This window comes from Bradyrhizobium commune (genome assembly GCF_015624505.1).
GTDB classification, from domain to species: domain Bacteria; phylum Pseudomonadota; class Alphaproteobacteria; order Rhizobiales; family Xanthobacteraceae; genus Bradyrhizobium; species Bradyrhizobium commune.
In genome coordinates, this window is the sequence record NZ_CP061379.1 from 1 (window position 1) to 115,343 (window position 115,343).

General features: G+C 64.9%; 101 protein-coding genes and 1 tRNA gene (1 of these 102 running past the window's edge). 69 read left to right on the plus strand and 33 right to left on the minus strand.

All coding sequences use genetic code 11. The annotated features are described in order from the left end of the window. The 12 genes from dnaA (at nt 1) to IC761_RS00060 (ending at nt 15,452) form a co-directional block, all read left to right on the plus strand. Nucleotides 1-1,413 carry a chromosomal replication initiator protein DnaA gene (gene dnaA, locus IC761_RS00005; protein WP_195801284.1) on the plus strand — a complete coding sequence of 471 codons (1,413 nt, stop codon included), beginning with the start codon at nt 1-3 and terminating at the stop codon, nt 1,411-1,413. A gap of 246 nt (nt 1,414-1,659) precedes the next feature. Beyond that, the gene (gene dnaN, locus IC761_RS00010) at nt 1,660-2,778 is read left to right on the plus strand and encodes a DNA polymerase III subunit beta (protein WP_195801285.1); all 1,119 of its coding nucleotides are present in this window, start codon (nt 1,660-1,662) and stop codon (nt 2,776-2,778) included. 127 nt (nt 2,779-2,905) lie between these two features. Beyond that, nucleotides 2,906-3,271, plus strand: a complete 366-nt coding sequence (locus IC761_RS00015; protein ID WP_195801286.1) for an endonuclease domain-containing protein — start codon at nt 2,906-2,908, stop codon at nt 3,269-3,271. 88 nt (nt 3,272-3,359) lie between these two features. Continuing rightward, complete coding sequence (gene recF, locus IC761_RS00020) at nt 3,360-4,496, plus strand: DNA replication/repair protein RecF (RefSeq protein WP_195801287.1); 1,137 nt, start codon at nt 3,360-3,362, stop codon at nt 4,494-4,496. 116 nt (nt 4,497-4,612) lie between these two features. Then, nucleotides 4,613-5,356 (plus strand): hypothetical protein, encoded by a 744-nt coding sequence (locus tag IC761_RS00025; RefSeq protein ID WP_195801288.1) that lies wholly within the window; start codon nt 4,613-4,615, stop codon nt 5,354-5,356. Nucleotides 5,357-5,471: 115 nt separating this feature from the next. Next, the gene (locus IC761_RS00030) at nt 5,472-7,643 is read left to right on the plus strand and encodes a hypothetical protein (protein ID WP_195801289.1); all 2,172 of its coding nucleotides are present in this window, start codon (nt 5,472-5,474) and stop codon (nt 7,641-7,643) included. A gap of 28 nt (nt 7,644-7,671) precedes the next feature. Then, the gene (locus IC761_RS00035) at nt 7,672-8,415 is read left to right on the plus strand and encodes a hypothetical protein (protein ID WP_195801290.1); all 744 of its coding nucleotides are present in this window, start codon (nt 7,672-7,674) and stop codon (nt 8,413-8,415) included. A 281-nt stretch (nt 8,416-8,696) separates the two neighbouring features. Continuing rightward, complete coding sequence (gene gyrB / locus IC761_RS00040; protein WP_195801291.1) at nt 8,697-11,132, plus strand: DNA topoisomerase (ATP-hydrolyzing) subunit B; 2,436 nt, start codon at nt 8,697-8,699, stop codon at nt 11,130-11,132. Nucleotides 11,133-11,401: 269 nt separating this feature from the next. Next, nucleotides 11,402-12,697, plus strand: coding sequence for a UDP-N-acetylglucosamine 1-carboxyvinyltransferase (murA, locus tag IC761_RS00045; protein ID WP_195801292.1), 1,296 nt, complete (start codon nt 11,402-11,404; stop codon nt 12,695-12,697). A 228-nt stretch (nt 12,698-12,925) separates the two neighbouring features. Then, nucleotides 12,926-14,320 carry an MATE family efflux transporter gene (locus tag IC761_RS00050; protein ID WP_195801293.1) on the plus strand — a complete coding sequence of 465 codons (1,395 nt, stop codon included), beginning with the start codon at nt 12,926-12,928 and terminating at the stop codon, nt 14,318-14,320. After that, a complete protein-coding gene (locus IC761_RS00055) occupies nt 14,317-14,805 on the plus strand; it encodes a DUF2867 domain-containing protein (protein WP_195801294.1) in 489 nt (162 codons plus the stop codon). The genes IC761_RS00050 and IC761_RS00055 overlap by 4 nt, the downstream gene beginning before the upstream one ends. Continuing rightward, complete coding sequence (locus tag IC761_RS00060; RefSeq protein ID WP_195801295.1) at nt 14,802-15,452, plus strand: 2-hydroxychromene-2-carboxylate isomerase; 651 nt, start codon at nt 14,802-14,804, stop codon at nt 15,450-15,452. The genes IC761_RS00055 and IC761_RS00060 overlap by 4 nt, the downstream gene beginning before the upstream one ends. Here the strand turns inward: IC761_RS00060 and IC761_RS00065 are convergent, their stop codons facing one another. After that, a complete protein-coding gene (locus IC761_RS00065; protein WP_195801296.1) occupies nt 15,453-16,568 on the minus strand; it encodes an FUSC family protein in 1,116 nt (371 codons plus the stop codon). A 118-nt stretch (nt 16,569-16,686) separates the two neighbouring features. On the opposite strand from IC761_RS00065, the gene IC761_RS00070 reads away from it, so the two are divergent. Further along, nucleotides 16,687-18,057 carry an MmgE/PrpD family protein gene (locus IC761_RS00070; protein ID WP_195801297.1) on the plus strand — a complete coding sequence of 457 codons (1,371 nt, stop codon included), beginning with the start codon at nt 16,687-16,689 and terminating at the stop codon, nt 18,055-18,057. A 43-nt stretch (nt 18,058-18,100) separates the two neighbouring features. Here the strand turns inward: IC761_RS00070 and IC761_RS00075 are convergent, their stop codons facing one another. The 3 genes from IC761_RS00075 to IC761_RS00085 all read right to left on the minus strand — a co-directional run bounded on the left by IC761_RS00075 (nt 18,101) and on the right by IC761_RS00085 (nt 21,344). Continuing rightward, nucleotides 18,101-19,528 (minus strand): serine hydrolase domain-containing protein, encoded by a 1,428-nt coding sequence (locus IC761_RS00075; RefSeq protein ID WP_195801298.1) that lies wholly within the window; start codon nt 19,526-19,528, stop codon nt 18,101-18,103. Between the two features lie 144 nt (nt 19,529-19,672). Further along, entirely contained in the window at nt 19,673-20,737 is a 1,065-nt protein-coding gene (locus IC761_RS00080) for an AraC family transcriptional regulator (protein WP_195801299.1), read from the minus strand. Between the two features lie 37 nt (nt 20,738-20,774). After that, on the minus strand, nt 20,775-21,344 hold the full coding sequence (locus IC761_RS00085; protein ID WP_195801300.1) for a GNAT family N-acetyltransferase: 570 nt from the start codon (nt 21,342-21,344) through the stop codon (nt 20,775-20,777). Between the two features lie 64 nt (nt 21,345-21,408). Between IC761_RS00085 and IC761_RS00090 the strand changes: the two genes are divergently transcribed. From IC761_RS00090 to IC761_RS00100, 3 genes are all read left to right on the plus strand, one after another. Beyond that, on the plus strand, nt 21,409-22,326 hold the full coding sequence (locus IC761_RS00090) for a pirin family protein (RefSeq protein WP_195801301.1): 918 nt from the start codon (nt 21,409-21,411) through the stop codon (nt 22,324-22,326). 63 nt (nt 22,327-22,389) lie between these two features. After that, nucleotides 22,390-23,304 (plus strand): phosphoribosylaminoimidazolesuccinocarboxamide synthase, encoded by a 915-nt coding sequence (locus tag IC761_RS00095; protein WP_195801302.1) that lies wholly within the window; start codon nt 22,390-22,392, stop codon nt 23,302-23,304. Nucleotides 23,305-23,616: 312 nt separating this feature from the next. After that, nucleotides 23,617-25,833, plus strand: coding sequence for a SulP family inorganic anion transporter (locus IC761_RS00100; RefSeq protein WP_195801303.1), 2,217 nt, complete (start codon nt 23,617-23,619; stop codon nt 25,831-25,833). Nucleotides 25,834-25,992: 159 nt separating this feature from the next. On the opposite strand, the gene IC761_RS00105 is transcribed toward IC761_RS00100, so the two are convergent. After that, nucleotides 25,993-26,880, minus strand: coding sequence for an NAD(P)H-binding protein (locus IC761_RS00105; protein WP_195801304.1), 888 nt, complete (start codon nt 26,878-26,880; stop codon nt 25,993-25,995). A 639-nt stretch (nt 26,881-27,519) separates the two neighbouring features. On the opposite strand from IC761_RS00105, the gene IC761_RS35770 reads away from it, so the two are divergent. Continuing rightward, nucleotides 27,520-27,876 (plus strand): helix-turn-helix domain-containing protein, encoded by a 357-nt coding sequence (locus IC761_RS35770; RefSeq protein ID WP_246791603.1) that lies wholly within the window; start codon nt 27,520-27,522, stop codon nt 27,874-27,876. A 12-nt stretch (nt 27,877-27,888) separates the two neighbouring features. On the opposite strand, the gene IC761_RS00115 is transcribed toward IC761_RS35770, so the two are convergent. Together IC761_RS00115 and IC761_RS00120 are read right to left on the minus strand one after the other, a co-directional pair. Continuing rightward, the gene (locus IC761_RS00115; protein WP_195801306.1) at nt 27,889-29,382 is read right to left on the minus strand and encodes an NAD-dependent succinate-semialdehyde dehydrogenase; all 1,494 of its coding nucleotides are present in this window, start codon (nt 29,380-29,382) and stop codon (nt 27,889-27,891) included. 112 nt (nt 29,383-29,494) lie between these two features. Then, complete coding sequence (locus IC761_RS00120; RefSeq protein ID WP_195801307.1) at nt 29,495-29,815, minus strand: hypothetical protein; 321 nt, start codon at nt 29,813-29,815, stop codon at nt 29,495-29,497. A 339-nt stretch (nt 29,816-30,154) separates the two neighbouring features. Here IC761_RS00120 and IC761_RS00125 point away from each other — a divergent pair, with 339 nt between their 5' ends. Further along, a complete protein-coding gene (locus IC761_RS00125) occupies nt 30,155-31,348 on the plus strand; it encodes a serine hydrolase domain-containing protein (RefSeq protein WP_195801308.1) in 1,194 nt (397 codons plus the stop codon). Nucleotides 31,349-31,491: 143 nt separating this feature from the next. Here IC761_RS00125 and IC761_RS00130 read toward each other — a convergent pair whose 3' ends face one another. Beyond that, on the minus strand, nt 31,492-32,493 hold the full coding sequence (locus tag IC761_RS00130) for an adenosine kinase (RefSeq protein WP_195801309.1): 1,002 nt from the start codon (nt 32,491-32,493) through the stop codon (nt 31,492-31,494). 125 nt (nt 32,494-32,618) lie between these two features. On the opposite strand from IC761_RS00130, the gene murJ reads away from it, so the two are divergent. The 7 genes from murJ to IC761_RS00165 all read left to right on the plus strand — a co-directional run bounded on the left by murJ (nt 32,619) and on the right by IC761_RS00165 (nt 38,459). After that, nucleotides 32,619-34,151, plus strand: coding sequence for a murein biosynthesis integral membrane protein MurJ (gene murJ / locus IC761_RS00135; protein ID WP_195801310.1), 1,533 nt, complete (start codon nt 32,619-32,621; stop codon nt 34,149-34,151). A gap of 93 nt (nt 34,152-34,244) precedes the next feature. Beyond that, nucleotides 34,245-35,297 (plus strand): tryptophan--tRNA ligase, encoded by a 1,053-nt coding sequence (gene trpS / locus IC761_RS00140; RefSeq protein ID WP_195801311.1) that lies wholly within the window; start codon nt 34,245-34,247, stop codon nt 35,295-35,297. 149 nt (nt 35,298-35,446) lie between these two features. Continuing rightward, nucleotides 35,447-36,016 carry a NifU family protein gene (locus IC761_RS00145; RefSeq protein ID WP_195801312.1) on the plus strand — a complete coding sequence of 190 codons (570 nt, stop codon included), beginning with the start codon at nt 35,447-35,449 and terminating at the stop codon, nt 36,014-36,016. A gap of 88 nt (nt 36,017-36,104) precedes the next feature. Beyond that, entirely contained in the window at nt 36,105-36,797 is a 693-nt protein-coding gene (gene tsaB / locus IC761_RS00150) for a tRNA (adenosine(37)-N6)-threonylcarbamoyltransferase complex dimerization subunit type 1 TsaB (protein ID WP_195801313.1), read from the plus strand. Next, nucleotides 36,794-37,279: a ribosomal protein S18-alanine N-acetyltransferase gene (rimI, locus tag IC761_RS00155; RefSeq protein WP_195801314.1), complete on the plus strand. Its 486-nt coding sequence runs from the start codon at nt 36,794-36,796 to the stop codon at nt 37,277-37,279. The genes tsaB and rimI overlap by 4 nt, the downstream gene beginning before the upstream one ends. Nucleotides 37,280-37,317: 38 nt before the next feature. Continuing rightward, on the plus strand, nt 37,318-37,773 hold the full coding sequence (locus tag IC761_RS00160) for a Fur family transcriptional regulator (RefSeq protein WP_195801315.1): 456 nt from the start codon (nt 37,318-37,320) through the stop codon (nt 37,771-37,773). 5 nt (nt 37,774-37,778) lie between these two features. Beyond that, a complete protein-coding gene (locus IC761_RS00165) occupies nt 37,779-38,459 on the plus strand; it encodes an HAD family hydrolase (RefSeq protein ID WP_195801316.1) in 681 nt (226 codons plus the stop codon). Between the two features lie 107 nt (nt 38,460-38,566). Here IC761_RS00165 and IC761_RS00170 read toward each other — a convergent pair whose 3' ends face one another. Next, entirely contained in the window at nt 38,567-39,391 is an 825-nt protein-coding gene (locus IC761_RS00170) for a pPIWI-associating nuclease domain-containing protein (RefSeq protein ID WP_195801317.1), read from the minus strand. Continuing rightward, the gene (locus IC761_RS00175) at nt 39,388-39,963 is read right to left on the minus strand and encodes a hypothetical protein (RefSeq protein ID WP_195801318.1); all 576 of its coding nucleotides are present in this window, start codon (nt 39,961-39,963) and stop codon (nt 39,388-39,390) included. Before IC761_RS00175 ends, IC761_RS00170 begins: the two co-directional genes overlap by 4 nt. A gap of 242 nt (nt 39,964-40,205) precedes the next feature. Here IC761_RS00175 and miaB point away from each other — a divergent pair, with 242 nt between their 5' ends. The 8 genes from miaB to trmB all read left to right on the plus strand — a co-directional run bounded on the left by miaB (nt 40,206) and on the right by trmB (nt 48,559). Further along, nucleotides 40,206-41,603, plus strand: coding sequence for a tRNA (N6-isopentenyl adenosine(37)-C2)-methylthiotransferase MiaB (miaB, locus tag IC761_RS00180; RefSeq protein ID WP_195801319.1), 1,398 nt, complete (start codon nt 40,206-40,208; stop codon nt 41,601-41,603). A gap of 64 nt (nt 41,604-41,667) precedes the next feature. Continuing rightward, nucleotides 41,668-42,666, plus strand: coding sequence for a PhoH family protein (locus IC761_RS00185; RefSeq protein ID WP_195801320.1), 999 nt, complete (start codon nt 41,668-41,670; stop codon nt 42,664-42,666). A 59-nt stretch (nt 42,667-42,725) separates the two neighbouring features. Continuing rightward, nucleotides 42,726-43,235 carry an rRNA maturation RNase YbeY gene (gene ybeY, locus IC761_RS00190; protein WP_195801321.1) on the plus strand — a complete coding sequence of 170 codons (510 nt, stop codon included), beginning with the start codon at nt 42,726-42,728 and terminating at the stop codon, nt 43,233-43,235. A 1-nt stretch (nt 43,236) separates the two neighbouring features. Beyond that, nucleotides 43,237-44,355 carry a hemolysin family protein gene (locus IC761_RS00195; RefSeq protein WP_246791419.1) on the plus strand — a complete coding sequence of 373 codons (1,119 nt, stop codon included), beginning with the start codon at nt 43,237-43,239 and terminating at the stop codon, nt 44,353-44,355. Further along, nucleotides 44,352-45,965, plus strand: a complete 1,614-nt coding sequence (gene lnt, locus IC761_RS00200; protein ID WP_195801323.1) for an apolipoprotein N-acyltransferase — start codon at nt 44,352-44,354, stop codon at nt 45,963-45,965. Before IC761_RS00195 ends, lnt begins: the two co-directional genes overlap by 4 nt. Before the next feature lie 231 nt (nt 45,966-46,196). Beyond that, nucleotides 46,197-46,610 (plus strand): helix-turn-helix domain-containing protein, encoded by a 414-nt coding sequence (locus IC761_RS00205; RefSeq protein WP_195801324.1) that lies wholly within the window; start codon nt 46,197-46,199, stop codon nt 46,608-46,610. Between the two features lie 84 nt (nt 46,611-46,694). Further along, complete coding sequence (locus IC761_RS00210; RefSeq protein ID WP_195801325.1) at nt 46,695-47,852, plus strand: M20 family metallopeptidase; 1,158 nt, start codon at nt 46,695-46,697, stop codon at nt 47,850-47,852. After that, a complete protein-coding gene (trmB, locus tag IC761_RS00215) occupies nt 47,849-48,559 on the plus strand; it encodes a tRNA (guanosine(46)-N7)-methyltransferase TrmB (protein ID WP_195801326.1) in 711 nt (236 codons plus the stop codon). Before IC761_RS00210 ends, trmB begins: the two co-directional genes overlap by 4 nt. Here trmB and IC761_RS00220 read toward each other — a convergent pair. Continuing rightward, nucleotides 48,556-49,638, minus strand: a complete 1,083-nt coding sequence (locus tag IC761_RS00220) for a DUF2336 domain-containing protein (RefSeq protein WP_195801327.1) — start codon at nt 49,636-49,638, stop codon at nt 48,556-48,558. The genes trmB and IC761_RS00220 overlap by 4 nt on opposite strands. Before the next feature lie 374 nt (nt 49,639-50,012). Here IC761_RS00220 and rimP point away from each other — a divergent pair, with 374 nt between their 5' ends. The 8 genes from rimP (at nt 50,013) to pnp (ending at nt 60,451) form a co-directional block, all read left to right on the plus strand. Further along, nucleotides 50,013-50,768, plus strand: coding sequence for a ribosome maturation factor RimP (gene rimP / locus IC761_RS00225; RefSeq protein WP_195801328.1), 756 nt, complete (start codon nt 50,013-50,015; stop codon nt 50,766-50,768). A 2-nt stretch (nt 50,769-50,770) separates the two neighbouring features. Next, complete coding sequence (gene nusA / locus IC761_RS00230; RefSeq protein WP_195801329.1) at nt 50,771-52,381, plus strand: transcription termination factor NusA; 1,611 nt, start codon at nt 50,771-50,773, stop codon at nt 52,379-52,381. A gap of 23 nt (nt 52,382-52,404) precedes the next feature. Beyond that, nucleotides 52,405-53,088 (plus strand): RNA-binding protein, encoded by a 684-nt coding sequence (locus tag IC761_RS00235; RefSeq protein ID WP_195801330.1) that lies wholly within the window; start codon nt 52,405-52,407, stop codon nt 53,086-53,088. A gap of 71 nt (nt 53,089-53,159) precedes the next feature. Continuing rightward, complete coding sequence (infB, locus tag IC761_RS00240) at nt 53,160-55,838, plus strand: translation initiation factor IF-2 (protein WP_195801331.1); 2,679 nt, start codon at nt 53,160-53,162, stop codon at nt 55,836-55,838. Between the two features lie 155 nt (nt 55,839-55,993). After that, the gene (gene rbfA / locus IC761_RS00245) at nt 55,994-56,437 is read left to right on the plus strand and encodes a 30S ribosome-binding factor RbfA (RefSeq protein ID WP_195801332.1); all 444 of its coding nucleotides are present in this window, start codon (nt 55,994-55,996) and stop codon (nt 56,435-56,437) included. Then, complete coding sequence (truB, locus tag IC761_RS00250; protein WP_195801333.1) at nt 56,434-57,552, plus strand: tRNA pseudouridine(55) synthase TruB; 1,119 nt, start codon at nt 56,434-56,436, stop codon at nt 57,550-57,552. Before rbfA ends, truB begins: the two co-directional genes overlap by 4 nt. A 2-nt stretch (nt 57,553-57,554) precedes the next feature. Further along, the gene (gene rpsO / locus IC761_RS00255) at nt 57,555-57,824 is read left to right on the plus strand and encodes a 30S ribosomal protein S15 (protein WP_028133641.1); all 270 of its coding nucleotides are present in this window, start codon (nt 57,555-57,557) and stop codon (nt 57,822-57,824) included. 464 nt (nt 57,825-58,288) lie between these two features. Continuing rightward, nucleotides 58,289-60,451, plus strand: a complete 2,163-nt coding sequence (gene pnp / locus IC761_RS00260) for a polyribonucleotide nucleotidyltransferase (protein WP_195801334.1) — start codon at nt 58,289-58,291, stop codon at nt 60,449-60,451. 114 nt (nt 60,452-60,565) lie between these two features. On the opposite strand, the gene katG is transcribed toward pnp, so the two are convergent. Then, the gene (katG, locus tag IC761_RS00265) at nt 60,566-62,725 is read right to left on the minus strand and encodes a catalase/peroxidase HPI (protein ID WP_195801335.1); all 2,160 of its coding nucleotides are present in this window, start codon (nt 62,723-62,725) and stop codon (nt 60,566-60,568) included. Between the two features lie 113 nt (nt 62,726-62,838). Here katG and IC761_RS00270 point away from each other — a divergent pair, with 113 nt between their 5' ends. The 4 genes from IC761_RS00270 (at nt 62,839) to IC761_RS00285 (ending at nt 65,987) form a co-directional block, all read left to right on the plus strand. After that, on the plus strand, nt 62,839-63,765 hold the full coding sequence (locus IC761_RS00270) for a hydrogen peroxide-inducible genes activator (protein WP_195801336.1): 927 nt from the start codon (nt 62,839-62,841) through the stop codon (nt 63,763-63,765). 7 nt (nt 63,766-63,772) lie between these two features. Further along, nucleotides 63,773-64,222 (plus strand): GNAT family N-acetyltransferase, encoded by a 450-nt coding sequence (locus tag IC761_RS00275; RefSeq protein WP_195801337.1) that lies wholly within the window; start codon nt 63,773-63,775, stop codon nt 64,220-64,222. A gap of 105 nt (nt 64,223-64,327) precedes the next feature. Beyond that, complete coding sequence (locus tag IC761_RS00280) at nt 64,328-65,164, plus strand: hypothetical protein (protein ID WP_195801338.1); 837 nt, start codon at nt 64,328-64,330, stop codon at nt 65,162-65,164. Nucleotides 65,165-65,177: 13 nt separating this feature from the next. Then, nucleotides 65,178-65,987, plus strand: coding sequence for a hypothetical protein (locus IC761_RS00285; RefSeq protein WP_195801339.1), 810 nt, complete (start codon nt 65,178-65,180; stop codon nt 65,985-65,987). 2 nt (nt 65,988-65,989) lie between these two features. Here IC761_RS00285 and fabI read toward each other — a convergent pair whose 3' ends face one another. From fabI to fabA, 3 genes are all read right to left on the minus strand, one after another. After that, nucleotides 65,990-66,790, minus strand: a complete 801-nt coding sequence (gene fabI, locus IC761_RS00290; protein ID WP_195801340.1) for an enoyl-ACP reductase FabI — start codon at nt 66,788-66,790, stop codon at nt 65,990-65,992. Nucleotides 66,791-66,937: 147 nt separating this feature from the next. Next, entirely contained in the window at nt 66,938-68,161 is a 1,224-nt protein-coding gene (fabB, locus tag IC761_RS00295; RefSeq protein ID WP_195801341.1) for a beta-ketoacyl-ACP synthase I, read from the minus strand. 40 nt (nt 68,162-68,201) lie between these two features. Further along, nucleotides 68,202-68,723: a bifunctional 3-hydroxydecanoyl-ACP dehydratase/trans-2-decenoyl-ACP isomerase gene (fabA, locus tag IC761_RS00300; RefSeq protein ID WP_195801342.1), complete on the minus strand. Its 522-nt coding sequence runs from the start codon at nt 68,721-68,723 to the stop codon at nt 68,202-68,204. A gap of 349 nt (nt 68,724-69,072) precedes the next feature. On the opposite strand from fabA, the gene irrA reads away from it, so the two are divergent. Then, nucleotides 69,073-69,564 (plus strand): iron response transcriptional regulator IrrA, encoded by a 492-nt coding sequence (irrA, locus tag IC761_RS00305; protein WP_195801343.1) that lies wholly within the window; start codon nt 69,073-69,075, stop codon nt 69,562-69,564. 148 nt (nt 69,565-69,712) lie between these two features. Here irrA and IC761_RS00310 read toward each other — a convergent pair whose 3' ends face one another. After that, a complete protein-coding gene (locus IC761_RS00310) occupies nt 69,713-70,243 on the minus strand; it encodes an SH3 domain-containing protein (protein ID WP_195801344.1) in 531 nt (176 codons plus the stop codon). A gap of 324 nt (nt 70,244-70,567) precedes the next feature. On the opposite strand from IC761_RS00310, the gene IC761_RS00315 reads away from it, so the two are divergent. Then, nucleotides 70,568-71,569, plus strand: a complete 1,002-nt coding sequence (locus IC761_RS00315) for a 2-hydroxyacid dehydrogenase (protein ID WP_195801345.1) — start codon at nt 70,568-70,570, stop codon at nt 71,567-71,569. Nucleotides 71,570-71,572: 3 nt separating this feature from the next. On the opposite strand, the gene IC761_RS00320 is transcribed toward IC761_RS00315, so the two are convergent. Continuing rightward, nucleotides 71,573-72,478, minus strand: a complete 906-nt coding sequence (locus tag IC761_RS00320; RefSeq protein WP_195801346.1) for a LysR family transcriptional regulator — start codon at nt 72,476-72,478, stop codon at nt 71,573-71,575. Nucleotides 72,479-72,593: 115 nt separating this feature from the next. On the opposite strand from IC761_RS00320, the gene IC761_RS00325 reads away from it, so the two are divergent. Continuing rightward, nucleotides 72,594-73,601, plus strand: coding sequence for an aldo/keto reductase (locus IC761_RS00325; RefSeq protein ID WP_195801347.1), 1,008 nt, complete (start codon nt 72,594-72,596; stop codon nt 73,599-73,601). A 9-nt stretch (nt 73,602-73,610) separates the two neighbouring features. On the opposite strand, the gene IC761_RS00330 is transcribed toward IC761_RS00325, so the two are convergent. Then, the gene (locus tag IC761_RS00330; RefSeq protein WP_195801348.1) at nt 73,611-74,414 is read right to left on the minus strand and encodes a HesA/MoeB/ThiF family protein; all 804 of its coding nucleotides are present in this window, start codon (nt 74,412-74,414) and stop codon (nt 73,611-73,613) included. 91 nt (nt 74,415-74,505) lie between these two features. On the opposite strand from IC761_RS00330, the gene IC761_RS00335 reads away from it, so the two are divergent. Then, a complete protein-coding gene (locus tag IC761_RS00335) occupies nt 74,506-75,867 on the plus strand; it encodes a serine protease (protein ID WP_195801349.1) in 1,362 nt (453 codons plus the stop codon). A gap of 3 nt (nt 75,868-75,870) precedes the next feature. Here IC761_RS00335 and ggt read toward each other — a convergent pair whose 3' ends face one another. Beyond that, nucleotides 75,871-77,550, minus strand: coding sequence for a gamma-glutamyltransferase (ggt, locus tag IC761_RS00340; protein ID WP_195801350.1), 1,680 nt, complete (start codon nt 77,548-77,550; stop codon nt 75,871-75,873). A gap of 238 nt (nt 77,551-77,788) precedes the next feature. Between ggt and IC761_RS00345 the strand changes: the two genes are divergently transcribed. Then, nucleotides 77,789-78,529 (plus strand): nucleotide-binding protein, encoded by a 741-nt coding sequence (locus IC761_RS00345; RefSeq protein WP_195801351.1) that lies wholly within the window; start codon nt 77,789-77,791, stop codon nt 78,527-78,529. A 244-nt stretch (nt 78,530-78,773) separates the two neighbouring features. On the opposite strand, the gene mutM is transcribed toward IC761_RS00345, so the two are convergent. Further along, nucleotides 78,774-79,655, minus strand: coding sequence for a bifunctional DNA-formamidopyrimidine glycosylase/DNA-(apurinic or apyrimidinic site) lyase (gene mutM / locus IC761_RS00350; RefSeq protein WP_195801352.1), 882 nt, complete (start codon nt 79,653-79,655; stop codon nt 78,774-78,776). 81 nt (nt 79,656-79,736) lie between these two features. On the opposite strand from mutM, the gene ubiE reads away from it, so the two are divergent. The 11 genes from ubiE to trxA all read left to right on the plus strand — a co-directional run bounded on the left by ubiE (nt 79,737) and on the right by trxA (nt 97,005). Continuing rightward, nucleotides 79,737-80,498 (plus strand): bifunctional demethylmenaquinone methyltransferase/2-methoxy-6-polyprenyl-1,4-benzoquinol methylase UbiE, encoded by a 762-nt coding sequence (gene ubiE / locus IC761_RS00355; protein WP_195801353.1) that lies wholly within the window; start codon nt 79,737-79,739, stop codon nt 80,496-80,498. Further along, on the plus strand, nt 80,495-82,069 hold the full coding sequence (ubiB, locus tag IC761_RS00360) for a 2-polyprenylphenol 6-hydroxylase (RefSeq protein ID WP_195801354.1): 1,575 nt from the start codon (nt 80,495-80,497) through the stop codon (nt 82,067-82,069). The genes ubiE and ubiB overlap by 4 nt, the downstream gene beginning before the upstream one ends. 56 nt (nt 82,070-82,125) lie before the next feature. Then, nucleotides 82,126-83,577: a bifunctional phosphopantothenoylcysteine decarboxylase/phosphopantothenate--cysteine ligase CoaBC gene (gene coaBC / locus IC761_RS00365; RefSeq protein ID WP_195801355.1), complete on the plus strand. Its 1,452-nt coding sequence runs from the start codon at nt 82,126-82,128 to the stop codon at nt 83,575-83,577. Next, nucleotides 83,574-84,032: a dUTP diphosphatase gene (gene dut, locus IC761_RS00370; RefSeq protein WP_195801356.1), complete on the plus strand. Its 459-nt coding sequence runs from the start codon at nt 83,574-83,576 to the stop codon at nt 84,030-84,032. Before coaBC ends, dut begins: the two co-directional genes overlap by 4 nt. A gap of 355 nt (nt 84,033-84,387) precedes the next feature. Then, nucleotides 84,388-86,892 (plus strand): PAS domain-containing sensor histidine kinase, encoded by a 2,505-nt coding sequence (locus IC761_RS00375; protein WP_195801357.1) that lies wholly within the window; start codon nt 84,388-84,390, stop codon nt 86,890-86,892. Then, nucleotides 86,889-88,421: a tRNA (adenosine(37)-N6)-threonylcarbamoyltransferase complex ATPase subunit type 1 TsaE gene (tsaE, locus tag IC761_RS00380; RefSeq protein WP_195801358.1), complete on the plus strand. Its 1,533-nt coding sequence runs from the start codon at nt 86,889-86,891 to the stop codon at nt 88,419-88,421. The genes IC761_RS00375 and tsaE overlap by 4 nt, the downstream gene beginning before the upstream one ends. Before the next feature lie 78 nt (nt 88,422-88,499). Next, the gene (locus tag IC761_RS00385) at nt 88,500-88,817 is read left to right on the plus strand and encodes a PilZ domain-containing protein (protein ID WP_195801359.1); all 318 of its coding nucleotides are present in this window, start codon (nt 88,500-88,502) and stop codon (nt 88,815-88,817) included. A gap of 165 nt (nt 88,818-88,982) precedes the next feature. Continuing rightward, entirely contained in the window at nt 88,983-89,705 is a 723-nt protein-coding gene (locus IC761_RS00390) for a nucleotidyltransferase family protein (RefSeq protein ID WP_195801360.1), read from the plus strand. Between the two features lie 262 nt (nt 89,706-89,967). Next, nucleotides 89,968-93,114, plus strand: a complete 3,147-nt coding sequence (gene addB / locus IC761_RS00395; protein ID WP_195801361.1) for a double-strand break repair protein AddB — start codon at nt 89,968-89,970, stop codon at nt 93,112-93,114. Next, complete coding sequence (gene addA / locus IC761_RS00400; protein WP_195801362.1) at nt 93,108-96,617, plus strand: double-strand break repair helicase AddA; 3,510 nt, start codon at nt 93,108-93,110, stop codon at nt 96,615-96,617. Before addB ends, addA begins: the two co-directional genes overlap by 7 nt. A gap of 67 nt (nt 96,618-96,684) precedes the next feature. After that, nucleotides 96,685-97,005, plus strand: coding sequence for a thioredoxin (gene trxA / locus IC761_RS00405; protein WP_195801363.1), 321 nt, complete (start codon nt 96,685-96,687; stop codon nt 97,003-97,005). A gap of 72 nt (nt 97,006-97,077) precedes the next feature. On the opposite strand, the gene IC761_RS00410 is transcribed toward trxA, so the two are convergent. From IC761_RS00410 to trpA, 4 genes are all read right to left on the minus strand, one after another. Further along, entirely contained in the window at nt 97,078-97,818 is a 741-nt protein-coding gene (locus IC761_RS00410) for a metallophosphoesterase family protein (RefSeq protein WP_195801364.1), read from the minus strand. 9 nt (nt 97,819-97,827) lie between these two features. Continuing rightward, nucleotides 97,828-99,171, minus strand: a complete 1,344-nt coding sequence (locus IC761_RS00415; protein ID WP_195801365.1) for a bifunctional folylpolyglutamate synthase/dihydrofolate synthase — start codon at nt 99,169-99,171, stop codon at nt 97,828-97,830. After that, on the minus strand, nt 99,168-100,109 hold the full coding sequence (gene accD / locus IC761_RS00420) for an acetyl-CoA carboxylase, carboxyltransferase subunit beta (RefSeq protein WP_195801366.1): 942 nt from the start codon (nt 100,107-100,109) through the stop codon (nt 99,168-99,170). The genes IC761_RS00415 and accD overlap by 4 nt, the downstream gene beginning before the upstream one ends. A gap of 110 nt (nt 100,110-100,219) precedes the next feature. Next, nucleotides 100,220-101,056, minus strand: a complete 837-nt coding sequence (trpA, locus tag IC761_RS00425) for a tryptophan synthase subunit alpha (protein ID WP_195801367.1) — start codon at nt 101,054-101,056, stop codon at nt 100,220-100,222. Between the two features lie 72 nt (nt 101,057-101,128). Here trpA and IC761_RS36040 point away from each other — a divergent pair, with 72 nt between their 5' ends. Then, on the plus strand, nt 101,129-101,347 hold the full coding sequence (locus IC761_RS36040; protein WP_283814482.1) for an endonuclease domain-containing protein: 219 nt from the start codon (nt 101,129-101,131) through the stop codon (nt 101,345-101,347). A 13-nt stretch (nt 101,348-101,360) separates the two neighbouring features. Continuing rightward, the gene (locus tag IC761_RS36045; protein WP_283814483.1) at nt 101,361-101,468 is read left to right on the plus strand and encodes a DUF559 domain-containing protein; all 108 of its coding nucleotides are present in this window, start codon (nt 101,361-101,363) and stop codon (nt 101,466-101,468) included. A 79-nt stretch (nt 101,469-101,547) separates the two neighbouring features. Here the strand turns inward: IC761_RS36045 and trpB are convergent, their stop codons facing one another. The 8 genes from trpB to aroA all read right to left on the minus strand — a co-directional run bounded on the left by trpB (nt 101,548) and on the right by aroA (nt 109,732). Next, nucleotides 101,548-102,765 carry a tryptophan synthase subunit beta gene (gene trpB / locus IC761_RS00435; protein WP_195801368.1) on the minus strand — a complete coding sequence of 406 codons (1,218 nt, stop codon included), beginning with the start codon at nt 102,763-102,765 and terminating at the stop codon, nt 101,548-101,550. Then, the gene (locus IC761_RS00440; RefSeq protein WP_195801369.1) at nt 102,762-103,433 is read right to left on the minus strand and encodes a phosphoribosylanthranilate isomerase; all 672 of its coding nucleotides are present in this window, start codon (nt 103,431-103,433) and stop codon (nt 102,762-102,764) included. Before IC761_RS00440 ends, trpB begins: the two co-directional genes overlap by 4 nt. Nucleotides 103,434-103,499: 66 nt before the next feature. After that, nucleotides 103,500-103,892 (minus strand): lipopolysaccharide assembly protein LapA domain-containing protein, encoded by a 393-nt coding sequence (locus tag IC761_RS00445; RefSeq protein ID WP_195801370.1) that lies wholly within the window; start codon nt 103,890-103,892, stop codon nt 103,500-103,502. Between the two features lie 72 nt (nt 103,893-103,964). Next, complete coding sequence (locus IC761_RS00450; protein WP_007598410.1) at nt 103,965-104,270, minus strand: integration host factor subunit beta; 306 nt, start codon at nt 104,268-104,270, stop codon at nt 103,965-103,967. Nucleotides 104,271-104,453: 183 nt separating this feature from the next. Next, on the minus strand, nt 104,454-105,434 hold the full coding sequence (sppA, locus tag IC761_RS00455) for a signal peptide peptidase SppA (RefSeq protein WP_195801371.1): 981 nt from the start codon (nt 105,432-105,434) through the stop codon (nt 104,454-104,456). A 351-nt stretch (nt 105,435-105,785) separates the two neighbouring features. Next, a complete protein-coding gene (gene rpsA, locus IC761_RS00460; RefSeq protein WP_195801372.1) occupies nt 105,786-107,492 on the minus strand; it encodes a 30S ribosomal protein S1 in 1,707 nt (568 codons plus the stop codon). Between the two features lie 267 nt (nt 107,493-107,759). Beyond that, nucleotides 107,760-108,398 carry a (d)CMP kinase gene (cmk, locus tag IC761_RS00465; protein WP_195801373.1) on the minus strand — a complete coding sequence of 213 codons (639 nt, stop codon included), beginning with the start codon at nt 108,396-108,398 and terminating at the stop codon, nt 107,760-107,762. Further along, a complete protein-coding gene (gene aroA, locus IC761_RS00470; protein ID WP_195801374.1) occupies nt 108,395-109,732 on the minus strand; it encodes a 3-phosphoshikimate 1-carboxyvinyltransferase in 1,338 nt (445 codons plus the stop codon). The genes cmk and aroA overlap by 4 nt, the downstream gene beginning before the upstream one ends. A 161-nt stretch (nt 109,733-109,893) precedes the next feature. On the opposite strand from aroA, the gene IC761_RS00475 reads away from it, so the two are divergent. Together IC761_RS00475 and IC761_RS00480 are read left to right on the plus strand one after the other, a co-directional pair. Beyond that, entirely contained in the window at nt 109,894-110,301 is a 408-nt protein-coding gene (locus tag IC761_RS00475) for a TIGR02300 family protein (protein WP_195801375.1), read from the plus strand. 66 nt (nt 110,302-110,367) lie between these two features. After that, a tRNA-Ala gene (locus tag IC761_RS00480) sits at nt 110,368-110,443 on the plus strand. A gap of 63 nt (nt 110,444-110,506) precedes the next feature. On the opposite strand, the gene IC761_RS00485 is transcribed toward IC761_RS00480, so the two are convergent. After that, nucleotides 110,507-110,965 carry a MarR family winged helix-turn-helix transcriptional regulator gene (locus tag IC761_RS00485; RefSeq protein ID WP_195801376.1) on the minus strand — a complete coding sequence of 153 codons (459 nt, stop codon included), beginning with the start codon at nt 110,963-110,965 and terminating at the stop codon, nt 110,507-110,509. A 158-nt stretch (nt 110,966-111,123) separates the two neighbouring features. On the opposite strand from IC761_RS00485, the gene IC761_RS00490 reads away from it, so the two are divergent. The 4 genes from IC761_RS00490 to ugpA all read left to right on the plus strand — a co-directional run. Beyond that, nucleotides 111,124-111,549, plus strand: a complete 426-nt coding sequence (locus IC761_RS00490) for an organic hydroperoxide resistance protein (protein ID WP_195801377.1) — start codon at nt 111,124-111,126, stop codon at nt 111,547-111,549. Between the two features lie 175 nt (nt 111,550-111,724). Beyond that, complete coding sequence (locus IC761_RS00495) at nt 111,725-112,942, plus strand: CaiB/BaiF CoA transferase family protein (RefSeq protein WP_195801378.1); 1,218 nt, start codon at nt 111,725-111,727, stop codon at nt 112,940-112,942. A 355-nt stretch (nt 112,943-113,297) separates the two neighbouring features. Then, a complete protein-coding gene (gene ugpB / locus IC761_RS00500; RefSeq protein WP_195801379.1) occupies nt 113,298-114,614 on the plus strand; it encodes a sn-glycerol-3-phosphate ABC transporter substrate-binding protein UgpB in 1,317 nt (438 codons plus the stop codon). Nucleotides 114,615-114,666: 52 nt separating this feature from the next. Further along, a protein-coding gene (gene ugpA / locus IC761_RS00505; protein WP_195801380.1) for a sn-glycerol-3-phosphate ABC transporter permease UgpA crosses the window boundary here: on the plus strand, nt 114,667-115,343 show its 5' portion. The gene runs 205 nt beyond the window's last position; the window shows 677 of its 882 coding nt (coding positions 1-677); its start codon is at nt 114,667-114,669; the stop codon falls past the right edge of the window.

Sequence of the window (115,343 nt, forward strand, 5' to 3'; positions counted from 1 at the left end):
ATGACGACATTGGAACAGGATCGCTGGTCACGCGTGAAGAGTCGGCTGCGCTCGAACGTCGGCGAAGACGTCTATACGAGCTGGTTTGCCCGCATGGATCTCGAAGGCGTGCAGGAGGAGAGCGTGCGGCTCTCGGTGCCGACCCGCTTCCTGAAGAGCTGGATCCAGGCCCATTACGCCGAGCGCGTGCTGTCCTGCTGGCAGGCCGAGATGCCGGAAGTGCATCGCATCGATCTCACGGTCCGCTCCGCGGTGCGCCCGGTGGTGCAGCCGAAGGAAGCGCCCGCGCCGGTCGAGGCGCGCCGTGCGCCTGCGCCGGAGCTGCGTTCGACGGCGACCGCGCCGGTCTCCGCCAATCATGATGCGCTCGGCGGCTCGCCGCTCGATCCGCGCCTGACCTTTGCGAGCTTCGTGGTCGGCCGCTCCAACACGCTGGCGCATGCGGCCGCGCGCCAGGTTGCCGAAGGTCGCCGCGGCGATCCCGTCATGTTCAACCCACTCTACATCCATGCCGGTGTTGGCCTCGGCAAAACCCATCTGTTGCAGGCGGTGACCTGGGCCGGCAATTCCGGCAACGAGCGCAAGGTGCTGTATCTCACCGCGGAGAAGTTCATGTACGGCTTCGTCGCCGCGCTGAAGACGCAGACGGCGCTCGCCTTCAAGGAAGCGCTGCGCGGCATCGACGTGCTTGTCATCGACGACCTGCAATTCCTGCAAGGCAAGTCGACGCAGGCCGAGTTCTGCCACACGCTGAACGCGCTGATCGATGCCGGCCGCCAGGTCGTGATCGCGGCCGATCGTCCGCCGTCCGACCTCGAGAGCCTGGACGATCGCGTGCGCTCGCGCCTGGCCGGCGGCCTCGTGGTCGAGATGGGCTCGCTCGGCGAGGAGCTGCGGCTCGGCATTCTCAAGTCGCGCGTCGGAGCCGCCCGCAGCCATCACGCCACCTTCGACGTGCCGGAAGAAGTTTTGACTTATCTCGCCCGCGCCATCACCCATAACGGCAGGGATCTCGAAGGCGCGATCAACCGGCTCCTGGCGCACTCCAAGCTCAACAACCGGCCGGTGACGCTGGAGATGGCCGAGCACGAGGTCCGCGACCTGATCCGGCCGCAGGAGCCGAAGCGAATCAAGATCGAGGACATCCAGCGCGTGGTGGCGCGGCAGTATAATGTCAGCCGCTCCGACCTGCTGTCCTCGCGCCGCACCGCCAATGTGGTGCGCCCGCGCCAGGTGGCGATGTACCTCGCCAAGACGCTGACCCTGCGCTCGCTGCCCGAGATCGGCCGCCGCTTCGGAGGCCGCGACCACACCACGGTGCTGCACGCCGTGCGCAAGATCGAGGCACTGGTCTCCAAGGACAATGCGCTGTCCGAGGAAGTCGAGTCGCTGAAGCGTCAGCTTCAGGAATAAACGCCTAGGCTTTTTCCTACGCTCCCGCCGCCCCGGCCACGCCTGGGCGGCGGTCTTCGTTTCTGCGGGTAAATCGTGGGGAACTGGCCCGCAATCCCTTGAAACGGATGACTTTCCGCGCCACCTTGCGCGACCCTGAGGGCTTTGGTCATATCGGCTGGATGATCCGGCCTTTCGGGTCTTCGGTGCCGCGGCGCGCTTCTGGCCGTCCGGCTTTTTCATCTTGGGGATCGGGCGAGTAGTGCAATGAAGGTTACGGTCGAACGCGCGCAGCTACTGAAGTCGCTTGGCCATGTCCACCGCGTGGTCGAACGCCGCAACACGATTCCGATCCTCGGCAACGTGCTGGTCCGCGCCGAGAACGCCAAATTGTCGCTGAAGGCGACCGACCTCGATCTCGAGGTGACGGAGACGCTGCCGGCGGAAACCGCCACCGCCGGCTCGACCACGGTGCCGGCGCACATGTTCTACGACATCGTGCGCAAATTGCCTGACGGCTCGCAGATCGTGCTGGAAGCCGACGGCGACCGCGCCGTGCTCGCGATCCGCGCCGGCCGCTCGCGCTTCACGCTGCAGACCCTGCCCGAGAATGATTTTCCGGATCTCGCCGCCGGCGACATGTCGCATTCGTTCAATCTCGCCGCCAAGGACGTCAAGCGGCTGATCGACCGCACCCAGTTCGCGATCTCGACCGAAGAGACACGCTATTATCTCAACGGCATCTATCTGCATGCCGCAGGCTCCGCGAAGGCCGCGACCTTGCGCGGCGTCGCCACCGACGGCCACCGCCTCGCCCAGCTCGATCTGGTGCAGCCCAAGGGCGCCGAGGGCATGCCCGGCGTGATCGTGCCGCGCAAGACCGTCGGCGAGGTGCAGCGCCTGATCGAGGACAACGAGGCCGAAGTCACGATCGAGCTGTCGCAGGCCAAGATCCGCTTCACCATCGGCAACGTGGTGCTGACCTCGAAGCTGATCGACGGCACCTTCCCCGACTACGGCCGCGTGATCCCGCAGGGCAACGACAAGGAGCTCGTGGTCGACAAGAAGGATTTCGAGAACGCGGTCGACCGCGTCTCGACGATCTCGAGCGAGCGCGGCCGGGCGGTGAAACTGTCGCTGTCGCCGGGCAAGCTGGTGCTGTCGGTGACCAATCCGGATTCCGGCAGCGCCACCGAGGAGATCGAGGTCGAATACGCCTCCGACGCCCTCGATATCGGCTTCAACTCCCGCTACCTGCTCGACATCGCCGCCCAGATCGAAGGCGACGTCGCAACCCTGAAGCTCGCCGACCCCGGCTCGCCGACGCTGGTGCAGGACAAGGACGACAAGAGCGCGCTGTATGTGCTGATGCCGATGCGGGTGTGAGGGAGGTGCTCCCTCCGCGGCACACCCTGCTTCTGATGCCTAACGCGATGCCCGTTGCTGCGCCCTCTCCCCTTGTGGGAGAGGGCTACGCCGCTGGCGGACACACACTCTGTTGGGTGAGGGGTTAGTGCCGCAAGAGCCGTCCCATCGGCAAGTCCCCAAACATCTCCGCCAATTCGCGAAGAACATGCGGCACAAGCCGACCGATGCAGAAGCTGCGATGTGGCGGCTGCTCAGGGAACGGCGCCTATCGGACTTCAAGTTTCGCAGGCAGACCCCTTTCAAGAACTACATTCTCGATTTTGTCTGTTTCGAGAAGCGCCTTGTGATCGAGATCGACGGAAGTCAGCACGCCGAATCGCAAAGCGATACGGCCCGGGATGCAATCCTTGCAGCCGAGGGATTTCTGATAGCCCGTTACTGGAACAACGACGTGCTACAGCAGTCCACTTCCGTCCTGGAGGATATCCTTGCAAAGCTTGCCGGGCGGTAAGATACCCCTCACCCGTCGCCTCACTTCGTGAGGCGCCACCCTCTCCCACAGGGGGAGAGGGGAAGAATCCGTCCATAACGAATAAACGATGACCCCCTCCCGCATTCATCGCCTGACGCTGACGCATTTTCGCAATTATCGGGCGGCGGGGCTCGAGGCGGCGGCTGACATGGTGGCGCTGGTCGGGCCGAACGGGGCGGGCAAGACCAATTGCATCGAGGCGATCTCGTTTCTCTCGCCCGGCCGCGGCTTGCGGCGCGCGACGCTGGAAGACGTCGCCGACAACCAGGGCGACGGCTCCTGGGCGGTCTCGGCGCAGGTCGAGGGCGCGCTGGGGCTTGCCACGCTCGGCACCGGCATCGATGCGCCGCGCGCTGATAACGCCATCACCCGCCGCTGCCGCATCGACCGCGAGCCTGTGAGTTCGGCGACGGCGTTCGGCGACCACATCCGCATGGTGTGGCTGACGCCGGCGATGGACGGGCTGTTCATGGGCGGTGCGTCGGAGCGGCGGCGCTTCTTCGACCGCCTGGTGCTGGCGATCGACAGCGAGCATTCCAGCCGCATCTCGGCACTGGAACGTTCCTTGCGCTCGCGCAACCGCCTGCTCGAGACGCGCAATTACGACGACCATTGGTGCGACGCGATCGAGCGCGAGACCGCCGAGCTCGCGGTCGCAGTCGCAGCAACCCGCGGCCAGACCGCGGCACGGCTCACAGGCATGCTGAATGCGCGCGCGCAACAATCCGCGTTTCCATCGGCGCAGATCGCACTCGACGGATGGATGGAGAATGCGCTGCTGACCGAGACCGCGACGTCGGTCGAGGACCGCTACCGCCAGATCCTGCGCGACAACCGCCCGCGCGACGCCATCGCCGGCCGCACCACCGACGGGCCGCATCTGACCGACCTCCGGGTGATCTATGCGCCGAAGAGCGTGCCGGCGCGCGATGCCTCGACCGGCGAGCAGAAGGCGCTGCTGATCGGCCTCGTGCTGGCACACGCGACGCTGGTCGCCGAGATGACCGGCATCGTGCCGCTGCTGCTGCTCGACGAGGTCGTCGCCCATCTCGATCCGAGCCGCCGCGCCGCGCTGTTCGACGAGCTGCGCAAGCTCGGCGCACAGGTGTGGCTGACCGGCGCGGACCCGGCCGCGTTTGCCGAGATTGGCGCGGACGGCGAGATGTTTGACGTCGAGAGCGGACGCGTGTCGGCGCGCCGCTGATCGCCATTGAACCTGCCTCGTTCAGGTCACGACTAGCTCCCTGAGGCCGTGCCGGCGGTGTCGCAGCCGTTCCATCGCGGCGATCTCACAGCGCGCGATGTCCTTGAGGAGTGACCATGCGGACGGCAAGGCTCGGAGCGAGAGTTCCAGCACGATGGCGAGCGTTTGGGTGCGGCCTCGCCTTCCTCGCAAGCTGCCTGCTTGCGGCCACCGCCAGCGCCTGGATGCCGCATCTCGCGCCGCTGTTCTCGTCGGCGCTGACGCCGGATCCGGAGTCCACCCTGCCCGCGCCGACCCGGTACAGCTTCAGAGGGACCCACACCACCATCATCCGCGGCGTTGAAGCGCCGCTCCGCATCACGCTCGAAGCCACCATCCCCGCGGAGCTCAGCGACGTTCTCGCCTTCTACCGCACGGAGCTCGCAAAGCGCGGCTGGCAGGAAAGGCCGGATGGCGCGCTGGTCGCCGCCGATCACGTCCAGGTCGCCTTCGTCTCCCCGCTAGGGCCGGGAATGCTCGAGCTCGGCCGCAGGGACAGCAGCACCGTCGTCAATCTCGTGCAGCGCAACCAGGATGTCGCGATCAAGGGGAACGTCCTGCCCGAGCCCGACCAGGCGAAGCTGGTGTTCTCCAATATCAGCGAGACGGAAGCCGCGCTCACGATCAACGCGCGGACCATCAAGCGCCCGACCGGCGCCAACGCGGTATCGCTGGATCTGCAGCCCGGCAAATATTCCTACCAATTGAGCATCCCGGGTCATCCAGCCACCACGAACGTCCTCAACCTCGCGGCCGGGGATACCTGGGAGCTCACGGTCGGGCGCGACGGAGAGGCATGGTCGCCACTGCTGCTGTATTGAGCTTTTTTGAACCTCACGAGTTCCCGCCGCGACTAGTCGCCTGAGGCCGCGTCGACGGTGCCGCAGCCAGCAATCGCGCGAGGACCGACCCACGCGAAATCCAGGAGTTTTTCAGATGTCGATGATCAAGCACGGGACGCGAGCCCCGGCACGCTGGCGGCTGCTTGCCTGCGGCCTGTTGTTGGTGGCTAGTCCTGCGCGAGCGGCGCCATTCGACGCTGGCTATGTCGACGTTCACACACTGCCGATGCTGCAAGGCGCGATCGAGGACCATTCGCGCCCGGATCCCAACCGGGTGCAGTATGGCGTGCCGACCGTGGTCGCAGTGACGACCGCGGCCGTGAAGAAGATGCTCAGCACTGAGGGCTGGGTGCCCTATGTCCGTCCGCTCGACGAGACCAACACCGGTCTCGTCTTCAAGAAGGGTCGGCAGGGACTGTCCGTCTCCTTCACGCAGGGCCTCGGCCGGCCCGACCAATCCGCGGTCACCTACAGCCCGAACCGGATCTATTCGAACGTCCCGTTCCCGGACGGCGCGATCGATCTGGTGTTCGACGAGACCCGGCCCTATCTCGGCTGCATCGCACCCGGCGCTTTCGACGCAACGGTGAATTTCTACGCGAAAGAAATGGCCGCCATCGGCTGGCGCAAGCTCACGCCGGAAACAACTGCAAGCTGGCCAAATGCGGACCTGAGCGAGACCGTACCGAACGGCATACGTACCTTCTTCGACCACCCCGACGGCGACTCGACGCAGTTCTACAAGCAGAAGCCGGTGATGCTGACGCTGACCCGCCGCGACGACGGCCGGACCAATGTCGAGATCAGGATCGCGCCGTTCGCGCTGCCCACTGATCTCGAGGCCGGCGATGCGGCCGGCCTGCCGGAACCGAAACCGTTCAAATCGTCCTCGGGCAGGGGCAACGCCCAAACCGCCACGCGCGAGCTGATCGTCGCGGCCCTTGCCGATCTGCCCGCTGTGCTCGCCTTCTACCATCGCGAATTTGCCGCGCGCGGCTGGACCGAACAGGGAAGCGCGCCTCTTGCCCCCGGCGACGAGGTCGCACTGAAATTCTCCTCACCTGAGGAAAATGGCGTACTGCACCTTGGCCGCAAATACGATTTCACCATGGTCCGTCTGACCGCACAGGTGAAAGAGAGCGTGCTCGCCGCGCGCGCCAAGGCGAAGAAGGACGCCGATGACCAATTCATGAAGGACGCGGGGGCGATGACGAAACAGGTCCTCGCCGACGACGCGGCCCGTCGCAAGGCGCAGGCCGCCACGCTCTCCGATGTGCCGTTGCAGGCGCTCTCAGGCAGCAATACGCCGCTGCCGGTGCCCGAGAACGCGCAGGAGGTGGAGTCTGGCGACGGCCGACTCGAATTCAACTCCAGCTCAAGCGTCAAAGCGCTTGCGGCCTTTTACCGTGCGGCGCTGAAGCCAGCGGGCTGGAAGGAGGAGCCCTCTGTGATCGACCAGCCGAACATGGCGGTGATGGAGTTCGCCAAGGCGGGCAAGTCGATCTCGATGACGTTGATGCAGATGGGTCCAAAGGTAAATGTCAGCGCCAACGGATCCGGCCTGAGGGTGGCTGCCGCCAAGCCTGCCCCCACCAGCCAACCGGCGAGCAACGATTCCGTCGGCGCCCAGGCCGAAGCGTCCGCCCCGCTGGAAGCGGACCCGGACTCAGCGTTGCCGGTGCCGAAGCAGCGCACGTCGACTTCACTTGGCACGGCAAAACTGCCCGGCATCGAGGCGCCGTTCCGCCGCGAGCTCGACGCCAGCGTGCCGGCCGAGCTCAGCGACGTGCTGGCGTTCTATCGCAGCGAGCTTACAAAGCTCGGCTGGCAGGAGAAGCCTGAAGGCGCGGTAACGACCGCCGACCGCGTGCAACTCGCCTTCGCGTCCCCACAGGGGCCGGCCGTGTTGAAGCTTGGCCGCGCCAGGGATGAGACATCAATCAACCTCGTCCAGAAGAACCCGGAAGCTGCGACCAAGGCGGACATCATGCCGAAGCCCGGCCAGGCCAGGCTGATGCTCGGCAATATGGGCAGCCAGGAAGCTGTGCTCACCATCAACAAGCAGACCATCAAGGTTGCGGCCGGCGCCGGTGGCCCGCGGTCGCCGAAAGGGCCGATGCTCGATTTGCCGCCTGGCAAATACCAATATTCGCTGAAAATGGCTGGCCGACCGGCCCGCAACGACACCATCGACATCGCTGCCGGCGATGCCTGGGGCCTGATGGTGGGTCCGACCGGCGAGGCGCTGCCGCTGCAGATGTACTGATCCAGCGGGCCCTGATGCGAGAACGAACATGACGACGGTAAGGCGTGTGATGAGAGGTCCGGCACGGTGGTTGCTACCGCTGTGCGGGCTGGCTCTTCTCGCGGGCGGCCTGATCGCAGCAAGCGCTGGCGGATGGCTGCCGCATCCATCACCGCAAAGTTCGGCCGCACTCACACCGGCGGATCCCGACGCCGACCTGCCGGTGCCGAAGCAACACAGCTTCTTCAGATCCAGCACCACCCATGCGACCGGCATCGAAGTCCCGCTGCGGGTCGGACTCGAAGGCCGTGTGCAGGCCCAGCTCGGCGATGTGCTCGCATTCTACCGCACGGAGCTCGCAAAGCGCGGCTGGGAGGAAAAGTCGGATGGCGCTGTGGTTGCCGCCGATCATGTGCAGCTCGCCTTCGCCTCCCCCAAGGGGCCGGCCACACTGAAGCTTGGCCGCGCGGAGGACGAGACCACGGTCAGCCTGGTGCAACGGAATACGGAGGCCGCGGCCAAGGCCAACTTCCTGCCGATGCCCGGACAGGCACGGCTGATCTTCGGCTATCTCGTGCCGGACGTGGCCTCGCTCACGATCAACGATCAGACCATCAAGATCGCGGGCGGCGTAAATCACCCGCAAACGCTCGATCTGCCGCCCGGCACGTATTCCTACGAACTGATCGTGTCGGGCTATCCGGTCCGCACCTGTAGCATCACCGTGGCCTCAGGCGAGACTTGGTCCCTCAGCTTGGGTAACGACGACAAGGAGCCGGATCAGATCTACTGAACCCAGTGGCCTGTTCCGCGGCGCCACGGCGCCTCGGAACGCGCTTCTCCGCCCGCAAAATCCACGCCTTCAAGGACTAAAAACCGGGCCTCGAATCGGGCTTTTCTCTAGCCGCAGAATCGGCCTTTGCGAACCTTGAAAACCCGTAAAAAAATCCTATCTGATCAAAGGGTTGCTGGAAGATACTTTGCGCTAGGCGCAATCCCTCTTTCATGGCACAAATAGCTCTGCAATCAGCGCCTTTTGCGCGGCTGATTCGGGCGACATCTCGAAGGCCTCTCATGACAGAACCTGCTCGGCAGACGCCTGCCGAAAACGAGCCCTCAAATCCGAGCGATTACGGGGCGGAATCGATCCGTGTGCTCAAGGGGCTCGATGCCGTCCGCAAGCGTCCGGGCATGTATATCGGCGACACTGACGACGGCTCGGGCCTGCACCACATGGTCTACGAGGTCGTCGACAACGCGATCGACGAGGCGCTGGCGGGCCACGCCTCGCGCGTCGACGTCGTGCTCAACGCCGACAATTCCGTCACCGTGCGCGACGACGGCCGCGGCATTCCCGTCGACATTCACAAGGGCGAGGGCATTTCGGCGGCCGAGGTCATCATGACCCAGCTCCACGCCGGCGGAAAATTCGACCAGAACTCCTACAAGGTCTCCGGCGGTCTGCACGGCGTCGGTGTCTCCGTGGTGAACGCGCTGTCGAGCAAGCTCGGCCTGCGGATCTGGCGCGACAACAAGGAGCACTACATCGAGTTCGCCCATGGCGACGCGGTGGCGCCGCTGGTCGTCGTCGGCGACGCGCCGGGCAAGCGCGGCACCGAGGTGACGTTCCTCGCCTCGCCCGAGACCTTTAAGAACATCGAATATGATTTCGCAACGCTCGAGCATCGCCTGCGCGAGCTCGCCTTCCTCAATTCCGGCGTCAACATCGCTCTCTCCGACATGCGTCACGCGGTAGAGAAGCGCGAGGAGATGCACTATTCCGGCGGCGTCGAGGAATTCGTCAAATATCTCGACCGCAACAAGAAGGCCCTGGTGCCCACCCCGATCATGGTGCGCGCGGAGGCCAACGGCATCGGCGTCGAGGCCGCGCTGTGGTGGAACGACAGCTACCACGAGAACGTGCTGTGCTTCACCAACAACATCCCGCAACGCGACGGCGGCACCCATCTCGCCGGCTTCCGCGGCGCGCTGACGCGCCAGGTCAACGGCTATGCCGAGGCCAACGCGAAGAAGGAAAAGATCGCGCTGACCGGCGACGATTGCCGCGAAGGTCTCACCGCCGTGCTGTCGGTGAAGGTGCCGGACCCGAAGTTTTCGTCGCAGACCAAGGACAAGCTGGTGTCCTCGGAAGTCCGGCCCGTGGTCGAGAACGTGCTCAACGAGGCGCTGCAGGCCTGGTTCGAGGAACACCCGTCCGAGGCCAAGATGATCGTCGGCAAGGTGATCCAGGCGGCTGCCGCCCGCGAAGCCGCGCGAAAGGCGCGCGAGCTGACGCGCAAGAGCCCGCTCTCGGTCTCTTCGCTGCCCGGCAAGCTCGCCGACTGCCAGGAAAAGGATCCGGCGAAGTCAGAGCTGTTCATCGTCGAGGGTGACTCGGCAGGCGGCAGCGCCAAGCAGGGCCGCAACCGCGAATTCCAGGCCGTCTTGCCGCTCCGCGGCAAGATCTTGAACGTGGAACGCGTCCGCTCCGACAAGATGCTGGGAAGCGAGCAGATCGGCACGCTGATCACCGCGCTCGGCACCGGCATCAGCGAAGAGTTCTCGATCGAGAAGCTGCGCTATCACAAGATCATCGTGATGACGGACGCCGACGTCGACGGCGCCCACATCCGCACGCTCTTGCTCACCTTCTTCTACCGGCAGATGCGCGACATCATCGATGGCGGCTATCTCTATATCGCCCAGCCGCCGCTCTATAAGGTTTCGCGGGGCAAGTCCGAGCAATACCTGAAGGACGAGCGCGCGCTGGAAGATTACCTGATCGATGCAGGGCTCGACGATTGCGTGTATATTCCGGGCACCGGCGGCGACCGCTCGGGCCGCGATTTGCGCGCGCTGGTCGACGACGCGCGAATCGTCCGCAGCATCCTGCGCAATCTGCACAGCCGCTATAACCGCAAGGTGGTCGAGCAGGCCGCCATCACCGGCGTGCTGAACAAGGACATCTACGGCGATCCCGAGAAGGCGGCGGCCGCGGCGCAATACATCGCGGGCCGGCTGGACAACCAGGCCGAGGAGGTCGAGCGCGGCTGGGTCGGGCAATTCGTCGAGGGCCAGGGTTTTCTGTTCGAGCGCACCGTGCGTGGCGTCAAGGAGGCCGCGATCATCGACGACGCACTGCTCGGCTCGGTCGAGGCCCGCAAGCTCGACGAATTCACGACGAAGCTCCAGGACGTCTATGCCCGTTCCGGCAAGCTGCGACGCAAGGACGCCGAGCACCCCGTTCACGGCCCGGTCGACCTGTTCGAGGCGGTGACCGAAGCCGGCCGCAAGGGCATCACGCTCCAGCGCTACAAAGGTCTGGGCGAGATGAATCCGGAGCAGCTCTGGGAGACCACACTCGACACCGACGTCCGCTCGCTGCTTCAGGTGAAGGTCAAGGAGGTCGACGAGGCCGACGACATCTTCACCAAGCTGATGGGCGACGTGGTCGAGCCGCGCCGCGATTTCATCCAGGAACATTCGCTGAGCGCGACGATCGATATCTGAGGCGTTCTGTGCCTCTCCCGCTTGCGGGAGAGGCCGACGCGCTCGCTGAGCGCGGCGGGTGAGGGCTCTCTCCGCCCGGGACATTCTCCGTCAGTTTCGACAATCCCACCGCGGAAACACCCCCTCCCCAGCCCTCCCCCGCATGCGGGAGAGGGAGCGCACCTCCTTCGTGGTGACGATCAAGCCCGAATTGCTACTGCGCACGATTCTCGGTAGTTTCCGCCCTCAAAGCAGCCCGCCCCAACCGCAACAGGACGGAGAGACCCACCGTGGCGCCCATCCAATATATCGTCGAGGGCGGTCACCGGCTCTCGGGCTCGATCGAGCCGTCCGGCAACAAGAATTCGGCGCTCCCGATCATCGCGGCCGCGCTGCTCACCGAGCATCCGGTGACGCTCCAGAACGTGCCGAGGATCCGCGACACGGAGACGCTGGTCGAGCTGATCCGCTCGGTCGGCGCGTCGGCGGAATGGAGCTCGCGCAATACGCTCGTGATCCATGCCAAGAGCATCCGTGCCGCCGACCTCGATCCCGATCTCTGCGTCCGCATCCGCGCCTCGATCCTGCTCGCAGGTCCCCTGCTCGCCCGCTGCGGCGAGGTGATGCTGCCGCCGCCCGGCGGCGACGTCATCGGCCGGCGCCGGCTCGACACCCATGTGCTGGCGCTGGAGCAGCTGGGCGCAAAGGTCACTGCGACCGACCGGCTTGAATTCCGCGCGCCAAAGCTCACCGGCGCCGACGTATTCCTGGACGAGCCGAGCGTCACCGCGACCGAGAACGCGCTGGTTGCGGCGGTCGCGGCCGACGGCGTCACTTACTTGCGCAACGCGGCCTCCGAGCCGCACGTGCAGGACCTCGCCAATTTCCTGGTCGCGCTCGGCGCCAGAATCGAAGGCATCGGCACCAACACCATGGTGATCCATGGCCCGGCCACGCTGGGGGAAGCGACCTATGCGATCCAGCCCGACCATATCGAGGTCGGCTCGCTGATCGGGCTTGCCGCGGTGACGCGCTCGCCGCTCCGCATCGTGCGCGCCGGCGTCGAGCATCTGCGCTCGATCCGCATGGGTTTCGAGCGGCTCGGCATCGTCTGCCGGGTCGAGGGCGACGATCTGATCGTGCCGTCGAACCAGACGCTGAAGATCCAGGACGATTTTGGCGGCCATGTGCCGAAGCTGGAGGACCAGCCCTGGCCGGCCTTCCCGGCCGATCTGATGTCGATTGCGATCGTCACCGCCACGCAATGCGAGGGCGTGATCCTGATGTTCGAGAAGATGTTCGAATCGCGGATGTTCTTCGTCGACAAGCTGATCGCGATGGGCGCGCGCATCGTGCTGTGCGACCCGCATCGCGCCATCATCGCAGGTCCGAGCCGCCTGCGCGGCGCCTCGATGATCTCGCCCGACATCCGCGCCGGCATGGCGATGCTGCTCGCCGCGGTCTGCGCCGAAGGCACTTCGACGATCAACAACGCCGACCAGATCGAGCGCGGCTACGAGCGCATCGACGAACGGCTGAACGCGCTCGGCGCGAAGATCCGGCGCGTGCCGGAGCGGAAGGGTTGAAGGCTCTTTCCGTTCTCCCTTGCGGGAGAGCTCGCCGTAGCGACAGTATCGTAGGGTGGGCAAAGCGAAGCGTGCCCACCATTTCTTGCGAAGTCTTTGATCGATGGTGGGCACGGCGCAAGTGCGCCTTTGCCCACCCTACGATTCCGAGCTGGCGGATAGAGCCCCCTCACCCGTCTCGCTCTCGGGGCCATGCTTTCGACGCGCGGCCGTGCTAATGAGCCCGCCATGCTCGACACCATCCAACCCCATCCGCAGCCGCAAGCCGGCGTGCCGCAAAATCATCTCGCAGATGAACTCGTCGAGACGCTGCGACTGGCCGTGCCGATGATGCTGACGCAGCTCGGGCAGATGGCGATGATGACGACCGATCTGGCGCTGATCGGGCGGCTCGGCGAGGATGCGGTCGCGGCTGCGGCATTGGCGCACACGGTCTATTTCGTCAGCTTCACCTTCGGGCTCGGCCTCGTCGTCGCGGTGTCGCCGCTGGCCGCGCAGGCGTTTGGCGCCGGCGATGTCGGGCGGATGCGGCGATCTCTCCGCGTCGGCCTGTGGGTCTCGCTGCTGATCTCGCTGCCGATGATGGCCTCGCCGCTCTATGGCGAGCAGATTTTGTTGGCGCTAGGGCAGGCGCCGCAGTCTGCGCGTCTCGCCCAGCATTATCTGAACGGTCTCGCCTGGGGCATCGCGCCGGCGCTCGGCTTCGTCGCACTGCGCGGCCTGATGAGCGCGATGAACCGGCCGCAATCGCCGCTGTGGATCACGCTGGCCGCGATCCCCGCCAACGCCGCGCTGGTCTATGCGCTGATCCACGGCCTGTTTGGCCTGCCCGAGCTTGGGCTGCTCGGCGCAGGGCTTGCCACCACGCTGGTCAATCTCGGCACCTTCGTTGCCGCGCTCGCGATCGTCGCATGGCGGAAGCCATTTGCCGGCTATCGCCCGCTCGCTCAACTCTGGCGCATCGACTGGCCGCTGCTGCGCGAGCTCGTCGTGCTCGGCGCGCCGATCTCGTTTGCGATGCTGATGGAATATGGCCTGTTCTCCTCGGCCGCGCTGCTGATGGGGCTGATCTCGACCACCGCCCTTGCCGCGCACCAGATCGCACTCCAGGTCACCGCCGTGTTGTTCATGGTGCCGCTCGGCATCGGCATGGCAGCGACCGTGCGGGTCGGCCATGCTGTCGGCCGCAACGAGCCGGCCGCCGTGCGGCGCGCCGGCCTGGTCGCGGCGCTGCTCGGCATTGCCTTTGTCGCCGCGCTGACGATTGCCATCGTGCTCGGCCGCTACGCGCTGGGACGGCTGTTCTTCGGCGGCAGCGAGGCCAGCGCGCCAACGGTCGCGCTCACCGCAACACTTTTGCTGGTCGGCGCGACCTTCTTCATCGCCGACGCGCTCCAGACCATCATGGGCGGCGCACTGCGCGGCCTCAATGACACCCAGATGACACTGGTGTTCGCGGCGATCGGCTATTGGTGCGTCGGCTTCCCGATCGCCTGGATGCTCGCCTTCCACGCCCATCTCGGCGCGGTCGGCGTCTGGATCGGACTGTCGATCGGATCGTTCGTCTATGCCGGGCTCTTGATCTTGCGCTTCCGGATGCTGACGCGCAGACTGGCGGGATGACAGGATCCGTTCGTGAAATCACCCCTGATGTCGATGCCGGCATGGTGCTGTCAGGCGCGCAGTTCATCGACGCGTTTCGCGTCGAGGTCGGCACCACGCCATTGAGTGCCCGGGAGGCCTGCACCCGAATGGTGCTTCACGGACCGCGCTGGATCGATGCGCTGACGCGCCTGCGCAACGTCCTGGTGACGCCCTTTGGCTTGAAAAAATCGGGTGAAGGCGCCTACGCGCCCGGCGGCCTGATTGGCCTGTTCCCGGTGGTGAGCGAGACGCCGGAGCGTCTGGTCGCCGGCTTCGACGACTATCATCTCGATTTCCGTATCGTGGTCGACGTCGCCGGCGAAGCGACGCTTCGCCACGTCACCGTGACCACTCTGGTGAAAACGAACAATTTCCTCGGACGGACTTACCTCGCGCTCATCACGCCGTTCCATAAGCTCGTGGCACGTAGCATGATGGGATGCATCGTGGAGCCGGCGCGATGACGCTGTCTGTCGACCTGTTCTTTTCCTTTCGCAGCCCTTTCAGCTATCTGGCGCTGCCGAAGACATTGAAGCTGGTCGCGGACCATGATCTCGCGGTGAACCTGCGGCCGGTCTATCCGCTCGCGGTGCGCGTGCCCGGGTTCTTCAAGAAGGCCAGCCCGAACTTCATCCGCTATGTGGTGCTCGACAGCACGCGCGTGGCGCAGCACGAGGGCATTCCATTCCGCTTTCCGCGGCCCGATCCAATCGTCCAGGACAAGACGACGTTCGATGTTGCGGCTGAGCAGCCTTACATCCACCGACTGACCCGGCTCGGCGCCATGGCACAGCTCGAAGGCCGCGCGCTCGCATTCACCAACGCGATCGCACGCGTGCTGTGGGACGGCTCGGTGGCGGGTTGGAACGAGGGCGATCACCTCGCGCGCGCCGCCGCGACAGCCGGCTTCGATCTCGCCGCGATGGACGTCGCGATCAGCGCCGATCCCGATCGCTACGAGCAGGTGATCGTCGAGAACGAAAAGGACCACGCGGCGAGCGGCCATTGGGGCGTGCCGACCTTCGTGTTCGAGAACGAGCCGTTCTTCGGCCAGGACCGCATCGATCTCCTGCTCTGGCGCTTGCAGGGCAAGGGGCTGGCGAAGCGGTAGCTATTCCGCGACCTTCACCGGTCCATCGGCCGCGGCTTCCGACCATTCGCCCACGACGCGATCGAGATCGCAGAGATTCTGGTGCATCTGCTCCAGCGAGAAGCCGAGCGCGAAGAAGCGCTCGGCGGTGTCGCCGGGCTGGCCGCGGATCAGGCCGTCCTGGCGCACCGCGGCGACCGCCTCGGCGTAATGCTGAAGCGCGACGTGGACCGGATGGATCGCCGGCGCGCCGGCGCCTTCGCGCAGGGCTGAAGCGGCTGAACGCAGGAAGCGCGCGATCACGGTCGAGACTTCGGTCAGCGGACCTGCGAGCCGCGTCTGCACCTCGACCGGCAGCGGCACCACGGTGGCGCGTCCGATCATCACGACGTCGTGGCGCAGCCGCAAAATCGTGCGCAGCAGCGGGCCGGTGTCGGGACCGCTCGACAGCCGCGCGGAGCGCTCGCGCTCGGCTTCTGCGCCGATCGCGTTCATGCCGACCATGGCGGTGCCGATGCCGTCCTGGATCCGGTGCAGCGCGTCGTTGTCGCGGCCGCGCGTCAGACCGGCGAGCAGCTCGGTGAAGGCATCCGCGATCAGTTCGAGCAGTTTTGCCGCGCTGGCGCGGATCTGCCGCACCGCGCGCGACGGCAAGACCAGGAAGGAGACGAGCAATCCCGTGATGGCACCGACGCCGACCTCGCTGATGCGATCAATCGCCGAGGTCAAGGGATCGGAATGATGCATGGTCGGAACCAGCAGCACGATGATGGCGGTCACGGTGGCCGAGTTGAGACTCGGATTGATCGCGGCGATGAAGGCGAGCGGCGCGACTGCGAGCACCAGCAGCGCCAGCAGGCCGGCTTCGCTGGAATAGTGCAGCAGAATGGCGATGGCGCCGCCATAGAGGGCGCCGCCGATGGTGCCGAGCATGTAGTCGCGCGTCGCCTTCAGCGAGCGACCGACACTCATCTGGGTCACGATCAGCGAGGTCAGCACCGCCCAGAGCGGCAGCAACAGATGCAGCGCGGTCGCGATCACATAGGCCGCCACAGCCGCCACCGTGACCCGGATCGCCAGCCCCAATTGCGTCCGCCGCGACCGGATCCGCTCGAACAGCTGCTTTGCGAAGGCCATCGTCAAACTATCCCAATCCCCGTAACCAGCCAAAAGCATAGCTGATGCCCGCGGCCCCATGGCCGCTTGAAAGGCGAAATCAGCCCGCCTAACTTGCCGGCCAAAACGAGGAAACACGATGGCCCACGAAACCGCAACGCTCGCCGCCTATGTCGCAAACCTGAAATTCGCCGATATTCCGGCGGAGGTGCTGGATCGCGCCAAGGTGCTGACGCTGGATTTCCTCGGCAGCGCGATCCGGGCGAGGTCAGAGGCGGAATCGACCCCGTCGCTGCTGAAGATGCTGGAAGCACTGGCGCTCGACACCAAGGGTGACTCCACCGTATTCGGCGATGCCAAGACCTGGACGCCCGCGGTGGCTGCCCTCCTCAACGGTGCGCTCGGCCATTCCCTCGACTTCGACGATACGCATGCCGATTCCTCGCTGCATCCGAGCGCGCCGGTGGTCCCGGCCGCGTTCGCCGTCGGCGAGATGGTCGGTGCTTCCGGCCGTGACGTGTTGACCGCGATCGTCGCGGGCTACGAGGTCTGCTGCCGGCTCGGCAACGCACTCGACCCGACCTCGCATTATGCCCGCGGTTTTCATCCGACTGCGACCGCCGGCACCTATGGTTCGGCCGCGGCGGCTGCAAAGCTGTTCGGCCTTTCGGAGACACAGATCGTCGCCGCCTTCGGCGTCGCCGGCAGCCAGGCAGCGGGCTCGCTGCAATTTTTGATGAACGGCGCCTGGAACAAGCGCTACCAGGTCGGCGCCGCCGCGATGAACGGCGTGATCGCCGCGACGCTCGCGCGCAACGATTTCGTCGGCGCGACCGAATCGGTCGAGGGCAAGCATGGCCTGCTCGCCGGCTACACCGACGACGCGCATCCCGAGAAGGTGGTGGCCGGCCTCGGCAAGACCTATGAGACCATGAAGATCGGCGTGAAGCCGTATCCGAGCTGCCGCTACACCCACGCCGCGATCGACGCGCTGATCGCGATGCGGCGCGAGCACAATCTGACGCCCGATCAGGTCAAGCGCGTCGAGATCGGGCTGCATCGGAACGGCATCACGCTGACCGGCGACGCCGCGACCAAGCGGCATCCGACATCGATCGTCGGCGGCCAGTTCTCGATGTTCTTCACCGGCGCGCTCGCGCTCGACCAGGGCTCGTTCGGCTGGGACGATTACAACCGTCTCGGCGATGCCGAGATCGACGCCCTCGCCGACAAGTTCGACGTGGTGCAGGACGATCGCTTGGAGGTCGGCCGCACCCATCCCTTTGGTGCACGCGTCAGCATCACCACGGATGACGGCGTGCATGAGCGGCTCTACGCCGATCCGTCCGGAGAGCCGAATTCGTTCCCCGACGCGCAGGCGATGCAGCAGAAGTTTCTGACGCTGGCGCGGCCCGTGCTGAATGCACGGGCCGACAAGCTCGCCGATGCGATCATGACGCTGGAGCGGTTCGATCGCGTGGCTAAGGCGACGGAGCTGGGAAGGCAGTAGACCTCTCTTCTCCCTCCCCCCGTTCTTACGGGGAGAGGTTAAGTCAATTCGCTCCAGCCAGCTTCCCCGTCTCGCGCGTTGTCGCAACCACATCGCGCACGAGATCGAACACGCCATCCCCTTCCGGCGGCACGTTCGGCGAACGACCCATCCGCACGATCACCAGTTTCTCCGAGGGAATGATGATCGTGTACTGCCCGATCGTGCCCTTGGCGAAGAACGCATCGCGGGGCCAGCTATGTTTGATGCGAAAATTCGCGCCAAAGCTGTCGCCCTGGTTGGTCCAGAAGCCGGCGCCGATGCCGACCCAGGCATTTGGCGTCGCCGTCGCCGAATAATTCACCCAGCCCTCGGGCAAAATGCGCTTGCCGCCGGCGACGCCGTCATTGAGATACAGCTGGCCGAAGCGCGCCCAGTCGCGCGCGGACGCCAGCATCTTGCTTGAGCCTTCGATCGTGCCGGCACCGTCGAGCTGGAGCGTGACGTGATTCATGCCGAGCGGCGCGAACAACTCGTGGTGCGCAAAGCGCAGTGCATCTTCGGGTTTGCCGCCGGCGGCATTGCGGATCAGATGCGCAAGCATGATGGTATTGCCGTCGTGATACTTCCACACCGTGCCCGGCGCGGTTGCAAGCGGCATGCTCGCGGCATAGGTCGCCATGTCGTCTTCCGCGAATTTCATGACATTGACCGGTTCGAGCGCGGAGCCGAGCGAGGCCTGCAACGAGCTTCCGAGCGCAATTCCTGCGGTGTGACGCAGCAACTGATCGACGGTGATGGCATGACGCGGATCGTCGGGATTTTGCCAGGCCGCAACTGGCGCGGGCCCATCAAGCTTGAGTTTGCCCTGGCGCACGAGAATGCCTGTCAGCGCCGACATCACCGACTTCGTCATGGAGAAGCCGAGCAGCTGCGTCTCCGGCCCGACACCATCGGCATAGCGCTCGGCGATGATGCGGCCGGCCTTCATGATCACGACCGCGCGGGTGCGGCGGTAGGGCGGCTGCGCGGGCTCGGTGAAGGCACGGTCGAGCGCGGCGGACAGTCCCTCGCTTTGCGGCGGCACGGGTTCCGGGCCGGCGATCTCGGGTAACAACGCTGGCTGTTTCTCGTCAGGCGGCAACGCGACGGCGACGATCCCCTGGCCGTGCTCGAGGGTACAGCCGAGGCCCTCGCGATAGACCGCATGGCTGCGGCCGATACCGAACAGCGTCACCGTGACGTCCTTGCGGGCGCGATCGACCTGATAGTCCATCGCCCAGGTCAGGAGGCCCACGCCCGGCATCGCATCGGTGGTCTCGGCGAGGTTGCGGCTGGGATCGAGGCCGGAGACGAACGTCTCCGAGCAGATCGTGTCGGCGATGAAGCCGGTCGCGACCTTCGGCACGTCGCGGGCCCGGGCCGCGCCGAGCGCGAGGCCGGCGGCGACGATGGTGGTGGTGAGGAGGACGATCTTGCGGCGGCGGGTCACGGGCTTTCTCCAGCTTCAGGGGCGTGGTGGAGAGGAAGCCGGATACGGGCGACGCGCGCTCGCCGGATTTGGAAAACGGCCGCATCGAAACTGACCGGGGCTAGCCGATTCCAAAATTATCCCGTGATTTCAATAGCCTAAAAACTAGGCCGCATCGGCCTTGAGCCGCCGGTATTCCGTCGGCGTCACGCCGGTGACCGCCTTGAAGGCGCGGTTGAACGGGCCGAGCGACTGGAAGCCGGCATCCATCGCGATGGTGATGACGGGAACTTCGGCCTGCGACGGATCGGCGAGCGCGGCTTTGGCTTCCTCGATCCGGTGGTTGTTGAGGAACACATTGAAGTTGCGGTAGCCGAGCCGCTGGTTGATCAGCCGCCGCAGCCGGTATTCCGGGATTCCGAGCTTTGTGGCAAGCGTGCCGATGCTGATGTTGTCGTGACGATAGATGCGCTCGTCGGCCATCAGCCGCATCAGCGCATCGACCAGTTTCTGATCCGCGCTGGAATCCCCGGCAATTGCGGCCGGGGCGGGAAGGCTTGTCACGGCTTCGGCGGGCGCCGGAAACAAGTCCGCAGCATTGACCTGCATCATCGCATAGCAGATCGCGGCGACGAGACCGGCAAGAATGGCCGCGTTCACGACATTGGCGATCGCGGCGTCATCCCTGCCCCATATCGATATCTGCAGCAGCACATTGACGCCGCCATAGAGCAAGGCTGCGCTGACGATGAAAATCCGCAAATTACGCCGGCGCTCGACCAGATCGGCCGACCAGGAGATGATGGTCTGGGCTATCGCCAGCACGATAAAGCAAAGCGCCAGCAGATTGACCGCGATGATCGCCGGCCGGCCGTGGACCGCCGGCGCGATCCACATGCAACTGACAAAACTGTAGGCCGAGACCGCCGCCCAGATCAGCGCGTGCCACCAGCGCGGCACGAATGAATCGTCGAGCAACGCGCGCGTGAACAGCCACAGCACCACGGCATCGCCGGTCGACAGCGCGATCAGCGGCGCATGCCATATCGAGACCGGCGCGGTCGAGCCGATCTCCGAGGTGACGGCGTGGGCGATGGTCCCCAGCGCCAGCGCAATGGTGAGGCGTCCCGCCACGCTATGGCGGAAGTCGCGCAACAGCGAGGCCGCCAGCACCAGCAGCAGGGCCACGGTCGCGGCACGCAATGCGAGATCGATCGAAGCAAGTGACATGGATATCTTCTAATTCAGATCACGTTTCCGTTCAATTTTACGATTGCATCCACACGGCGCGCGATGTGATCCAGGCGTCGGCAGGCTTGCCGAACAGATCGATCTCGCGATCCTTCCGCGCACCGAGCTTGCGCGCCACGGCTTGCGACGGCGCATTCACGCTTTCGATACAGTGCATGATCTCGTCGATCTCAAAACTGTCGAAGGTCCAGTCGATCGATGCGCGGGCCGCCTCCACCGCGTAGCCTTTGCCGCGAAATTCGCGGGCTATGCCCCAGCCGACCTCAAAACCCGGCCAGCTTGGCGGGCACCACGGGCCAACCCGACCGACATAATTGCCGCTCGACTTTTCCTCGACCACGAACATGCCAAAGCCGTGGAGCGCCCAGTGCCCGGAGATCACAGCCGCGTTGCGCCAGCCGGCGATTTCGGTGGTGACAGGTTTGCCGTCGGCTGCGATGAAACGCGCGGTGCCGGGGTCGCTCAGCATTGCGGAATTGGGCGCGACGTCGCTGGCGCGCCACGGGCGCAGGAGAAGACGTTCCGTCTCGATTTGGGGGCCTGTGACCTCGAGCAATCTGGCGCCGGGCTTGAGCGGCGGAATCATCGGTCGTCTCCCGTTCCCATCATTGTTCTGCTACGATCATACCAGCAAGAAACAGGAGTCCACCATGAGCTGGCAGCCCTCCAACGATCCCGTGCTCGGCGATCCCATGTCCTGCGATGCGCTCGATCTCGTCATCGTGCCGCGCACCCGCGACCTCGGCGACGGATTCGAGGTGCGCCGCGCACTGCCGCACGGCAAACGGCAGATGGTCGGGCCCTTCATCTTCTTCGATCATTTCGGCCCGGTGCAGTTCGTCTCCGGCAAGGGCATGGACGTGCGGCCGCATCCGCATATCGGGCTTGCCACCGTCACCTATCTCTTCGACGGCTCCATCATGCATCGCGACAGCGAGGGCAACGTGCAGGAGATCGCGCCCGGCGCGATGAATTTGATGACGGCCGGCCGCGGCATCGCCCATTCCGAGCGCACGCCGGACGCGCAGCGCACCTCCGGCCAGAAGATGCTCGGCCTGCAAAGCTGGATCGCGCTGCCGGCCGGCTCGGAAGAGATCGATCCCTCGTTCCAGCACTATGGCGCGGGCGATCTGCCGATGATCTCCGAACGCGATTTCACCGCGCGCGTGATCGCGGGCTCGTCGTTCGGCATCACCTCGCCGGTATCGATGGTCTCGCCCTGGTTCTACACCGAGGTCACGGCGGTGGCCGGCGCGAGCGTGCCGCTCGACCCCGATCACGAAGAGCGTGCGATCTATGTGGTCGACGGCGAGGTCGAGATCGCGAACGAGCGCTATGAGGGGCCGCGGCTGCTGATCTTCCGCCCCGGCGACCGCATCACCGTGAAGGCACTCAAGGCCACGCGGATGATGTTTCTCGGCGGCGATGCACTGGAAGGCCCGCGCCACATCTGGTGGAATTTCGTCTCCTCCAGCAAGGAGCGGATCGAGCAGGCCAAGCAGGACTGGAAAACCGGCCGCTTCGCCGCGGTTCCGCAGGAACATGAGTTCATTCCGCTGCCGGAATAGGTTAATCCGGTGTCCGGTCGCACTCTCGGGCGCGGCCGGATATCCTGTCTCAAGGCTCTGCCAATGACCACCATGCTCTCCAGCGACCTGCCCCTGACCAAGATCGGGCGCGGCAAGGTGCGCGACATCTACGCCGTCGACGACGACCGCCTGCTGCTGCTCACCACCGACCGCATCAGTGCCTTCGACGTCGTGATGGGCGAGACCATCCCGATGAAGGGCGCAGTACTCACGCAGATCAGCGCGTACTGGTTCAACAAGCTCGAAGGCATCGTGCCGCACCACATGATCAGTGCCGATACCGACGAGATCATCGCGGCCGTGCCGGCGTTGAAGCCGCACCGCGCCGAGATCCTCGGCCGTGCCATGCTCTCCCGCCGCACCACCGTGTTCCCGATCGAATGCGTGATCCGCGGCTATCTCTCCGGCTCGGCCTGGAAGGAATATGCCGGCTCCGGCACGCTCGCCGGCGAGAAGCTGAAGGCCGGCCTCGTCGAGAGCGAGAAGCTCGAGCCGGCGATCTTCAGCCCGGCAACCAAGGCCGAGACCGGCCACGACGAGAACATCACCATCGCGAAGATGCGCGAGGCCGTCGGCGACGAGACAGCCTATACGCTCGAGAGCATGACGCGCGCGATCTACACGCTCGGCGAGGAGCTGGCCCGCGAGCAGGGCATCATCATCGCCGACACCAAGTTCGAGTTCGGCCGCGACAAGGACGGCCGCATCATCCTGATCGACGAGGTGATGACGCCGGATAGTTCGCGCTTCTGGGCGGTCGACACCTACAAGCCCGGCCAGCCGCAGGCGAGTTTTGATAAGCAGCCGTTGCGCGATTATCTCGACATCGAGCGCCGCGCCGGCCGCTGGAACGGCGACGCCCCGCCACCGCCGCTGCCGGCAAGCGTCGTCGATGCGACCAGCAAGCGGTATCTGGAGGCATATCGGCGGGTGACGGGGACAGAGCTGAAGATTTAAGCCCGGTTCCTAATAGTCGTCCGGGCGAAGGCCGGGACCCATACCGCGGAATCTATCGATTGCGGATGGTAGGCGTACCGAACTCCGAATCTTCGCCAAACTCCTCCCTGGGGTTATGGATCCCGGCCTTCGCCGGGACGACACCGCATGTACGGTGAGGATTTCGGCTTTTCCGTCAACCATATGATTGACCGTTCACACGCAAACCGCAGCAAAACTGTCGGATACTTCATATTTGCAAGAATTCTGTTGCGCTAGGCTCGCACTCGTCTACCTCTCCGGATGGGAATTTTCATGAGCGAGTGTCACGGCGTGACAGATCCTGCAATTGGGTTCGATCCGGTCACCAGGGTCAATCCGTCCGTCAAGCATGCGCTGAATGATATGCTGGGGGGAGGGGCTGCGAGCATCCTCACCGTCACGTTCGGGCTGTCCTATTCGCTGCTGATCTTCGCCGGCCCGCTCTCGCCCTATCTGTCCTACGGCATCGCTGCGACCTTCATCAGCTCGGCGGTGCTCGCCGCCGTGATCGGCCTCGGCAGCTCACTGCCTTTCGCAATTGCCGCTCCCGACAGCTCGACCGCGGCCGTGACCGGAATTCTGGCGGCCTCGCTGGTCGAGCACATCGAAGCGGCCAACCCATCGGCGCCCATGCTCTCGCCGGTCCTGATCACGCTCGGCCTGTCGACCGTGCTCACCGGCGTAGTGCTGTGCGGGCTGGGCCTGACGCGGATGGGCCGCGCCATTCGCTATGTGCCCTATCCCGTGGTCGGCGGCTTCCTCGGCGCGACCGGACTGCTCATCGCCATGGGCGCGGTCCGGGTCATCACCAACACCCCCGTGCGGTTCACGGCGCTTCCGCGCTTTGCCAACGGCACCACGCTCTTGGAGCTGGGTGCCGCCTGCGCCATGGCGCTGGTGCTGTACCTGACCTGGCACCGCTCGCGGAACCCGTTCGCGCTGCCGATCATTCTGATCACCGGCGTGATCACGGCGCATCTGGCATTCTGGATCTCGGGCGTTTCCCTCGATGAGGCTCACAGCCTGGGCTGGACGTTTCAGCCGCCCCCGCCTGCGGCGTTCATGCTGCCCTGGCACACCGACGATCTCGCCAATTATCCCTGGTTTGCCGTGCCGGACCTGCTCGGCAATCTCGTTGCCGTCATCTTCGTCACCGCATCGAGCACGCTGTTCAACACCACCGGCATCGAGGTCGCCTTGCACCGCGAAGCCAATCTGGAGCGTGAGCTGAACGTCACGGGCGCGGCCAACATCCTCACCGGCGTGCTCGGCGGCTACACCGGCTGTAGCTCGATCAGCCGCTCGATCCTCAACTTCTCCAGCGGCGGCCGCGGACGGCTGTCCGGCCTCACCGCCTCGGCGCTGTCGCTTTTGATGCTCGCGGTCGCGCCCGAGCTGCTCGGCTTCATTCCGAAATTCGTGCTCGGCGGCCTGCTGCTCTATCTCGGCGCCGACCAGCTGCACAAATGGATCATCGAGTCGCGCAAGCGGCTTTCGAAGCTCGAATATCTGTCGCTGGTCGCCATTATCGCGATCATCGTCGTCTGGGGTTTCGTGCCGGGCATCCTGATCGGCGTGATCATCGGCTGCGCGACCTTTGCGTTCAGCGCGGCGCGGGTCGAATCGATCAAATACAGCTTTGATGGCTCCGAATATCGCTCCTCGCTCGACCGCTCGCGCGACGACCAGGAGGTGCTGCTGGCCCATGGCGGCAAGATCCAGGGCCTCAATCTCCAGAGCTATCTGTTCTTCGGCTCCGCCAACCGGCTCTACCAGCACGTCAAGCAGCTGCTCCACGAGCGGCCGGAATGCCGCTATCTGCTGTTCGACTTCAAGCTCGTCACCGGCGTCGACTCCTCCGCGGCCTATAGCTTTGCGCAGATCAAACGCAGCGCAGGCGATCTCGGTGTCGAACTGATCCTGGTGCATCTGTCGGCGGCGGCCGAGAAGGTGCTGCGCTCCAGCGACTTCGTCGGCGAGGGCGTCACCATCATTCCCGAGCTCGATCGCGCACTGGAATGGTGCGAGAACGAGCTCATCTCGCAACATCAGGGGCTAGCGCAGGAAGAGGCCAGCCTGCGCGACTGGTTCACCGGGATTCTCGACAGCGAGCATGACGCCGACGAGCTGATCCGCCGCTGCCAGCGCCTCGAGGTCGAGGCCGGCGAGATCATCGTGCAGGCCGGCGATCCCGCCGATTCCATGCACTTCATCCTCGACGGCCGCGTCGGCATCATGGTGCCTGCCGAGGAAGACCGCACCACGCGCGTGCGCAGCCTCGGACGCTACACCACGATCGGCGAAATGGGCCTGGTGTCACAGACCCCGCGCTCAGCCACCATCCAGGCCGAGGTCGACAGCGTGCTCTACGTGCTGAACACGCTCCAGTTCGATGAGATCAAGGAAGAAGATCCCGCGCTCAGCCACAAGCTCCTGACCTATTTCGTGTCGGTCATGGCGGAGCGGCTGACCTTTGCGAACCGGACGATCGCGGTGTTGCGGCGTTGATCTCTGCGTGGCCCGGATGGAGCAGTGCGCAATCCGGGATCGTGCCACGCGCGACGGCGGCCCCGGATTACGCTGCGCTCCATCCGGACTACAAGGCTCAGGCGGCAGATCGCCGGACAGAGAGCGCGCAGGCGCCTCGAACGCCTCGGGGATGGCGGCCTATTTGTTCGACAATGTGTCGCGGACCATCATGGCCAGGCTGCTCGCGGCGACACCTAGCAATTTCTCCGTGTCGCCGGCATCGACCAGAAGCGGCTTCTCGAACAAATAGGACATCTCGATTCCCTCGTGGAAACCGATACTTTCGAGATCGGCTGGCGTGAGCTGAAGCAGGTTCGGAACGTCGATCTTCAGCGCGGCCGCGAAGGCCTGCACCAGATCACGAACGGATGCGTGCTGCGACGGCACGTGAAATGCGCGGCCCCACGCCCCGGCGAAGCGCGATGCCGCAACCAGCGTCTTCGCCGTGTCCTTGGTGAAAGACCAGGCGTGAGGCACATCCGGGTTGCCCAGGAAGGAGACGGGCTCCTTCTTCAGCAGCGCGGGCAAGGCCAGCAGCGAGAAATACGCGACTGCTCCGTCACCCAGATAGTCGCTGGCTCGGACCTCGAGAACAGGCACCTCCGATCGCGCGGCGCGCTGCCACATGATGTGCCTGGTCGCGCCCTTTCTCGTGGTCGGATCCGGCTCGAGATCGGGCGTCAGGGGACCCGCGGCATGCTCGCCGTAACAGTAGATGTTGCCGAGCACGACCAGCCGGGCACCGACCCGTTCGGCGGCCTTGACCGTTCCGTCGATGATCGGAAAGAAGTCGGTCGGCCACCGATGGTAGGCGGCCATGGCGCACATGAAGATCGCATCCGCGCCCTTGCTGATTGCGGCGAGCTGCGCGGCATCGGTGGCATCCGCCGAAACCGTGCGCGCATCTCCTGCATCGAGTGCTCCGGCGTTTCTGCTGGTCAGGACAACGCTATGTCCTTCCGCCGCCAGAAGACGAGCGGTCTCGCGTCCGACGGGGCCGGCTCCGACAATCACGTAATGGCTCATTTTGCATCCTCATGTGTCACAAAGCGACAGATGAGTTCTTTGACGTCGGCACCGTTGAAAATCGCGCATGATCCGCCAAATATCGATCACGTTCCGCCAAGACCTGCCGCCAAGACCTGCCGCCAAGACCTGCCGCCAAGACCTGCTGCCAAGACCTGCTGCCAAGACTTCGGAGCCCGCCCCATGGGTGATAAATCGCGCTCGGCGCCATCTTCGACCGGCACGACCGCGGCCGCGATCCGGACCGAGCCTGATTCCGTCGCGCTGGAGCCGATCGGCGATCACCGGATCATCGTCCACCTCAGCCCGGCCACGCAGTCCTTCTGTCTTGCGACGGGGGACCGGTGTCTGCGTCAGAGCGGCGATATCGATCTGGTTCCATCCGGCGCTATCGGAGGCTTCGTTGCGGAGACGCCCTATCAGTCGCTTCAAATCCGGCTCGCGCCCGGCATGCTGGACTATGCCGCGTCCAGAGTCGGACGAACGACGGGCGCCCGGCTCAAGCCGCGTCACCTGCTCCGGAATGACCGTATCGTTCTCCTCGGACAGGCTCTCGAGAGCGACGTGAGAGCGGGCTCACCGGGAGGTCCCTTGTTCGCCGAGAATGTCGGCATGGCCCTCGCGGTGGAATTGCTTGGCATGGCGGATGATCCGCCAGATCAAGCCGTCCGGCTCTCGGACGCACAGCTCCAGAGGGTTCTGACCTACATCGATGAAAATCTCGACCAGCCGCTCGCCATCGACACTCTCTCTCGCGAGGCCGGCGTCAGCAGCTCACATCTGCGGACCTGGTTCAAGGCGGCGATGGACATCACGATCCATCGCTACATCCTGAGACGAAGGGTGGAGCACGCGCGCCAGCTCCTCCTCCAGGGCGATCGCAAGCTCAGCGTCGTCGCCCTGGAAGCAGGCTTCTCACATCAATCTCACCTGGCCAAATGGATGCGCCGCGAACTCGGACTCAGTCCGGGCGAGCTGCGTCGAGGCAAGAACTGATTCGGCGGCGGCTTACACCCCCGCCATCATCACGTATTTGATCTCGACATATTCTTCCATGCCGTGACGCGAGCCTTCGCGTCCGAGGCCGCTTTCCTTGACGCCGCCGAAGGGGGCGACTTCGGTGGTGATCAGGCCGGTGTTGACGCCGACCATGCCGGATTCCAGCGCTTCGGCGACACGCCAGACGCGGCCGAGATCGCGGGAATAGAAGTAGGACGCCAGGCCGAACGGCGAGGCGTTGCACATCGCGATCACATCGGCTTCGTCCTTGAAGCGGATCACCGGCGCGAGCGGACCGAAGGTCTCTTCCTGCGACACCAGCGAGTCCGACTTGACGTCGGCAAGCACGGTCGGCTCGAAGAAGGAGCGGCCGAGCTCGCTGCGCTTGCCGCCGGTGACGATCCTTGCGCCGTGCTTCACGGCGTCCGCGATATGGCGCTCGACCTTGTCGACCGCCTTCATGTTGATCAGCGGGCCTTGCGTCACGCCGCTCTCGGTGCCGTCGCCGATCTTCATTGCCGCGACCTTCTTCGAGAGTTTCTGCACGAACTCGTCGTAGATCCTGTCCTGGGCGTAGATGCGGTTGGCGCAGACGCAGGTCTGGCCCATGTTGCGGTATTTCGAGACGATCGCGCCTTCGACCGCCGCGTCGATGTCGGCGTCGTCGAACACCACGAACGGTGCATTGCCGCCGAGCTCGAGGCCGAGCCGCTTCACGCCGACCGAGGCCTGCCGGTAGAGGATCTTGCCGACCGCGGTCGAGCCAGTGAAGCCGACGAAGCGCACCGCAGGGTGTTCGCACAGCACCTTGCCGATCGGCGGCGCATCGCCGGTGATGATGTTGAGCACGCCCTTGGGGATGCCGGCCTTCTCGGCGAGCACGGCCAGCGCCAGCGCCGACAGCGGCGTTTCATTGGCGGGCTTCAGCACCACGGTGCAGCCGGCCGCGAGCGCTGGCGACACCTTGCGCGTGATCATCGAGTTCGGGAAGTTCCACGGGGTGATGGCGCCGCAGACGCCAATCGGCTGCTTGATCGCGAGCAGTCGCGCATCGGGCCGCTGGCTCGGAATGGTCTCGCCATAGACGCGGCGGGCCTCCTCCGCGAAAAACTCGATATAGGCGGCGCCGATATCGACCTCACCGAGTGCCTCGGAGAGTGGCTTGCCCTGCTCGGAGGTCAGGATCAGCGCAAGATCCTCGCGGTTGGCGGTGATCAGCTCGAACCATTTGCGCAAGATGTTGGAGCGCTGCTTGGCGGTGTGCTTGGCCCAGGCCGGAAACGCGCGCTGGGCGGCCTCGACCGCCCTGGTCGTATCGTCGGCACCGAGCTGCGGAACCTTTGCGAGCTCGACGCCGGTGGCGGGATTGTTGACCGCGAAGACCGGCGTCCCGACCCAGGCGCCGTCGATGTAGCAGGCCTCTCTCAGAAGCGATGGGTCCTTCAGCCGATCGCGCAAGGTTGAGGTGGCGTGCTGGGCGCGTGCGGCGGCGGTCGGGGTCATGGCGTTGCTCCTGAGGGCACGATCGGATCGGCCCGGAATATAGGGACAGACGGCGTGCAATGCACCGTCCCGCAACGCACATCTGCCGGGAGCTAAACTGGGAGCGAAATGGTTACGCCGCGCCGCTCATATAGGTCTCGCGCCGGCCGATCATGCGCTCGGCGGCCGCCTTGGCGTCGGCCTTCGAGGAGGTCGCGCAGGTCCGGTATTCGAGAGCGGGCGCGTCGGACGTATCGCGGCGGCCGAACCACGACTTCGAGCCGACCGGCAGCAGCGCTAGCGATTGCGCCAGATTGTCCACCGCGCCGAAGGAATAGAGCGCGCCGGTGCCGGCGATCCGGACCTCATAAATGCCGGGCGCGATCGGCGCCTCGAGATTGTCGCCCCGTCCGGGACGGGGATAGCGCTTCCATTCGCTCCAGGTCGAAATCATCTCGGGTCCCCTCGCGGCCGGTGGGCGGCCGCAAAATTTGCATCAAGTCTTAGCGTCAGCCGCCGACTGGGCCGAGTGCTGAACGCCGCAACGCACAAAATGTTTCAAGTGCTCCAAACGCTCGAAACATATCGCCGGAGCCCATCCGCGGTCACGGCGAAGTGCGGCCACCCACCGCAGATTGCGATGAAGTGTTGCAGTTCAGTCGTCCTGCGCGGGCCACGAGCCGTCAAGTCACGACATCGCGACCGAAGCGTGCGCATCGCCACGCTTGCCGCGCGGCGGGTGCGGGAGGACAATCGATCGCTTCCAACAATAATCAAACCGGAGGAAACGCGTATGCAAAGCCAAGCCCAGATCGATCAGGTGCTGCGCAAGACGAGTGACGCCAAGGAGATTCCCGGCGTCGTCGCCATCGCCGCCAGCGGTAACGACGTGCTGTATCAGGGCGCGTTCGGCAAGCGCGATCTGTCGAAGCCGGATGCGATGACAGTGGACAGCGTGTTCTGGATCGCCTCGATGACGAAGGCGGTGACATCAGCCGGTGCCATGCAGCTGGTCGAGCAAGGCAAGCTCTCGCTGGACAAGCCGATCGGCGAGGTGCTGCCCGATCTCGCCAAGCCACAGGTGCTCGAAGGCTTCGACGCCAAGGGCGCGCCGAAGCTGCGACCGGCGAAGGGCGCGATCACGCTCCGCCAGCTCATGACCCACACCGCCGGCTTCTGCTACGACATGTGGAACGGCGAATTTGCCACCTATCTGGAGAAAACCGGCACCCCCGGGATCATCACCTGCCAGAACGCCGCGCTGAAGACGCCGATCATGACCGATCCCGGCACGCGCTGGGAATACGGCACCAACATCGACTTCGTCGGCAAGGCGGTGGAGGCGGCCAGCGGCAAGAAGCTCGATGCCTATCTGCGCGACAATCTCTTTGCGCCGCTCGGAATGTCTGACACCGCCTTCAAGATCACCGACAATATGCGCAAGCGGCTGGTCGGCATGCATGCACGCGGCGAGGACGGCCAGCTTGCTGCGATCCCGTTCGAGCTGGAGCAGAATCCGGAATTCCACATGGGTGGCGGTGGCCTCTATTCGACCGCGGGCGACTATATCAAGTTCACCCGGATGATCCTGAACAAGGGCCGCGGCAACGGCAACCAGGTGCTCAAGGCCGAGACGGTCGCCATGATGGGACAGAACCAGATGGGCGACCTCAACATGACCAAGCTAAAGACGGCCGCGCCGATCTACACCAACGACGTCGATCTCTATCCGGAGCAGGCCAAGAAGTGGGGCCTCAGCTTCATGATCAACACCGCCAAGACCGCGGAGGGCCGCAGCGCCGGCAGCCTCGCCTGGGCGGGCCTTGCCAACACCTATTACTGGATCGACCCGGCGCGCGACGTCACCGGCGTGATCCTGATGCAGCTGTTGCCGTTCGCGGATGGCAAGTGCCTCGAGGCCTTCGCGGGATTCGAACGCGGCGTGTATGCCGGGCTCGATGCGGGGGCCGGGAAGAAGGCGGCGTGAGAGCCGCGTCTTTCACCACACGACGACTGTCATCCCCCGCGAAAGCGGGGGATCCAGTACGCCGCGGCTTCTCGATGAGCCACTGACGTCTCGGAATACTGGATCGCCTGATCAAGCTCGCAATGACGGGGAGAGAGGCGGTCCTAGACCGTCAGCCCGCGCTGCTGGGCCAGCTCCTTCAGCGAGACCTGCGGCCGCGCACCGATGTGCTGGATCACTTCGGCGGCCGCGAGCGCACCGAGCTCGCCACACTGCTTGTGCGACAGGTCGCGCGCGAGGCCGTACAGGAAGCCGGCCGCGAAGAGATCGCCGGCGCCAGTGGTATCCACCAGTTGCGCGATCGGCGAAGCCGGAGCCGCGACGGCATCCGTCGGCGTCACGACCACGCAGCCCTTTTCGCTGCGGGTGACAACGCCGAGCTTGACGTCGCTGCGCAGCTGCTTGAGCGCGGTGTCGAAGTCGGACGTCTCGTAGAGCGAGTGCAGCTCCGACTCGTTGGCGAACACGATGTCGGCAGTGCCGTTGCGCATCAGCCCAAGGAATTCGTCGCGGTAGCGGCCGACGCAGAAGGAGTCCGACAGCGTCAGCGCCACTTTGCGGCCGGCCTCGTGAGCAATCTTGGAGGCCTTGAGGAAGGCTTCCTTGGCGCCCGGCGGATCCCAGAGATAGCCTTCAAGATAGACGATCTTGGCGGCCGCGATCTCGGCCGGATCGATATCGGCAGGGGACAGATCCTGCGCGGCACCGAGATAGGTGTTCATGGTGCGCTCGCCGTCGCCCGTGACCAGGATGTAGGAGCAGCCGGTCGCGGGACCGTCCTTGGCGGCAGGCGTGTTGAAGGCGACGCCGGCGGCGCGGATGTCGTGGACATAGAGCTTGCCGATCTGGTCGTCCTTGACCTTGCCGACATAGGCGGCGCGGGCGCCCAGGCTGCCGATGCCGACAATGGTGTTGGCGGCAGATCCCCCCGAGACTTCGGTGGCCGGACCCATGTCGTTGTAGATGGCGGCGGCCCGCGCCTCGTCGATCAGGGACATGCTGCCCTTGGTCATGCCGTGCTTGGCGAGGAAAGCTTCGTCGGTCTTGACCAGCACGTCGAACAGCGCGTTGCCGATCCCGAGAACGTCATATTTCACGTCAGCCATTCACCTTGATCCTGTTGCCGGATTGCGATCCCTGCGGAAATCCGCTTCCTGTCGGCTTGAAATCTTGACTCGCGGCCTATCACGACCGGCCCTCCACGGGCAAGCAACGGTATTATGTACGTCCGATGATCCGCTCTTTCCTGACAGTTTCGACGGGAACACTGGCCTCGCGGCTGCTGGGCTTTGCCCGCGATTCACTGATTGCCGCACTGTTGGGCACGGGCGCGGTGGCGGACGCATTCCTGGCGGCGTTCCAGCTCGTCAATGTGGTGCGGCGGCTGCTCAGCGAAGGGGCGCTGAACGCGGCGCTGATCCCGGCCTGGCTGCGCGTCCGTGACCGTGATGGAGAGGCCGCCGCTTCCGCCTTCGCGGGACGCGTGCTCGGCACGGTCAGCGTGGCGCTGATCGCGATCTCGATCGTGATTGCGCTCGTCATGCCACTGATCATCACGGTCATCGCGCCCGGCTTTCTCGGCAGCCACACGCTCGATCTCGCCGCCGACAATGCGCGGCTGATGCTGCCCTATCTCGCCTTTGCCGGCCCCGTCACGGTCCTGATGGGATTGCTCAACGCGCAGGGGCGATTTGCGCTCACCGCGTTTTCGCCGCTGCTATTCAACATCGCCCTAATCGCTGCGATCGCGGCGCTGCTCCTCTCGCATGCCGATGCCACCCTCGCCGCGTGGACGCTGGCCGCGACCGTGGGCGTCGCCGGCCTGCTGCAACTGCTGATGCTGCTGTCGCAGCGAAGCGCAGGCCTTGCGACACCGTTGCGCGTCAACTTCGACAAGGAGATGCGCGGCTTCTTTGCCAAGGCGATCCCCGGCATGATCGCCAGCTCTGGCCCGCAATGGCTGATGGTGGCCGGCGCCATCATCGCCTCGGCGACACCGTCCGCCGTGTCATGGCTCTATTTCGCCAACCGCCTGATCGAGCTGCCACTCGGCATCGTCGGCGTCGCCATGGGCACGGTGCTGGTGCCGGAGCTGACGCGCGCGGTCTCTGGCGGCGACCGTGACGCGGTGGCGCATGCGGAATCGCGTGCGCTGGAACTTGCCACCGGGCTCGCGCTGCCGGCAACGCTCGGCCTGATCGTGCTGGCCGAACCGATCGTGCGGCTGTTGTTCGAGCATGGCGCGTTCGGTGCGGAAGACAGCGCGGCCACCGCGCATGCGCTGATGTGGCTGGCGCTCGGCCTGCCGGCGCATGTGCTGATCAAGGCGCAATCGCCGGCCTTCTATGCCCGCAGCGACACCATGACGCCGCTGCTCGCAACGGCCAAAGGCTTTGTGGTGGCGACCGCGCTCGCTGTCGTGCTCGGGCACTTCTATGGTGCAAGCGGGATCGCCGCGAGCATCGCGGCCGGCGCCTGGAGCAGCGCGATGTCGTTGCTTCGGAAGGACACGAGCGAATTCGGCTTCTCGGTCGATGCGACCGCGCGAAAACGGCTGCCGCGGATCGTGCTCGCCGCGGCCGCCATGGGCGCCCTGCTGTGGCTCACCGCGGGCCTCGTGCCGGCGGAAGCCCACGGCCTCATCAGGTTCATCGTGCTGGGCGTGCAGATCGCGGCCGGGACCGGCGTCTACGGCCTCCTCCTGCAATTCCTCGGCGCTGCCTCCTGGCGCGAGGCGGCTAACGCCCTGAAGCGACCCGCCTAGCCCGACCTCGGCGCTCGGGACCATCGAATTACCCTTGACGGGGCAGCCCCGCTGTTGGAAACGACGGCCCGAATACCCTAGGGAACACTTGCCATGCCATTCGTTGAACGGGTCTTTTCGGGCGTCCAGCCGACCGGCAATCTGCATCTCGGCAACTATCTCGGCGCGATCGTCAACTTCGTGAAGATGCAGGAAACTCACAACTGCATCTATTGCGTCGTCGACATGCACGCGATCACGCAGGGCGTGGACGTCTGGGGCGGCCCGGCCGAACTCGCGCGCAACACCCGCGAGGTGACCGCAGCGTTCATCGCCAGCGGCATCGACCCCAAGAAGCACATCGTGTTCAACCAGAGCCAGGTCTCCGGCCATGCCGAACTCGCCTGGATCTTCAACTGCGTCGCGCGCATGGGCTGGCTCGGCCGCATGACCCAGTTCAAGGAGAAGGCCGGCAAGGACCGCGAGAATGCGTCCGTCGGTCTGTTCGACTATCCCGTGCTGATGGCCGCCGACATCCTGCTGTACCGCGCCACCCACGTGCCGGTCGGCGAGGACCAGAAACAGCACCTCGAGCTGTCGCGCGACATCGCGCAGAAGTTCAACAACGATTTCGGCGACTCGATCCGCAGCCATGGCGCCAATGACGGCCTGTTCTTCCCGCTGCCGGAACCGCTGATCCAGGGCCCGGCAACGCGCGTGATGAGCTTGCGCGACGGCACCAAGAAGATGTCGAAGTCGGACGCATCCGACAATTCGCGCATCAACCTCACCGACGACGCCGACACCATCGCGCAGAAGGTGCGCAAGGCGAAGACCGACCCGGAGCCGCTGCCGACCGACGAGAAGGGCCTGGAAGCGCGCCCCGAGGCCGACAATCTCGTCGGCATCTTTGCCGCGCTCTCCGGCCGCTCCAAGGCCGAGGTGCTGCGCGACTATGGCGGCGGCCAGTTCTCCAGCTTCAAGAACGCGCTGGTCGAGCTGTGCGTCACAAAGCTCTCGCCGATCGCCGGCGAGATGAAGCGCCTCGTCGCCGACCCCGGCCATATCGACACCATCCTGAACGATGGCGCCGACCGGGCCCGCGCCATCGCCGACGAGACCATGAAGCAGAGCAAGGACATCGTCGGCTTCATCCGGCGGCGGTGATCGCTGTCTTACCCCCCTCCAGGGGAGCGCTAACTCGCTGAAATGACAATGGAACGGCGTGCGTACCCCTTGACCGTGCGTTTGCCGTCGCCATCTGCTACTGGTGAGAGCACGCGCCGGCCTTGAACCGGCGACGTCCGGAGAAAACCATGTTCATTCAAACCGAAGCCACCCCCAATCCCGCCACGCTGAAGTTCATTCCCGGCCGCGTCGTTGTCGACGGCAACCCGATGGAATTTGCCAGCCGCGAATCCGCCACCCGCTCGCCGCTCGCCGAAAAGCTGTTCGACGTGCCCGGCGTCACCGGCGTGTTCTATGGATCGGACTTCATCACCGTGACCAAGGCGAACGGTGAATGGCAGCAGCTCAAGCCCGCGATTCTCGGCGCCATCATGGAGCACTACATGTCCGGCGCGCCGCTGCTCGCGGACGGTGCGGCTGCGAGCGACGTTGATCTCGACGACGAGGACGAGTTCTTCGACGAGGCCGATGCCGAGACGGTCGACATGATCAAGGATCTGATCGAGACCCGCGTGCGGCCGGCAGTCGCCAATGACGGCGGCGACATCACCTTCCGCGGCTTCAAGGACGGCATCGTCTATCTCAACATGAAGGGCGCCTGCTCGGGCTGCCCGTCATCGACCGCGACGCTCCAGCACGGCATCCAGAATTTGCTGAAGCATTTCGTGCCCGACGTGGTCGAAGTCCGGCCGATGTAATCGGTGGGCGAATGGTGAGTAGCGAATGGCGAATGGCATTCCGATCGGCTAGACTGTTCGCTATTCGCCACTCGCCATTCGCTTTTTCATGCTGATCCTTGCCATCGATACCGCGCTGGAGGCGTGTGCGGCCGCCGTGCTCGACACCGACGCCGGCGAGTTGCTCGCGCAGGAGCAGCTTCTGATGAAGCGCGGCCATGCCGAGGCGCTGATGCCGATGATTGCGCGTGTCATGCAGTCGGCAGGCCTCGCCTTCACGGCACTCGACCGCATCGCCGTGACCGTCGGACCCGGCAGCTTCACCGGACTGCGCGTCGGCATCTCCGCCGCGCGCGGCCTTGCGCTCGCAGCCAATCGGCCGGCCGTCGGACTGACGACACTGTCCGCCTACGCAGCCGCCATCATCGGCCAGAGCCAATCCGCGCCGGTGATCTCGGCGATCGATGCGCGGCACGATCACGTCTATTTCCAGATCGTCTCCGGCGATGGCAGCCAGCTGGCGCGGCCGACCGTCGCCAGCATCGACGACGCCATCGCGGCCTCGCAATTCGGCGCACCACATCTGGTCGGCAATGCCGCAAGGATCCTCGCGGATCGCTGGCCCAAGAACGCGCCACAGCCGGTGGCCGTCGAAACACAGGCTGCACCCGACATCGGTTGGGTCGCATGGCTGGGTGCAGCCGCCGATCCCGACACCAATCCGGCGCGGCCGTTCTATCTGAAGGCGCCCGATGCCAAGCCGGCCGCACTGCCGCCCTTCGCTCAAGCCGCAAGCTCATGATGAGACGGTTTTGGGAATGGTGGCGCGGCGGCACCGCTTCCGTCGAGCCGGCGTCCGCGCGCGATGCCGTGCGGCTGGCGCAGCTGCACGGCGCCGCCTTTGCCCATGGCTGGGGCGAGGCCGAGTTCGAGACCATGCTCAGCGAGCGCAACACGCAGGTCGATCGCTTGCGCCTCGGGCGCAAGACGATCGGCTTTGCGGTGTCGCGGATCGGCGCGGATGAAGCGGAGATATTATCGGTCGCGGTCGATCAGACCTATCGCGGCCGCGGCCTCTCCCTCGCGCTGCTGATGACCCATCTCGGTCACCTCGCAGGACGCGGCGTGCGCACGATCTTTCTGGAGGTCGAGGAGAACAACCAGCCGGCGAGGCGGCTCTATGCGAGAGGTGGATTCGTGGTGGTCGGACGCCGCGAACGCTACTATAAGCAGCCGAACGGGGAACAGTTGAACGCCCTTCTGATGCGACGTGACTTGTCGTAATATTGATGGCAGAAATCGCCCCGTCAGACGGAAACGATATGACTGGACTTAAACCTTCCTCCGCATCCAAGGCGACCGGCATCGAGGCGCGCTGTGCCGCCACCGGCATGCGCATGACCGAGCAGCGCCGCGTCATCGCCCGCGTGCTTGCGGAAGCGATCGATCACCCCGACGTCGAGGAATTGTACCGACGCTGTGTCGCCGTCGACGACAAGATCTCGATCTCGACCGTCTATCGCACCGTCAAACTGTTCGAGGATGCCGGCATCATCGAGCGCCACGACTTCCGCGAGGGCCGCGCGCGCTACGAGACGATGCGCGACAGCCACCACGACCATCTCATCAATCTGCGCGACGGCAAGGTGATCGAGTTTACCTCCGAAGAGATCGAAAAACTCCAGGCCGAGATCGCCCGCAAGCTCGGCTACAAACTGGTCGATCACCGACTCGAGCTCTATTGCGTTCCGCTCGACGACGACAAGCCGACGTCTTAAGTCTCGTGCCGATAGATCTCATCATCTTCGATTGCGATGGCGTGCTCGTGGACAGCGAGGTGATCTCCTGTCGCGCGCATGCGGACGTGCTGACGCGGCACGGCTATCCGATCACGTCCGAGCAAGTGCTGGTTCGCTTCCTCGGCGTGTCCGAGAAAGACGCACGGCGCATGGTCGAACAGGAAATCGGCCGCAGCCTCCCCGACGATCTCGAGCAGCAGGTCAATGCGGCCACACTGCAATTTTACGCCAGCGACCTGCAACCGATCACCCATGTAGCGGCCGCGATCGCCGCGATCGATCTACCCAAATGCGTCGCATCGAGTGGTACGCCCGACAAGATCCATCACGGCCTGACATGTGCCGGGCTCTACGACCTGCTCGCCCCGAACATCTTTTCCGCGAGCCAGGTCGCGCGCGGCAAGCCCGCGCCCGATCTGTTCCTGTTTGCCGCGAAGCAGATGAAGGTTGTGCCGGAACGTTGTGTCGTGATCGAGGACAGCGTCCCCGGAGTGACCGGCGCACGCGCCGCCGGGATGACCGTGCTGGGCTTTCACGGCGGCAGCCACTGCCCGCCGGGTCACGCCGAAAGGCTGCGCGCCGCAGGCGCCGGATTGACCTTCGACGATATGCGACAACTTCCGGAGCTGGTCCGGCAGGTCGCAGCGGACGCCCTGACGGGCTGATTTCGTCCCTCTGCCGTCATTCGGTGCACGCGCAACGCGCGTGAAGTGCGGAATCCCGAGGTTCTGGGGCGAGATCACACTCCGTCGCAGTAAGCAATACGTGTGCACTAGAGCTCCAGTAGGTGAGTAAGCACGACCTCAACGTATCGCTTTAAGTTTATCACATCCTGGCGCTCACCTGCCACGTGCGTAACAATAGAGCCTGCGGTGTAGACTGATCGAGCAAGTCCGCCGATCAACCCATCGACGGCTTCGATCGCTTTTTCTGGCAGCTCGGACGTGCTTGTCGCTTGGCCCCTGGCCCTTAAAATGAAACGAACCTGCTGCTTCATCGTCGGCTTTGGCCGATCTCTCCCATGTTCATCTTTTTCCGGTTTGTAACCATCACTCTTCCTGACTACATCAGGAGGAGCTTGGCGATCGACAACCGATCTCAGAACTTCGCGCAATTCCGCGGCTGGCCCTCGATAGGAAACTCGACTGCTATCTGACAAATCACGAATCGCTTGTTGATATGACAGTGCCGCAGTCGGGAGTAAGCCGCGCAGAGTTTCAGTTATTTGAGCCTCTATGGCGCTCTCCGCCGGTCCATCGGCTGCTGTCGCGACAGTCATTTCCAGCCGCGAAGTGATTTTTGGAAGAGCCTTCTTTACCGAGTTGATACGCCACTTGTACGAGTTGGCCGCATTATGTCCTTCCGCAAGCTCGTAAAGCTTGGTGAAATGGTCATCTAAATACTTTAGTTCGTCTTGGAACCCATCACGAGCCACGAAGGATCGCGCTTCTTGCATGTAACGCCGCGCGACGGATTTGACCTCGTCTCTGAGAGACGTCGAATTGATGTTTACGGATTTTGATGCAACGATCTTCGCAGCGAGCTTTCGAAAGTCGCCGCAAAGCCCATGCCAAGACGCAAGCTGGGTATCAGTCACCGCTTGCCCTTTTTGGCCGGCCTCTTACCCGCTCGGCTTCTTGGTTTGTTGGGCGCGGCCCCATCTTTTGGCATCTTATGGGCGACCAAATTGTATCCGACCGAATTCAGGCGATATTTTCCCCTTTCGATGAGATCGAGATAGCCTGCGTTTTTGGCATCGACCAATGCCTGTGATCTAGATCCCGGCATTGGGTACTTGCCTTGCACGAAGTACTTTTGAATGTCGTCAGCAGTAATAAAATTCTGACGCTCAGAGGCAAGGTGCTCCAGGTAGTAAGCAACCACTGCGATCATTTGCGCACCTGTTGTCGGGCTCTTCTCCTCTTTGAACGAGAGAATATCGTGCGGACCATCCATCGGCGCTCGTGGGGCGACCGGTAAAGATGGCTGCCCCGGCAATAGCGGCAGCGCTGGGATAATCGGCGCAGGCGGGACGACCTGCGGCGATGCAATGCCCAAGACCTTAAACGCATGATCGATGACGCGGGTACGCACTTCGGATTTTAGCGGCTCCAATGCTTGCACCAGTGTTTTGATTGCCGCCAGCTCCGCCTCTATATCCTCAGCCACGGTTGTCTCCTTTGCCAAGACAACCATCCTGTGTGCTATGGGGACGAGAGTAAAGCGGCAGCTTTCAGCGGGCCTCCGATCCGGACTGGGGCGCAAAAGAGCCCAGAATCGAAGATTTTGCGCGAATTTTCCGATCTCAGCCCTCTGGCCTCCTCGGAACGCCCCTTTCGGCCCCCATTCGCTGGATTTTCGGATCCCCAACCTATATCTCAGGGCCGTCCTCCACCACCATCCCGGGTTCCATGACGCCGCCGCGCAAGCTGCACATCAAATCATATGGCTGCCAGATGAATGTCTACGATGCCCAGCGCATGGTGGACACGCTGGCCCCGGAAGGATTCGTGGAGACGGCGAACGCCGAGGACGCCGACCTCGTCATCCTCAACACCTGCCACATCCGCGAGAAGGCCTCCGAAAAGGTCTATTCCGAGCTCGGTCGGCTGCGCGTCGCCAAGGACGAGGCCGCGCGCGAGGGCCGCGCGATGCAGATCGCCGTCGCCGGCTGCGTGGCGCAGGCTGAAGGCGAGGAGATCGTGCGCCGCGCGCCGGTGGTCGATGTCGTGGTCGGCCCGCAGAGCTATCATCATCTGCCGGAATTGCTGAAGCGCGCCGGCGATAAAGGCCGCGCGATCGAGACCGAATTTCCGGCCGCAGACAAGTTCGGCTTCCTCGCCCAGCCGAAACCCGAGGCGATCCGCGCGCGCGGCATCTCCGCTTTCGTCACGGTGCAGGAAGGCTGCGACAAGTTCTGCACCTTCTGCGTCGTGCCCTACACGCGCGGCGCCGAAGTCTCGCGACCCGTGGCGAAGATCATCGACGACGTGAAGCGGCTCGCCGACAACGGCGTGCGCGAGCTCACGCTGATCGGGCAGAACGTCAACGCCTATCACGGCGAGGGGCCGGACGGGACAGACTGGGGGCTCGGCAAATTGCTCGAGCGCCTGGCGAAAATTCCCGGCATCGCACGGCTGCGCTATTCGACCAGCCATCCCCGCGACGTCGATGACAGTTTGATTGCAGCCCATCGCGAACTCGGCGAGCTGATGCCGTTCGTGCACCTGCCGGTGCAGTCGGGTTCGGACCGGATTCTCGCCGCCATGAACCGGAAACATACCGCCGATGATTATCGCCGTGTCATCGACCGTTTCCGCAGAGCGCGCCAAGACATTGCTTTTTCATCAGATTTTATCGTCGGCTTCCCCGGCGAGAGCGAGCAAGATTTTCTCGCCACCCTCGCGCTTGTCACGCAAATCGGCTACGCTGCGGCGTATTCGTTCAAATACTCCGCCCGGCCGGGAACGCCGGCCGCGGATATGCAGGAGACGGTGTCCCCCGCCGAGATGGACCAGCGATTGGAGCGGCTCCAGGAACTGATCGACAGCCAGCAATCGGCCTTCAACAAGGCTGCGATTGGCTCAACGGTCGACGTGCTGTTCGAACGTCCGGCGCGCAAGGACGGCCAGATCGTGGGCCGCACTGCTTTCCTCCAACCTGCGCATGTGATGGCCTCGCCCGACATCATCGGACAGATCCTGCCGGTGCGGATCGACAGCCTCGAACGCTACAGTTTCCTCGGCGAGCTCGCCACGCCACACGGTGCACGCGAGTCCGCTTTATCATCCATCGCCACTGGAGCCTGAACCCTTGCCAAAAAGCGCATCGGATTCGTCTTCCCTCGCTCCCAGCCGCAAGTTTGACCGCGACATGCAAGTTCCGCCCGAGACCCAGGTCGTCATCGACTTCGACGACAACCGCGCCGCATCCGCGCTGGTCGGCCCCTACGGCCAGAACCTGGCGCAGATCGAGCGCCGGCTTGGTGTCGTCGTCGATTCCAAGGGCAATCACATCACCATCGGCGGCACCCGCGACGGCTGCGATGCGGCGCGGCGCGTGCTGGAGACACTCTATGCCCATGCGGTGAAGGGGCAGGATGTCGACCAGGGCGAGGTCGAAGGCGCGATCCGCGCGGTGATCGCGCAGGGCTCGCTGTTCGAATTCGACGCCAAGTCAGCGAAGTCGACCTTCGACAGCATTAACCTGCGCAAGCGCCCGGTCCGCGCGCGCACGGCCGCGCAGGACTCCTACATCCGTGCGCTGAAGCGCCATGAGCTGGTGTTCGGCATTGGACCTGCCGGCACCGGCAAGACCTGGCTTGCGGTCGCGCATGCCGCGCAGCTGTTCGAGCGCAAGGAGGTCGACAAGATCATCCTGTCGCGTCCCGCGGTCGAAGCCGGCGAACGGCTCGGCTTCCTGCCCGGTGACCTCCGCGAGAAGGTCGATCCTTATCTGCGTCCGATCTACGACGCGCTCTACGATTTGATGGACGCCCGCATCGTCGAGCGCGCGCTCCAGACCGGCGAGATCGAGATCGCGCCGCTCGCCTTCATGCGCGGCCGCACGCTGACCAATGCCGCCATCATCCTGGACGAGGCGCAGAACACGACATCGATGCAGATGAAGATGTTCCTGACGCGTCTCGGCGAAAACAGCCGGATGATCGTGACCGGCGACCCCTCGCAGATCGACCTGCCGAACGGCCAGACCTCGGGCCTCGCGGAGGCGACCAAGCTCTTGGGTGGCGTCGAAGGCATTGCACAAGTTCATTTCAAAGCCGAAGACGTGATCCGCCACGAGCTCGTGGCGCGGATCGTCGCCGCCTATGAAGGGGCGCCGCAGCGGCCGCCCGCCGGCACCAAATCCTGACGAGACAACAACCGGACCAAGAGAGCGCGGCGGAGGCGTTCTTCGTTCCGAACAGAACCATGTCGCATCCCAACCTTCCCATCACCGAGGTCCTCGTCGTCGCCGATTGCTGGCAGGGCGAGCCTGACGCCGAAGCCGTGATCCAGCGCGCTGTCGCTGCCGCCGCCGAATCTGTCGACGAGGACGTCGCGGACGCGGAAGTGGCCGTGATGCTGACCGATGATGCCGGCATCCGCACGCTGAACGGCAACTGGCGCGGCATCGACAAGCCGACCAACGTGCTGTCGTTCCCCGCACTCCAGCCGGAAGGCGAATGGAAGCCGGGCGACGCGCCGCGCATGCTCGGCGACATCGCGATCGCTTACGAGACCATGCGGCGCGAAGCGGACGAGGAACACAAGCCGTTCGATCACCATTTGAGTCATCTCGCCGTGCATGGTTTCCTGCATCTGATCGGCTACGATCACGAGAACGACGACGACGCGGAAGAGATGGAAGCGCTTGAGACCGAGATCCTGGCTCATCTCGGCATCCCCGATCCCTATGCAGATCGCGCTGGGGCGCACTGAGATGCCCGATTCAGAACCTATCCACGACAATCCGCGCAACACGGCCAATCTGCCGGCCGTGGTGACCCCCGGCGAGGTGCTGCGCCCGACCGCCGAAGGCTGGCTGCTGCGTGCCATCCGCACATTGTTCGGCTGGAAGGCGGGATCGGTGCGCGACGATCTCCAGGTCGTGCTCGACGCCACCACGCCCGACGACACCGGCTTCTCCGCGGTCGAGCGCACCATGCTGCGCAACATCCTCGGCCTGCACGAGCGCCGCATCGCCGACGTCATGGTGCATCGCGCCGACATCATCGCGGTGAAGCGCGACATTCCGCTCGGCGAGTTGATGGACCGCTTCGAGAGCGCCGGCCATTCGCGCCTCGTGGTCTACAACGAGACGCTCGACGATCCCGTCGGCATCGTTCACATCCGCGACCTGCTCGCCTTCATGACCGCGCGTGCGCGCGTGTCGGAAGCCACCAAGACCAAGCGCAAGAAGCCGCTCCCGGCCGGGCTCGACCTGCGCACGGTCGATCTGGCGCTGCCGCTTGGGGACGCGCGCATCATCCGCAAGCTGCTCTACGTGCCGCCGTCGATGCGGGCGATCGACCTCTTGGCCCAGATGCAGGCCACCCGCATCCACCTCGCACTGGTCGTCGACGAATATGGCGGCAGCGACGGGCTGGTCTCGCTGGAGGACATCGTCGAGCAGATCGTCGGCGAGATCGACGACGAGCATGACAGCGACGAGCCGCCCTCGATCGTGCGTCTGCCCGACAACGCCTTCATCGCCGATGCCCGCGCCAGCCTCGACGACGTCCGCTCGGTGATCGGCGAAGATTTCGTCACCGGCGAAGCCGGCGAAGAGGTTGAGACGCTGGGCGGCTATCTCGTCAGCTTCGTCGGCCGCCTGCCAGTACGTGGCGAGGTGATCTCGGGCCCCGGCAATTACGAGGTCGAGGTGCTCGATGCCGATCCGCGCCGCGTCAAGCGGCTGCGCATCTCGACGCGGAAGGAACGACCCGCGCCGCGCACCCAGCGTGAAAGCCGCCGCCGCGAGGCCCCGCCGGAGAGCGGTCAACCGCCGGCCAGTGACACGCAGACCCCGCCGCCCGCCGACGGGACCGGTCCGCAGTGAGCGCCTTCCAGCGACTTCGACAGATTGCGCTTGCCGTCATCCTGACCTGGGGATGGAAGCGCGCCGTCCTCGCGATGGCGGCCGGCGCGCTGTCGGTTCTGGCGCTGGCGCCGTTCAACATCTTCCCGGTGCTTTTCATCACCTTGCCCCTGATGGTCTGGCTGATCGACGGCGCGGGTGCCGGACGGTACGGCGGCATCCCCGCCGCAGCGCTGACTGGCTATTGGTTCGGGCTCGGCTATTTCGTCCCAGGACTCTACTGGATCGGCATCGCCTTCTTCGTCGACGCCGATATGTTCGCCTGGCTGACACCTTTCGCCGTGCTGGGCCTGCCGGCCTATCTCTCGATCTTCACCGCGATCGGATTTGCGCTGGCCCGCCTGCTCTGGACCAAGGATGCCACCCGCATTCTTGCGCTCGCCGCAAGCCTCACCATTGCCGAATGGCTGCGCGGCCACACGCTGACCGGCTTTCCCTGGAACGCGTTCGGCTATGCACTGTCGGAGCCGCTGCCGCTGGCACAGACGGCTTCGCTGATCGGCCTGTGGGGCATGACGTTCCTCACGATCGCGATCGTCGCAAGCCCTGCCACGCTGATCGACCGCACGCCGGATCGCCGGCCGGCGTGGCGCGCGCCGGCCGCAGCGGTTGCGCTGCTGGTCGTAATGGGCATCTTTGGCGCGATCCGCCTGTCGCTGCATCCGACCACGATGGTCGCGGGCACCAGGCTGCGGTTGATGCAGCCGGACCTGACGCAGGATGCAAAGTTCAACTACTCCGCCAAGGCGGAGGTGATGAAGAAATATCTGACGCTATCGGATCGTTCGTCCGGGCCGCAATCGACCGGCGTGCGCGACGCCACCATCCTGATCTGGCCGGAATCCGCCTTTCCGTTCTTCCTGACCCGTGAAGCCGACGCGATGGCGCAGATCGCCGAGCTTCTGCCGAAGGGCACGGTGCTGATCACGGGTTCGGTCCGTGCGCCTGATCTGCCGCGGGGCACGCCGATCACGCGCGCGTATAATTCGATCTACGTCATCGGTCACGACGGCAGTGTGCTCTCGGTCTACGACAAGCTGCACCTCGTGCCGTTTGGCGAATTCCTTCCCTATCAGGATCTGATGGAAAAGCTCGGCTTCGAGCAGCTGACGCGCATGCGCGGCGGCTTCATTCCCGGCACGGTGCGGCACGCGCTGCCGGTGCCGAGTGCGCCGCCTGTGCTTCCGCTGATCTGTTACGAGGCGATCTTCCCCGACGAGGTTGGCACGCGCGACGAACGCCCGGGCTGGATCGTGAACCTCACCAATGACGGCTGGTTCGGGATCTCGACCGGTCCCTACCAGCATCTCCAGCAGGCGCGGATGCGCGCGATCGAGCTCGGACTACCGCTGGTTCGCTCCGCAAATACCGGCGTGTCTGCCGTGATCGACCCGGTGGGACGAATCGTGGCCAGCCTTGGCCTCGGAATCGAAGGCATTTTGGATGCAAGCCTGCCCGCCGCAATCCCGCCCACGATCTACGCGCGCGTCGGTGACGTCCCCGCGGCCATGCTCGTCGCGCTGGCTGTGTTTCTCGCGCTGCGACGACGTGTTGCGAAGCGGCACCCCTGAACATGCCGTCGCTAGCGGTTTCCGGCGAGGCGGCCGGAAACCTTTGACAACCGTAGTCCCACGGTTGACAGACTGCACACCGGCTCCCCATTCTGCACCGGCTGCACAAGACAGCGGTGCATTGCTAAATTTCTCCGCAATGTTTCCCCAATCAGAGTGAAGTTTTGATGTCGCTGTCACCTGAGGCAATATTCCTATTGCGCCGACGGTGGTGTTTGGAGGGCTGAGGAAATGTCGAAAGCGCCCAACCCTGTTGACAAATATGTCGGCAGTCGCGTGCGCATGCGCCGCATCATGTTGGGCATGAGCCAGGAAAAGCTCGGTGAGGCTTTAGGCCTTACATTCCAGCAGATTCAGAAATACGAGAAGGGCACCAACCGGGTCGGCGCGAGCCGTATCCAGCAGATCGCCGAGATCCTCCAGGTGCCGGTGTCGTTCCTGTTCGAGGGTGGACCGAGCGGCACGCCTGGGCCCAACGGCTTCGCCGAAGGCGCCTCGCCCTCCTATGTCTCCGACTTCCTCGCGACCTCCGAAGGGCTCGCGTTGACCAAGGCGTTCACCCGAATCACCGATTCGAAGCTGCGCCGCTCGATCGTCGATCTCGTCGAGCAGATCGCCGCCCGCGAAGGCCCCGACAAGCGCTGACGCACTTTTCTTCCGATTTGAGACTGCCGCAAATCTGGCCTATGTCGTCCTGTGCGGGCGCGCTTTGAACATGCGTCCTCTCCGATGATCCGGTTCAAAGGCACAGATACGTCCATGGCGAGCACCAATTCGTTCGATTCCCAAACCATTCTCGATGGTATCCGCCGCTGGGTGGAGATCGAGACGCCGACGGAAGTGCCCGAGCAGGTCAACAGGCTGATCTCGCTGGTCACTGAGCATTATCGCGATCTGCCCGTCACGCTCGAACGCGTCGCCGGCGTCGATGGCTGCGGCGATCATCTTGCGGTGCGCTCGACCTGGGGCCAGGACCGTCCTGGTATCCTGGTGCTCAGTCATCTCGATACCGTTCACCCTATGGGCTTCATCGAACGCCTGCCCTTCAAGGTCGAAGGCGACAGCGCGTTCGGTCCCGGCATCTACGACATGAAGGGCGGCGCCTATATCGCCTATCACGCCTTTCGCGAGCTTTGCGCCACGCCCGATCGCTCGCCGCTCGGCATCACCCACATGTTCACCTCCGACGAGGAGATCGGCAGTCCCACCTCGCGTGCTCTCATTGAGAAGGAAGGGCGCAAGGCCAAATACGTGCTGGTGACGGAGCCGGCGCGCGACGGCGGCAAGATCGTCACCGGACGCAAGGGCGTCGGACGATTCAAAATCTACATCAAGGGTATCCCCGCGCATGCCGGCTCGCGTCCCGAAGACGGCCGCAGCGCGGTGCGCGAGCTCGCCAACGTCATCCAGACGCTGGAAGCGATGAACGATCTCAAGCGCGGCGTGACGGTGAATGTCGGCGTGGTGCGCGGCGGCACGCGTCCCAACGTGACGCCAGAAGAGGCCTATGCCGAAGTCGATCTGCGCGTGCCGAGCGTTGCCGACGCAGACGAGTTCGTCGGCAAGATCCTCGGACTGACATCGAAGACCGACGGCGTCACCGTCAAGGTCACCGGCGAGCTCAATCGTCCGCCCTATGAGAAGGGCAATGCGGGTGCTTCGCTCTATGAGCATGCGAAGACGCTCGCCGCCGATCTCGGCTTCGACCTGATCGACACCCACACCGGCGGCGGCTCGGACGGCAATTTCACGGCGCCGCACACCGGCACGCTCGACGGCCTCGGTGTCGACGGCAAGGGCGCGCATACTCATTATGAGCAGCTCTACGTCTCCTCGCTCGAGCCGCGCGCACGACTGCTCTACCGCCTGTACCAGACGCTGCGATGAGCGAGCGCAAATCCGATCCCGAGCGCGCGGACGGCGAGCGCGCCTTCTTCGGACGCCGCAAGGGGCACAGGCTCAGGCAGCACCAGGCCGAGCTGATCGATCATCTGCTGCCGCATCTTTCACTCGACATCGACGGCGAGGCGCCGGCGAAGGCTAACGAGATCTTCGATCCCGCGGCCGACGACGTGCGGCTCGAGATCGGTTTTGGTGGCGGCGAGCATCTCGCGGCGGAGGCGCAGAACTTTCCAGCGACCGGCTTCATCGGCTGCGAGCCCTATGTCAACGGCATGGCCAAGATCCTGGCGCAGATCGAGGCCGCCAACATCGCCAATATCCGCCTGTTCGCGGGCGATGCCGCAGAGCTGCTCGCATGGCTGCCGAAGGCTTCGCTGTCGCGGATCGACCTGATCCATCCCGATCCCTGGCCGAAGCGCCGGCACTGGAAGCGGCGCTTTGTGCAAGACAGGACGATTGCCGCGATGGCGCGTGTGCTGAAGGCTGGCGGCGAATTCCGCTTCGTCTGCGACATCGACGATTACTGCGCCTGGACGCTGTCGCATCTTTCGCGCTCGGCCGATTTCCGATGGCTCGCGGAACGCGCCGATGATTTCCGGCTGCCCTGGGACGGCTATACGATGACGCGCTACGGCAGAAAGGCCACGCGCGAAGGACGCAAGGCGGCCTACTTGCGGTTTCGAAGAGTCTAGATGGTCCGCCGGTTGCGCCAGAAATTCACGACACGCTCGGCAGTCGTGGGCATCAGGCGCGTGAAGTTCACGCGCGCTTGCTCAAGATCGGCATCGGCCGGCATGCGCTGCGGGCCGTACCACATCAGGATCAGCGCGCGCACCGTGGGCCAGCCGAGGTTCAACACCCGGCCAAGGATCAGTATAGGATCATAGCGGTCGCCCGCGACCAGGCGGTCGAGGATCGAGAGGCGGACGCCGGCCATCGCCGAGAGCGAGGCGATCGATTCCTCGTATTTGTGCGCCTTGGCGAAACCGAGCAGCGCGCTCTCGCCGAGATGGCCCTCACGATGCAGTCCGAGCACCGTGCGCTGCGCCGCCGAGAAATCGCGCCGCGGTCCTGGCGGCAGCGAGGCTTCCTCGATCGCGGCCATCGCGCGCTTGATCTCGACCTGGCGCGTCGGATTGACCACGCTGGAAAGGCGGCGGCGAATGACGTCGAGCGTGCCGTTCAGAAGCTCTTTCAGATGTTCGCCGGAGAGATCCTCGCGCTGGCCGATCTTGAGCGTCAGTACGCCGTCCTGGCTCGCGCGCTTGATCAATTCCGAAAAGCCGTCCGCCGAAAAGGCTGCGCCGGCATTGCCGGCAGCGCGGCGCACCACGTCGCGATCGCCGCGCTCGACCAGAACGTCGGTGATCTCGACCGACAAGGTCGGCCGCTCCGTCATCGCCAGCAGATGGCCCTGGCCCTTCAGCCGCGCGATTTCGACGAGCGCGGCATCGTCGAGCACGGGCGAGCGGCGCAGCACCGGGGCCGCCACCATGATTTCGCTCTCGCGCGCGAGCTGGCCGACGAGATGCCGCGGCGCGTTGTCCAGCCGCGAAAAGCGCTCGGCGAGATCGACGCGCGAGGCAAGCTCCGCATGCGGGACGAGATCGATCAACAGATTGTCGAAGAGATCGACCAGATCGGGACGAAGATTTGCGGCATCCTGGAAGAACAGCGCAGAGATCGCGCGTGCGATCTCGCCACGGCGCTTCGGATCGCCGCGTCTGACGATATCGTCCAGTCCGGGAATGAGCGACGTGGCAACGGTCATGGAAACGCAACTCGAATCTGGCACGCCGTGGGCGCGCCATAGGCTCAAGCCGCCCCACAATCGGGGAATCTAGGCCTCCTTGATGAAGGAAGCGTTGCTCCGCAGGCGCCAGGCGGAGGCGCAAAAAGCCCGCTCTCGCCTGCGATGGGCCTTGTCCGGACGGGCGGAAAGGGCTATATCAGCGCCAATTCATCTTCTCATACGATCCGCGTAGTGAGAGTGGGCCCGAAAGGACCCGCTCTTTTTTATTACCTGAACGCGGCTTGGCGAAAGATGCGGCCCGACCAGCTGTCGGGAAAGTTCCGAAGCAGGCTTTGACGTCGTTAACCCGGCCTTAACCCAAGCACTAACCACCGAGCGCCCCGACCCTGGATATGACCGAACCGAATACTGGTTCCACGGATGCCGAGTTGCTGGCCGAGCCGCGGCTTGTGGTCGAGCCGGGCGCCGCTGCGCGGGTCTCTGCGGTCGCAGGTCCCGTGCTCGAGGGCATGGGTTACCGGCTGGTGCGGATTCGCATCTCCGGAGAGGCCGGCTGCACCGTGCAGATCATGGCCGAGCGTCCGGACGGCTCGATGCAGATCGAGGATTGCGAGGCGATCTCACGGGCGCTGTCACCCGTGCTCGACGTCGCCGATCCCATTGATCGCGCCTATCGGCTGGAGATTTCGTCGCCCGGGATCGATCGTCCGCTGGTGCGGCGCTCCGATTTCGAGCGCTATTCCGGGCATCTCGTGAAGATCGAGATGGCGGTTGCCCATGAGGGGCGGAAGCGGTTCCGCGGCACGATCGGTCCTGTCGAAGGCGCCCGCGTGCATTTGCATCGCGACGACGTCAAGGCCGACGATGATCCCGATGTTCTCCTGACGATGGAAGATATCGGCGAGGCGCGGCTGGTGCTGACCGACGAGCTGATCGCGGCATCCATGCGCCGCGGCAAGGCCGAGGCGCGCGAGATGCGCCGCAATCTCGGCCTCGAGCCGCCGCAGGCGCCGCACGCCGAGATCAGCGCGAAAACCACCAAGAACACCAAGCCGAAAAAGCAGCCGGCACCGACCAATACCAAGAAACATCGCCTTGCCGCCGAACGCGCGCGGCGCGGCGAAATCGAGCCTGACGAAGGAGACTAGCCATGGCAGTCAGCGCCAATCGACTTGAATTGCTCCAGATCGCCGACGCCGTCGCCCGCGAGAAATCGATCGATCGCGGCATCGTCATCGCGGCGATGGAAGATGCCATCGCCAAGGCCGCGCGCGCCCGTTACGGCAGCGAGACTGACGTTCACGCCGAGATCGACCCGAAGAAAGGCGAGCTCCGGCTGTCGCGCCACATGCTGGTGGTCGAGAAGGTCGAAAACCACTCCAATCAGATTTCGCTTGCCGACGCGCAGCGCGCTAACCCGGGCGCCCAGGTCGGCGACACCATCGCCGACACCTTGCCGCCGCTGGAATATGGCCGCATCGCCGCGCAGTCGGCCAAACAGGTGATCGTGCAGAAGGTGCGCGAGGCCGAGCGCGACCGCCAATATCAGGAATTCAAGGACCGCATCGGCGACATCGTCAACGGCGTCGTCAAGCGCGTCGAATATGGCAGCGTGATCGTCGATCTCGGCCGCGGTGAAGCCATCATCCGCCGCGACGAGATGCTGCCGCGCGAAGTGTTCCGCAACGGCGACCGCGTCCGCGCCTATATCTTCGACGTCCGCCGCGAGACCCGCGGGCCGCAGATCTTCCTGTCCCGCACCCATCCGCAGTTCATGGCAAAACTGTTCGCGCAGGAAGTGCCGGAAATCTACGACGGCATCGTCGAGATCAAGGCGGTCGCCCGCGATCCGGGCTCGCGCGCGAAAATCGGCGTGATTTCCCGCGATTCCTCAGTCGATCCGGTCGGCGCTTGCGTCGGTATGCGCGGCTCGCGCGTGCAGGCGGTGGTGAACGAGCTCCAGGGCGAGAAGATCGACATCATCCCGTGGTCGCCCGACATCGCGACCTTCGTGGTCAACGCGCTGGCGCCGGCTGAAGTCTCCAAGGTTGTCATCGACGAAGACCGCGAGCGCATCGAGGTCGTGGTGCCCGACACCAACAACCAGCTCTCGCTGGCGATCGGCCGCCGCGGCCAGAACGTCCGCCTCGCCTCTCAGCTCACCGGCTGGGACATCGACATCCTGACCGAGCAGGAGGAATCGGAGCGCCGCCAGGCCGACTTCGAGAACTCCACCCGCGTCTTCATGGAATCGCTCAATGTCGACGAGGTGGTCGGCCAGCTGCTCGCGTCCGAAGGCTTCACCTCGGTCGAGGAGCTCGCGATGGTGGACCTCAAGGAACTCGCCGGCATCGAGGGTTTTGACGAGGAAACCGCGCAGGAGCTGCAGACCCGCGCCCGCGAATATCTCGAGCAGCAGGAAGCCGAGCTCGAGGCCCGGCGCAAGGAACTCGGCGTCGAGGACGCCGTCAAGGACGTGCCCGGTGTGACCTCGAAGATGCTGGTGAAGTTCGGCGAGAACGACATCAAGTCGGTCGACGACCTCGCCGGCTGCGCCACCGACGACCTGGTCGGCTGGACCGAGCGCAAGGAAGGCGGCGAGCAGACCAAGTTTGCCGGCGCGCTCGAAGGCCTCGGCGTCTCCCGCGACGAAGCCGAAACCATGATCATGCAGGCGCGCGTCAAGGCGGGCTGGATCACCGAGGCTGACCTGGCCAAGCCGGCCGAAGAGGCCGAGGCCGCCGAAGACCAGCCGGCTTAAGGGCGAAGGAGGATGTCGCCCGGATGCTTGCCAGCACTGACCCTGAACTCGACAATGGACCGCGGACCGAAAGGTCCGCGACCATGCGTATGTGCGCGGTCAGCCGCGAGGTCCGGCCGATCGACGAGCTGATCCGCTTCGTCGTATCGCCTGACGGCCAGATAGTTCCCGATCTCAAGCGCAAGCTGCCCGGACGGGGCATGTGGGTCACCGCGTCGCGGCAGGTGGTTGCGGAAGCCGTCCGTCGTCACCAATTTACCAAAGCTTTCAAGCGCGACCTGCGCATTTCTCCGACGCTTCCCGCCGACATCGAGGCGCTCCTGGTTCGGAGCGCGACCGAAGCCCTTGGGATTGCTGCCAAGGCAAGGCAGATCGTCGCCGGCTTCGGCAAGGTCGAGGACGCCCTGCGGGAAGGCACGGCCGAGGTCCTGATCCATGCCAGCGACGGGGCCGCGGACGGAATCCGCAAATTGGACATGCTGGCGCGGCAAAATGACGGAAACCGCGGCGACCAGCCGCCGATTCCGGTCGTTACGGCGCTGAAATCGATAGAATTGGATTTGGCACTTACCCGGTCAAATGTGATACATGCTGCCCTGCTCGCGGGCCCGGCGAGCAAGTCATTCCTGTCACGTAGCCAGATGCTGGTCCGATACCGGATGGCGGACGACGACAAGACTGCTGAAAAGCACGGCCAGGATTTTTAAGAGACAACGACGAACCGGTTCGACGGTGCGGCAACGCACAACGACAACAAGATCAGGATTAGGACTGCTGAATGGTTGATACCAAGACCCCTGACGACAAGAAGCTGAGCGTTCCGAGCAAGACGCTATCGCTCAAGCCGCGCGTCGAAACGGGCACCGTGCGCCAGAGCTTCAGCCACGGCCGCAGCAAGCAGGTCGTGGTCGAGAAGCGCGGCAAGCGCCGCATCGACGGCAGCCCTGAGCCACAGGCTCCCGTGGTTGTTGCAAAGCCGGCACCGGCCGCGCCTGCACCCGCGCCCGCGCGCCCGGCGCCGCCGCGCAATGCCGGTTCCGGCGTCGTGCTGCGCACGCTGACCGAGGACGAACGCTCCGCCCGCGCCAGCGCGCTGGCCGATGCCAAAGTGCGCGAAGTCGAAGAGCGTCGCCAGGCCGAGGAAGAGGCTCAGCGTCGCGCTGTCCGCGACGCCGCCGAACGCGCCGAGCGCGACGCCGCCGAATCCCGCCGCAAGGCCGAGGACGAGCGTCATCGCCACGAAGAGGAAGCCAAGCGAAAAGCCGAGACCGAGGCCAAGAAGCGCTTTGGCGAGGGCGAGCAGTCGCAAGCTGCGGCGCGCACTGCCGCAGCCGCGCCGTCCCCTCCTGCACCGCGGCCCGCGGCCGCCACGCCGCGGCCCGGCACGACGACAGCGCGTCCGGCAACGACCACGCCGCGTCCGGCCGGCCCGGTGGGTCGCGCCCCCGCGGTCGCGGCCGGACCGGACGAGGACGATGGTCCGCGCCAGATCCGTCGTGGTCCCGGCGGCGCTGCGCGTCCTGTGGTCGCCCCCAAGCCCACCCACAAGCCCGGCCCGCAGAAAGAGCGTGGCCGCCTGACCGTCGTGACCGCGCTCAATGCCGACGAGGTACGCGAGCGCTCGATCGCCTCGTTCCGCCGCCGCACCCAGCGCCTGAAGGGCCATACCGCGAACGAGCCGAAGGAAAAGCTGATCCGCGAAGTGATCATTCCGGAAGCGATCACCATCCAGGAGCTCGCCAACCGCATGGCCGAGCGCGCGGTCGACGTCATCCGCATGCTGATGAAGCAGGGCGCGATGCACAAGATCACCGACGTGATCGACGCCGACACCGCGCAGCTGATCGCCGAAGAGCTCGGCCACACCGTCAAGCGCGTCGCCGCGTCCGACGTTGAAGAGGGCCTGTTCGACGTCGTGGACGATTCCACCGACACCGAGCCGCGCTCGCCGGTCGTGACCGTGATGGGTCACGTCGACCACGGCAAGACCTCGCTGCTCGATGCGCTCCGCCATGCCAACGTGGTGTCCGGCGAAGCCGGCGGCATCACCCAGCATATCGGCGCCTATCAGGTGCTGTCGCCCGAAAGCGGCAAGAAGATCACCTTCATCGACACGCCTGGCCACGCCGCGTTCACCGCGATGCGCGCCCGCGGCGCCAAGGTCACCGACATCGTCGTGCTGGTGGTTGCGGCCGATGACGGCGTGATGCCGCAGACGGTCGAAGCCATCAACCACGCCAAGGCGGCGCGCGTGCCGATCATCGTTGCCATCAACAAGATCGACAAGCCCGACGCCAAGCCCGAGCGCGTCCGCACCGAGCTGCTCCAGCACGAGGTGCAGGTCGAATCGTTCGGCGGCGAAGTCGTCGACGTCGAAGTGTCCGCCAAGAACAAGACCAATCTCGACAAGCTGCTCGAGATGATCGCGCTCCAGGCCGAACTGCTCGACCTCAAGACCAATTCGGAGCGTCCGGCCGAAGGCACCGTGATCGAGGCCAAGCTCGATCGCGGCCGCGGTCCGGTCGCGACCGTGCTGGTCCAGCGCGGCACGCTGCGGGTCGGCGACATCATCGTCGCCGGCGCCGAGATGGGCCGCGTCCGCGCGCTGATCTCGGATCAGGGCGAGACCGTGGACGAAGCCGGCCCCTCTGTGCCGGTCGAAGTGCTCGGCTTCAACGGCCCGCCGGAAGCCGGCGACCGTCTCGCGGTCGTCGAGAACGAAGCGCGCGCCCGCCAGATCACCAGCTACCGCGCGCACCAGAAGCGCGAGAACGCGGCGGCCTCGATCTCCGGCATGCGCGGCTCGCTCGAGCAGATGATGTCGCAGTTGAAGACGGCGGGCCGCAAGGAATTCCCGCTGATCGTCAAGGCCGACGTGCAGGGCTCGCTGGAAGCGATCCTTGGCTCGCTGGAGAAGCTCGGCACCGACGAGGTCGCAGCCCGCATCCTGCATGCGGGTGTCGGCGGCATCTCGGAATCCGACGTGACGCTCGCGGAAGGCTTCAATGCCGCGATCATCGGCTTCAGCGTTCGTGCGAACAAGGAGGCGGCCGCGGCCGCCAAACGCAACGGCATCGAGATCCGCTACTACAACATCATCTACGACCTCGTGGACGACGTGAAGAAGGCGATGAGCGGCCTGCTCGCGCCGACCTTGCGCGAAACCATGCTGGGCAATGCCGAGATCCTGGAGATCTTCAACATCTCCAAGGTCGGCAAGGTCGCCGGCTGCCGCGTCACCGACGGCACCGTGGAACGCGGCGCCAATGTGCGCCTGATCCGCGACAACGTCGTCGTGCACGAAGGCAAGCTGTCGACGCTGAAGCGTTTCAAGGACGAAGTGAAGGAAGTTCAGGCCGGCCAGGAATGCGGCATGGCCTTCGAGAACTATCACGACATGCGTGCCGGTGACGTGATCGAGTGTTATCGCGTGGAGACGATCCAGCGCTCCCTGTAAGTCCAAATCTTACCGAAGCGCCCGGATCTTTTTGAGCTGAAATAGCGGGAGTGCGATGGCCGGATTTTTTCCGGCCATCGCACTCCATTCGTTTCAACAGGACAAATGACAATGCCCGTGTCCAAACGCGGACATGACGAGGTGATTTCCGAACCATGCCCCGCCACCACCAGAAAAAGAGTTCCGCGCCCGGCGGCTCGCAGCGTCAGCTGCGCGTCGGCGAGCAGGTTCGCCACGCGATAGCCGATATTCTGGCGCAAGGAGGCGTGCATGATGCGGACCTCGAAGGTCACATCATCACCGTGCCGGAGGTGCGGATGTCGCCTGACCTGAAGCTCGCGACAATCTACGTGATGCCGCTCGGCGGCCGCGACACCGAGCTCGTCATCGCTGCGCTCGAGCGCAACAAGAGATTCCTGCGCGGCGAAGTCGCGCGGCGCGTTAACTTGAAATTTGCACCTGACGTTCGCTTCCGCGTCGACGAGCGATTCGACGAGGCGGAACGGATCGAGAAGCTTTTGCGAACACCCGCGGTGCAGAAGGACTTGGACAAGAATCCGGAGCAGGATCCGGATTCGGATCGGGAAGAAGAACAATGATGATGGACCCCGCACACGGCACGATCGGCGGCGAAGAGCCCGATACGCGCGACATGCAAAAAAATAATTTTGCCGATGTCGGTGGCGATGGTCACGCGCATCAGGAGCCGCGTCGCGTCAACAACGATCCGCGCGCGGGCAAGCAGAAGGGCAACCAGCCGCGCCGCGACCGGCGCGACGTCCATGGCTGGGTCGTGCTCGACAAGCCGATCGGGATGACCTCGACGCAAGCCGTTGCCGTGCTCAAGCGCCTGTTCAACGCCAAGCGCGCCGGCCACGCCGGCACACTCGATCCGCTCGCTTCCGGCGGCCTGCCGATCGCGCTTGGCGAAGCCACCAAGACGGTTCCCTTCGTCATGGATGGTCGCAAGCGCTACCGCTTCACCGTGTGCTGGGGCGAGGAGCGCGACACCGACGACATCGAGGGCCAGGTCACTGCGACCTCCGACCAGCGCCCGACCCGGGAGTCCATCCTGGCCCTGCTGCCCCGCTTCACCGGGGTGATCGAGCAGGTTCCGCCGCGCTATTCCGCGATCAAGGTCCAGGGCGAGCGCGCCTATGACCTCGCCCGCGACGGCGAGGTCGTGGAGCTGGCCCCGCGCCCGGTCGAGATTCACCATTTATCCCTTGTTGATCAACCAGATAACGACCGCGCCGTATTCGAAGCCGAGTGCGGCAAGGGCACCTATGTCCGGGCGCTTGCCCGCGATATGGGCCGGATTCTCGGCACTTTCGGCCATATCTGCGCGCTGCGGCGGACCTTGGTCGGCCCATTTAGCGAAAACGACATGATTCCGCTGGATCGACTGGAGGCTTTGTGCGATAGAGCCGCGTCCGGCGAGGGCAGCCTCGCCGACGCGCTTATGCCCGTTGAGACCGCGCTGGACGACATCCCGGCACTGGCCGTCACTCGGGCTGATGCGGCAAGGCTCCACCGGGGCCAAGCCGTTTTGTTGCGCGGACGGGATGCGCCCAATTGTAGCGGCACAGTCTATGTCACGGTAGCAGGCCGTCTTCTGGCGCTTGCTGAAGTTGGCAATGGCGAAATCATCCCCAAGCGTGTGTTCAACCTGACCGGCTTGACTGCCTCAACCGGTCGCAACGAGAGAAATTGACGATGTCGATTGCCGCAGAACGCAAAGCGGAAGTCATCAAGACGAATGCCACCAAGGCCGGCGATACCGGCTCGCCCGAGGTTCAGGTTGCGATCCTGTCGGAACGCATCAACAACCTCACCAGCCATTTCAAGACCCACGTGAAGGACAACCATTCGCGTCGTGGTCTCTTGAAGCTGGTCTCGACCCGCCGCTCGCTCCTCGACTATCTGAAGAAGAAGGACGAGGCGCGGTACAAGGCGCTGCTCGAGAAGCACAACATTCGTCGTTAAGAGTTCTTGCGCGCGCCACTGGCGCGCGTTTTTGCGCGTGGTTTCGAGCGAAAGCGCTTATTTTAAGGTTTTTGATCGAGGCTCACGCGCACGTCGGATGCGAGCCCAAAGCGCGACAAGAATCGCACTTTGGATTGTTGTTTGAGCATGATCTTTTCGGAAAGCCGCTTCACACTTTTCCGGATCATGCTTTGGTGACGATTCGCATCCGGGGCATGATCAGCGAAGACCGCAATTCGGTGTTCGCATTCGTGCCGACTGACAGTCCAGCAGCAATCCGGCGGCTGGGCGCAACGGGCAAGGCGCCCGTATGACCCGAAAGGATGGACGCCATCCGACATCCAAAAACCATGGCAGGATCGCAGGACGCTGATCGCCCGCTCCGATCAGCGTCCTGCAATCTTGACATGGTTTTTGTTTTTCGAGCCGTCCCTTCTTTCGAGAACCCATGAAAGAAGACCTCTATGTTCAATAAGCATTCAGTCGAGATCGACTGGGGCGGACGCCCCCTCAAGCTCGAAACCGGCAAGATCGCACGCCAGGCCGACGGCGCCGTCGTCGCCACCTATGGCGAGACCGTGGTGCTCGCCACCGTCGTCGCGGCGAAGACGCCGCGCGAAGGCGTCGACTTCCTGCCGCTGACCGTCGACTACCAGGAAAAGACCTATGCGGCTGGCCGCATTCCCGGCGGCTATTTCAAGCGCGAGGGCCGTCCGACCGAGAAGGAGACGCTGGTCTCCCGCCTGATCGACCGTCCGATCCGTCCGTTGTTCGTCGACGGCTGGCGCAACGAGACCCAGGTGATCGCCACCGTGCTGTCGCACGACATGGAGAACGATCCCGATATCGTGGCGCTGGTGGCCTCCTCGGCCGCGCTGACGCTGTCCGGCGCTCCGTTCAAGGGCCCGATTGGGGCTGCCCGCGTCGGCTTCGCCAATGACGAGTTCATCCTCAACCCGACGCTCGACGAGATGGTCGACACCCAGCTCGACCTCGTCGTCGCCGGCACCGCCGATGCCGTTCTGATGGTCGAATCGGAAGCCAAGGAGCTGAACGAAGACATCATGCTCGGTGCGGTGATGTTCGGTCATCGCCACTTCCAGCCGGTGATCAACGCGATCATCGAGCTCGCCGAGAAGGCCGCCAAGGAGCCGCGCGAAGTCACCGTCATCGACAATGCCGCGCTCGAGAAGGAAATGCTCGGCATGGTCGAGCAGGAGCTGCGTGCCGCCTACGCCATTCCGGTCAAGCAGGATCGCTACGCCGCGGTCGGCAAGGTCAAGGAAAAGGTGATCGCCCATTACTTCCCCGAAGGGCAGGAGCCGAAATACGACAAGCTGCGCATCGGCGCCGTGTTCAAGGAGCTGGAAGCGAAGATCGTTCGCTGGAACATCCTCGACACCGGCAAGCGCATCGACGGCCGTGACTCGAAGACCGTGCGCAACATCATCGCCGAAGTCGGCGTGCTGCCCCGCGCCCACGGCTCGGCCCTGTTCACCCGCGGCGAAACCCAGGCGATGGTCGTGACCACGCTCGGCACCGGCGAGGACGAGCAGTACATCGACGCGCTGTCGGGTACGTACAAGGAAACGTTCCTGCTGCACTACAACTTCCCTCCCTACTCGGTTGGTGAGACGGGCCGCCTCGGCGGCACCAAGCGCCGCGAGATCGGCCACGGCAAGCTGGCCTGGCGCGCGATCCACCCGGTGCTGCCGCCGCATCACGAGTTCCCCTACACGATCCGCGTGGTCTCGGAGATCACCGAATCCAACGGCTCCTCGTCGATGGCTTCGGTCTGCGGCGCCTCGCTCGCGCTGATGGACGCCGGCGTGCCGTTGAAGCGGCCGACCGCGGGCATCGCGATGGGCCTGATCCTCGAAGACAAGCGCTTCGCGGTTCTCTCGGACATCCTCGGTGACGAGGATCATCTCGGCGACATGGACTTCAAGGTCGCCGGCACGGAATCGGGCATCACCTCGCTCCAGATGGACATCAAGATCGAGGGCATCACCGAGGAGATCATGAAGGTCGCGCTCGGCCAGGCCAAGGATGGACGCATCCACATCCTCGGCGAGATGGCCAAGGCGCTCACCAACGCCCGCGCCGAGCTCGGCGAGTACGCGCCGCGCATCGAGACCTTCAAGATTCCGACCGACAAGATCCGCGAAGTGATCGGCACCGGCGGCAAGGTGATCCGCGAGATCGTCGAGAAGACCGGCGCCAAGGTCAACATCGAGGACGACGGCACCGTGAAGGTCGCCTCCTCCGACGGCGAGGCGATGAAGGCCGCGATCAAGTGGATCAAGTCGATCGCGTCTGAGCCGGAGGTCGGCCAGATCTATGACGGCACCGTCGTCAAGGTGATGGAGTTCGGCGCCTTCGTGAACTTCTTCGGCTCCAAGGACGGCCTCGTCCACATCAGCCAGCTCGCGTCGGCGCGCGTGCAGAAGACCTCCGACGTCGTCAAGGAAGGCGACAAGGTCAAGGTCAAGCTGCTCGGCTTCGACGATCGCGGCAAGACCCGCCTGTCGATGAAGGTGGTCGACCAGACCACCGGCGAGGACCTCGAGGCCAAGGAAAAGGGTGGCGAGGGCGAGAAGGCCCCGCGCGAAGCGGCCGGCGAGTAATCGCTCTCACGACATCAGAAACACGAAGGGCGGCCTCGCGGCCGCCCTTTTTGTTTGTGTCTTGCGCCGGGTGATCCGCGCCCCCTCTCCCGCAAGCGGGAGAGGAGAAACAACTCAGGCCGCGAGGTCGAACCGGTCGAGGTTCATCACCTTGGTCCAGGCCTTGGCAAAGTCATGCACGAATTGCTGCTTGGCATCCGACGAGGCATAGACCTCGGCGAAGGCGCGGAGCTGCGAGTGCGCGCCGAAGATCAGATCGGCGCGCGTGCCGGTCCACTTCACCGCATTGGTCTTGCGATCGCGGCCCTCATAGGTGCCATCGGCCGCCGGCGTCCACTGCGTGCTCATGTCGAGCAGGTTGACGAAGAAGTCGTTGGAGAGCGTACCCACCTTGGAGGTGAAGACGCCGCTCTTCGACCCGTTCGCATTGGCGCCGAGCACGCGCAGGCCACCGACCAGCACGGTCAGCTCGGGTCCCGAGAGCTTCAGAAGCTGCGCGCGATCGACGAGGGCTTCTTCCTGCTGCAGGAACTGATGCTTCTTGCCGATGTAGTTGCGGAAGCCATCGGCCCGCGGCTCCAGCGGCGCGAAGGAGGCAGCGTCAGTCTGCTCCTGCGACGCATCCATGCGGCCCGGCGTGAAGCCAACCTTCACGTCGACGCCGGCATCCTTGGCGGCCTTCTCGACCGCGGCGGAGCCGCCGAGGACGATCAGGTCCGCAAGCGAGACCTTCTTCGCACCCGCGTTGAACTCCGTCTGGATCGCTTCGAGCTTGCCGAGCACCTTGGAGAGCTGGGCTGGCTGGTTCACCTCCCAGTCCTTCTGCGGGGCAAGACGGATGCGTGCACCGTTGGCGCCGCCGCGCTTGTCCGAGCCGCGGAACGTCGAGGCCGACGCCCATGCGGTCGAGACCAGTTCGGAGACCGAAAGACCCGACGCCAGGATCTTCGTCTTCAGCGAAGCGATGTCCTGCTCGCTGACCAGCTCGTGGTTCACGGCCGGAATCGGATCCTGCCAGATCAGCGTCTCCTTCGGCACCAGCGGGCCGAGGTAGCGCACGATGGGACCCATGTCGCGATGGGTGAGCTTGAACCAGGCGCGTGCAAACGCGTCCGCGAACTGATCGGGATGCTCGTAGAAGCGCCGCGAGATCTTCTCATAGGCCGGATCCATGCGCAGCGAGAGGTCGGTCGTCAGCATGGTGGGCCGATGCTTCTTCGACTTGTCGAACGCATCCGGAATGATCGCGTCGGCGCCCTTGGCCGTCCACTGGTTCGCACCGCCGGGGCTCTTCGTCAGCTCCCATTCGTACTTGAACAGGTTCTCGAAGAAGTTGTTGCTCCACTTCGTCGGCGTCGTCGTCCACGTCACCTCGAGGCCGCTGGTGATGGAATCGCCGGCCAGGCCCGACGCGTGCTTGCTCTTCCAGCCGAGGCCCTGGTCTTCCAGCGCGCCCGCTTCCGGCTCCGGCCCGACCAGCGACGGATCGCCTGCGCCGTGGGTCTTGCCGAAGGTGTGACCGCCGGCGATCAGCGCGACGGTCTCCTCGTCGTTCATCGCCATGCGGAAGAAGGTCTCGCGGATGTCCTTGGCCGCGGCGACCGGATCCGGCTTGCCGTTCGGGCCTTCCGGATTGACGTAGATGAGACCCATCTGCACGGCGCCGAGCGGCTCGGCGAGCTGGCGTTCGCCGCTGTAGCGCTCATCGCCGAGCCAGGTACCTTCGGGACCCCAATAGAGCTCTTCCGGCTCCCAGACGTCGGCGCGGCCGCCGGCGAAGCCAAATGTCTTGAAGCCCATCGATTCCAGCGCGACGTTGCCGGCCAGCACCATCAGATCGGCCCAGGAAATCTTGCGGCCGTATTTCTGCTTGATCGGCCAGAGCAGACGACGCGCCTTGTCGAGGTTGGCGTTGTCGGGCCAGCTGTTCAGCGGCGCGAAACGCTGCTGTCCGGCACCGGCGCCACCGCGGCCGTCGGTGATGCGGTAGGTGCCCGCGCTGTGCCAGGCCATGCGGATCATCAGGCCGCCATAGTGACCGAAGTCAGCGGGCCACCATTCCTGCGAGTCCGTCATCAGAGCGGTCAGGTCCTTGATGACCGCGTTCAGGTCGAGCGACTTGAATTCCTTGGCGTAGTCGAACGCCTCGCCCATCGGATCGGACAAGCCGGAATTCTTGTGCAGCATCTCGATGCTGAGATTGGTGGGCCACCAGTCGCGGTTCGCTGGCACGCGTTTTCCGCCCGAAAACGGGCACTTCGAAGTGTCGTCCATGAATACCTCCTCTGGTGGCGTCCGACGGCGCCATTGACCAGGTAGAACCACTCTAAGCGCCACGTTCGATCAGGGGAAGTTGACTTTAGTGATCGCTGCGATAGGATTTTCTGATGATCAATCTGACGCTGCGCCAGCTGCGGTATTTCGACGCGTTGGCGCGCCATGGTCATTTCGGACGCGCGGCGGAAGCCTGTTCCATCTCGCAGCCGGCACTGTCGATGCAGATCAAGGAACTGGAGGAGGCGCTCGGCGGACTGCTGCTCGAGCGCAGCGCCCGACAAGTCGCGCTGACACGGTTTGGCGAGGAACTCGCGCAGCGCGTCCGCGACATCCTGCGCTCGGTCGATGAGCTCGGCGATTTCGCCCGCGCCTCGCAGGACCGCTTTGCGGGCCGCCTGCGGATCGGCATGATTCCGACGATCGCGCCCTATCTGCTGCCCAAGATCACCAAGAATCTCACGCGCATGCATCCGGAGCTCGACATCCGCGTGCGCGAGACCATGACGCCGCGGCTGATTCAGGAGCTCGTGGAAGGCCGGCTCGACACCGCCATCGTCGCGCTGCCTGTGTCAGAGCCCTCGCTCACCGAGGTCGCCCTGTTCGAGGAGAAATTTTTGCTGGTGCGGCCGGGCACGGATGCGGGAACGCCGGCGCCGTCACGCGAGATGATGCGGGAGATGCGGCTGCTGCTGCTCGAGGAGGGACACTGCTTCCGCGACCAGGCGCTCTCCTTCTGCAACATGCAATCGGCACCCCCGCGCGAGATGCTGGACGCGAATTCGCTCTCGACGCTGGTCCAGATGGTCAGCGCCGGCATCGGCGTCACCTTGATTCCGGAGATGGCGGTGTCGGTGGAGACCCGATCGGCCTCGGTTTCGCTGTCGCGCTTCCGCGATCCGGAGCCGTCGCGCACCATCGGCATGGTCTGGCGCAAGACCAGCCCGCTGGCGCGGCAACTCCTGCAAATCTCCGAAGTGGTGTGCCTGTCGGCCGGCAAGGCGCGGCCGCGGCAGGCCGCGCGCAACCAGCGGGCCTGAGCCCCCGATGCCGCATCTGATCATCCGCCCCGCCGCGCCTCACGAATACGACGAGATCGCCCGCGTCTGGATGGAGAGCTGGGTCTCGACCGGGCTCGCCGAGGCAAGCCACTTCCTGCTGGCGAACCTGCGCGCGCGCCTGCGGCGCGAGATCGAAGACGGCGTAAGCCTGTTCGTCGCCGACGACAACGGCACGATCGCCGCCATGCTGGCGCTACATCTGCCAAAACTCTATCTCGACCAGCTCTTCGTCGCCCCAGCCTATCAGGGCCAATCGCTCGGCCGGCAATTGCTCGCCTTCACGCGCACGCAATTGCCCGACGAAATCGTCCTGCGCTGCGTCCGCGAGAACGAAAAGGCCTGGCGCTGGTACGAGCGCGAAGGCTTTGTGTTCGAGCGGGAAGAGATCGCGACGGCAACGGGCTTCATGATGAAGTGCTACCGGTGGAAGCGGTAGCTGGACGCCGATAGGTAGCGTTGGCCGGACGCAGCTTGCGGTTGTCATGATCCCCACTTAGTGTGGCGCATCCAATATCCTCCTGCCTGTGATCTCCTGGAATTCATGGTTCGATTTGCAGTCCCGGTAATCGCCCTGCTGTTCTTTTTAACGCCGGCAGCCGCGCAAACCTCTCCCGCACCCACCGCGCCTCCCGCTCAAGCTGCGGCACCGGCAAAGCCGGTGGCCAAGAAACCAGCGAAGCCGAAGTCATCGCTCGCCAAACCCGCAGAACAAACGGCTGCCGGTCCTTGCAGCGTCGGCGTGATCGCGGCAACCCAGGACCCGTTCGTCGTCGAAACGATCGGCCTCACCGTGTTCGGCAACGAATATGCGGAAGTGCCGGTGTCCTGGGGACTTGACGATCTTGTTTTCGCACGTGTGCGTGCGATGGCGGGAACCACACCGATCCGACGAATCGCCTACGCCAAAGGCGCGTTCGACGCCTATTATCACCCGAAGCCCAGCCTGTTTCGCAACGAGCGCGAAGAGCTGTCGAACCTGATCCGCCAGATCGCGGGCAATGCGGGCTGCGAACGATATGTCGTCGTCACGCGCAGCGAGGGGCTGCTGCCCGGGACCAATCAGCCGCTCCGGGGACTCGGCATTCTCCATCGTGGTGTCGGTCCCATCAGCTATTCGTTTCTGTACGCCTATGTCGGCGTGACCGTGCTCGACGGCCAGACCTTTGAAATCAGGAAGGGGCCTGGTGTGACGTTGGAAGGCGTCATGAAGCATATGGCTGACGGCTTCGGGCTAGACGAACATCTGCGCAAAGTGGACGACTCCCTGTATCCGGTTGCGGCATCCGACGCCGCCAACAACACGGCCCTGCGGGACAACATTCGCGATTTCCTGACACAGCGGCTAGACAAGATCCTGCCGCCCTATTTCGCGCAGTGAGGCGCGCTGACGTGTGACGATAAACCTGCTCGCTGCCGCACTGGTATCGTATGCACTGCTGTCGCCGACAGGCGGGCAGGTGCAACCGGCGCCGAAGGCAGCGCTGATCAAGCCCGCGGTCAGGAAGCCGGCAACGGTCCCGCCAAGCGCACCGATTGAGAGCGGCCCGTGCCAGATCGGCGTGATTCCGATCGCCGGCATTGTCTTCATGGTCGAAAAATTCGGGCCCATCACCTCCCTGGATAGATATTCGCGGGTCTCGGTTGCGGCATGGGCGCTCGACGACCTTGTCGTCTCGCGCGTTCGCGCCGCTGCACCGGGCAGCTCCGTGAGGAGGATTCCCTTCACGAAGGACGAGCTCAAGTCCGGAGGTCGTGACCAGCCGCGTCTATTTGCTTCTTACCGCATCGCGTCTGACATCAAGGACTTCGTGCGGCTTCTTGCAACGAAGGTCCGGTGTGAGCGCTATGTCGTCGTGCACAGGCATGGCGGAACTCAGCGCGAATTCGGCATTGGAATCTCGCAGTACCCTCTCAATGGACCCGTGCACCTCTTCGCCATGATGTACGTCAGGGTCTATGACGGCGCGACCTTCGCGTTGATCAAGGAGGCTCCGGCCCTGATGACCGAGGACACGTTTACGGAGCGCGTGATGCACAACCCGCTTGGCGGCCCGTCAACCGAGCTGGACCGCGCGATGTTTCCTGAAAAGCCGGCGGACGTAGTCAACAACGCTGTGCTGCGCGATGGCGTACGCATGATGCTGACGAAGAGCCTCGACAAGACGCTGCCAGGCTTGCTGCAACGAGCACCGCAGCGCTGACGCTAGTCTGGCGCCTTCAGGTCGTCCGGCTTCGGCATCAAGATGATATTATAGCCACTGTCGACATAGTGGATCTCGCCGGTTACGCCACCGGAGAGATCCGACAGGAGATACAGCGCGGAGCCGCCGAGTTCATCGAGCGTGACGCCGCGGCCGAGCGGCGAGTGCTTTTGCTGGAACGCGAACATCGCACGCGCCTCGCCGATGCCGGAGCCGGCAAGCGTGCGCACGGGCCCCGCCGAGATCGCGTTGACACGGATGCCGCGCGGTCCGAAATCGGCGGCGAGATAGCGCACGGAGGCTTCCAGCGCTGCCTTCGCGACACCCATCACGTTGTAGTTCGGCATCGCGCGCATCGAGGCGCCGAAGGTCAGCGTGATCATGCTGCCGCCCTGCGGCATCAGCTCGGCGGCGCGTTTCGCCACTTCCGTGAACGAGAAGCAGGAGATCACCATGGTGCGCGAGAAATTGTCGCGGCTGGTGTCGGCGTAGCGTCCCTTCAGCTCGTTCTTGTCGGCGAAACCGATCGCGTGGATGACGAAATCGAGCTTGCCCCATTTTTCGCGCAAGACGTCGAACGTGGCATCGACGCTGGCAATGTCCTCGACGTCGCAAGGCAGCACCAGTTCCACGTCGAGAGACTCGGCGAGCGGCTTGACGCGCTTGCCCAAAGCCTCGCCCTGGAAGGTGAAGGCGAGCTCGGCGCCGTGGGCATGCAGCGTCTTGGCCATGCCCCAGGCAATCGAGTGATCATTGGCGATGCCCATGATCAGACCGCGCTTGCCCTTCATCAGTCCCTCCATCTCACGACCACCTTCCGCTCTTCGTCATGCCCGGGCTTGTCCCGGGCATCCACGCCCTTCGAAACCTCAGGCTAAGACGTGGATGGCCGGGACAAGCCCGGCCATGACGAGAAAATCAACGATGCGTCAGCGACGCCAGCGACGCCGTCACACATCCAGCCGGCTGAACACCAGCGTGGCGTTGGTGCCGCCGAAGCCGAACGAGTTCGACAGCACGGTGCCGATCTTGACGTTGTCGATGCGCTTGCGCACGATCGGCATGTCGGCGAACACCGGATCGAGCTCCTGGATGTGCGCGCTCTCGCAGATGAAGCCGTTGTTCATCATCAGCAGCGAATAGATCGCTTCCTGCACGCCGGTCGCGCCCAGGGAGTGGCCGGTCAGCGCCTTGGTCGCCGAGATCGGCGGACACTTCTCAGCGGCGCCGAACACGCGACGGAGCGCGTCGATCTCCGGCGGATCGCCGGCCGGGGTCGAGGTGGCATGCGGGTTGATGTAGTCAACCTTGGTCTTCACCGTCGACATCGCCATGCGCATGCAGCGCTCGGCGCCCTCGCCTGACGGCGCGACCATGTCGTAGCCGTCCGACGTCGCGCCGTAGCCGACGATCTCGCCGTAGATGCGCGCACCGCGCGCCTTGGCATGCTCGAGCTCTTCCAGCACCAGCACACCGGCGCCGCCGGCGATGACGAAGCCGTCGCGGTTGACGTCGTAGGGACGGGAGGCGGTGGCGGGCGTATCGTTGTACTTGGACGACATCGCGCCCATGGCGTCGAACAGCACCGACAGCGACCAGTCCAGTTCCTCACAACCGCCGGCGAAGATGACGTCCTGCTTGCCAATCTGGATCGTCTCATAGGCATTGCCGACGCAATGGTTCGACGTCGCGCAGGCCGAGGAGATCGAATAGTTCACGCCCTTGATCTTGAACCATGTGGCAAGCGTCGCCGACGCCGTGGACGACATCGCCTTCGGCACTGCAAACGGACCGACGCGCTTCGGTCCCTTGGTTCGGGTGATGTCGGCGGCCTCGACGATGGTCCGCGCGGACGGTCCGCCGGAGCCCATGATGATGCCGGTGCGGATGTTGGAGACTTCGTCAGGCGAAAGACCAGAGTCCTGGATCGCCTGCTCCATCGCGATGTGATTCCAGCCGGCACCCTGGCCGAGGAAGCGCATCGCACGCCGGTCGACGATTGTCGCAGGATCAATCGTCGGCGCACCTTGGACCTGCGACCGGAAGCCGAGCTCGGCATATTTCTCAGCCCGCGAAATGCCCGACTTCGCCTCGTGAAGGCTCGCAAGCACTTCCTGGGTGTTGTTTCCGATCGACGAGACGATGCCCATCCCGGTGACCACAACCCGCCTCATGACAGCCTCGCCTATGTCGTTGTCTTCTTGGTGATGCGCGTTAGCCCAGGCTCGTGCCTTGCTTGAACAGGCCGACCTTCAGATCCTTCGCGCGATAAATAATCTGGTCGTCGACCGAAAGCCACCCGTCGGCGATGCCGAGCACCAGCTTTGAGCGCATCACGCGCTTCATGTCGACGTTGTACACAACCTTGCGGGCCTCGGGCAGCACCTGGCCGCCGAACTTCAGCTCGCTCAGGCCAAGCGCGCGGCCGCGACCTTCGCCGCCGATCCAGCCCAGATAAAAGCCGACCATTTGCCACAGCGCATCGAGGCCCAGACAGCCAGGCATGACAGGATCGTTCTTGAAATGGCAGCCGAAGAACCAGAGGTCGGCCTTCACGTCGAGCTCGGCGCGCACCACGCCCTTGCCGAATTCGCCGCCGGTCTCGGAGATTTCCGTGATGCGGTCGAACATGAGCATCGGCGGCAGCGGCAGTTGGGCATTGCCGGGGCCGAACATCTCGCCGCGGGCACACGCCAGCAGATCTTCGTATTCGTAACCGTTGCGCCTGTTCAGCATGCGGAAGCCTCTGTTTGAACCCCGATTGAGCGGCGTTTCTGGCAAAAATGGGCCGCGTTCTGCTCGGAAGCAACGCCATTGCCTCGTCAGACGCGAAGACCGAGAGCCGCGTGGACTGCGGACCGAGCCTCAATGCCCGGCTGGCGCCAAAATCGGGTAAGCGGAACCGGGCGCTCTCTAACACAGGCATTTCGGGTGGCAAAGCCGTCTCATGAAGGTAAAATGACGGGGCGCCCGCCGGGTTCCTCGGCTGATTAGAACCACTCTAGTTGCGAGAAACTTGCATCTGCATCTATCTCTCCATATATATCGCAGACAGATAGTGTTCACGCGTGCCCGAATTCTGGAAATGAGCGAAAACAACGCCACCCATCACGACGAAGACGCCCATGCGGCGGCCCTTCTGCCTGGCCGCCAGCCGGCCTTGACCGGCTGCCCTTGGCACGACGTCAACGAAATGCTCCAGTCCGCCGGCCTGCGCCCGACCCGTCAGCGCATGGCGCTGGGCTGGCTTCTGTTCGGCAAGGGTGCGCGCCACCTCACCGCTGAAATGCTCTACGAGGAAGCGACGCTGGCCAAGGTGCCGGTCTCGCTCGCGACCGTCTACAATACGCTGAATCAGCTGACCGATGCCGGCCTGCTGCGTCAGGTCAGCGTCGACGGCACCAAGACCTATTTCGACACCAACGTCACCACCCACCACCATTATTACCTCGAGAACAGCCATGAGCTGGTCGACATCGAGGATCCGCATCTGGCGCTGTCCAGGATGCCGGAGGTGCCGGAGGGCTACGAGATCGCGCGCATCGACATGGTCGTGCGCCTGCGCAAGAAGCGCTAGCGTCGTCCCGGCGCAGGTCGGGACCCATATCGCGTGATTTTTCCATTGGCACAGCTGTCAGTACCGCAGGAAGACTGGGTAATTCCCAGTCATCGTCAAATTTCTGCCTGTGGTTATGGGTCCCGGCCTGCGCCGGGACGACAACCGGTCAGTTCACCTGCTCGTCGGCGTAGACGCCCCACAGACGTTCCTGCTGGATCCAGCCGTCAAAACCGCTGCCGGTGACGTGGCACCAGTTCGTGGTGCATTTTTTCACCTGCGTGACGACGCCGGCCTGGAGCTTTGCGGCCACCGCGCTGTCGGGATCGGCGCGGTCATAGATCGGCGCAAGATCGTCCTTGTGCTTCATGGTGACCACCGCAGTGCGGCGGCCCGACAGCAGCGAGTGATAGACCCAGCCTTCGGCACCTTCGGAATCGCGCACCCGGCGCCAGTTCTCGTACTCGGCGGTGATTTCGACCGGCAGGCCGGCGCGGGTGTAGACCCAGGCCACATCATTGTCCTTGGTCGGGCCAGCGCGGACGTTCACGTGATCCGATTTGAGGCTGACATAGCGCGGCACCGGGAGGCCGCTGGCGGTCTGGGGTGTGGCTTCCTTGGCGGAATGCCCGGGGCTGACCGAGGCGCTCAACCAGGTGCAAACGAGCGCCATCACCGAACAAAAACGCCCCAACGCCATCAACCCGTCTCCTGTCGAGGACCCGGCCAGGCCGGCTCCTCACCCCGAACTCCAAAACCCTGCCGCATCACCCCTGTCCCGCCCCACGCGGGTGTTCCGCAAAGCCAAACCCGTGGTTCTTGTCTTGGCCCGGCCTTCTGCTAGAGAGGACGGACATCTGAACAACCAGTTTGCCCCGATTTTCCGGCCGGAAATCTCGGGTGCGCTTGGAGGAAACGCCGGGGACGACACGGCAAGGGCAGTGTCGAACAACCGGGTTAATGAGGCCTGAACGGCCGGCCTTTGGCGACAGAGGCGGCCTGCGATACCTCATGAGAGCAGGACATGTCGGTGAAGAAAAAGCCCCTCGTCGTCGTCACGCGCAAGCTGCCGGATTCGATCGAGACGCGGATGCGCGAGCTGTTCGACGCGCGCATCAATCTCGACGACACGCCGATGTCGGCCGATCAGCTCGCGGAAGCCGCGCGCAGTGCCGACGTGCTGGTTCCAACCGTCACCGACCACATCACCGCCGACATCGTCAATCAACCCGACTGCAAGCTCCGCCTGATCGCGAATTTCGGCAACGGCGTCGACAATATCGACGTCGAGGCTGCGCATGCCCGCGGCATCACCGTCACCAACACGCCGAAGGTTTTGACCGAAGACACCGCCGACATGACCATGGCGCTGATCCTGGCCGTGCCGCGCCGCATGATCGAGGGCGCCTCGGTGCTGACCGAAGGAAAGCCCTGGGCCGGCTGGTCGCCGACCTGGATGCTCGGCCACCGCATCGGCGGCAAACGCCTCGGCATCATCGGCATGGGCCGCATTGGACAAGCGGTCGCGCGCCGCGCCCGCGCCTTCGGCCTCCAGATCCACTATCACAACCGCCGGCCCGTCGCGCCGAAGATCGCCGAAGAGCTGGGCGCGACCTATTGGGAGAGCCTCGACCAGATGCTGGCGCGGATGGACATCATCTCGGTGAACTGTCCGCACACGCCGGCGACCTATCACCTGCTCTCGGCACGGCGGCTGAAGCTGATCCGGAAAGACGCCTACATCGTCAACACCGCGCGCGGCGAGGTCACCGACGAGGACACGCTGATCAAGCTGATCGAAGGCGGCGAGATCGGCGGCGCCGGTCTCGACGTCTATGAGCACGAGCCCGCGGTCAATCCAAAGCTGGTGCGGCTCGCCAAGGCCGGCAAGGTGACGCTGCTGCCGCATATGGGCTCGGCCACGATCGAGGGCCGCGTCGAGATGGGCGAGAAGGTGATCATCAACATCCGCACCTTCCTCGACGCCCACAAGCCGCCGGACCGCGTGCTGCCGAGCATGCTCTAGGTTCTAGAGTTTCTTGCGTTTGCGCCAATCGGCGACGAAGTCGATGAAGGCGCGTAGCGCGGGCGGCACCTGGCGCCGGCTCGGATAGTACAGGAACGGGCCCGGAAACGGCTCGCACCAATCTTCCATCAAGCTGACCAGCGCGCCCGATTTCAGGGCTTCACCCACGTAACCATCGATGCTCGCCCAGATGCCGACGCCGTCGAGCGCGGCCCGCATCGCAAGGCCCATATTGGTCGAGATCAGCTTTGCCGGCGGATCGACCTTCATGATCTGGCCGGCCTTCTCGAACTCCCAATCATGCATGACACCGCTCGAGTAGCGCGCGCGGATGCAGTCATGCTCGAGCAGATCTTTCGGATGCTTGGGCTTGCCGCGACGTGCGACGTAAGCCGGAGAGGCGACGATGACATAGTGCTGCGGGCCGCTCAGCGGCACCGCCACCATGTCCTGCGCGAGATGCTCGCCATAGCGCACGCCGGCATCGAAGCCCGCGCTGACGATGTCGACGAAGCCGCTTTCGGACACGATGTCGAGATCGACCTGCGGATGCGCCGCCAGAAACGGGCCGGCCATCGGCGCCAGCACCAGGTCGACGGCCGGCGGCGGCGCATTGATGCGCAGGCGGCCGGAGGCGACCTCCCGCAGGCCGCGGACTTGATCGAGGGCATCGCCGACGTCACGCAGGGCCGGAGCGACGCGCGACAGCAAGAGCTCGCCCGCCTCGGTCAGGGCGACGCTGCGGGTGGTGCGGTTCATGAGGCGGACGCCGAGGCGCTCCTCGAGATCGCGCAGCCGCTGGCTAAGGCTCGACACCGACACGCGAATTTCGACCGCGGCGCGGCGAAAACTGCGGGTGCGGGCGACCGCCACGAAGGCGTCGAGATCGCGCAAATCAGGATCAGCCATTGTTCGGTATGTTGAACAAGCCATTCCGGATTGTCCAGCTTATCGCGGCAATCTGACGAGCGCATATGTGCCCTCGTCACGCGGCGCAATCGGCGCCGTCTTGAGGAGAGCCATCATGGAACAGCGAAAGCTCGGTTCAACCGGTCCCAACGTCTCCGCCCTCGGTCTCGGCTGCATGGCGATGTCGGACGCCTATGGTCCAGCCGATCGCGGCGAGAGCATCGCCACGATCCATGCCGCGCTCGATGCCGGCATCACGCTGCTCGACACCGGCGATTTCTACGCGATGGGCCACAACGAGATGCTGGTGCGCGAAGCGCTGAAAGAAGTGCCGCGCGAAAAAGTGCAGATCAGCGTCAAGTTCGGCGCACTGCGCGGCCCTGCCGGCGAGTTCGCCGGCATGGATACAAGACCGGCCGCGATGAAGAACTTTCTCGCCTATTCGCTGCAACGTCTCGGCACCGACCATATCGACGTCTACCGCCCGGCGCGTCTCGATCCGAGCATTCCCATCGAGGAGACGATCGGCGGCATCGCCGAGATGGTGAAGGCCGGTTACATCAGGCATATCGGCCTGTCCGAGGTCGGCTCCGACACGATCCGCCGTGCGCACGCGGTGCACCCGATCGTCGATCTCCAGATCGAATATTCGCTGATCGAGCGCGGCATCGAGCGCGACATCCTGAAGACCTGCCGCGAGCTCGGCATCGCCATCACGGCTTACGGCGTGCTGGCGCGCGGCCTGATCAGCGGCCATTGGTCGAAGGAGAGCGGCAAGACCGGCAAGGACTACCGGCTGATGACGCCGCGCTTCCAGGGCGCGAACCTTGACGCCAATCTCGCGCTGGTGGAGCAGCTGCGCGCGATTGCCGCCGAGATCGGCGCGACGCCGGCGCAGGTCGCAATCGCCTGGGTGGCCGCGCAAGGCAAGGAGATCGTGCCGCTGATCGGCGCCAAGACCCGCGCCCGTCTCACCGAGGCGCTTGGCGCGACCAAGGTGACGCTGACGCCAGCCCATCTCGCGGCGCTGGCAAAAGCCTTCCCGCCAAACGTCGCCGCCGGCATGCGCTACGCGGCCGAGCAGATGGCGCATCTCGACAGCGAGAAGCCGGCCACGAGGTAACGGCAGCAATCAGTCGCGATGGGCGCTGAGATCGGTGATCACAGGCCCATCGCCGTTGAGCGGATTGGCTGGATCGCGCGCATAGCGCAACGTCTCGAAGCGCATCGCGCGCGCATCGATCATCAGGAGGCGGCCGATGAGGCCGTCGCCGAAACCGACGATCTCGCGGATCGCCTCCAGCGCCATCATCGAGCCCATCACGCCCGCAAGCGCGCCCATGACGCCGGCCTCGGCGCAGGCCGGCACGGTGCCCGGCGGCGGCGCGTCCGGAAACAGGCAGCGATAGGTCGGATTGAACACGCCCTGCTCGTTGGTCTCATGCGCGCGAATGGTGGTGAGCGAGCCGTCGAAAGTGCCGAGCGCCGCCGTGATCAGCGGCCGCTTCGCGAAGAAGCAGGCATCCGAGACCAGATAGCGCGTCGAGAAATTGTCGGAGCCGTCGAGCACGAGATCGTAGTCGCCGATCAGGCTCATCGCGTTGTCGGCGTTGAGCCAGGTGGCGTGGCCGACGAAGCGCACATGCGGATTGAGCTCCGCGATGCGCTCGGCGGCGCTCTCGACCTTGTGCCGGCCGATGTCGGGCGTGGTGTGGATCACCTGGCGCTGGAGATTTGACAGCGACACGACGTCGTCATCGACCACGCCGAGCGTGCCGATGCCGGCGGCAGCCAGATACATCAGCGCGGGCGCGCCAAGCCCACCGGCGCCGATCACCAGCACGGAGGCCCGCTTCAGCGCGGCCTGGCCGGGACCGCCGACATCGCGCAGCACGATATGGCGGGCATAGCGTTCGAGTTCGTCCGGGCTGAGCACGCTCTTTGACTCCTGAACCACCCCAACATTGTTCGCGACCAACGAGATGTGCTTCAATGGCAGCGCGTTCAATGGGCTGGCTGGATTTGTCATGAGATCGATGCTTGCGGCAACACTGATGTTTGTGGCTGCCACGGCTGCCAACGCCCAGATGACGGCGCCGCAGCTCCCCGGCGCCAAGCCGAAGCTGGTCCAGACCGTTCCGATCCGCCCGCCGGCCTTGCAGACGCCGTCGGAGACCGCAGATGCGATGGCGCAAGCCGAACGACTGTCGCTCCAGTCCGACCTCGCCTGGGTCGGCGAATATAACGGCGCGATCACCGGCGACGTCAGTTCCCGCATGGTCGACGCGATCAAGGAGTACCAGAAGAGCAAGGGCGGCAAGCCAACCGGCGTGCTCAATCCGCAGGAGCGCGCCGCGCTCGCCGAGACCGCACGGCGGAAGCAGGACAATGTCGGCTGGAAAATCGTGACCGAGATGACCAGCGGCGCGCGGCTCGGCATTCCCGCAAAACTGGTGCCGAATCAGGCGACCGACGCCAACGGCTCGAAATGGACCTCGCCAACCGGCACGGTGCAGGTGCTGCTCAGCCGCCGCAAGGAGGCGAGCCCGACCACCGCAAAGCTCGCCGAAGCGGAGAAGAAGGAGCCGGCGGGCCGCAAGGTCGACTACACTGTGGTGAAGCCCGATTTCTTCGTCCTGTCGGGGCTTCAAGGTCTGAAGAAGTTTTACGTGCGCGGCACCTTCAAGGGCGACGAGGTCCGCATCATGACGATCCTGTACGACCAAGCGACCGAGAACACGGTCGAGCCGGTCGTGATCGCGATGTCGAGCGCGTTCAATGCGTTTCCATCTGGGCCGCAAGCCGGGCCTGCGCCGCGCAAGACCGTCGAATATGGCACCGGCATCGTCGTCAGCGACGATGGCGCGATCGTCACGGATCGTCTCGTCACCGATTCATGCCTCGCGATCACGATCGGCGGTTACGGCAGTGCCGACCGGCTCGCTGAGGACAAGGAGCACGATCTCGCGCTGCTGCACATCTATGGCGCGCGCGGATTGAAGCCGCTGAGCCTCACGGGCGGCGCGGCGAAAACCAGTGTCGATGTCGTCGGCATCGCCGATCCCCAGAGCCAGGGCGGCGCCGCGGGCGTGTCGAGCGTCAAGGCGGCGCTGGCACCGGTGACGTCAAGCGATTCCGCTCTGTCGCCGCCGCCGGCGGTCGGCTTCTCCGGTAGCCCTGCGATCGATGGCGACGGCAAGTTTGGCGGCATTGCATTGCTGAAGCCGGCCATGGTTGCGGGGCCGGCGACGGCCGTGCCGACCTCACAAGCCGTGATGGTCTCGGCAGAGACCGTGCGCGATTTCCTGAAGGCGAACGGCGTCACCGCGAACGGCAACTCAACGGATACGAAGGCGGCCGCGGTGCGCGTGATCTGCGTTCGGAAATGACGATCAGCTCAACCTGAACCGCACCCCGCTCTTGGCGAGACCGCCGGATATCCCGACCGGCGTGCCGTCCGCGCGCCAGCAGGCGGCGCCGGTCATGGTGCCGTCATCGTGGAAGGCGATGCCGTTCATGCCGCCGGCAACTGTCGCGACCGGCTGGACCTTGTGGCCGAGCTTCTCGAGTTTTGCGCGCACGGCCTCCGGCATTTTCTGCTCGACCTCGAGCGCATTGCCTTCGGTCCAGACCCGTGGCGCTTCGACGGCTTCCTGCAAGCTCATGCCGTGGTCAATCAGGTTGACGAACGCCTGCATCGCGCTCGGGAAGATGCGCTTTCCGCCGGGTAGCCCGAGCGCATAGCGCAGCTTGCCGTCACGAAGCGCCATCATCGGCGACATCGAGGTGGTGACACGCTTGCCCGGCGCCAGCGACAGCGCATGGCCGGGACGGGGATCGAACAGGTTCATGTAATTGTTGGCGACGGCGCCGAGCCCCGGGATCATGATCTTGGCGCCAAAGAGATTGTTGATGGTCTGCGTGGTCGCGACCACGTTGCCGAAGGCGTCTGCCGCCGTCATGTGCGTGGTGTCTGCGCCCTCGAGCTGCGACACGCCGGCGCCCCAGGCCTGCGCCCGCGCCGGATCGATCGCGCGGCGGCGCTCTTCGGCATAGGCCTTCGAGGTCAGCCGCTCCACGGGCACGCCGACATAGTCGGGATCGCCGCTGGCCGCGGCGCGATCGGCGAAGGCGATCTTCAGGACTTCTGCGAGAAAGTGGATCGTCTCAGGCGTGCCGAAGCCGAGGCTGCCGATGTCGTAGCCTTCCAGGATGTTCAGCATCTGCGCGATGTGCACGCCGGAGGCGGCGGGCGGCGGCGGGCCAAAGATGGTCCAGCCGCGATAGTCGGCACGGATCGGCTGCCGCTCGACGGTCTTGTAATTGGTGAGATCGTTGCGACGGATGAAGCCGCCGGTGTTCTCCATATAGTCGACCAGGATGTCGCCGAGCGGCCCCTCGTACAGCGCCTTCTCGCCGTGATCGGCGATGCTGCGGAGCGTCTCGGCATATTCGGCCTGCACCACCCGCTCGCCGATCTTCAGGGGCGCGCCGTTCGGCAGGAAGATCGCCGCGATCGCCTTGTCCTTGCGCATCTCCGCCGCGCTCTCGCTGATGCATTCGTGCAGGTATGGCGTCGCCGCGTAGCCGCGCGCGGCGTGCTTGATCGCAGGCTGCATGACGTCGGCGAGGCTCATGGTGCCGAACCGGCGCAGCGTCTCGCACCAGGCCTTGAGCGAGCCGGGCGTCGCAACCGCTTTCGGACCATTGAGGTTCTCATTGCCGACGGTGTCGAACACGTCGTGGGCCGAGCCGGGCCTGGACGTGTAGGTGGTGTCTCGGACCGCCGCGGGCACCGTGCTCTGGCCGTCGATGACGCGATGGCTGCCGTCGGCGAGCCGGATATGGGCCATGCCGCCGCCGATGATGCCGACCATCATCGGCTCGACCACGGTCAGCGTGAACAGGGTCGCGATCGCGGCATCGATGGCGTTGCCGCCGGCCGCCAGCATCTCGGCGCCGGCGCTGGAGGCCAAAGGGTGGTTGCTGACCACCATGCCGCGGCTCGAGACCGCCGGCATCTTCTGGCATTCAAAGCTCGTTGCCGTCCGGTCGCGCCAGTTTCCGCTCATGCCGCTTGCTCCCTTTATTCACGGCGGCGAGCACATCACACGCACGATTACGGGTCCAGTAATGGTACGGATTAGCTGGCATTCCCGATTCTGCCATCATCGTGACTGCTGATTCGGACATCCGCGATCCCTTTGGATCGGGCAAGGCACGTCCTGAGCGAGAAGAGCTCAGCATCGCAAACGATGCACGTTCGCGTGGCGTTTCCCTGACCCAAGCACTCCAAAGGATCTATCTTCGATGCACACGATCGTACTGGCCACCCAAAAGGGTGGCAGTGGCAAAAGCACCCTCGCCATCGGCCTCGCGCTGGCGGCCAAGCAGGCCGGCTTCACCGTCCGCCTGATCGAGACCGACCCGCAGGGCACCCTGTCCAACTGGCAGCGCCGCCGCACCTCCGATGATCTCGTGGTCGAGCCGATCTATCACGCGGCCGACATCGCGCCGCGGCTGAAGATGCTGGCCGACAGCGGCCTCCAGCTCGCGATCGTCGACACCGCGGCCGGCCTGTCCGCCGCGACCACCGCCGCGATCCGCCATTCCGATCTCTGCCTGATCCCGGCCCGCCCGAGCGTCGCCGACATCGAGGCGACCGTCTCCACGCTCAGCGTCGCGCGGGCCTGGAAGCGGCCCTTTGGCTTCGTGCTGAACCAGACGCCGATCCGCGGCCAGCGCATCGACAACGCCGCCAACACGCTTGCCGAGGAAGCCGCCCTCGATCTCGCCGAGGTGCTCGCGCGCCCGCTGATCGCGATGCGCAACGACCACCAGGACTCGCTCGCAAGCGGTCTCGCCGTCAGCGAGTTCGCGCCGAACGGCAAGTCGACCGAGGAGATCCGCAGCCTCTGGCAGTGGATCGAGACCCGGCTCAACATCTCGGCCACCAATGTGCTGATCGACCAGGTCATCTCGGCTGCCGAGGGCATGCTGCAAGTCGTCGCCGAACAGGCCGCGAACGAGACCACGACCCTGGCGTCCTGAGCGGGGCGATCGCTCGGACGACAGAGGGCCCTCCACCATCCGGCAGGGCCCCAGCGACGAAGCAATCCGGCCACCAGCCCGGCCGGATTGCTTCGCTTCGCGTTTTGACGACGGCAGGCGCCTTCGCGCAAAAATGTCGAAAACAACCCCATGCACAGTAGAACCGTTTGCTGCCAAGGCGCCGGGCGACGGCGCGCAGGCATCTGACTTATCAAGCAAAACGGCTACGCGCGCGCATCACCGCTCATTTCTGGCATTTCGGGCACCAGAAGGTCGAGCGGCCGTTCTGGGTGAAGCGCTTCACGGTGCCGCCGCAGCGTGGCGTCGTGCATGTCTCGCCTTCACGGTCATAGACCCTGAACGAGTGCTGGAAATAGCCGAGCTCGCCCGAGGTCTGGCGATGGTCGCGCAGCGACGAGCCACCGGCCTTGATCGCATCGTTCAGCACGGTGTGGATGGCACCGACCAACCTCTTCGCATGGTCCGTTGGTTCGCCCTTCCTGGTCGACAGCGTCGCGGCAATGCGACGCGGCGACAGATGCGAGCGGTGCAGCGCTTCGCAGACATAGATGTTGCCGAGCCCCGCCACGACGCGCTGGTCGAGCAGCGCGGCCTTCAGACTCGTGGTCTTGCCCTCGCAGGCGTGCGCCAGCATCGCGGCGTCGAATTCGTTGCCGAGCGGCTCGGGGCCAAGGCCGCGCAGCAATGGCTCCTCGTCGAGCGCATTGCGCGCGATCACTTTCATGTAACCGAAGCGGCGCGGGTCGTTGAAGACGATGTCGGCACCCGAGGACATCCGAAACAGCACGTGGTCGTGCGTGGAGTCCTTTCCCTTAGGATAGTGAAACTCGCCCGGCGCGGCCTCGTCATCCGGCTTGATGACGCGGAACGAGCCCGACATGCCCAGATGCATCAACAGAACGTCACCGGAGCCGAGATCGGCCATGAGATATTTTGCACGGCGGCCAAGCCCCGTGACGATCTGCCCCTGGAGCCGGGCCACGAAATCGGGCTGGAAGGGAAAGCGCAAATCCGGCCGGCGGGCCTCCGCGACGACGATTTTCGCGCCCTCCATGACCGGCTGAAGGCCGCGGCGGACGGTCTCGACTTCGGGCAATTCAGGCATGGTCAGGCATTCACCTTATGAGGGCGGTGTGATAGCGCCATTGCGGCGGCCGCGCTATGGTCGGCGTCGTGGAGTAGAGTAATGGATCGGCCGGGCGAAACCACGCATTTTGGCTTCAAAGACGTTCCCCTGGGGGACAAGCAGACGCTGGTGAACGATGTATTTCGCAGCGTGGCGTCGCGCTATGATTTGATGAACGATTTGATGTCCGGTGGCCTGCACCGGGTCTGGAAGGACATCATGATCACCGCGCTGGCGCCGCCCAAAAGCGACCGGCCGTTCGCGCTGCTCGACGTTGCCGGCGGCACCGGCGACATCTCGTTCCGCGCCGCCAAGGCGGCGGGCCCCCGCTTCCATGCCACGGTCTGCGACATCAATTCCGACATGCTCGCCGTGGGCCGCGAGCGCGCCGCCAAGCGCCATCTCGAAACCCAGGTCGATTTCGTCGAAGGCAATGCCGAAGCGCTCGCCTTCGCCGACCGCAGCTTCGACGCATATACGATCGCTTTCGGCATTCGCAATGTGCCGCAGATCGACCTTGCGCTGCGCGAGGCCTATCGCGTGCTGAAGCCGGGCAGCCGCTTCCTGTGTCTCGAATTCTCCACCGTCGAGATGCCCGGCCTCGACAAGCTCTATGATCTGTTCTCGTTCAAGGTGATCCCGCCGCTCGGCCGCATGGTCACGGGCGATGCCGAATCCTACCAATATCTGGTCGAATCGATCCGCAAGTTTCCAAAGCCGAACACCTTCGCCGACATGATCCGCGACGCCGGCTTTTCCCGCGTCAGCTGGCAGACCCTGACCGGCGGCATTGTCGCACTGCATTCGGGCTGGCGTTTGTGATCTCTGCCATCACCCACATTTCGCGCCTGATCCGCGCCGCGTTCGTGTTTGCGCGCGAGGGCGTGTTCGGTGCCGTCGACCCGAGCCTGGTGCCGCCGCCCGGACAGCTTGCTCTGAAGCTTGCGCGTATCGTCGAACGCCGTGGCGACAAGCAGGGACCACGGATCTCGCGCGCGCTGACACGGATGGGCCCGGCCTATCTCAAGCTCGGCCAATTCCTGGCGACGCGCCCTGATGTCGTCGGCTTCAACATGGCGCGCGACCTCGAAAGCCTTCAGGATCGCCTGCCGCCGTTTCCACAGGACGAAGCGGAAGCGGCAATTGCGACCTCGCTGGAGCGCCCGCTGAAAGACGTGTTCGCAAGTCTCAGTGCGCCTGTCGCAGCGGCCTCGATCGCTCAGGTGCATCGTGGCGAAGTGGAGCGCGACGGCGTCCGCAAGGCTGTCGCGGTCAAGGTGCTCAGGCCGAACGTGGCCTCGCGCTTCCGCCGCGATCTTTCCGATTTCTTCTTCGTCGCGGACAAGGCCGAGACCTATTCGTCCGAAGCGCGGCGGCTGCGCCTCGTCGAAGTCATCAACACCATGTCGCGCTCGGTCGCGATGGAGATGGACCTGCGGCTGGAAGCAGCTGCGCTGTCGGAGATGGCGGAGAACACGCAGGGCGATCCGGATTTCCGCGTGCCGACCGTCGACTGGGACCGCACCACGCACAACGTGCTGACGATGGAATGGATCGACGGCATCGCGCTGAACGACCACAAGCGCCTCGCAGAGGCGAAGGTCGATTTGCCCGATCTCGGCCGCAAGGTGATCCAGAGCTTTCTGCGCCACGCGCTGCGCGACGGCTTCTTCCACGCCGACATGCATCCGGGCAATCTGTTCCTGGATGATGCCGGCCGGCTCGTCGCGGTCGATTTCGGCATCATGGGCCGGCTCGGCATGAAGGAGCGGCGCTTCCTCGCCGAGATCCTGCTCGGCTTCATCACCCGCGACTATCGCCGCGTCGCCGAGGTGCATTTCGAGGCGGGCTACGTGCCCGCGCATCATTCGGTCGAGAATTTCGCGCAAGCGATCCGCGCAATCGGCGAGCCGATCCACAATCGCACGGCGGAAGAGATCTCGATGGCGCGGCTCTTGACGCTGCTGCTCGAGGTCACCGGCCTGTTCGACATGACGACGCGGCCCGAGCTGATCCTGCTCCAGAAGACCATGGTGGTGGTCGAGGGCGTGGCGCGCGGCTTTGATCCCAAGCTCGACATCTGGAAGGTTGCCGACCCCGTGGTGCGTGAGTGGATCGAGCGCAATCTCGGGCCGGTCGGCCGGGTGCAGGGCGCGCTGTCCGGCGGCGGCGATCTCGGACGCATCCTGATGCGTCTCCCGGATATCGCGGCGCGCTCGGTCGCGGTGCTGGAGCAGCTCGAGACCATGACGCGTGAGGGCCTGCGGCTGTCGCCGGAGAGCATCGCGGCGATGGGTCGAACCGAGGGCCGCAAGAACCGCTGGCGCACCGTGGCGCTCTGGATCATCGCCGCGACCTTCATCGGAATCCTGATCGCCGTTCGGAATCTATGATTGCACTGCAATCATAGATTTGATAGCATCGCTATCATTCCGTTCTGGAGAGCGTCATGGCGAGCCTGACCATCCGCAAGCTCGACGAGAACGTCAAAACCTATCTGCGGCTGCGCTCGGCCAAGAACCACAGGTCGGTCGAGGAAGAGGTCCGGGTCATCCTGCGGGAGCTGATCGAGGGCCGTGAGGAGCCGCTGACGCCGTTTTCGGCGCCGCCGGCTACATCCGGTGCGCCGGCGCCCCAGCGCACCGGCGCCGTCGCCGAGGCCAGCGTCACCCTGATCATCGGCGGCGGAATTGCGGCCTATAAATCGCTGGACCTGATCCGCCGGTTGAAGGAGCGCCGCATCGAGGTCCGCTGCGTCCTGACCAAGGCGGCGCAGCAATTCGTCACGCCGCTCGCCGTGAGCGCGCTCTCCCATGAGCGCGTATACGCCGACCTGTTCGATCCGCAGAGCGAGTTCGACGCCGGCCACATTCGGCTGGCGCGCGACTGCGACCTGATCGTGGTGGCGCCCGCGACCGCCGACCTGATGGCGAAAATGGCCAACGGCCATGCCGACGATCTCGCCAGCGCCATCCTGCTTGCGACCAACCGGAAGATCCTGTTGGCGCCGGCGATGAATCCGCTGATGTGGAACAACGCCGCAACCAAGCGCAACGTCGCGCAGCTTCAGCGTGACGGCGTGGTGCTGATCGGACCGAATTCCGGCGAGATGGCCGAAGCTGGCGAAGCCGGCGTCGGCCGCATGTCCGAAGCGGTCGAGATCGCGGCCGCTGCCGAGCGACTGCTGCGGCCGCCGGTGCCGCGGCCGCTCGCCGGCAAGCGCGTGCTGATCACCGCAGGGCCGACGCATGAGCCGATCGACCCGGTGCGCTACATCGCCAACCGCTCCTCCGGCAAGCAGGGCTTTGCCATTGCCGCCGCCGCGCAGGCCGCAGGCGCCGAGGTGATTTTGGTGAGCGGTCCGGTCGATCTCGACGACCCCGACGGCGTCACGGTGAAGCACGTGGAATCGGCACGGCAGATGCTGGAGCAGGTCCAGGCCGCGCTTCCCGCCGACATCGCAATCTTCGCCGCCGCGGTTGCCGACTGGCGGGTCGCCAACGAGGGCGAGCAGAAGCTGAAGAAGACCTCGGCCGGCATGCCGCCGCTTCAGTTGGTCGAGAACCCCGACATTCTCGCCACCATCTCGAAGCTGACCGACCGGCGCCCGCCGCTGGTGATCGGCTTTGCCGCCGAGACCGAGCACCTGATCGACAACGCCAAGACCAAGCTTGCGCGCAAGGGCTGCGACTGGATCGTCGCCAACGACGTCTCGCCGGCCACCGGCGTGATGGGCGGCGATCGCAACACCGTGCATTTGATAAGCCGCAAGAACGGTGTGAAGGACGGCGAGATTGCAGTTGATTCCTGGCCGGTGATGACCAAGGAACAGGTCGCCATCGAACTGGTCGCGCATGTTGCAAAGAGCGTGACCGAGAAATCCCGGGAGCCGGCATCTTGAGCAGCAAAGTCACGGTCGAATTGCAGGTTCTGCCCCACGCGGAAGGTCTGCCCCTGCCGGCCTATCAGACCGCGGAGGCCGCCGGCCTCGATTTGATGGCGGCGGTGCCGGAGGGCGAGCCGATGACGCTCGCATCAGGCCAATATGCGCTGGTGCCAACGGGACTTGCGATCGCGCTGCCGCCCGGACACGAAGCGCAGGTACGCCCGCGCTCCGGGCTTGCGGCAAAACACGGCGTCACCGTGCTGAACACGCCCGGCACGATCGACGCCGACTACCGCGGCGAGATCAAGGTGATCCTGATCAATCACGGCGCCACGCCCTTTGTGATCAAGCGCGGCGAACGCATCGCCCAGATGGTGATCGCACCCGTGGTGCAGGCCGCGCTGGTTCCCGTAGCCACGCTGTCATCGACCGATCGCGGCGCCGGCGGCTTCGGCTCGACCGGCCGTTAGCCGAACTGAGCATTGGTGCACCTCTCCCACTTGCGGGAGAGGTCGCGACGCGAAGCGACGCGGGTGAGGGTTCTTTCCTCTGGGGGATTGTCCCGTTGCGGAGACACCCTCTCCCCAACCCTCCCCCGCAAGCGGGGGAGGGTGCGCACCGTCATCGTGGCTAATGCACGGCAGATCCAGCCGAATGACCCGAAGAACTACGTGAACCGGGAACAACGCGCCCCGCATTTTTTCGAGGCCGCCTTTGCGTTCACGATCTGGACTCTTACCGCTGGAGTCACGGTGAGGGTATTGTCCTTTGATTCGCGCGCGGCGGGGGTCGCCGCGCGTAAATTTGTGCGGTCTTGGGGCAACTATGTCAGGCGTGATCGAGTCGATGCGTCGGACGCTGTTGTCGTGCACATCGTTGGCGCGCAACGGCCTGATGGGAAGCGCCCTCGCGGCGCTGTGGCCTGCTGCGCCGGCCGAGGCCGCCGATCTCGCCGACACGCTCTCGATCCTGCTGGACTTCAACCGCCAGGAGCTCGCGGTGCTCGCCACCGCGCTCGCGCTGCTTGGCTTCACGGTCGTGGCCGCGATCCTGCTGATGCGCACGCGGGTGCGCACGGCCAAGAACGAGGCCGGGCTGCGCGCGCGGATCCGGGAACTGCAACTCCAGGCCGACCGCTTCGGCGCATTGTTGTTTGCCGAGCCGCAGGTCCTGATCTCCTGGCCGGCCGGCGACAATCGCGCGCAGATTTCCGGCGACATCTCCATGGTGCTGCCGCGGGATTCGTCGCCGCAGCGCGTGCTCGCGTTCGGAACCTGGCTGCCGCCGGAGCCGGCGCTCCAGATGGACCACGCCGTCGACGCGCTGCGCGAGCGCGGCGACGGATTCCAGCTCACGCTGATCACCGCCAACGGCCACACGCTGGAAGCGCTCGGCCGCGCCATCGGCGGCCAGGCCATTGTCAGGATTCGCGAGCTCTCGGGCCTGCGCCGCGAGCTGGCCGAGACCAATCTGCGCCACAAGGCACTCACCGACGAGACCGAGATGCTGCGCGGCTTCGCGACCGCAGCGCCATGGCCGATCTGGGCCAAGGGCGAGAACGGCGCGCTGACCTACGCCAATCCGGCCTATGTGCGCGCGACCGACGCCACCAGCATCACCGATGCCCAGGAGCGCAAGCTCGAGCTGCTCGACAGCGCCGACCGCACCGCCATGGAGCGCAGCCTGAAGGACGCCGCCAGCTTCACCGCGCGCCTGCCGATCGTGACCGGCGGCGAGCGGCGCATCTACGACGTGCGCGCCGTCAATGTCGGCAGCGGCAGTGTCGGCGTCGCGATCGACGCCAGCGAAGCCGATGCGCTGAGCGCGGCGCTGGTGCGGATGGCGGAGGCGCATCGCCGCACGCTCGACCAGCTCTCTTCGGGTGTTGCCGTGTTCGACGGCCAGCGCCGGCTCGCCTTCTACAACGATTCCTACCGGCGGCTGTGGGACCTCGACCGCAATTTCCTCGACGCCAATCCCGACGATTCCAGCGTGCTCGACCAGCTGCGGGCCGCGCGCAAATTGCAGGAGCAGCCGGACTTCCGCGCCTGGAAGGCCAAGCTGCACGAGGCCTATCGCGCCGTCGAGGCCGCCAAGGACACCTGGTACCTGCCCGACGGCCGCGCGCTCTCGGTCGTCACCACGCCGAATCCGGAGGGCGGCGTCACCTATCTGTTCGACGACGTCACCGAGAGCCTCGAGCTCGCCCGCCGCTTCGACGGCATGATCCGGGTCCAGCGCGAGACGCTGGACAGCCTCGCCGAGGGCGTCGCCGTGTTCGGCAGCAACGGCAAGGCGCAGCTGTTCAACCCGGCCTTCGTCCGGATGTGGAAGCTGTCAAACGATGCGATGCGCGAGGAGCCGCATGTCCAGACCGTCGAGGGCTGGTGCCAGCAGCTGTTCGACGACGGCGTCGTCTGGCGCCAGATCCGCGAAGCCATCACCTCGATCGAGAACCGCGCCGACGTGCCGCTCAAGCTGGAGCGCAAGGACGGCAGCGTGCTCGACGGCATGATCCGGCCGCTGCCCGACGGCGCCACCATGCTGACCTTCCAGGACATCACCGACACCGAGAATGTCGAGCGCGCGCTGCGCGAGCGCAACGAGGCGCTGGAGACCGCCGACCAGATGAAGGTGGATTTCGTCCACCACGTCTCCTACGAGCTGCGCTCGCCGCTCACCACCATCATCGGCTTCGCGCATTTCCTCAGCGACCCCTCGACCGGGCCGCTGACGCCGAAGCAGGCGGAATATCTCGACTACGTCACCAAATCGACCAACGCGCTGCTGGCGCTCACCAACAACATCCTCGATCTCGCCACCATCGACGCCGGCGCCATGAAGCTGGAGCTCGGCCCGGTCGACGTCAGCAAGACCATCGAGCTTGCCGCCGAAGGCATCCAGGACCGGCTCGCCACCGACCGCATCCGCCTCAAGGTCGAGATCGCGCCCGATGTCGGCAGCTTCGTCGGCGACGAGAAGCGCGTGGTGCAGGTGCTCTATAATCTGCTCGCCAACGCCGTCGGCTTCTCGCCGCCGGATTCCACCGTCGGCATCAGCGCACGCCGGACCGAGCGCAGCGTCGTCTTCATTGTGACAGATTCCGGACCTGGAATACCCGCCGACATGAAGGACAAGGTGTTCAACTGGTTCGAGAGCCGCTCGCAGGGCTCGCGCCACCGCGGCGCAGGCCTCGGCCTGTCGCTGGTGCGCTCCTTCGTCGAGCTTCATGGCGGCAAGGTGCGGGTGGATTCAAGCCCCGGCAAGGGCACGGTCGTGATCTGCGATTTCCCGACCGACCAGGCGGCGCATCGCGACGCCGCCGAATGACCGAGCCGGCCACATTCTCCGTCGCGCTTGTCAACGAGACGGCCACCGCGCAGCTGATGGCCGATCTCGCGCTGCTGGTCGGACCGGGCGACGTCATCACCCTCACCGGCGACCTCGGCGCCGGCAAGACCGCAGCGGCCCGCAGCCTGATCCGCTATCTCGCCGGTGACGAGGCACTGGAAGTGCCGAGCCCAACCTTCACGCTGGTGCAGGGTTACGAGCTGCCGGCATTTGCCGTGATGCATGCCGATCTCTACCGCGTCGAGGACGAGAGCGAGCTCGAGGAGATCGGGCTGTCGCCGCTGCCGGACGCCACCCTCGTGCTGATCGAATGGCCCGAGCGCGCGCCGTCGGCGATGCCAGAGGATCGCATCGACATCGTGCTGACGCATCGCCCGGCGCTCGGCTCGACTGCGCGCGCGGCCGACATCACCGGTTACGGCAAGAGCGCGGCGATCGTTGCGCGGTTGAAGACGCTGCGCGAATTCCTCGACGCGTCCGGCTATATGGATGCAACGCGCAAGCGCATGCCCGGCGACGCCTCGACGCGTTCCTACGCACGCCTGATCCGCGACGACGGAATCGTCATTCTCATGAACTCGCCGCAGCGCCCGGATGGCGCAGCGCTCTATAACGGCAAGTCCTACAGCGCGGCAGTGCATCTTGCCGAGAACATCAAGCCGTTCGTTGCCGTCGACGAAGGCCTGCGCGTGGCGGGAATCTCAGCGCCCGCGATCCACCATTACGATCTCGACCACGGCTTCCTGATCTCCGAGGATTTCGGCAGTGAAGGCGTGATCGAAGGTGATCCGCCGCGCCCGATCACCGAACGTTACGAAGCTGCGACCGACGTGCTGGCCGTGCTGCACCGCAGGACATTGCCGGAGACACTGCGGCTGGCGGATCAGACCTACACCATTCCTGCCTTCGACACCGAGGCGCTGCTGATCGAGATCGGGTTGATGCCGGAATGGTATCTGCCCGATCGCAACGCGCCGCTGAGCGACGACAAGCGCGCGGAATTCTTCGCGATGTGGCGCGAGCTGCTGAAGAAGCCGCTGGCCGCGCCAAAAACCTGGATCATCCGCGACTACCACTCGCCCAATCTGATCTGGCTCGCCGATCGTACCGGCATGGCGCGCGTCGGCGTGATCGACTTCCAGGACACCGTGCTCGGGCCGCACGCTTATGACGTGGTGTCGTTGCTCCAGGACGCGCGTATCGACGTCCCTGAGACCCTCGAGCTGACGCTGCTGTCGCGCTACATCAAGACGCGCCGCGCAGGTGATGCGAGCTTCGATGCGGCCGGATTCGCCGAGCTTTACGCCATCATGTCGGCGCAGCGCAACACGCGGCTGCTCGGCACCTTTGCGCGGCTGAACCGCCGCGACGGTAAGCCGCATTATTTGCGCCACCAGCCGCGGATCTGGACCTATCTCCAGCGTTCGCTGGCGCATCCCGCACTCGGCGCCCTGCGCGACTGGTACCTCGCCAATGTGCCGCCGCCGGGGTCGCAAACCGGAACCTGATTTACCGGCTGTTAGCCAAGCCGCCGGTATCATCGCCCGCTGGAGGCAAGGATCGAGGCAAGGCTGGAGCAAGGGCATATGGCGGTGAAGACGGACCAGCGCGGCAATAGCCGGGTGATTTTTGAACGCGGGATTCCCGCCCAGATGATGGGGATCGACGGCACCTGGCGGCGCGAATGCACCATGGAGGACGTCTCCGAATCCGGCGCCAAGCTGACCATCGACGGCTCGGTGGAAGGCCTGCACCTGAAGGAATTCTTTCTGGTGCTGTCGTCCACCGGGTTGGCGTACCGCCGTTGCGAGCTCGCTTGGGTCAATGGCGACCAGATCGGCGTCAATTTCCTCAAGCCCGGCGACAAGAAGAAAAAGGCGCGTTCCACATCTGTCGGAGCGTGAGGGCAACACCCGTCGTACAGCCGTCACGGCGGGCGATTAAGGCGGATCAGATGCGGGTGTGACCGACCGAATCCCGTGCTAGGGTTGCTGCAAACGCGAAATCCAAGAGTCTGAGAAATTCAAGAGTCTGAGACAAGGTCTGGGAAGAGTCTGAGAAAGCGAACGATGTCCGTCAAACCGACCAAAGCCATGGTGCTCGCCGCAGGGTTCGGCCTGCGCATGCGTCCGTTGACGGATAAGATGCCGAAGCCGCTGGTGCCGGTCGCCGGCCAGCCGCTGCTCGACCACGTGCTCGACAAGCTTGGCAAGGCCGGCGTGACCGACGCCGTCGTCAATGTGCATTATCTGCCGGACCAGATCATCGCGCACGTCGCAGGCCGAAAGCATCCGCACGTGACCATCTCGGACGAGCGCGACCAGGTGCTGGGCACCGGCGGCGGCGTGGTCAAGGCGCTGCCGCTGCTCGGCAACGCGCCGTTCTTCCATGTCAATTCCGACACGCTGTGGATCGACGGCGTGCGCTCGAACCTGGCGCGGCTGGCGGAAAACTTCGATCCCGCGCGGATGGACATCCTGCTGCTGATGGCGCCGACCGCGACCAGCATCGGCTATGGCGGCCGCGGCGATTACGGCATGACGCCCGACGGCGCCTTGCGCAAGCGCAAGGAAAAAGAGATCGTTCCGTTCGTCTATGCCGGCGCGGCGATCCTGTCCCCGTCGATCTTCGCCGATGCGCCGAACGGCGAGTTCTCGCTGACGAAAATGTTCGACCGCGCCAATGAGCAGGAGCGCCTGTTCGGCCTTCGTCTCGACGGCGTCTGGATGCATGTCGGCACGCCCGACGCGGTGCATGCCGCGGAAGAGGCGTTTCTGGAGAGCGTGGCGTAGGGCTGCGAACACGGTGCCGTAGGGTGGGTTAGCCCCGCGGATTGCGCGAAGCGCAAACCGCTAGGCGTAACCCACCTCTTTTGTTTCCGCGGCAGCAAAAGTGGTGGGTTACGTCATCGGACTGCGCTTCGCGCAGCCGCTGTCTAACCCACCCTACAAGGCCTGTCCTGGCCTCGCGAACAGCGGGGACGACTGCACCTCTCCCATATCCATTTGAATCCGCGTCCCTATATTGGCGCCTGATCCCCGAATCAGGCGGCCCATGCGCGTCTTCAGCGTCCCCATCTCAGTTCCGTTCCTGCGCACGGTCGTCTCAGCCCTGCTCGACGGCCGGCTGGTCGACGGTTTTGAGGCCCGCAGGGAGCCGGCGCGCCTTGCCGACGCCACGCTGTATCTGCCGACCCGGCGCGCCATGCGCGTCGTCCGCGAGATCTTCCTCGACGAGATGAAGGCGGACGCCGTGGTGCTGCCGCGCATCGTCGCGCTCGGCGACATCGACGAGGACGAGCTCGCCTTCGCTGACGAGGGCGAGCAGTTTTCGAGCGCGGCCCCGATCGACATTCCGCCGCGGCTCGGCGAGCTCGAGCGGCGGCTGACGCTCGCACAACTCGTCGCGGCCTGGGCCAAGCGTCCCGTGCTATCGCCGCTGGTGGTCGGCGGCCCCGCCTCGACGCTTGCGCTGGCGTCCGATCTCGCGCGCCTGATCGACGACATGGTGACGCGCGGCGTCGACTGGAGTGCACTCCAGGGCCTGGTGCCGGATCAGCTCGATCAGTACTGGCAGCATTCGCTCCAGTTCCTGAACATCGCGCGCGAGACCTGGCCCAATCATCTCGCGGAGATCAACCGCATCGAGCCCGCGGCGCGGCGCGATCTGCTGATCGCGGCGGAAGCCAGGCGCCTGACCGCGCATCCTCATGGCCCCGTGATCGCGGCCGGCTCGACCGGATCGATGCCGGCCACCGCAAAATTCCTGCACGCGGTCGCCTCGCTGCCGCATGGCGCCGTGGTGCTGCCGGGCCTCGACACCGATCTCGACGATGACGCCTGGCGAAGCATCGGCGGCGTGCGCGATGCGCTCGGCAAATTCGTGGAGCATCCGGCCTCGAACCATCCGCAATATGCCATGCATGCGCTGCTGGATCGCTTCGGCATCAAGCGCAGCGATGTCGACATTATTCAGCTGCCGGCCGAAGGCGGTCGAGATCTGCTCGCCTCCGAATCGATGCGGCCCTCCGCCAAGACGGAAGTCTGGCATGACCGGCTAAAGCAGCCGGATGTGGCTGCGAAGATCGCCGGCGGCATGAAAAACCTCGCGGTGGTCGAAGCGCCCAATCCCGAGATGGAAGCGCTTGCGATCGCCATCGCGATGCGCGAGGCGCGGCATCTCGACAAATCGGCGGCGCTGGTGACGCCGGACCGCGCGCTGGCGCGACGGGTGATGGCGGCGCTGACCCGGTGGGACCTCGCCTTCGACGATTCCGGCGGTGACGTGCTGATGGAAACCTCCGCCGGCGTTTTCGCGCGTCTCGCAGCCGAAGCGGCGACCAAGGGATTGGAGCCGCCGACGCTGCTCGCAATGCTGAAACACCCGCTGTGCCGGCTCGGCCGCGCGCCCGCTGCATGGAAGGCCGCGATCGAAGGCTTGGAGCTTGCTGTGTTGCGCGGGACGCGGCCGCCGGCCGGTACCGCCGGTCTCTTGCGCGAGTTCAATCGCTTTCGCGAAGAGCTTGCAAAATTGTGGCGCAGCGAAGTCTCCGCACTCCACAAAGCCGAGCCGCGCGCGCGGCTCAAAGCCGAGGATCTCGATCGCATCCAGGCGCTGATCGATACCTTGCAAAAAGCACTGGCGCCGGTCGAGAGCCTGGCGTCATCGAGGCCCTATGACTTCGCCGAGCTTGCGCACCGGCATCGCGAGATCCTGATCGAGCTGTCGCGCGACGAGCAGGGCATTGCGCAGGCCTACGAGGACCGCGAAGGCCTCGCGCTCGCCAGCGCCTTCGACGATCTCCTGCGCGGCGGCACGACCAGCGGATTGATGGTGACGTTGCCTGATTACGCAGATGTCTTCCAGACCGCGTTCGGCGATCGCGCGGTGCGGCGGCGTGACAGGCCCGGCGCGCGGCTCCAGATCTACGGTCCGCTGGAATCGCGCCTGATGCAGGCCGATCGCGTCATCGTCGGCGGGCTGATCGAGGGCGTCTGGCCGCCAGCGCCGCGCATCGACCCCTGGCTGAGCCGGCCGATGCGGCACGAGCTCGGCCTCGACCTGCCGGAGCGCCGCATCGGCCTCTCCGCCCACGACTTCGCGCAGCTGCTCGGCGCCGATGAGGTGATCCTGACCCATTCCGCCAAGGCCGGCGGCGCGCCGGCGGTGGCCTCGCGCTTCCTGCACCGGCTAGAGGCCGTCGCAGGCGACGCGCACTGGAAGGCGGCCATAGGCGCCGGCGAGAAATACGTGCAGTTCGCGGACGCACTCGACCAGCCTGCCGAGGTCAAGCCGGTCAAGCAGCCCGAGCCGCGACCACCGCGCGCGACGCGGCCGCTGAAGATGTCGGTGACCGCGATCGAGGACTGGCTGCGCGATCCCTACACGATCTACGCAAAACACATTTTGCGGCTCGACGCGCTCGACCCTGTCGACATGCCGCTCTCGGCCGCCGATCGCGGCTCCGCGATCCATGATGCGCTCGGCGAGTTCACCGAGAGCTACGCGACGCGGCTGCCCGCCGATCCTGCCCGCGTGCTGCGCACGATCGGCGAGAAATATTTCGAGCCGCTGATGGAGCGGCCCGAGGCGCGGGCGCTGTGGTGGCCCCGCTTCCAGCGCATCGCGCGCTGGTTCGGTGCATGGGAGATCGCGCGGCGCGACGCGATCGAGGCGATCACTGCGGAGACCCGCGGCGAGATCTCGATCCCGCTCGATCATGGACGCAGCTTCCGCCTCTCCGCCCGCGCCGACCGCATCGAGCGGCGCCAGGGCGGCGGCTACGCCATCCTCGACTACAAGACCGGACAGCCGCCGACCGGCAAGCAGGTCCGCATGGGCCTGTCGCCGCAGCTGACGCTGGAAGCGGCGATCCTGCGCGAGGGCGGCTTTCCCGACATCGACGCGGGCTCATCGGTGAGCCAGCTCGTCTATGTGCGCCTGAGCGGCAACAATCCGCCCGGCGAGGAGCGCATCCTCGAGCTCAAGATCAAGCAGGGCGACGAGCCGCAGCCGCCCGATACCGCAGCCGCAGAAGCCAGGGCGAAGCTGGAGGCGCTGATCCGCGCCTTCGACGACGAGCACCAAGCCTACATCTCGCTGAACCTGCCGATGTGGACCAACCGCTACGGCGCCTATGACGATCTCGCCCGGATCAAGGAATGGTCGGCGGCCGGCGGATTGGGGATCGAGGAATGGTGAAGCTGCCGCGCCCCATCCCCGACGAGGTGCGTGCGCGGCAGGCGCGCGCGTCCGATCCGACCGCGTCGGCGTTCGTGTCGGCCAATGCCGGCTCGGGCAAGACGCATGTGCTGGTGCAGCGCGTGATCCGCCTGCTGCTGGCGGGCGTGCCGCCGGAAAAGATCCTCTGCATCACCTTCACCAAGGCGGCCGCCGCCAACATGGCCGAGCGCGTGTTCACCACGCTCGGCCACTGGGTGACGTTGGACGATGCCGCGCTCGACGCCGCGATCCGCGCGGTCGGCATCCCGCATCCCAGCGCCAAGCTGCGACGCGAAGCACGAAAGCTGTTCGCCTGCGCGCTGGAGACGCCGGGCGGCTTGAAGGTGCAGACTATCCACGCGCTGTGCACGCGCCTGCTTCAGCAGTTTCCGTTCGAGGCCAACGTGCCGGCGCGTTTCGCCGTGATCGACGACCGCGACCAGACCGACATGATGGAGCGCGCCAATTTAAAAGTGCTGCTGGAGGCCGCGCGCGATCCGGAGAGTGTCACCGGCCGTGCGCTCCTGACCGCAATGGCGAGTGCCGCCGACGTCACCTTCAAGGAGGTCGTGCGCGAGGCATGTCTCAGCCGCGACCATTTCATGGCCTGGACCGACGAAGCCGGCAGCGCGGAAGCAGCCGCCACGCAGATGGCGGCGGTGCTGGGTGTCGATGCGAGCGACCGTATCGAAGACATCGAGACCGAGATCCTCGACGGCCCGTTCCTGCCGCGATCGCGCTGGGACGACATCGCCCTTGCGCTGGCGGACGGCACGGCCTCCGACAACACCCAGGCCGATCGGCTCCGCGCGGCCAAGGCGTTTTCAGGCAGCGATCAGGTCGATGCCTATCTCGGCGTCTTCCTCACCGACGAAAAGCTGCCGCGCAAGGCCGTGCTGACCAGGAAGTTTGGCGATCACAATCCGTCCGTCGCGCGCCTGTTCGAGAACGAGGCGCAGCGTCTCGGCGGGCTGATCGAGACGCGCCGCGCCGTGACCGTGCGTGACCGCACCGCGGCGCTGCTGCATATCGCGACCGCCGCCGCCCAAAACTACCGGCGCGAGAAGCAGGAGCGCGGACTGCTCGACTATGACGACCTGATCAACAAGACGCTGGCGATGCTCGACCGCGTCTCCTCGGGCTGGGTGCATTACAAGCTCGACCGCGGCGTCGACCATGTCCTGATCGACGAAGCGCAGGACACCAGCCCGCGGCAATGGGACATCGTCGCCCATATCATCTCCGAGTTCACCGCCGGCGAAGGCGCGCGCGAGGGGCTGAACCGCACCGTCTTCGCCGTCGGTGACGAAAAGCAGTCGATCTTCTCGTTCCAGGGCGCAGCGCCCCACGAATTCGATGCGCGCCGGCGCGAGCTGCATCGCAAGTTCACCGCCGCCGGACTGAAATTCGACCCCGTCGCCTTCACCTATTCATTCCGCTCCGGCGCCGCGATCCTGCATTCCGTGGACCACGTCTTCCGCGATCCCGCGATCTACAAGAGCATCCATTCGGTCGAGACCGGCCATCCCCTGCACAATGCGCTCAGTGACGCGGGCCCGAGCGTGATCGAGCTGTGGGATCTCGCCGAGGCCGATGACCGGCAGGACATCGAGGGCTGGCGCGCGCCGTTCGACGGCGTCGCCGTCACCAGCCCCGAGGTCAAACTCTCGCGCCGCATCCAGGCCGAGATCAAGCGGCTGGTCGAGAGCGGCACCCTGACGGGGCACGAGGGCGAGCGGCGGCCCTTGCGCTATGGCGACATGCTGATCCTGGTGCGCCGGCGCGGCAACGCGTTCGACGCGGTGATCCAGGCACTGAAGCACGCGGGCATTCCGGTCGCCGGCGCCGACCGGCTGAAACTCACCGAGCACATCGCAATCATCGATCTGATGAACCTTGCGGATGCGTTGCTGCTGCCGCAAGACGACCTTGCGCTCGCGGTCGCGCTGAAGAGCCCGCTGTTCGGGCTCGACGACGACGATCTGTTCGCGCTTGCCTGGGACCGCAAGGGATCGCTACGCCGCGCGCTCGGCGAGCATGCGGCCACAAGCGAGAAATTCGCCGCGGTACTGCGACGCCTGGAAGCCTGCGAGGCGCGCGCCCGCGAGGAAACGCCGTTCGCCTTCTATGCCTGGCTGCTCGGCGGCGACGGCGGCCGCGCGCGCATCCTGCGCCGGCTCGGCCACGAGGCCAACGACGCGCTCGACGAGTTCCTGGAGTTGGCGCTGAATTGCGAGCGCAAGGCGCCGGCCTCTCTGCAAGGATTCATGGCCTGGCTGCGCTCGGCCGATACAGAAGTGAAGCGCGACATGGAGATCTCGCGCGACGAGGTGCGGGTGATGACGGTGCACGGCGCCAAGGGCCTCGAGGCTTCCGTCGTTTTCATGGTCGACACCACGTCGTCGCCCGCCGATTCGCAGCGGCTGCGGTTGATCCACGTGCCGCGCGGCAATGGCGGCGAGGTCGTGGTCTGGGCCGGCCGCAAGGCGGACGATCCGAAGCCGGTGGTCGAGGCGCGCAAGGCCATGCTGGAGGAGACGGAGGACGAATACCGCCGCCTGCTCTACGTCGCGATGACGCGCGCGGCCGACCGGCTGATCGTCGGCGGCTGCATGCCCGGCAACATGAAGACGGTGCGGAAGCTGAGCTGGTACGATCTGATCGACACCGGGCTTTCCGGCTCGGGCCTGGAGAAGCAGACAACCGAGACGCCGCTCGGCAAGGTGACGCGATTCGCCCGGCCGGAGGATGTCGCGGCGCTGGGCACGCCGGCAACCTCGGTCGATCAGACGATCGCGCTCCCGGACTGGCTGCGGACGCCGGTACCGCGCGAGACCGTCAACGAGGATCCGGTGCGGCCTTCCGGCCAATCCGCCGACGAAGGCCGCACCGTACGAAGTGGCGAATCGGTGCAATCCCGCGCGCTGGCGCTGCAACGCGGCACCCTGGTGCACCGGCTGCTGCAATCCCTGCCGGACATCGCCGTGGAGCGCCGGCATGACGCCGCGCTCGGCTTCATGGCGCGCAATGCCTCCGACTGGACCGAGGCCGACCGCGCCGTGTTGGCCGACAAGGTGCTGGCGCTGATCGCCGAGCCGCGCTTTGCGCCGGTCTTTGCCGCCGGCAGCCGGGCGGAGGTCGCCATCGTCGGGCGGCTGGAGCGGCCGGGCCGCAGCCCGGCGCTGGTGTCGGGGCAGATCGACCGGCTGGTGGTGACGCCGGACGAGGTTTTGATCGTCGATTTCAAAACCAACCAGGCGGCGCCGAAAAGCGCCGCCGAGGCGCCGGCGGCCTATATCCGGCAGCTGGCGCTGTACCGGGCGGTGCTCTCCCGGCTTTATCCCCAAAGGCCCGTCAGGGCCGTCCTGCTCTGGACCGAGATCCTTGAATATATGGAGATTTCAGCCCCCGCGCTGGACGCGGCGCTGGCATCCCCTCATGTCGGCGTGAGCGTCCTTGACCCGGCAAGGGGCCGTTCATAGGTTGACGCCATGATCCCGGGCGCGATTCCAGGTCGCGCCGATTCGTTCAACCGAGTGAGGTACTCCAATGGCCGTTAGCAAGGTTTCCGACACCGATTTCGAAGCCGAGGTGCTCAAGGCGGACGGCCCCGTGGTCGTCGATTTCTGGGCCGAATGGTGCGGCCCCTGCCGCATGATCGCACCCGCCCTCGACGAGATCGCCGGCGCGATGGGCGACAAGGTCAAGATCGTGAAGCTCAACGTCGACGAGAGCCCGAAGACCGCGTCCAAGTATGGCGTGATGTCGATTCCGACCCTGATGATTTTCAAGGGCGGCGAAATGGCCTCCCGCCAGGTCGGCGCGGCGCCGAAGGCGAAGCTCCAGCAGTGGATCACCTCCGCGGTCTGATCCACGTCGCAATCGGATTTTCAGCGGCCGGCGAAAGCCGGCCGTTTTGTTTTGCCGTAGCCCGGATGGCGCCTACTTGATCCAGCCCGTCGCCAGCGCATTAGCCAATTCCGGTTGATCGTTGCGTCGCGCGAGCGCGGCCATCGTCTCGTGATCGTAGGCGATATTGCGGAACGTGACTTGCCAGGCACCGTCAACGAGCTCGAGAATCGCATAGCGCGCATCCGGCGTGCCGGCTTCGACGACATGCGGAAACGGATGCACGTCGCGATAGCCGGGGCTGCCGACGCTGCCGGGATTGACGATCAGCCGGCCATCGCGCAATTGCACGGCGCGGGTGAGATGGGTGTGGGCGCAGAGGATCAGCGACTGCGTGATCCCTTGCGCGAATTGCTCGATGCGGTCGAGCGGGGATAGTGCGACAGTGCCGTCGGGATGCACGGTGTCGAGCCAGTAGACCTCGTCGTTGTCAGGCGTCGCATGACAGAGAAAAACCTCGTCGCGGAACACACGCGTCATCGGCTGCGCGCGCAGCCAGTCGAGCTGCGCAGCATTGAGCTGCGCATGCGCCGGACGGTCCCACGAGCCCATTTTCTCCGGGGGGCGGTCGAGCAGATAGCGATCGTGATTGCCAAGCACGTTCACGGCATCGAGCTGCATCAGGATCTCGATGGTGCGGCGCGCATCGAGCGGGCCGCTCAGCATGTCACCGAGATTGACGATGTCGGTGATGCCTTGCGCTCCGATGTCGGCGAGCACGGCTTCAAGCGCAAGATAGTTTCCGTGGACGTCGGCAATCGCGGCAAAACGCATCGGTAACCTCTATGCAGGAGGTGTGCCGTTGATGCCGAGCACATGCCCGGCGAGATAGAGCGAGCCGGTAATCAAAATGCGCGGCGGCACTTCGTAGGCGAGTTTCGACAGCGCGCGCAGCGCCGCCTCGATTCCGGGCGCGATCTCGACGCGCATGCCGAGGCTGCGCACGGCATCGGCCAGGCGATCGACCGGCATCGCGTTCTCGGTGTCCGGAATCGACACCGCGATGATGTGGCGCGTGAGCCCGGCGAAATTGGCGAGGAAGGCCTGCGCGTCCTTGTTGGCCATCATGCCGGCGATGACGACCAGCGGCCGCGACACCCGCTCCTCGAGATCGCCGAGCGCAGCGGCTGCGACGCGGCCGCCCTCGGCATTGTGACCGCCATCGAGCCAGATCTCGCTGCCCTGCGGTCCCCACGAGAGCAGCTCGCCCGAAGTGATGCGCTGCATCCGCGCCGGCCATTCGGCACTGAGGATGCCGGCCTCGAACGCCGCGTGATTGACCTTGAAGGTGGAGATGGCGCGCAGCGTCGCGATCGCGAGGCCGGCATTGTCGAACTGATGACGGCCGAACAGGCGCGGCGCCGCAAGATCCATCAGGCCGCGCTCGTCGGAATAGACGAGGCGCCCGTGCTCGACATTGACGTGCCAGCTTTCGTTCGCGGCAAACAGCGGCGCGCGCATGCACTTGGCCTGCGCCTCGATCACCGCCATCGCCTCCGGCGTCTGCTCGGCCGAGATCACGGGCACGCCTCGCTTGATGATCGCGGCCTTCTCGCCGGCAATCGACGTCAGCGTATCTCCGAGGAAATCCATGTGATCCATGCTGACCGGCGTGATCACGCAGGCCGCCGGCTGATCGACCACATTGGTCGAATCGAGCCGGCCGCCGAGGCCGACTTCGAGCAGCACCGCGTCGGCGGGATTTTGTGCGAACAGGTGGAAGGCGGCCGCCGTCTTGAGCTCGAACACGGTCGCAGGCTCGCCGGCATTGACGCGCTCGACCTGTTCCAGCACCGCGCGCAATTCGTCGTCGGAGACCAGCACGCCGCCACCGACGCGGCCGAGTCGGAAGCATTCGTTGATGCGGACGAGATACGGCGAGGTGTAGACATGCACGCGCAGGCCCGCGGCCTCCAGCGTCGCGCGCAGATAGGCGACCGTCGAGCCCTTGCCATTGGTGCCGGCGACGTGGATCACGGGCGGCAATTTGCGTTCGGGATGGCCGAGCCCCTCGAGCAGGCGATGCATCCGCTCAAGCCCGAGATCGATGCGTTTCTGATGCAGGGCCGACAGCCGCCCGATCACATCATCGAGCGACGGCTTTGCGCTGTCAGCGGAGGCGTTCACGCGTGGGGCGCAGCCGGCGCCGTCTCGGGAGCCGATACGATCTGCGCCGAGGTCGTCACCGGCTGGACCGATTTCGAGGCACCATCAAGCGCCGGCGCCTTGGTGAGCAGGCGGCACAGCCGCGCCAGCGTCGGGCGCAGTTCATGGCGATGCACGACCATGTCGACCATGCCGTGCTCTTTCAGATACTCGGCACGCTGAAAACCCTCGGGCAGCTTTTCGCGAATGGTCTGCTCGATCACGCGCGCGCCGGCAAAACCAATGAGCGCGCCGGGCTCGGCGATCTGCACGTCGCCGAGCATCGCATAGGATGCGGTGACGCCGCCGGTGGTGGGGTTGGTCAGCACGACGATATAGGGCTGTTTTGCCTCGCGCAGCATCTGCACCGCGACCGTGGTGCGCGGCATCTGCATCAGCGACAAGATGCCTTCCTGCATGCGCGCGCCGCCGGAGGCCGCGAACACGATGAAAGGCGACTTCTTCTCGACCGCGAGCTCGAGCCCGCGCACGATGGCTTCGCCTGCGGCCATGCCGAGCGAGCCACCCATGAAATCGAAATCCTGCACGGCGATGACGACGCCGGCGCCTTCGAGCTTGCCGTAGCCGACCTTGATCGCGTCGTTCAGATTGGTGCGCGCCCGCGCATCCTTGATGCGGTCAGCGTATTTCTTTTCGTCACGGAATTTCAGCGGATCGGGCGTGACGTCGGGCAGCGCGACATCGAACCAGGTCTCGTTGTCGAAGATCGACTTCAGCCGGGCGACTGCGCCCATGCGCATGTGATAGTTCGAGCCGGGGATGACGAACTGGTTAGCCTCGACGTCCTTGTAGAACACGAGCTGCCCGGAATCCGGACACTTGATCCACAGATTCTCCGGCGTCTCCCGCCGCAGCATGTTGCGGATCTTCGGCCGGACCACATTGGTAAGCCAGTTCATGGTTTGCTCCGATGTGCGACCCCGCTGGGAATCGCCTGAAGGACTATATGGCGGCCGGGCCTCTGCCCGGCAAGCCGCCGTGTCGCCCGCCCTGAAAGCGGAATTATGGCCTATTCGGCCGCCTGCTTCGCGCCCTTGACGCCCTGGGCCAGGGCCGCGGTCAGCTCGGCGACGGCGTTAACGGTTTTGGCGGTGGCGCGGCCGTCCGCATCGAGGCTGTTCTTGAGCGCGTCGACCAGCGCAGTGCCGACCACCGCGCCATCGGCATGGGAGGCGATGGCGCGCGCATTCTCCGGCGTGCGGATGCCGAAGCCGACGCAGATCGGCAGCTTGGTATGCTGCTTGATGCGCGCGACAGCTTGACCGACAGCATTCGAGTCCGCCGCCGCTGCACCGGTAATGCCGGCGATAGAGACGTAATAGACAAAGCCCGATGTGTTCGCGAGCACCGCGGGCAGGCGTTTGTCGTCGGTGGTCGGGGTCGCGAGGCGAATGAAGTTCAGGCCCGCCTTCAGCGCTGGAATACAGAGCTCGTCGTCTTCCTCCGGCGGCAGATCGACGATGATGAGGCCGTCAACACCGGCAGCCTTGGCATCAGCCAAGAACTTGTCGACGCCGTAAATGTAGATCGGATTGTAGTAGCCCATCAGCACCAGCGGCGTGAAATTGTCGTCCTTGCGGAAACCGCTCACCAGTTCCAGCGTCTTCTTCAAGGTCATGCCACCCTTGAGCGCGCGTAGGCCTGCAGCCTGAATCGAGGGACCATCCGCCATCGGATCGGTGAAGGGAATGCCGAGCTCGATGATTTCGGCGCCTGCCTTGGGCAGCGCCTTGACGATATTGAGCGACGTCGTGAGATCGGGATCGCCGGCCATCACATAGGTGACAAAGGCCGCGCGGCCTTGTTTTTTCAGCTCGGCAAAACGGGTGTCGATACGCGTGGTCATGATTTCGCGGCCGCTGTGCTATACCTCTCCCCTCTGGGGAGAGGTCGGCTGCGAAGCAGCCGGGTGAGGGGGATGGAAAGGTTCAAGTCGAGAGCGCGAAGACTTCGCGAGTCGCAGACGAGCGCCGAAGCAAAGCTTTGGCAAGCCCTGCGCAACCGGCAGCTCGCGCGCTGGAAGTTTCGTCGCCAGCACCCGGTCGACCGATACATCGTGGATTTCGTGACGCTGGACGGAAAGCTGATCGTCGAGGTCGATGGCGTGACGCACGCCAAACCAGGTCGAACGCGATAAGGCGCGAACCGAGGTGCTCGAATCCTGCGGCTTCTTCGTTCTTCGCGTCTCGAACACGGATGTGTATGAGAATCTCGAAGGTGTCCTCGAGCTTATCGAAACATCACTGCGGTTCGAGTGAACGGAAAGACCCATCACCCGGCTGCTTCGCAGCCGACCTCTCCCCGGTGGGGAGAGGTGAGGAGAGCGCGACACCCGCTTCACTTGCTCTTGCCCTTCAGGATGTCGCCGACCTGGGGGACGTCCTTGTCGCCGCGGCCGGAGAGATTGACGACCATCAGATGGTCTTTCGGCCGTTTCGGCGCGAGCTCCATCACCTTGGCGATGGCGTGCGCGGGCTCGAGCGCGGGGATGATGCCTTCGAGCTTCGACAGCAGCTGGAACGCGGCGAGCGCCTCGTCATCGGTCGCGGAGAGGTAATTGACGCGGCCGATCTCGTGCAGCCAGGAATGCTCGGGGCCGATGCCGGGATAATCGAGGCCGGCCGAGATCGAATGCGCATCCTGGATCTGGCCGTCCGCGTCCATCAAGAGATAGGTGCGGTTGCCGTGCAGCACGCCGGGACGGCCGCCGGCAATCGAAGCCGCATGCAGCTGCGTCAAACCATGGCCCGCGGCTTCGACACCATAGATTTCGACGCTGGAATCATCGAGGAAGGGATGGAACAGGCCCATCGCATTCGAGCCGCCGCCGATGCAGGCGACTAGCGAATCCGGTAGCCGCCCTTCGACCTCCTGCATCTGCGCCTTGGTCTCGTTGCCGATGATCGACTGAAAGTCGCGCACCAGGGTCGGATAGGGATGCGGGCCCGCCACCGTGCCGATGCAGTAGAAGGTGTCGTGCACGTTGGTGACCCAGTCGCGCAGCGCCTCGTTCATGGCGTCCTTCAGCGTGCGCGTGCCGGACTGCACTGGATGCACCTTTGCGCCCAGCATCTCCATGCGGATCACGTTGGGCTGCTGCCGCTCGACGTCGACGGCGCCCATATAGACCACGCAGTCGAGACCGAAGCGCGCGCACAGCGTCGCGGTGGCGACGCCGTGCTGGCCGGCGCCGGTCTCGGCGATGATGCGCTTCTTGCCCATGCGCCGCGCCAGCATGATCTGGCCGAGCACATTGTTCACCTTGTGCGAGCCGGTGTGGTTGAGCTCTTCGCGCTTCAGGTAGATCTTTGCGCCGCCGAGATGCTCGGTCAGACGCTCGGCGAAGTAGAGCGGCGAGGGACGGCCGACATAGTTCTTGAGATAGCCGCTCATCTCGGCCTGGAACGCCGGATCGGCCTTGGCCGCGGTGTAGGCCTTCTCAAGATCGAGGATCAGCGGCATCAGGGTTTCGGCGACGAAGCGGCCGCCGAAGATGCCGAAATGGCCGCGCTCGTCTGGGCCGCTGCGGTAGGAATTTGGTTTGGCGATGTTCATCGAACGCTCAACTCTTGACTTGCATCTTGGCTTGCGCGCGCGGCGCGGATGAAGGCCTTGATCAGCTCCGGGTCCTTGACGCCTGGGGCGCTTTCGACCCCGGAGGAGACGTCGACGCCGCCGGCGCGGGTGACGCGAAGGGCTTCCGCGACGTTGTCCGCATGAAGCCCGCCCGAGACCATGTACGGCAGCTTCAGATCGAGATTTTCCAGCAGGTGCCAGTCGAAAGGCGCGCCCAGGCCGCCAGGGCGGGTCGCGTCCTTCGGCGCCCGTGCGTCGAACAGGATGCGGTCGGCGACCGCGGCGTAGCCGGGCAGCACGGCGAGGTCGGCTGATGTTGCGACCGGCACCGCCTTCATCACGGGGCGGCCGAACTTCTGCTTGATGTCGCGCAGCCGCGCCACGCTCTCCTTGCCGTGGAGCTGGAAGATATCCGGCGACAGCGCGTCCATGATGTTGTCGAGCGTGGCGTCGTCGGCATCGACGGTGAGCGCGACCTTGAGCGCGCGCCGCTTCACCTGACGGCCGAGGTCGCGCCCGGTCTCCAGCGATAGATGCCGCGGCGACGGCGGAAAGAACACGAACCCGACCATGTCGGCGCCCGCGTCGAGCGCCGTTTCGAGCGTCTCACGCGTGGACAGGCCGCAGATCTTGACGAGCAGGGACATGGTCTCAAAGCAGGTGAAGGCCGCGGGTCCGCGGCCGGAAAACAGGGCTTTCGGTTGCGGCCGCTTCTACAACGTCGCGCGCTGCTTGTCTCGCCCGATGGCCCCGTAAAGGCCCACCCCGGAGGGTACCGGGAGACGCTGGAGCTCGGGCTTTGCCGGGGTCGTCTGGGCCCGCAGGCCGGCTAATTCGCCCCTCGCCGCCCGTGCATCGGCCTCATGCCGGCGCGCGGCGCGCCGCCAGTGCCGCTGGCCGAACCAGACGGCACAGCCGCCGACCAAGACACCCAATGCAGCTACCAGGATCAGCAGCAGGAACAGCGGCACGTCACGCGACAACGCCGGATCCCGCGCCATGAAGGGATCGAAGGAGACGGTGACGTCATGCCGGTTGGCGGCGGCGAAGGTCACCAGGAGCAGGGCCAGCGGAATCACGAACAGCCAGGTCAGAAACTTTCGCATCGCGTATCGCTCGCCTTGAATCAAGCCTGCGGCCGCATCAAACGGCCGTTCGTCCAAGCCCGGACGACAGCCTCAGTCCGGCGCACCCGGATCCGGATGGTCGCGGTTGAGCCGCTCGCGCATTTCCTTGCCGGTCTTGAAGAACGGAACGCTCTTCTGGTCGACAGGGACATGGGCGCCGGTGCGCGGATTGCGGCCGGCGCGTGCAGGGCGATGCTTGACCGAGAAGGCACCGAAGCCGCGCAACTCGACGCGGTCACCGCGCGCGAGCGCTGCGACGATCTCTTCGAGAATCGCATTCACAATGTTCTCGACATCCCGCTGGTAAAGATGCGGGTTGTGCTCGGCGATACGCTGAACAAGTTCGGATTTGATCATCGAGAGATAGGACCCGGAAGCGTGCGGATGACCATTTCCGTGAAAATACCGTGATCTGTCAAGACGCTAAATGAAGGTTGCGCGTCGTGAAAATGCGTGACAAATGCCGGAAAAGCGTGCCGCCCCGCCACCCGCGAGACGGGAAAAAGGTCCCGACCTCGCGTTGTTCCCGCTGTTTCCCGGTCAATTCGACGCGGCGGGCTGCCACAAGGCCAGCATTCCATCCATCCCGGCGCGATCGACCGCCTGCACAACACCTGTTTGCGCGATTTGATGCGCAATCGAGCCTAAACCAAGCGCTTCCAGCGTCACGGAGGCAGCCGTCTTGAGGAACGGCAAATCACTGAAGCGGGGCTCGAGCTTGTAGTCGCGCACGTTAAGACCCTTCTTGACACCCTTCTGCTCTTCGAGCCAGGTCACGGCGGTCTTCTCGTCGCCGAGCTGGTCGATCAGCTTGAGATCGATCGCCTGGCGTCCGGTGAAGACGCGGCCATCGACGACTTTTTCGAGCTGCGTGTCATCCATGCCACGGCGCTGCTTCACCAGATCCTTGAACCAGGCATAGGAATCCTTCACCAGCGCATCGAGTGCTGCGCGCGCTTCCGGGCTGGTCGGCTCAAAGCCGTTGGGCGCGGCCTTGAGCGGGGTGGACTTCACCTCCTCGACCTTGACGCCGACGGTCTTCAACAGCTCCGCAAAGTTCGGAAACTGGAACAACACGCCGATCGAGCCGACCAGCGAGCTTTGCTGGGCGATGATGTGGTCGCTCGCGATCGCGGTGATGTAGCCGCCGGACGCGGCGAGGCCTTCGACCACGACGACCAGCGGCTTCTTCGCCTTCAAACGCGTCAAGGAATCGTAGAGCTGCTCGGAGCCGGCGGTGGTGCCGCCCGGCGAGTTGATGTGGACGATGACGGCCGCGGCCTGCGAATCCTCCAACAGCTCCAGCGCCCGCGTGCGATCGGAATCGCTGCGGATCAGGCCATCGATCTGCACCCGCGCGATCGAGCCCGCGGAGACAAAGGTGCCGGGCGCGCCGGGCGTCGCGATCAGTGCGAATCCGGCGATCGCCGCGATCGCGATCAGCGCGGCCATGACGCGCCAGAAGGTCAGCTTGCGGCGGATCCTGCGACGATCGACGATGATGTCCGAATCGAGCGACATCGGAATATCTCCAAATGAAAGGCCGCCGACGTTGTGCCATCACAACGTGACCAACGGCTTGTCTGGATACATCAATTGCGGCGCAATTTGAAGAAAACAAGGCCTGCTGCTGTGTCGGCCGGAAAGGTCACCACACACGCAGGTGTCGTCCCGGCGAAGGCCGGGACCCATAACCACAGGGAGTGGTCGTGGGGCGCAGCTGGTCACTCCGAGTCTTCGCAAAACTATTGCTGCGGCGTATGGGTCCCGGATCGGCGCTCCGCTTCGCTACGCTTGTCCGGGACGACGATAGCAACAAAAAAGCCCCGGCTTGCGCCGGGGCTTTGATCTCAGCGAAAAGAAGCGTTTCGCTTACTTGCTGTCGCGGTTCTTGAGCGCGGTGCCGAGGATGTCGCCGAGCGTCGCACCCGAATCGGAGGAGCCGTACTGCGCGATGGCTTCCTTCTCTTCGGCGACTTCGAGCGCCTTGATCGACACCTGGACCTTGCGGGCCTTCTTGTCGAACTGGATCACGCGGGCATCGACCTTCTCGCCGACGGCAAAGCGTTCGGCGCGCTGGTCGTTGCGGTCACGCGCGAGCTCCGAGCGCTTGATGAAGGTCGAGAAGTCGGTGCCGGCGATCTTCACCTCGATGCCGCTCTCCTTCACTTCGAGCACTTCGCAGGTCACGACCGCGCCCTTCTTGACATCGCCCGGCTCGGCGAAGGGGTCGCCTTCGAGCTGCTTGATGCCGAGCGAGATGCGCTCCTTCTCGACGTCCACATCGAGCACCACGGCCTTCACCATGTCGCCCTTCTTGTAGTTGTCGATCACCTGCTCGCCCGGAAGCTTCCAGTCGAGGTCGGAGAGGTGGACCATGCCATCGACGTCGCCCTCGAGACCCAGGAACAGACCGAACTCGGTCTTGTTCTTGACCTCGCCCTCGACCACCGAACCGGTCGGGTGACCTTCGACGAAGACCTCCCACGGGTTGCGCATGGTCTGCTTGAGGCCGAGCGAGATGCGGCGCTTGACGGAATCGACTTCCAGCACCTGCACTTCGACTTCCTGCGAGGTCGACACGATCTTGCCGGGATGCATGTTCTTCTTGGTCCACGACATCTCGGAGACGTGGATCAGGCCTTCGATGCCCGGCTCGAGCTCGACGAACGCACCGTAGTCGGTGATGTTGGTGACGCGGCCCGAGAAGCGCGCACCCAGCGGGTACTTCGCCTCGATGCCCTGCCACGGATCGTCCAGTAGCTGCTTCATGCCCAGCGAGATGCGGTGCGTCTCGTGGTTGATCTTGATGATCTTGACCTTCACGGTCTGGCCGATCGAGAGCACCTCGGTCGGGTGGTTGACGCGGCGCCACGCGATGTCGGTGACGTGCAGCAGGCCGTCGATGCCGCCGAGGTCAACGAACGCACCGTAATCGGTGATGTTCTTGACCACGCCGTCGATCACCTGACCCTCTTCGAGGTTCTGCACCAGCTCCTGACGCTGCTCGGCGCGGGTCTCTTCCAGCACGGTGCGGCGGGAGACGACGATGTTGCCGCGGCGGCGGTCCATCTTGAGGATCTGGAACGGCTGCGCGTTGTTCATCAGCGGCGCGACATCGCGGATCGGACGGATGTCGACCTGCGAGCGCGGCAGGAAGGCGACGGCGCCGTCGAGGTCGACGGTGAAGCCACCCTTGACCTGGTTGAAGATGACGCCCGTGACCTTCTCGTTGTTCTGGAACGCCTTCTCCAGCTTGCCCCAGCTCTCCTCGCGGCGCGCCTTGTCGCGCGACAGCACGGCTTCGCCGAGGGCGTTTTCGATGCGATCGAGGAACACTTCCACCTCGTCGCCAACCTTGATCTCGCTGTCACGGCCGGGGCCGGAAAATTCGCGCAGCGCAACGCGGCCTTCGGTCTTCAGGCCGACGTCGATGACGGCCATGTCCTTTTCAATTGCAACCACCTTGCCCTTGACGACCGAGCTCTCCTGCAGGTTGCCACCTGCAAAGGACTCGTCGAGCATCGCGGCGAAATCGTCGCGCGACGGGCTATAGGTATCAGCGGAAGTCGAAGCCATTTGTTCTCCAGTTGCGGATGTCTTGCCGGCCGTTGGGTTTTTGGGCGTATCGGGCGTGCAGTGTCGGAAGGTCCGCAAGACCTTCGAGCGACCGCTCGTTGCTCCGGTCGAAGGACCAGAACAGCGGAAGCGGGCCGGCTGAGGCCCGCACGTTCGATACGTGGAAATCTTTGTCCGGAGCCTGGATCGCACCGGTCCCCAAACAGGGACCTGATGTATCGACCTCAAAGAGCGGGAGCGGGCGCTTCCTCCAATGACGGCTGCGGCTTAACCCCGCGACCGGCCCGCTCGGACGGCCTCGATAATGTCGATGGCGGCCCGGACGCCGCCTTCTATATCCAGTTGGGAGTTATCTAGCAAGTAAGCATCCGCGGCCGGTTTTAAAGGCGCAACCGGCCTGGTCTGGTCCCGTTCGTCGCGCGCAATGATGTCGGCGAGCACCGCCGCCTCGTCCGCCTCCTCGCCGCGCGATTTCGCCTCAAGGGTGCGGCGGCGGGCGCGGACCTTGGGGTCGGCAACCACAAAGATCTTCACGTCGGCGTCGGGGCAGATCACGGTTCCAATATCCCGGCCGTCCAGCACGGCGCCCGGCGGATCGGCGGCAAATTGCCGCTGGAAATTGACCAGGACCTCCCGGACTCTGGGGATCGCCGAGACGATGGAGGCGCCCTCGCCGGTCTTCTGCGTCTTCAGCGCCGGATTGCCGAACTTTTCGGGATCGAGCTCCAGCGCGGCCGCGACCGCCGCCGCCTCATCCCGCAGATCATGACCCGACTGCATCAGGGCGTAGGCGACCGCACGATAAATCACGCCGGTATCGAGGTGACGATAGCCGTAGTGATGGGCGAGGCGCTTGCCGAGCGTGCCCTTACCCGAGGCCGCGGGTCCGTCGATGGCGATGATCATGAAAACTCGGCTCCCAGCGAACGCATCATCGGGATGAAGTCCGGGAAACTGGTGGCGATGAAGGCGGTGTCGTCGACGGTCACCGGCTGATCGGACGCGCAGCCCATGACGAGCGCGGACATCGCGATGCGATGGTCCATATGGGTGGCGACGCGACCGCCGCCGGGGACATGGCCGCGGCCCTCGACGATCAGATCATCGCCGGAGACCTCCACCTTCACGCCGTTCACGCGCAGCATGGCGGCCGTGGCCTCGAGCCGGTCGGATTCCTTGACCCGCAGCTCCTGCAAGCCGCGCATGATCGTTGTGCCTTCGGCGAAGGAGGCTGCGACTGCGAGCACCAGATATTCGTCGATCATCGAGGGCGCGCGCTCCGGCGGCACTTCGACGCCGCGCAGTTTCGAGGCTCGCACGCGCAGCTGCGCCATCGGCTCGCCGGCGTCGCCGCGGACTTCGCTTTCCTCGATGGACGCGCCCATTTCACGCAACGTCGTGAAAAGACCGGTGCGTAGCGGGTTGGTCATGACATCGGACAGAACGACATCGGAGCCTTCGACGATCAGCGCCGCAACGATGGGGAACGCTGCCGAGGAGGGATCGGCGGGCACCACGACGGTGGCGCCGTGCAGCTCAGGCTGGCCCACGAGCGTGATGCGGCGGCCATGCTGGCCTTCCTGCACCGACATGATGTCCGCGCCAAAATGCTTCAGCATCAGCTCGGTGTGGTCGCGGCTGGCCTCGCTCTCGATCACGGTCGTGGTACCCGGCGCGGCCAGGCCCGCTAGCAGCACCGCGGACTTGATCTGGGCCGAGGCGACCGGGGTCTTGTAGGTGATCGGCAACGGGTCGCGTGCGCCCTGGACCGTCAGCGGCAGCCGGCCGCCCTCGCCACCCGCGACGACCTTGGCTCCCATCTTCTCAAGCGGGTCCAGGATCCGGCGCATCGGGCGGCTGCGCAGCGAGGCGTCGCCATCGAAAATCGCCGAAATCGGACAGCCTGCGACCGCGCCCATGACCAGCCGGCACCCGGTGCCGGAGTTGCCGAAATCGAGCGCCGCCTTAGGCTCGGCAAAGCCACCCACGCCGACCCCGCGCACGGACCAGGCGAAGTTCCCGGTCCGCTCCACGGTCGCGCCCAGCGCCTGCATAGATTTGGCGGTGTTGAGGACGTCCTCACCTTCCAGCAGGCCCGAAATCCGGGTCTCGCCGACAGCGAGCGCGCCCAGGATGAGGGCGCGATGGGAGATCGACTTGTCCCCGGGCACCTGCACTTTCCCGGTCAAGGGACCGCTTGCGCGCGACTGAAGCGGCGTCGGCTGGTCGGAATGGGTCAAGATTGTGTCCTTAGATGAGCCCTCAAGGGGTTGCGCGCAGGTATCACATGGTCAGAGCCTCGTCACGGGCATGTCTTTCTCCCGTAATGCGCTATTGACAGCGGGCCGCCAACTAGCCAAGTGAAGCACCGCTTTTCAGACATTCCCAGGATTCCTCTGCCGTGGCCAAGTCCGAACTCGGAACCAAACGTATTTGCCCGACCACGGGCAAGAAGTTCTACGATCTCAACAAGAATCCGGTGATCTCGCCCTATACCGGCGAGGTGGTGCCGATTGCGCCGGTGGCGCCGGCGCGTGCGACCCGCGGCGCCGAACCCCGGCACGCGCCGGCCGCCGACACCACGCCGGAGCCGGCGGAGGTCGAGGAGGTCTCGCTCGAGGAGGCCGATGCCGAAGAGAACACCGGCAAGGTCAAGGCTGTCGTCCCCGAATCCGAGGACGATATCGAGGTCGACGAGACCCTCGACGACGACGATGACGATGATTCGACCTTCATTCCCGACGAAGAAGAAGGCGATGAGGACGTGACCGACATCATTGGTGATGTCGGCGGTGACGAAGAGACTTGAGATAATTCCAGAACTGTGGTTCTGGGTCTCTCCCGACGCGTCGCCCAAGGCGCGTCGGATGGTTAAGGGGCCATAGCTCAGCTGGGAGAGCGCTTGCATGGCATGCAAGAGGTCGGCGGTTCGATCCCGCCTGGCTCCACCAGCCTTCGCGAGGCGAAGGCTGCCGCGCCGAAGCCCGGTCGGGCGAAGGCGGGCTCTATTGACCCTACTCCCCGATCACCGCATTGAGCCGGTCGCGCAGCGCCACGATCTCGTCTTTCATGGCGACCAGCTCCGACACCGAGCAATCCGAGGCCGCCAGGATCGATTGCGGCACACTGCGCGCCCTCTCCTTCAACGCATGGCCCTGCGGCGTCAGCGCGATCAGGACCTGGCGTTCGTCCTCGCTCGAGCGCGTGCGCCTGACCAGATGAGCGGCCTCGAGCCGCTTGAGCAACGGCGTCAGCGTGCCTGAATCGAGAAACAGCTTTTCGCCGATGTCCTTCAACGGCACGTCGTCGCGCTCCCACAGCACCAGCATCACCAGATATTGCGGATAGGTCAGGCCGAGCCGGTCCAAGAGCGGCTTGTAGACGCGGTTGAAGGCGTGCGTGGCGGAATAGACCGCGAAGCAGATTTGATTGTCGAGCCGCAGCGGGTCCACCGCCGCTTGTTTCCGGGCCATCTTGTCTCTCATGCGATTCGTCCCGTCATTCTGGGACCTGGCGACCGCCTATTCAATTGCGAACAATTAAATGTGAGACGCTCGAATTTAAATTGCGCACAATCTAATTGTTTGCGATAAAGATCGCACCCCAACCCGGAAAGCCCGAGGAGACGACCATGTCCGTGAACGTCCTCTACAAGACCAGCGCAAAAGCCACCGGCGGCCGTGACGGCCATGCAGCGACCCTCGACGGCGCGCTCGACGTCAAGCTCACCACGCCGAAGGAGCTCGGCGGCGGCGGCGGCGCCGGCAACAATCCCGAACAGCTGTTTGCGGCAGGCTACGCCGCCTGCTTCATCGGCGCCATGAAGTTCGTGGCCTCCCAGGGCGGCCCGAAGGTCCCGGCCGACGCCTCCGTCACCTCGACCGTGGGTATCGGCCCGCGCTCGGCCGGCGGCTTTGGCCTCGACATCGATCTCGCCGTCTCGCTGCCGGGCCTTGCCCGCGCGGAGGCCGAGACGCTGGTCGAGAAGGCGCATCAGGTGTGCCCCTACTCCAATGCGACGCGCGGCAATGTCGACGTTCGTTTGACGGTCGTCTGATCGTCGATGCCGATCGGTCGGCCCGGGATATCCCGGGCCGGCCACTTCTGCTTGATTTGCCACGTTGCGGGATTGCACCGCGGCGTCGCATACGGCCCCACGCAACAAGCCATTGCTGGCGCAAAAAAACCTCGCTAGGCCTGTGATCAAATCTCGACACAGGGGAAGCGAAGACATGACTGAAGCCGCCAGTTCTAACGCTGCCGCGGGCGCAATGAGCGGACTGCGCGTCATCGATCTCACGCGCGTGCTTGGCGGTCCCTACTGCACCCAGATCCTTGCCGACCACGGCGCCGACGTGATCAAGGTCGAGCCGCCCGCCGGCGACGAGGTGCGCGACTGGGGCCCTCCCTTCCACGACGAGGACGCGGCCTATTTCGTCGGCATCAACCGCAACAAGCGCTCGATCGGCCTCGACCTCGCCTCCGAGGGCGGCCGCATCGTGCTGCTCAAGATGCTGGAGACGGCCGACGTCCTGATCGAGAATTTCAAGCCGGGCACGCTGGAGAAATGGGGCATCGGCAACGACGTGCTCAGCAGGAAATTCCCGCGCTTGGTGCATTGCCGGATCTGCGGCTTCGGCGCCGACGGCCCGCGCGGTGGCAATCCCGGCTATGACGCCATCATCCAGGCGATGACCGGCATGATCGCGGCAACCGGCTCGCCCGAGAGCGGCCCGATGCGGATCGGCGTGCCGCTGGTCGACATCACCACCGGTCTTTACGCGGCGATCGGCATCCTGATGGCGCTGTCGGAGCGGCAGCGCTCCGGCAAGGGCCAGTTCCTGGAGACGACGCTGTACGAGGCCGGCCTTGCGATCATGCATCCGCACACCGCGAATTATTTCATGCATGGCAAGCCGCCGGGCCTGACCGGCAACGAGCATCCCAACCTCGTGCCCTATGCGATCTTCCCGACCAAGACCGACAACATCTTCATCGGCGTCGGCAATGACGGCACCTTCCGCAAGCTCGCCAAGGAGATCGGCAAGCCCGAGCTCGGCACCGACCCGCGCTTTGCCCGCAACAAGGACCGCATCGCCAATCGCGATGCGCTGCGCGCCGAGCTTGCCGCCGTGTTCAGCCAGCACGAGGCCGAGCCACTGTGCAATCGGCTGCTGGCCGCGGGCCTGCCCGCAGGGCCCGTGCAGAAGATCGACCAGGCGTTGACCAACCCGCACACGATCGCGCGCGGCGATGTCATCGAGAAGGATTGGTACAAGGGGGTCGCCTCGCCGATCCGGCTCGATCGCAGCAAGCCCAGCCTGCGCCGGCTGCCGCCGAAATTCAGCCAGCACTCCCAGGAGGTGCTGGGCGAGTTCGGCTACTCCAAGTCGGAGATCGACGCGATGGTCGAGAAAGGCGTTGTCTGCGGCCCCGAGCGCAAGCGCTAGTTGGCCCACTCCCTCTCCCGCTTGCGGGAGAGGGTTGGGGAGAGGGTATCCGCGACGGGACAATCCCCCAGAGGATAAAGCCCTCACCCGCGCTGCGCGCGACCTCTCCCGCAAGCGGGAGAGGTTTTCGAACCCGCGGCCTGCTTGTTAGCCTCACACGTCCAATGCCGCACTGCGGCGCGGGCGCGGATGTGCACTGCGAACGGAGGCTGCCTGCTCCACCCTTCGCCTATTTGACGACTTCCCATTTGGCCGCGCTTGCTGCTTTCGTTTCTCCCGCCTACACAGTCATGTGAACGTCATATGGCGCTGCTAGCGCAAGCGATCTTTTTGACGGCTGAGGGAGGTATTCTTGATGGCTCTTCGACACTTTGGGGCGGCTGCCGCATTTGCAGTCACGGTTGGCATGACGGCTTCGCCGGCGCTCGCCGTCACTGAGATCCAGTGGTGGCACGCGATGACGGGCGCGAACAACGACGTCATCGTCAAGCTCGCCAACGACTTCAACGCGTCGCAGAGCGATTTCAAGGTGATCCCGACCTACAAGGGCAACTACGCCGACACGATGAACGCGGGCATCGCCGCCTTCCGGGCCGGCAACGCCCCGCACATCATGCAGGTGTTCGAAGTCGGCACCGCGACCATGATGGCCGCGACCGGCGCCGTGAAGCCGGTCTACAAGCTGATGGCCGACGCCGGCGAGAAGTTCGATCCGAAGAACTATCTGTCCGCGATCACCGGCTATTACTCGACCTCGAAGGGCGAGATGCTGTCCTTCCCCTTCAACTCGTCGTCGACCGTCATGTGGGTGAACCTCGACGAGCTCAAGAAGGCGAACGTCGAGATCCCGAAGACCTGGCCCGAGACGTTCGAGGCTGCCAAGAAGCTGCATGACAACGGTCATCCGACCTGCGGCTTCTCGGGCTCCTGGATCACCTGGGTCAATCTCGAGCAGCTCTCCGCCTGGCACAACGTGCCGCTCGCCAGCAAGGCCAACGGTCTCGACGGCTTCGACACCGTGCTCGAGTTCAACGGACCGCTCCAGGTCAAGCATCTCGAGAAGCTGGTCGAGCTCCAGAAGGACAAGACCTACGACTATGCCGGCCGCACCAATACCGGCGAAGGCCGCTTCACCTCGGGCGAATGCGCGATCTACCTGACCTCGTCGGCCTTCTTCGGCAACGTCAAGGCGCAGGCCAAGTTCGCCTTCAACGCCGTGCCGATGCCGTACTATCCCGACGTCAAGGGCGCGCCGCAGAACTCGATCATCGGCGGCGCTTCGCTCTGGGTCATGGGCGGCAAGTCGGCCGACGAATACAAGGGCGTCGCAAAATTCCTGACCTTCCTCTCGGACACCGATCGCCAGGTCTACATCCACAAGGCGTCCGGCTATCTGCCGATCACCAAGGCGGCCTACGAGAAGGCGAAGGCCGAGGGCTTCTACAAGGATCAGCCCTATCTCGAGACCCCGCTGCTCGAGCTGACCAACAAGGAGCCGACCGAGAATTCGCGCGGTCTGCGCCTCGGCAACATGGTGCAGCTGCGTGACGTCTGGTCGGAAGAGATCGAGCAGGCGCTCGCCGGCAAGAAGACCGCCAAGCAGGCGCTGGATGCGGCTGTCGAGCGCGGCAACGCGATGCTGCGGCAGTTCGAAAAGACCGCCGTAAAATAAGGCGACGGCGACGGCAGGCCGCACGACGAGCGGCCTGCCGGCGCCACCCATCATGCAAAAGCAAGCCATTTTCCAATCAAAGCTATTGCCCTACGTGCTGGTCGCCCCGCAACTCGCGGTCGTCCTGATTTTCTTCTATTGGCCGGCCTTGCAGGCGGTGATCCAGTCCTTCCTGCTCCAGGACGCCTTCGGTCTCTCCTCGAACTTCGTCTGGTTCGACAATTATATCGAGCTGTTCAAGGACCCCGCTTATTTCGCGTCCATCATCCGGACCTTCTTCTTCTCGTTCGCGATCGCGGTCTCGTCGCTGTCCTTTGCGCTGCTGCTCGCCGTGATGGCCGACAAGCCGCTGCGCGGCTCGACGCTCTACCGCACGCTGCTGATCTGGCCCTATGCGGTCGCCCCGCCCGTCGTCGGCGTGCTCTGGATCTTCATGCTGCATCCTTCGCTGGGCGTGCTCGCGCGCTATCTGCGCGGCGCCGGCATCGACTGGAATCCGCTGCTCAACGGCGACCAGGCCGCAGCGCTGATCATCCTGGCGGCTGCCTGGAAGCAGATCTCCTATAATTTCCTGTTCTTCCTCGCCGGCCTGCAAGCGATCCCGAAAAGCGTGTTCGAGGCCGCCGCGATCGACGGCGCGCGCCCGATGCGGCGGTTCTGGACCGTGACCTTCCCACTGCTGTCGCCGACCATCTTCTTCCTGCTGGTCGTCAACATCGTCTATGCCTT

What these genes read in the sequence shown, in the direction of transcription:
- dnaA (WP_195801284.1), top strand. Translation starts at nt 1, where the DNA reads ATGACGACATTGGAACAGGATCGCTGGTCACGCGTGAAGAGTCGGCTG.
- dnaN (WP_195801285.1), top strand. Translation starts at nt 1,660, where the DNA reads ATGAAGGTTACGGTCGAACGCGCGCAGCTACTGAAGTCGCTTGGCCAT.
- recF (WP_195801287.1), top strand. Translation starts at nt 3,360, where the DNA reads ATGACCCCCTCCCGCATTCATCGCCTGACGCTGACGCATTTTCGCAAT.
- IC761_RS00025 (WP_195801288.1), top strand. Translation starts at nt 4,613, where the DNA reads ATGCGGACGGCAAGGCTCGGAGCGAGAGTTCCAGCACGATGGCGAGCG.
- IC761_RS00030 (WP_195801289.1), top strand. Translation starts at nt 5,472, where the DNA reads ATGTCGATGATCAAGCACGGGACGCGAGCCCCGGCACGCTGGCGGCTG.
- IC761_RS00035 (WP_195801290.1), top strand. Translation starts at nt 7,672, where the DNA reads ATGACGACGGTAAGGCGTGTGATGAGAGGTCCGGCACGGTGGTTGCTA.
- gyrB (WP_195801291.1), top strand. Translation starts at nt 8,697, where the DNA reads ATGACAGAACCTGCTCGGCAGACGCCTGCCGAAAACGAGCCCTCAAAT.
- IC761_RS00050 (WP_195801293.1), top strand. Translation starts at nt 12,926, where the DNA reads ATGCTCGACACCATCCAACCCCATCCGCAGCCGCAAGCCGGCGTGCCG.
- IC761_RS00055 (WP_195801294.1), top strand. Translation starts at nt 14,317, where the DNA reads ATGACAGGATCCGTTCGTGAAATCACCCCTGATGTCGATGCCGGCATG.
- IC761_RS00060 (WP_195801295.1), top strand. Translation starts at nt 14,802, where the DNA reads ATGACGCTGTCTGTCGACCTGTTCTTTTCCTTTCGCAGCCCTTTCAGC.
- IC761_RS00065 (WP_195801296.1), bottom strand. Translation starts at nt 16,568, where the DNA reads ATGGCCTTCGCAAAGCAGCTGTTCGAGCGGATCCGGTCGCGGCGGACG.
- IC761_RS00070 (WP_195801297.1), top strand. Translation starts at nt 16,687, where the DNA reads ATGGCCCACGAAACCGCAACGCTCGCCGCCTATGTCGCAAACCTGAAA.
- IC761_RS00080 (WP_195801299.1), bottom strand. Translation starts at nt 20,737, where the DNA reads ATGTCACTTGCTTCGATCGATCTCGCATTGCGTGCCGCGACCGTGGCC.
- IC761_RS00085 (WP_195801300.1), bottom strand. Translation starts at nt 21,344, where the DNA reads ATGATTCCGCCGCTCAAGCCCGGCGCCAGATTGCTCGAGGTCACAGGC.
- IC761_RS00090 (WP_195801301.1), top strand. Translation starts at nt 21,409, where the DNA reads ATGAGCTGGCAGCCCTCCAACGATCCCGTGCTCGGCGATCCCATGTCC.
- IC761_RS00095 (WP_195801302.1), top strand. Translation starts at nt 22,390, where the DNA reads ATGACCACCATGCTCTCCAGCGACCTGCCCCTGACCAAGATCGGGCGC.
- IC761_RS00105 (WP_195801304.1), bottom strand. Translation starts at nt 26,880, where the DNA reads ATGAGCCATTACGTGATTGTCGGAGCCGGCCCCGTCGGACGCGAGACC.
- IC761_RS35770 (WP_246791603.1), top strand. Translation starts at nt 27,520, where the DNA reads ATGGCGGATGATCCGCCAGATCAAGCCGTCCGGCTCTCGGACGCACAG.
- IC761_RS00115 (WP_195801306.1), bottom strand. Translation starts at nt 29,382, where the DNA reads ATGACCCCGACCGCCGCCGCACGCGCCCAGCACGCCACCTCAACCTTG.
- IC761_RS00120 (WP_195801307.1), bottom strand. Translation starts at nt 29,815, where the DNA reads ATGATTTCGACCTGGAGCGAATGGAAGCGCTATCCCCGTCCCGGACGG.
- IC761_RS00125 (WP_195801308.1), top strand. Translation starts at nt 30,155, where the DNA reads ATGCAAAGCCAAGCCCAGATCGATCAGGTGCTGCGCAAGACGAGTGAC.
- IC761_RS00130 (WP_195801309.1), bottom strand. Translation starts at nt 32,493, where the DNA reads ATGGCTGACGTGAAATATGACGTTCTCGGGATCGGCAACGCGCTGTTC.
- murJ (WP_195801310.1), top strand. Translation starts at nt 32,619, where the DNA reads ATGATCCGCTCTTTCCTGACAGTTTCGACGGGAACACTGGCCTCGCGG.
- trpS (WP_195801311.1), top strand. Translation starts at nt 34,245, where the DNA reads ATGCCATTCGTTGAACGGGTCTTTTCGGGCGTCCAGCCGACCGGCAAT.
- IC761_RS00145 (WP_195801312.1), top strand. Translation starts at nt 35,447, where the DNA reads ATGTTCATTCAAACCGAAGCCACCCCCAATCCCGCCACGCTGAAGTTC.
- tsaB (WP_195801313.1), top strand. Translation starts at nt 36,105, where the DNA reads ATGCTGATCCTTGCCATCGATACCGCGCTGGAGGCGTGTGCGGCCGCC.
- rimI (WP_195801314.1), top strand. Translation starts at nt 36,794, where the DNA reads ATGATGAGACGGTTTTGGGAATGGTGGCGCGGCGGCACCGCTTCCGTC.
- IC761_RS00160 (WP_195801315.1), top strand. Translation starts at nt 37,318, where the DNA reads ATGACTGGACTTAAACCTTCCTCCGCATCCAAGGCGACCGGCATCGAG.
- miaB (WP_195801319.1), top strand. Translation starts at nt 40,206, where the DNA reads ATGACGCCGCCGCGCAAGCTGCACATCAAATCATATGGCTGCCAGATG.
- IC761_RS00185 (WP_195801320.1), top strand. Translation starts at nt 41,668, where the DNA reads ATGCAAGTTCCGCCCGAGACCCAGGTCGTCATCGACTTCGACGACAAC.
- ybeY (WP_195801321.1), top strand. Translation starts at nt 42,726, where the DNA reads ATGTCGCATCCCAACCTTCCCATCACCGAGGTCCTCGTCGTCGCCGAT.
- IC761_RS00195 (WP_246791419.1), top strand. Translation starts at nt 43,237, where the DNA reads ATGCCCGATTCAGAACCTATCCACGACAATCCGCGCAACACGGCCAAT.
- IC761_RS00205 (WP_195801324.1), top strand. Translation starts at nt 46,197, where the DNA reads ATGTCGAAAGCGCCCAACCCTGTTGACAAATATGTCGGCAGTCGCGTG.
- IC761_RS00210 (WP_195801325.1), top strand. Translation starts at nt 46,695, where the DNA reads ATGATCCGGTTCAAAGGCACAGATACGTCCATGGCGAGCACCAATTCG.
- trmB (WP_195801326.1), top strand. Translation starts at nt 47,849, where the DNA reads ATGAGCGAGCGCAAATCCGATCCCGAGCGCGCGGACGGCGAGCGCGCC.
- IC761_RS00220 (WP_195801327.1), bottom strand. Translation starts at nt 49,638, where the DNA reads ATGACCGTTGCCACGTCGCTCATTCCCGGACTGGACGATATCGTCAGA.
- rimP (WP_195801328.1), top strand. Translation starts at nt 50,013, where the DNA reads ATGACCGAACCGAATACTGGTTCCACGGATGCCGAGTTGCTGGCCGAG.
- nusA (WP_195801329.1), top strand. Translation starts at nt 50,771, where the DNA reads ATGGCAGTCAGCGCCAATCGACTTGAATTGCTCCAGATCGCCGACGCC.
- IC761_RS00235 (WP_195801330.1), top strand. Translation starts at nt 52,405, where the DNA reads ATGCTTGCCAGCACTGACCCTGAACTCGACAATGGACCGCGGACCGAA.
- infB (WP_195801331.1), top strand. Translation starts at nt 53,160, where the DNA reads ATGGTTGATACCAAGACCCCTGACGACAAGAAGCTGAGCGTTCCGAGC.
- rbfA (WP_195801332.1), top strand. Translation starts at nt 55,994, where the DNA reads ATGCCCCGCCACCACCAGAAAAAGAGTTCCGCGCCCGGCGGCTCGCAG.
- truB (WP_195801333.1), top strand. Translation starts at nt 56,434, where the DNA reads ATGATGATGGACCCCGCACACGGCACGATCGGCGGCGAAGAGCCCGAT.
- rpsO (WP_028133641.1), top strand. Translation starts at nt 57,555, where the DNA reads ATGTCGATTGCCGCAGAACGCAAAGCGGAAGTCATCAAGACGAATGCC.
- pnp (WP_195801334.1), top strand. Translation starts at nt 58,289, where the DNA reads ATGTTCAATAAGCATTCAGTCGAGATCGACTGGGGCGGACGCCCCCTC.
- katG (WP_195801335.1), bottom strand. Translation starts at nt 62,725, where the DNA reads ATGGACGACACTTCGAAGTGCCCGTTTTCGGGCGGAAAACGCGTGCCA.
- IC761_RS00270 (WP_195801336.1), top strand. Translation starts at nt 62,839, where the DNA reads ATGATCAATCTGACGCTGCGCCAGCTGCGGTATTTCGACGCGTTGGCG.
- IC761_RS00275 (WP_195801337.1), top strand. Translation starts at nt 63,773, where the DNA reads ATGCCGCATCTGATCATCCGCCCCGCCGCGCCTCACGAATACGACGAG.
- IC761_RS00280 (WP_195801338.1), top strand. Translation starts at nt 64,328, where the DNA reads ATGGTTCGATTTGCAGTCCCGGTAATCGCCCTGCTGTTCTTTTTAACG.
- fabI (WP_195801340.1), bottom strand. Translation starts at nt 66,790, where the DNA reads ATGGAGGGACTGATGAAGGGCAAGCGCGGTCTGATCATGGGCATCGCC.
- fabB (WP_195801341.1), bottom strand. Translation starts at nt 68,161, where the DNA reads ATGAGGCGGGTTGTGGTCACCGGGATGGGCATCGTCTCGTCGATCGGA.
- fabA (WP_195801342.1), bottom strand. Translation starts at nt 68,723, where the DNA reads ATGCTGAACAGGCGCAACGGTTACGAATACGAAGATCTGCTGGCGTGT.
- irrA (WP_195801343.1), top strand. Translation starts at nt 69,073, where the DNA reads ATGAGCGAAAACAACGCCACCCATCACGACGAAGACGCCCATGCGGCG.
- IC761_RS00310 (WP_195801344.1), bottom strand. Translation starts at nt 70,243, where the DNA reads ATGGCGTTGGGGCGTTTTTGTTCGGTGATGGCGCTCGTTTGCACCTGG.
- IC761_RS00315 (WP_195801345.1), top strand. Translation starts at nt 70,568, where the DNA reads ATGTCGGTGAAGAAAAAGCCCCTCGTCGTCGTCACGCGCAAGCTGCCG.
- IC761_RS00320 (WP_195801346.1), bottom strand. Translation starts at nt 72,478, where the DNA reads ATGGCTGATCCTGATTTGCGCGATCTCGACGCCTTCGTGGCGGTCGCC.
- IC761_RS00325 (WP_195801347.1), top strand. Translation starts at nt 72,594, where the DNA reads ATGGAACAGCGAAAGCTCGGTTCAACCGGTCCCAACGTCTCCGCCCTC.
- IC761_RS00335 (WP_195801349.1), top strand. Translation starts at nt 74,506, where the DNA reads ATGAGATCGATGCTTGCGGCAACACTGATGTTTGTGGCTGCCACGGCT.
- ggt (WP_195801350.1), bottom strand. Translation starts at nt 77,550, where the DNA reads ATGAGCGGAAACTGGCGCGACCGGACGGCAACGAGCTTTGAATGCCAG.
- IC761_RS00345 (WP_195801351.1), top strand. Translation starts at nt 77,789, where the DNA reads ATGCACACGATCGTACTGGCCACCCAAAAGGGTGGCAGTGGCAAAAGC.
- mutM (WP_195801352.1), bottom strand. Translation starts at nt 79,655, where the DNA reads ATGCCTGAATTGCCCGAAGTCGAGACCGTCCGCCGCGGCCTTCAGCCG.
- ubiE (WP_195801353.1), top strand. Translation starts at nt 79,737, where the DNA reads ATGGATCGGCCGGGCGAAACCACGCATTTTGGCTTCAAAGACGTTCCC.
- coaBC (WP_195801355.1), top strand. Translation starts at nt 82,126, where the DNA reads ATGGCGAGCCTGACCATCCGCAAGCTCGACGAGAACGTCAAAACCTAT.
- IC761_RS00375 (WP_195801357.1), top strand. Translation starts at nt 84,388, where the DNA reads ATGTCAGGCGTGATCGAGTCGATGCGTCGGACGCTGTTGTCGTGCACA.
- tsaE (WP_195801358.1), top strand. Translation starts at nt 86,889, where the DNA reads ATGACCGAGCCGGCCACATTCTCCGTCGCGCTTGTCAACGAGACGGCC.
- IC761_RS00385 (WP_195801359.1), top strand. Translation starts at nt 88,500, where the DNA reads ATGGCGGTGAAGACGGACCAGCGCGGCAATAGCCGGGTGATTTTTGAA.
- IC761_RS00390 (WP_195801360.1), top strand. Translation starts at nt 88,983, where the DNA reads ATGTCCGTCAAACCGACCAAAGCCATGGTGCTCGCCGCAGGGTTCGGC.
- addB (WP_195801361.1), top strand. Translation starts at nt 89,968, where the DNA reads ATGCGCGTCTTCAGCGTCCCCATCTCAGTTCCGTTCCTGCGCACGGTC.
- addA (WP_195801362.1), top strand. Translation starts at nt 93,108, where the DNA reads ATGGTGAAGCTGCCGCGCCCCATCCCCGACGAGGTGCGTGCGCGGCAG.
- trxA (WP_195801363.1), top strand. Translation starts at nt 96,685, where the DNA reads ATGGCCGTTAGCAAGGTTTCCGACACCGATTTCGAAGCCGAGGTGCTC.
- IC761_RS00410 (WP_195801364.1), bottom strand. Translation starts at nt 97,818, where the DNA reads ATGCGTTTTGCCGCGATTGCCGACGTCCACGGAAACTATCTTGCGCTT.
- accD (WP_195801366.1), bottom strand. Translation starts at nt 100,109, where the DNA reads ATGAACTGGCTTACCAATGTGGTCCGGCCGAAGATCCGCAACATGCTG.
- trpA (WP_195801367.1), bottom strand. Translation starts at nt 101,056, where the DNA reads ATGACCACGCGTATCGACACCCGTTTTGCCGAGCTGAAAAAACAAGGC.
- IC761_RS36040 (WP_283814482.1), top strand. Translation starts at nt 101,129, where the DNA reads ATGGAAAGGTTCAAGTCGAGAGCGCGAAGACTTCGCGAGTCGCAGACG.
- trpB (WP_195801368.1), bottom strand. Translation starts at nt 102,765, where the DNA reads ATGAACATCGCCAAACCAAATTCCTACCGCAGCGGCCCAGACGAGCGC.
- IC761_RS00440 (WP_195801369.1), bottom strand. Translation starts at nt 103,433, where the DNA reads ATGTCCCTGCTCGTCAAGATCTGCGGCCTGTCCACGCGTGAGACGCTC.
- IC761_RS00445 (WP_195801370.1), bottom strand. Translation starts at nt 103,892, where the DNA reads ATGCGAAAGTTTCTGACCTGGCTGTTCGTGATTCCGCTGGCCCTGCTC.
- IC761_RS00450 (WP_007598410.1), bottom strand. Translation starts at nt 104,270, where the DNA reads ATGATCAAATCCGAACTTGTTCAGCGTATCGCCGAGCACAACCCGCAT.
- sppA (WP_195801371.1), bottom strand. Translation starts at nt 105,434, where the DNA reads ATGTCGCTCGATTCGGACATCATCGTCGATCGTCGCAGGATCCGCCGC.
- rpsA (WP_195801372.1), bottom strand. Translation starts at nt 107,492, where the DNA reads ATGGCTTCGACTTCCGCTGATACCTATAGCCCGTCGCGCGACGATTTC.
- cmk (WP_195801373.1), bottom strand. Translation starts at nt 108,398, where the DNA reads ATGATCATCGCCATCGACGGACCCGCGGCCTCGGGTAAGGGCACGCTC.
- IC761_RS00485 (WP_195801376.1), bottom strand. Translation starts at nt 110,965, where the DNA reads ATGGCCCGGAAACAAGCGGCGGTGGACCCGCTGCGGCTCGACAATCAA.
- IC761_RS00490 (WP_195801377.1), top strand. Translation starts at nt 111,124, where the DNA reads ATGTCCGTGAACGTCCTCTACAAGACCAGCGCAAAAGCCACCGGCGGC.
- IC761_RS00495 (WP_195801378.1), top strand. Translation starts at nt 111,725, where the DNA reads ATGACTGAAGCCGCCAGTTCTAACGCTGCCGCGGGCGCAATGAGCGGA.
- ugpB (WP_195801379.1), top strand. Translation starts at nt 113,298, where the DNA reads ATGGCTCTTCGACACTTTGGGGCGGCTGCCGCATTTGCAGTCACGGTT.